The organism is Arachnia sp. (assembly GCF_057238465.1).
On the sequence record NZ_DBHHFZ010000003.1, the window covers coordinates 114,247 to 227,590 of the forward strand.

Below are 113,344 nucleotides of genomic sequence, written 5' to 3' on the forward strand. Positions count from 1 at the left end.
CGAAGACCAGGACCCGGTACCAGGTGCGTTCCCGCAGACCCGGCTGGGCATGGACGGCCGCGACCGCCATCAGGGCTCCACCGGGGCGCCGAAGACCTCCGGGTGGACCGTGGCGGCCAGGTAGGCGAGCGCGTCGTCGTAGTAGGGCCCGGCATTGAACAGGAAGTACTGCTGTGGGAGATAGCTGATGCGTCCCTCCCGGATGGCATCGATGGCCTTCCAGGCGGGGTTCTGGTCAAGCTGGGTCTGGAGGGTCTGCCGGGCGAGGTCGTTGTTGCCGACCATGGACGTGACCAGCACGTGGTCAGGCTGCCGGGCGACGATGAACTCGATGTCGAGCGGGGTGGTCTCCGACCCGGGGTTGTCGGGGGTCGCGCCCGAGGCGATGTTGGTGAGGCCGAGGTCGTTGGCCATCTGCCCGGCGATGCTGTTGTCGAGTTTCACCGAGATGGTGTCGGCGGTGACGAACAGGATGGCCACCGACATCGGTTTCTTCGGGGCCTTGGCCAGGATCTCGTCGTAGCGCGCGTCGATGGCGGCGAGGCGCTGTCCCGCGAGCTCCGGGTTGCCACCGAGCACCCCGAAGGCACGGTAGACCTGCTGCAGGTCGTGGTGGGAACGGATCCGCAGCAGCACGGTGGCGATCCCCAGGTTCTGGTAGGCCGCGGCGGCCGAGTCGTGGACTCCTTCGATGCCGAACACCAGGTCGGGGTTGAGTGCCGCCACGGCCTCGGTGTCCGTGGCGTAGGGCAGGCCGACCGAGGGCAGCGCCATGATCTTCTCGGCGTGTTCGCTGGCGAGGCGGAGGTTGTCGGTGAGCTCGGGGCGTCCGACCGCGGTGCCGCCCGCGTCGTACCAGATGTTGAGGGGCGTGCCGGAGAGGAAGACCACCCGTTCGGGACGTTTCTCCAGTTTCACGCTCCGATTGGCGGTATCGGTCACGGTGAGGGGGAAGGAGTCCCCGGACAGGCTGATCGACCCCGCCTCGGCCGGGCTGGCCGAGGGCGTCTCGGGCGCGCTGGTCGCGGAACTGCACGCGGCGGCCAGGCTCAGCACGGCGAGCAACAAGAGACTCAGGCAGCGTCGCAGCACGGGGCTGGTCCTTTCCGGAATCGGTTTGGTCCAAGTTTTGGGTAACAAATCGCGGAGAGTGTGCTGGCAGGTGGATCGTCGCGAGGATCGTCGTGGTGGCCGGCGAGACGGACGCGGGCGATCACGCTGGATCGTGCGGTCTCGATGGGACGAGCGCAGCAGATTCCACCCACCCGAACACCTTTTTAGGTAAGACTAACCCATCTTCGGATTGGTGGGCGCGGAGCTCGGCGGGCAGCCGGTCTCACCTTGCCTAGAACGGCGCAGGGGTCTGCCCACCAGGCCCGGCGAGCACCCTGCGGGCCGACCCACAGCGACTGACCCGGCTTGAGGCCCCGTCCTGGCCGACGAGCGGCAGAACGTGCCCCCGTGTGGGACGTCGTACGGCGCGAGGTGGACGACGGCGCGTCCCCGGCAGCTTCCTGCTCCACCCCGGAATCCCGCCTACACTCCCACGGTTCGCTTGCCTTACGGTCATACGCCTGCGCTGTAGCGCAAGCATTCGACCACAAGACAAGCATTCCCGTCGGCAAGGCAAGCGGACGACGAGAAGACCAGCAGACGACGGGAAGGCCAGCGCACCACGAGAAGGCAAGCATTTCCACCAGGGCAGCTACCTCCCGCACCTTCCCTGCTGGTTCGCTTGCCTTACGGTCATACGCCTGCGCTGTAGCGCAAGCATTCGCCCACAAGACAAGCATTCCCGTCGGCAAGGCAAGCGGACGACGAGAAGACTGGCGGACGACGGGAAGGCCAGCGGACCTGCGAGGGCGCGGGTGGACGCCGTCCGGACGAGTGCCCCGGCAAAGCAGAAACCCCCGGCGCGGAAACCGGGGGCTCGACCAATACGACTGGCGGTGACGGTGGGATTTGAACCCACGGTGGCTTGCACCACACTCGCTTTCGAGGCGAGCTCTTTCGGCCGCTCAGACACGTCACCGCCGATGAGCGTATCCCAGCCCGGCTCTGCGGACAAATTCGCTGGCCGGCCTCAGCCGACCACGACCTCGAAGGTTCCGACCCGGTCCGCGATCCCCGCCGCCAGGTCCTCGATCATCCCGACGTCGTGGAGACGACCCCGCCAGTTTTCCGGGATTCCGCTGCGGCCGTACAGCGCCCCCGCCAGCTGCCCGTAGATGGCCCCGACGGTGTCGGCGTCGTCGCCCAGGTTCACGGCCAGCAGCGCCCCTTCGAGGAAGTCATCGGTCCTGGCGAGGGCCCACAACGCCGCCTCCAGGCTGTGCAGGACATATCCCGACGACGAGATCTCGTCGCGTTCCTTGACCCGGTAGGAGCCGCGCAGGATCGTCGCCAGCCCGGGGTTGGTCACCTGCTCGGCCAGGTCAGCGGCCAGCACGTACAACTCCGTGCACGACGCCCCCTCGATGGCGGCCGCGATCAACCTGCCGTAGACCCCGCACGCCTCGACGCACTCGACGGCGGGATGGGTGGTGCGGGAGCTGTCGGCGGAGAACCGTCCCGCGGCCTCGGGGTCGTCGCAGAAAGCCATCGCGACCGGCGCCAGGCGCATCAACGAGCCGTTGCCCGCGCTCATCCCGCCGACCGCCTCGCGGTAGGGCTCGCCGGTGGCCTCGAACTCCTCCAGGGCGGCGCGGGTCTGGTTGCCGATGTCGAAACACCGGCCCGTGCTGCTGAGGTACCCGTCGCGGTACCAGCGGACGAACCGGGCCAGCTGGTCGCGGGGATCGTAGGCCCCGGTCTCGGTCAGGCTCGCTGCGATACACAGCGCCATCGACGTGTCGTCGGTCCACTGCCCGGACGCGAGATCGAACACCCCGCCGCCCGTCATCCCGGTCACGGGCGGGAAGGAGTCGCGGGCCTGGAACTCGACGGCGGTACCCAGGGCGTCGCCCACCGCCAGCCCGAGAAGACACCCCAAAATCCGGTCCTCGTTCATGGTGTCACGATACAGAGTTTGACAGCTCACGAGGCGGCTGATGCCATGAGCACATGAGAGGTCGATCCCGTGTGCGGGCCGCCGATGTCGCCGCCGCAGCGGGGGTGTCGACGACGGCGGTATCTTTCGTCCTCAACGGCCGTGACGCCGGGAGCATCTCCGCCGCCACCCGGGCCCGGGTTCTCAAGGCCGCCGAGGAGTTGGGGTATCGCCCCAACCACATCGCCCGGAGCCTGCGGCAGCGCTCCACCAGTTCCATCGGATTGGTCACCGACGCCGTCGCGTCATCCCCGTTCGGGGGGCGCCTGCTCGCGGCCGCGACGGAAACCGCCGAGGCCTCTGACCAGGTGCTGCTCATGATGGATCTCGGCCACCGCACCGGGCGTGTCGGTGAGGCCATCGCCGCCCTGGAGCACCGCCAGGTTGATGCCATCATCTACGCCACCATGGGGTTCACCGAGCTGGCCAAGGCGCCCGAGTCACGCATCCCACTGGTACTGGCGAACTGCGTCGCCCCCACCCCGGGCCCCAGTTCCGTCAGCCCCGACGACGCGGGGGGCGCGACCGCTGCTCTGGAGCATCTGGCCGATCTCGGCCACCAGCACGTCGTCATGCTGGGCGGCCACTACGACCCTGGAAATCCGAATTCCGGTAACATCTCCGGCCCGATCCGCTGGGACGCGTTCCGGAGGGCGGCCGAGCGCCGCAGCGTCGAGGCGCGGCACGTCGGTACCGGCTGGCAGATTGACGACGGCCACGCCACCGCCCTCACCGCGCTCGACGCGCCACCCGGCGAACGGCCCACCGCCCTGTTCGCTGTCTGCGACCGGATAGCGGCGGGGGCGCTGCTCGCGGCCGCGAAACTCGGCCTCGACGTGCCGGGTGACGTGTCCATCATCGGTTTCGACGACCAGGAGGCCCTGGCCGGGCACACGGTCCCGGCCCTGACCACCGTCGCCCTCCCCCATGCGGCGATGGGAGAGGCCGCCGTCCGAATGGCCCTCGACGCCGTGTCCGGAGGATCGGCTGCCCCCGAGCACCTGGTGTTGCCGTGCCCGCTGGTGGTCAGGGGATCGACGGCCCCACCTCCCATGGGCGCAGGGTAGGCGCGTCACGGCACCCTAGGAATCACCTCCCGGGCCTCCACCGCCCCCTCACTCGTCACGACGAGGCTCCACGGCTCGTCGTGACGCCAGGTCCCCGGAATCCCTGAGGGGCGGTACAGCTCCGTGACGGCCCCGTCCACCCAGAGCTGGGAGCCGGGCACGAGCTGGACCTCCCCCAGGGCGGGATGCGTCAGCCGCGCCCCGACCCCCACGACCTCCACCACCCAGCGGCGATCCGCAAGCACCGTTGTGCCTGCCCCGAGGGGGAACACGTCCCCGGCGAGGGCGGCGGCCGCCCCCGGATCGACCCGGCTCACCACTAGCCCCCCGACCAGTTGCAGCCGCCGGGGCAGAGTGAGGCAACCCGCGTGGTCGCGTACCGCCGGATCCTGCGCTTCCTGCCGGACCCAGCCGACGAGCAGCGGTTCGCCGTCGGCGAGGCTCACCTGGGGGGCGTAGCAGTCGGTGCCGTCGTCGAGGACATGGGCTGATTCTGCGACAAACCGCAGGCCCTCACCGTCGGGGACGAGGTCCCCGACCGCCGCGACGACCTCCCCCAGCACGTCGTTGTCGTGGATGGAAACCACCAGAACCCACCGCCCGTCCAGCGGGAACAGTTGCGGACACTCCCAGATGTCCGCGGTGCCCGCGCCCCGGAGAACCGGATCGTCGTCGACGAGCAGCCCGGCGTAGCGCCACGCCAGTTCGTCGCTGCGGTCGTACAGGAGCACCGCGGGCGAACCGTCACGCAGCCCCGCCCCCACCACCGCGAGTTTCCGACCCTCGTGCTCGAACACGAACGGGTCACGCATGATTCCGATGTCATTGGCCTCGGGGGTGGTGCCGACGACGATCGGCGCGCCCCAGTCCAGCAGGTCGGGGCTGCCCCATCTGAGGCACACCGTCGATTGGCTGGATTCATCGGCGATCCCGGAGTAGACGACGGCGGGGCGGTCGTGCCCGGGGACGTACACCCCCGACCAGCAGCCGAACGCATCCGGCCCGCCAGGGGTCGGCGAGAAGGCGACGGGGTGTTCCTCCCAGTGCGCGAGGTCGTCGCTGCTGGCGTGCCCCCAGGCGATCTGCCCGTGCACCGGGGCGGTCGGGTTGTGCTGGAAGAACACGTGCCAGCGGCCATCGGTGCGGGTCATGCCGTTCGGGTCGTTCAACCAGCCACGGGCGGGACGCAGGTGATAGGAGGTGGTGAGCGCGGTCATGACGCTCCTTTCAGCGGTGCGAGCCCGCGGTCAGGCCCTCGCGCAGCGTCCGCTGCCCGAAGACGAACACACAGAAAGCGGGGATCATGGAGATCACCACGCCCGCCAGGACGGTGGCCACCGATCCGGTGCCCATGTTGCCCTGCAACGAGACCAAGCCCAGCGGCAGGGTGAAGTTCTGCTCGCTGATGGTGAGGATCAGAGGCCGGAAGAACTCGTTCCAGTGGAAGTTGAACGCCAGAATACCGACGATGGCCATGCCCGGTGTCGCCAGTGGCGCGTAGATCGACGCGAAGGTCCGCCACGGGGTGGCCCCGTCGATCTCGGAGGCTTCCCCCAGCTCCGCGGGCAGCCCCATGAAGTACTGGCGCATCAGGAAGGTGCCGAACGCCGTCGGGATGGCAGGCAGGATCAACGCCAGGAGGGTGTCGGCCAAGTTCATGCCTCGGATCAGCATGAACACCGGCACGATGGTGACCTGCATCGGGACCATCATCGTCGCCAGGATCAGAGCGAACAGCAAGTTCTTGGACCGGAACTCAAAGCGGGCAAACACGTACCCGGCCATCGCGGAAGACAGCATCTGCCCGACGGCGATGATGCCGGTCACCAGCACCGAGTTGAGGATGAGCAGCCACATGTCGACCTTCTCGAACACCGCGGGGTAGGAGGAGAAGTCGAGGCTGGAGGGGATGAGGGAGCCATCGGTTGACAGGGACTCGGAGGGGGGTCGCATCGACGACAGCACAGTCCAGATCACCGGGGCGAGGGTGAGGAGGCTGACCAAGGCCAGCACGACATAAGTTGCGATTTTCTTCATCTCTGCTCCTCAGCCGTAGAACACAAAACGACGGGACAGCCGGAACTGCAGGGCAGTGACCAGCATGATGAGAATGGTCAGGACGATGCCGATGGCCGATGCCTTCCCGAACTCGAGCTGCTTGAACGCGGACTCGTAGATCACCATGACGGCGGTGCGAGTGGAGTCGCCGGGCCCACCTCGGGTCAGGACGTAGGGCTGGTCGAAGATCTGCAGCGCGGAGATGATCGCCATGACGGAGGCCACCAGGGTGGTGGGGCTGACCAGCGGGAACGTGATCCGCCAGAACTGTCTCCAGCTCGTCGCCCCATCGACCTGCGCGGCCTCGTAGACCTCCTTGGGGATCGACGCCAGTCCGCCCAGGAACAGCAGGAACGAGAACCCGAAGTTTTGCCACACGTAGACCAGCACCACCACGACCATCGCGCCCTGTGGTGAGGTCAGCCACGCAACGTTGCCGATTCCGAGCATGTTCAGGAAGTGGTTGACCAGCCCGAAGTTCTCGTTGAACAGGTAGCTCATGATGATCGACACCGATGCGGCCGACAGGATGAGCGGGAAGAAAAGCACGGAACGGAAGAACGACCTCAGCAGCGCAGGCATCTTCGCGTTGACCAGCACCGCGAGTCCCAGCGCGAGCGCCAGCTGCAGGGTGACGGCGATGATCACGAAAGCGATGGTGTTGAGGAAGGAGACGCGGATCGTCGGGTCGGCGGCGATCTGGGCGAAATTATCCAGACCCACGAACTGCGGGTCGGTGATGATGTCCCACCGGAAGAAGGCCAGGGCGATGGAGGCCAGGATCGGCAGGAAGGTGAACAGCCCCAGTCCGATGAGGGTGGGAGCCAGGAACAACCAGGTCAGCACTGTGCGCTGCATGTCACACCTCCAGGGCACGGGTCAGGTCCTCGTCGAGGCGCGCGAGTGCGGCGGGGAGCGCGGCGGCGGAGCCGGTGACGGCCCCGAGGACGTTCTTGATGAGGGCGGTCTCGACGGCGGCCTGCTGCGGTGGGGCCGGGATCGGGGCACATGGGAATCTCTCCAGGGTGTCGTAGAACACCTTCCAGTGCTTCGGGCCCTTCTCGGAGTAGAAGGCCTCGTTGCACATCGAGCGGCGCGTCGGGGTGGTGGTGGGTGCGGGAAAGGCCAGCTGCATCCCCTCCAGGGAGGTGCAGAACTTCACCCATTCCCAGGCCTCGTCCTTGCGTTTCGAGGTCTTGAGGATGGCGTATCCGGCCGCGCCGAACTGGTGGCGTTGGCTGCGCCACTTCGGGAAATAGCCGACGTCGTAGTCGTCGGGTTTCAGGCCGGCCTCAGCAAGCCCCTGTACCCAGAACCCGCCAGCGGGGGTCATGCCGATGGAACCACCGGAGAACTGGCCGACGAGTTCGTTGCCGCCGCCCTGAGCCGGGCTGGTGCCGAGACCCTCTTGGACAAGCGCCCGGACGAACTCGAACGATTCCGCGACCTTCGGGTCAGTGGCGTTCGAGCGTTCCCACAGGAAACCGCCGGAGAACGTGCCCACGTGGCCGGGGTAGAAGCGGTCCCATAGCCACTCGCCGCCGGGCGATTTCTGTTCGGTGAGGAAGCTCGTGTCGTTGATGTAGAGCCAGGGAACGATGCCGCCCCACAGCCGGTTGGTCCAGTAGAACGGCACAAAGTCGGAGGCGTTGGCCTGCTTCATCTGGCGGGCGACGCCCAAGAAGTCGTCGTGGCTCCAGTCATCGCGGGGATACTCGATCCCTGCGCGGTTCATCGCCTCGGCGTTGAAGTAGATGTTCGCAGCGTTGAAGTCGATGGGCATCTGGTAGAGGGAGCCCTTGTACATGAATGCCTCGATGAGGCTGGGGTGCACGTCGTTGAAGTAGTCCTGCACCTGGCCTACGTCGCGGGCGAGGTACTCGTCGAGGGGTTCGGCGAGACGTTCAGCGAACAGCTGTGCGCCCTCGGTGGCGACGACGCACACGTCCGGCGGGGTGCCGGCCGCGACCATGGTGAGGATCTTGGCGAAGAAATCGGCCCAGTCCGCGCCCTGGATGGCCTGGAGCCGGACGGGGATGTCGGGGTGGTGGGTGTTGAACGCCTTGACCAGCGATTGCCGGGCCTCGGCGTCCTGGTTGGTTCCCAGGATGGCGATGGACAGGGAGTCGTCGTGCCGCCCGGGGATGTCCGTTCCGTTCAGGCGCGGCCACTGGCTGCCTAGGAGCGCGAGTGATCCCACTCCCACGGCTCCCGCCAGCACCCCGCGCCGGGTGATCTGAGTCATCGGTGACCTCCGGCCTAATTCGATTTAGGTGCTATTAGTGTGCGCCCTGTGACGCCGGTTGGTCAAGGGGTCGAGTCGGCTCATCCAAAATTTTCGCCTGGGTGTGGTGGCCCTGCCCTGGCGCGCTGGTCCGGACGAAACACCGCTCCACCGTCCTGCCCGCCTCAGTGGTTCTCGGGGGTGTGGCAGTCGTCCTCGCAGGGGGTGTCGCCTCCCCCGCGCAGGGCGGCCGTGGATGTGGCGCAGCAGGCGTCTCCGCGCCAGGCCTCGACGCCCTCGCGAACAGCGAATCCGGCGATGACCAGGGCCGCCACGGGATCGGCCCAGGTCCAGTCGAGCAGGCTGTTCAGCACGAGACCGGCCAGCAGCGCCGCCGAGAGGTAGGAACAGATCAGAGTCTGCCTCGAATCGGCGACCGCGGAGGCCGAGCCGAGTTCGCGGCCGCAGCGTCGTTCGAACCAGCTCAGGAACGGCATCACCACCAGGCTCAGTGCGGCGAGCACGATTCCGACGGTCGAGTGCTCCGGCTCGCGCACGCCGATCAACGAGAGGACGGCCTCCGTCGTGACGTAGGCCGCCAGGGCGAAGAAGGAGATCGCGATCACCCGCAGCGCCGTTTTCTCCCGGCGTTCGGGATCGGGCGATGCGAACTGCCAGGCAACCGCCACCGCGGAGAGCACCTCCACGACCGAATCCAGGCCGAATCCGATCAGGGCGGCGGACGACGCCTCACCCCCTGCCGCGAGGGCGACGACGGCCTCGACGACGTTCCAGGTGATCGTGAGCGCGACGACGATCCTGATCCGTCGCTGCAGGGTCGCTTTCCTGCCGGACTCCAGGGCTTCCGCCGTCACCGGGAGACCCCCGCGACGCGGTAGCAGGGTGATTCCGCGCAGGTAACGTCATCGACGGTCGGGGGGAGCTCCGTCCGCGAAGCAATGGTCAGCATGCGCCGACCCTACAGCGAACACCGACCCGAGGGCGCTGCGCTACAGCCGGGCCGACTTGTCGAGTCGTGTTCCAGGACCGCTCCGTCCACCCACACCTGGGTCCGCAAGGAGTAACCATCGGGATCGTGGACCACGAACTACCTCACTCCCAGTTCGACCCGAACTGCTCCGGTGCGATGAGCGCACAACGACATGTGGTACTTCACGTTGCGAACTGTAGATCCGTGTGGCCGAAATCGTCTCCTTTGTACAGCAGGGCCTCACCCAGATCCTTTGCCAGCGCGTAGGTAATGCAGTCGCCGAAGTTCAACTTCGCAGGATGTCCGCTGCCTCGTCCGAATCTCTGGTGGGCTTCCTGAGCCAGCCGGGCCTGGTGAGGCGTGAACGGCACGACGTCGACACCAAGACCCGATAGAACAGCATCCAGCGTTGGACCTGCGTTGGATACGCCTTTGCTCGCCAGTGCTATAGCCAGCTCCAGATAACTCGGGGAAGACATGAGCGCACCGTGTTTCTCGAGCACTGCGCGGAAATGCTCTCCTTCCGGCTCTCTCAGGAGGATTGCCGCGATGGCCGACGGATCCACGATCATCGGGGAAGTCCCGTGCTCGGGTCGTACAGGGAATCGAAGTCCAAAGGCCCCTCTGTCGCGCTCAGCTCCAGGTACACCCGCTCCAGCAGTTCATCCAGCCCAGAGTGAGCACCTTCGGCATCCAGTTTCCCGAGCAGATCCGTAATCGCCTTCTCCACCACCCGCGTCTGGCTGAGGCCAGTCCTGGAAGCGGCCTCGCGCACCAAGTCATGGATGCGCTCATCCTTGATGTTGAGACTCATGGCATGATTCTACCTTTGTGCGCACACTTTCTACCATTTGCTTCCAGGTGCCGGCCCTGTCCTCCCCGGCGCCGGAACAATACGCCCAGAGCCACCAGTACACGCCTCGGCGCAACCCTGTCGGACGTCCGGCGCCTCGGGTGCCTCTTCACGCAGCTGTGCCGGCTTGGGGAACGGTCGGGACCACCTCGGCGACCTGCACCCGGGCTCCCTCCGGCACGGTCAGGGTCCAGGGTTCGTCGGATCGCCACGTGCCCGGGACGCCGTCTTTCGGGTAATGCTCCAGGACCGCTCCGTCCACCCACACCTGCGACCCGCCCACACTCCCGCGATTCGCCTGCCTTACGGTCATTCGCTTGCGCTGTAGCGCAGGCGTTCGTCCACAAGACAAGCGTTTCCGTCGGGAAGGCCAGCGGACGACGGCAAGGCTGGCGGACGACGAGAGGGCTGGCGGACGACGAGAGGGCTGGCGGACGACGGGAAGGCAGGCAGATTGGGGGCTTGGTGCCGTGGGTGTGGTGGTTTCCGATGGTCCGCTTGCCTTACGGTCATTCGCTTGCGCTGTAGCGCAGGCGTTCGTCCACAAGACAAGCGTTTCCGTCGGGAAGGCCAGCGGACGACGGCAAGGCTGGCGTTCGTCGGGAAGGCTGGCGGACGTCGGGAAGGCAGGCAGATTGGGGGCTTGGTGCCGTGGGTGTGGTGGTTTCCGGTGGTCCGCTTGCCTTGCGGTCATTCGCTTGCGCTGTAGCGCTGGCGTTTGTCCGTAAGGCAGGCGTTTCCGTCGGGAAGGCCAGCGGACGACGGCAAGGCTGGCGTTCGTCGGGAAGGCTGGCGGACGACGGCAAGGCAGGCATTCCCGTCGGACCCCTACCGCCGTCCCTCGAAGAATTCCTCCAGCAGGGCCGCGCAGTCGGCTTCCAGCACCCCCGAGGTCACCCTCGGGCGGTGGTTGAGTCGCGGGTCGCGCAGCACGTCGAACAGCGACGCCACCGCCCCCGCTTTGTCGTCAAAGGCCCCGAACACGAGGTGATCGATCCGGGCCGCGACGATCGCGCCCGCGCACATGGTGCACGGTTCCAAGGTCACCACCAGGGTGCAGCCCGTCAGCCGCCAGCTGCCGAGGACCTCGGCGGCGCGCCGGATCGCGACCACCTCGGCGTGCGCCGTCGGGTCGCCCGTGAGTTCGCGTTCGTTGCCACCCACCCCGATCAGCGACCCGTCCGGCCCGAGGACGACGGCCCCCACCGGCACGTCGCCACGCAACCCCGCTTCCCGGGCCGCGGCGAGGGCCTGCCGCATCGCGGGTTCGTAGCGTCGCGCCACGCTCAGGGATCCCTCAGTCGTCGAAGGCCTCGACGGCCCGCTCGAACACCTCGCCGATCTTCAGGCGCCGCGCCACCTGCATCAGCAGCTCGTCGGAGTCCTCCTCGTAGTCGGTGGCGATGGCCTCCAGCTCGAATCCTCGCAACCCGGCGGCGGCGAACATCTCCAGGTCCCCGATCGGAGCCGGTTCGTCCTCCTCGTCGGGGATCTCCTCACCCAGGTAGTCCACGACGTCACGGGCGATGGGCCAGTCGTTGGCGGCGGTGGCGTCGCTGAGCAGCACCTCCACCACCCGTCCCCTGACCCGGCAGATCACGAAGAACTCACCCGCCACCGAGACGTACCCGTCCGCCCCGGAATCACCGGGCAGGCGACCGAGCTGGCGGATCAACTCGTCGAGGTCGTTGGCCAGGTCGAAGTCCATGGGCACCGCCGTCGCCTTGCCATCCTCCCGGTACACGGCGACGACGAGGTCGATGTCGTCCTCCCCCGCGTCCTCGAGGTCGTCGTCGAAGAACTCTTCCTCCAAGTCGTCGGCGGCTTCCAGGTCGCGATCATCCTTCAGGTCAAAGGGCTCGGCGTCTTCATCAAAGGCGTCCACGGCTGATCTCCTCCCGGGTCTTACAGACACCCCATCCTTCCAGATCATCGAGTTCTTTGAGGACCCGGGCCAATATCCGTTCCCCGGATCCCCCGGGTGTGTCAGAGTGGGGTCGTGGAACTTCGCGTCATCTCTCATCCCCTCGTCGATCACAAGCTGACGGTCCTGCGCGACCGCAACACCGAGCAACCCACCTTCCGATGCCTCGTCGAGGAACTGGTGACCCTGCTGGCCTACGAGGCCACCCGCGGGGTGCGCGTCCACGAAACAGCCATCGAAACCCCCGTCGCCCCCACCGTCGGCACGAAACTGGATTCCCCCGCCCCGCTGGTGGTCCCGATCCTGCGCGCGGGCCTGGGGATGCTCGACGGCATGCTGCGGCTGGTGCCGACCGCGGAGGTCGGTTTCCTGGGCATGATCCGCGACGAGAAAACCCTGGAACCCACCACCTACGCCGAACGCCTGCCGCAGGACCTCTCCGGCCGCCAGTGCTACGTGCTCGACCCGATGCTCGCCACCGGCGGGTCGCTGGGTGAGGCCGTGAAGTTCCTCGTCGGCCGCGGCGCCGACGACATCACCTGCATCTGTTTGCTGGCGGCCCCCGAGGGGATCGAGAAGATCCAGGACCTGCTGGCGGACCTCGACGTCCCCTGCACCCTGGTGGTCTCCGCCGTCGACGAACACCTCAACGACCGGGGCTTCATCGTCCCCGGCCTGGGCGACGCCGGTGACCGGCTGTACGGGCTGGCCGACTAGTCCCTGGCTCCCGCGGCCAGCCCGCCGGCCCGGCTCAGCTGTCCTTACCGGCCAGCTTGGTCGAGCAATTCACTGCGGCCTCCGCGACGGCCTTGCCATCCTCGTCGCTGGTCTTGGCGTTGACATCGATCTTCCCGTCGGCGAGTTTCTGGAGGGTGTCGGAGCTCACCTTGTCGTAGCTCCCATCCACCACGCAACCGACGTAGTCGTTGAGCACGCCCTCCGCGTACGTGGAGCCGCCCTTCTCCTTGATCATCTTGATGATGCCCGCCTTGACGGCGTCCTTGCTCGGTTTCCCGCTGCACCCGACCGCGCCAAAAGCGATGGCGACAGAGGCCAGGACTGCCACCGACCCCTTGAGCACCCGAGAGTTCATGTTGTTGTTTCCCTTCCTCGGCGCGGCTCAGCGCCGACACCGAGCAGGGTAGTGGTTCCCCGGACCACCGGGAGACCACACCCCGGTGCTCAGTAGTAGTACGGGAACCCCGACCAGTCGGGGGTACGGCGCTCCAGGAAGGAGTCGCGGCCCTCCACTGCCTCGTCGGTCATGTAGGCCAGGCGGGTGGCCTCTCCGAGCAGCACCTGCTGGCCGACGAGCCCGTCGTCGATCAGGTTGAAGGAGTACTTCAGCATTCGCTGCGCGGTCGGGGACTTCCCGCAGATCCTCGCCGCCCAGTCGAGCCCGGTCTCCTCCAGTTCCTCGTGCGGCACCACCTTGTTGACCATGCCCATTTCGTGGGCCTCCTGGGCGTCGTGGACGTCGCCGAGGAAGAAGATCTGGCGGGCGAACTTCTGCCCCACCTGGCGGGCCAGGTAGGCGGATCCGAAACCGCCGTCGAAGGAACCGACATCGGCGTCGGTCTGCTTGAAGCGGGCGTGCTCGCGGGAGGCGATGGTCAGGTCGGCGACGACGTGCAGGGAGTGCCCGCCGCCCGCGGCCCAGCCGTTGACGAGCGCGATCACGACCTTGGGCATGAACCGGATGAGCCGCTGCGCTTCCAGGATGTGCAACCGGGCGAGTTTCGCCTTGTCGACGGTGTTCGCGGTCTCGCCGTCGGCGTACTGGTATCCGGCGCGACCCCGGATGCGCTGGTCACCGCCGGAGCAGAACGCCCAGCCGCCGTCCTTCGGGCTCGGCCCGTTGCCGGTGAGCAGCACGCAGCCGATGTCGGCGCTGGTGCGGGCGTGTTCCAGGGCCGCGATCAGTTCGTCGACGGTGTGGGGCCGGAAGGCGTTGCGCACCTCGGGTCGGTTGAAGGCGATCCTGACGGCCGCGACATCGCGGGCGCGGTGGTAGGTGATGTCGGTGAACTCGAAGCCGGGGATCTCGTCCCATTTCTCGGGCCGGAACGGGTTGGTCATGCCCACACCCTAGAGGTTCCGCACCTCCTCAGAGGTAGGGACGTTCCAGGGCGCGGCGGGCGCGGTCGGGGAAGTTCGTGATGACCGCGTCGACTCCCAGCGCCGCGAGGAAGCGGATGTCCTCGTTCTTGTCGACGGTCCACACGTTCACCCCAACCCCGGCCTCGTGACACAGCCACATGTAGTTGGGTTGCTGGAGGGCGTAGAAATGCGGGTGGAGGAACTTGGCCCCGAAGACGTTGGCGTAACGCCACGGGTCGTAGAGGCCGTCGGAGTACAGCAGGCCGAGGCATTCCGGGGGCACCGCCCCGCGCAGGTTCGCCAGAGCGAAGTGGTTGAACGACGAGAACAGCACCCGGTGGAGCATCCCGGCTTCCTGCACGATCGTCAGGGCGTCGTTCTCCATGCCGGGATACAGCTCGATGCTGTTCTTCAGTTCGAGGTTGATGCGCAGCCGGGTGGGTTCGAGCAGTTCAAGGACCTCCCGGAGGGTGGGGATCTGCACCTTCCGGTGACCGACGAAACCGTTGCTGAAGTTGCACAGCCGCAGCTGCTCCAAGGTCAGGTCGGCCACCCTGCCGAACCCGTTCGAGGTGCGGTTGATGGTTTCGTCGTGGATGACGACGAGCTGCCCGTCGATGGTGCGTTGCACGTCGAGTTCAACGCCGTCCGCACCCATCTCGATCGCCTGTTGGATGGCGGGAATGGTGTTCTCGGGGGCGTATGCCGATGCTCCACGATGAGCCCAGATCGCTGTCATGATTCTCCTCCCCGGCCATGATATGCCCTCTGGCAAGGGTTTTCGGGAAGAACGCGGGCCGGGTCCTCCCCGGGGCTGGTTGAACCGACCCGCAAGCCATCTCCTTCAAAGCCGGTTGAGCCGACCCCCGAGTTCTCACCTTCAAAGCTGGTTGAGCCGACCCGCGAGCGTCAGCGAGCAGGTCGAGTCGAAACCAGGCCGACCGCACCCGGGAAACCGTGGTCAGGTCTGCTGCCCGGCCGCCTGATGGTTTCGACACGGGCCGTTCGTTCCTCACGGCCCGGCTCAACCAGCTTCAGGACGGGGCGCTCACGAGCTGGCTCAACCAGCTTGTTCGGGCTTCACTCCTTCATGACGAAGGCGGTGCTCGGCACCCCGTAGTGGGCGTAGACGGATTCGCAGCCGTGGCAGGGACCCACGAGCTTGTCCTCCGGGGCTCTGATCACCACCTCCATGCCGAGTTCGGGCAGCTTGTCGACGCCGTTCGCCTCCGCGGCCTGGGACAGCACCTTGAAGGCCGCGTCCAGCGAGTGGTTCCACTTCGCGTAGGGGCCGCCGCCGCGGATCGCGTTGTCCAGCCAGGCCTCGTACCAGGCGACGAATCCCGTCGCCACCCGCCGGAACTCCCCGTCGCAGAACCGGGAATCGAGCGCCACCGAGCCGTCGATCAGGTCGAGCGCCCACTGGGCTCCGCAACCGGCCTGCGCCAGGTGCAGCCAGCTGTCGGTGATCGGGCGCAGGTCGAGACCGTAACCGGGTCCGGCCCCGGATGCGGCGATCTCGTCGACGAACCAGCGGGCGTCCGCGGGCAGTTCGATGGAGTCGGTGAACCCGGGAGCGCCGAGCCGCATCCCGTGGTTGCGGCCGCCGAGCCAGCCCGCCTCGTTCCGGGAATCCCCGGATGCGTTCCGCAGCAGGTCGAGGGTGAGTTGCAGGTCGTGGCGGGTGAGCCGGGGTGCGGGGTCGATTGGTTTCAGGAGCGCCCACTCGCGCAGCACCCGGATGCCCTCGGCCTCCGTCGGACCCTCGGCCAGGACCACGCGGCCGGGTTCCCAGTCGTCGCCGCCGAGCTTGACCTCGGCGATCCGGTTCGGTCCGACACCGAGGAAACAGCCGAGCGGGACGATGTCGTTACCGCGGGTGGCGGGGATGACGCCGCTGTCCAGCACCTTCGTCGTGAGCGCCCGGGAACCGCCCAGCCGTTCACGGTAGGCCTGCGCCACCTCGATCGGCACGCCGATGCTGCGGTCGATGGAGCCCATGGTGACGAGGTATCTCCGGCCCTGGAGCGTGGTCTCGAACTGCTCCACGTCGGGGTTCTCGGTGTCGATGAGGTCTGCCCGTCCGATCGCGGTCAGCAGCACCGGCCCGAACGCGCAGGCCCAGTTGCACCCGGACGTGACCAGCGCCCGGTACATGTCGTCGCCGTAGCCGCTGGCCGTGACGAGGGCCCCGGGGGTTCCCAGGACGCCTCCCCGGATGTCGAGGGTTATGAAGACGCCGTGGGGTGGTTCCTCCTGCATCGAGTTGATGTAGCACTTGATCACGGGCAGGCCCTCGCCGAGCTGCACAATCTGGACGTCGTCCTCCTCGACCACCTGCGCCCCGTTGAAATGGTTCGCGATCACGCCGGCCAGTATCTTCTCGGGGGTGGGGTTCGGGTCATTGGGTTCGCTCATGCCCCCATGACAACACACTTCCGGGGCAGCAGAAAGCGGGGCAGCAGAAAGGCCTCGCGCCGGGAGGTTCGGGCTGCGAGGCCCGGTGTCGTGGCGCGCTCGGAGGGACTCGAACCCCCAACCTTCTGATCCGTAGTCAGATGCTCTATCCATTAAGCTACGAGCGCGGGCGAGGAGTAACTATACGGGCCCACCCGCGGCTTGGCAAAACCGCGAAACGCGAGCGGCCCCGGGGGGAGCCCCGGGGCCGCTCGTAGACTGGCGGAGGTGGCGGGATTTGAACCCGCGATGGGGTTGAGCCCCAAACCCGCTTAGCAGGCGGGCGCCATAGACCAGACTAGGCGACACCTCCAGCGCGCTACAGACTAGCCGAGGCACAACAGCACCGGCAACCGACTCCCCGTGGCGGCGCAGGCCGCCGCAGCGACTGTCCTCCGTACGTCCGACCGACAAGTACACTGAACCCTCGATGCGAGAGGAGAACGCGTCTTGACCAGCAAAAAATATCCGCGGCTCTTTCGCGGCGGTGACCCGGAACGTCGGCATGACGACGTCACGGGTGGGTTGAGCGACGAGTCCGAAACCGAACAGACATCCATCCGCCCCCACAAGGTATCGGATCACGGATCGAAAACCTCGGAGAAAACCACCTCCCGCAGCGCCACCGACTCCCCCGCGAAAAGCGGCAGGGATTCCTCGAAAAAGAACAGGGACTCGTCGACGAGCAGGTCGGGTGGTTCACGCGCCGGCGCCAAGATGGCCGAACCACGCGGGACCAGGGACGACTCCGCCCCCAAGCACGCCGCCGATTCCAAGGGGCCGCCGGACAGGGCCTTCAGGCGAAGCGTGACCCTGACCGTGGCCAGCGCCCTGCTGCCGGGGCTCGGGCTCATGGGGGCCAGGCAACGCTGGATGAGGATCCTGGGGGCGCTGCTCCCCATCGGTTTCCTGGGTGGCCTGGTCCTGTTGGCGGTGCGCGCCGTCATGAACCCGGAGGTCGCCATCGGCTGGGCCCTCAGACCCGGGATCCTGCGCGGCACCATACTGGTCCTGATCGTCGCCGCGCTGGGCTGGGCCTGCCTGATCACCCTGACCCACCTCATCACCAGACCCAAGGGCCTGGCCACGGCGAAACGGGCCATCGGGGCGGGCCTGGTGGTCGTTCTCACCTTCGTCGTCTCCGCCCCGCTGGCGGTGGCCGCCCGCTACACCCTGTCCCAGCTGCAGCTGGTGGAGAAGGTCTTCGGCCCCGACGTCCAGGCCAGCGGCCGTCCCGACATCGACGTGAATGCCGAGAACCCGTGGAAGGACACCCCACGTCTCAACATCCTGCTGCTCGGCGCGGACAGCACGGGCAGCCGCATAGCCGACAACAATGGGATCTACGTCCCCCGCACCGACACCATCATGGTGGCCTCCATCGACACCACGACGGGAAACACCACCCTGGTCCAGATTCCCCGCAGCGTGGAGCGCACCCCGTTCCCGGAGGGCAGCAAGCTGGCGAAGCTGTTCCCCCGTGGTTTCCGTGGCGCCGGGGACAGCACGGAATGGCTGATCAACGCCATCTGGGAGCGGACCGTCAGCAAGGACTACCCGGAGATGGCCGAAGCCGTCGCACCCGCCACCTATCCCGGCGCGGAGGCCCTGAAACAAGGGGTCGAGGGCGTGACCGGACTGCACATGCACTACTTCGCGCTGGTCAACATCGACGGCCTGCAGCAGCTGATCGACGCAATGGGCGGGGTGAGACTGAACGTCAACCGGAAACTTCCCATCGGCGGCGACCACCAGACCGGCGCCCGGCCCCACGGCTGGTTGAAGCCCGGCCCCGACCAGCTCCTTGATGGCTACAACGCCATGTGGTACGCGAGGAGCCGTTTCGACTCGGACGACTACGCCCGCATGGCCCGCCAGTCCTGCCTGGTGAACGCTGTCATCAAACAGGCGAACCCGACGACGATGCTCACCTCCTACGAGGGCATCGCCCAGGCCTCCTCGGACATGGTGATGACCGACATCCCGCAGGAGGTGCTGGCCCCGCTGGCCCAGCTGGCCTTCAAGGTCAAGGACGCCTCGATCTCACGGCTCGCCTTCGTGCACGGCCAGAGCGGATTCGACGCGGGCAACCCGGATTTCGTGCTGATGCGCAAACGGGTACAGGACGCCATCAACCCGCCCTCCGCTACGAACACCCCCACGGAGAGCGCCTCCGCCGCACCCACCGAGGCCCCCAGCACCGCCAAGCCGTCGCCGACGAAACAGACCTCCTCGGAGCAGCCCAGTCCCTCTGCGGCGTCCTCCGACGCGGCTCCTCCGACCACCGAACGGATCGCGGACGCCTGTGCCTACCAGCCGGAGGAGTGAACCGTCCGGGCGACGACCCAAGAGCGGCGAGAGTGGGATTCGAACCCACGGAGAGTTGCCCCTCGGCCGCTTTCAAGGCGGCTGCACTAGTCCACTATGCGATCTCGCCGTGCGGGATTCATTCCGCGGAGACCATCTTAGGGGTTGAGGGGCTCCACGCTCCTCCGCCCCGCGCATGAATCGCGGAGGTCCGACGGTTCAACGTCGCCACACGACGTTGAACCGTTTTTCACCCGCGATTAGCGCACGGGAGAATGGACCGGTGCCACCCAAGTCACCGCTTCCGCCACGCCACGGGCTGCAGGCCGCGTGGGTCCGCACCCCCGACCGCGGGGCGCCCGCGCCGTGGGCGACGATGCGGGAGTTCCTGCTCGACAAACTGGGACCCGGCCGCGACTGCGTCGACCCGATGCTGGCTCGCGGTGACTTCGTCGACGAACACGGCGCGCCGTGGCGGGGCGACGAACCATACCGGCCCAACACCTTCGTCTGGTTCCACCGGGAGTTGCGGCCGGAGGCCGAGGTGCCGGGCGTGCTGGAGGTGCTGCACCGCGACGAACGGGTCGTCGTGTTCGACAAACCGCACTTCCTGTCGACCATTCCGCGCGGCAGGCACGTGCTGCAGAGCGCCGTCGTGAGGGGCAGGGCGGCCACGGGGCTGCCGGAGTTGTCGGCGGCGCACCGGCTGGATCGGGGCACCGCCGGGGTGCTGCTGATGACCACGGGGAAGCGGTGGCGTTCGGCGTATCAGGACGTTTTCGCGCGCCGCGAGGTGAGCAAGGTCTACGAGGCAATCGCCCCCTTCGACCCGGACGTCGGGTTTCCGCGGGTGGTGAGGTCGCACCTGGTCAAACGCATAGGGGTGCTGCAGGCCGAGACCCTGGACCTGCCGCCGAACTCGGAGACGTGGATCGACGTGATCGAGGTGCGCGGCGCGTGGGCCCGCTACGAGGTCCGTCCCCGAACCGGCCGGACCCACCAGATCCGCGCCCACTTCAATCAACTCGGGCTGCCGCTGCTCGGTGACCCGCTCTACCCGGTGATCTCGGATGTGGAAATCGACGACTTCACCACCCCGCTGCGGCTGCTGGCCCGGGAGCTGTCCTTCACCGACCCCGTCGACGGATGCGAGCGGCGTTTCACGTCGCGTCGGCGGCTCACCTGGCCGGATGAGGTCGCGTGATCCCTCGCCCGCCCCTCCCCCGGTTTACCACCCCGGTTTACCGTCCCTCCCGGTTTACCCACCCCCGGCTTGCCGTCCCTCTGGTTTACCGTCCCGCCCCCGGTTGGCCGTCCCTCTGGTTTGCTGGCCTTACCACCCATTTGCTGGGCTTGTTCACGTTCGCTGGCCTCACAGCGCAGGCAAACATGAACAAGCCCAGCAAAACCGGATCAAGGCCAGCAAAACATCCTGCTCAAAGCCGGTTCAGCCGGGCCGCGACGAAGGATCAGCCCGAGACGAAACCAGCGTGAGGGAGGATGGGGGCGTGCACGTTGAGGAATCGCTGGGCGCCGGACGCACGATGTGGCGGTCCCGGGGCGCGGCGGCCGCGGTCATTCCCGCCGACGGGTGCGTCGACGTCATCCTGCGCGGCGACGACGTCCACCTGGCAGGCCCCTCCACCGTGTGCATTCCCACCAGCCCCAACGTCGGTGAGACGGTCGGGATCCGGTTCGACCCCGGGCTGGCGGCCGGGGTGCTGCGGTTCAGCCCCGCCGAGGTTCGCGACCTGGCCGCCCCGCTGCGGGATGTCGTCGGAGCGGCCCGCACCGCGGAGGTCGCGCGGATCCTGCGCACGCTCCGTTCCTTCGGAACCGCTCCCGGGAGCGACCTTCTGGCCTCCCCCGCCGACGGCTGGGTCGGGTTGGTCCGTCGCGCTGCCGCTACCGGGGCCAGTGCCGTGCAGGTGGCCGGGGAGATCGGCTGGTCCACCCGCCACCTGCGACGCCGGATGCTCGCGACCTTCGGGTACGGCTACGGCTCCCTGGTGCGGGTAGCGCGGATGCGACGGGCCCTGTCGCTGATGGGGCCGGGAAGCGGATCTCCCGCAGGCCCGGCCGCCACGCACTGGTTGAGCCGGGCCGCGACGAGGGAGCAGCCCGAGTCGAAACCCTCCTTGGCTGCTGTGGCGCACGCCGCCGGATACGCGGATCAGGCGCACATGACCCGCGATTTCCGGCTCCTGGTGGGCCGGACCCCGGCTCAGGTGGCGGGCAGCCAGGCGTAGAGGTCGATCGAGTTGCCGTCGGGGTCGTGGAGCGTGGCGTAGCGCTGCCCCCAGTGCGCGTCCCACGGTTCGACGTGTCCGTGATGCCCGGCCGCCACGAGGTCGCAATAGACGCGGTCCACCTGCTCCGGGCTGCCCATGTCGAAGGCCAGGGCGATGCGATGCCCACCCGTCGGGACGGTGTAGCCGGTATCGAACCCGCGGATGACGTCGACGCTGTCCCATGCGATGACGGTGCCGTCGCCGAGTTTCGCCTCGACGTGCGGGGCGTCGTCGGAACCTGCCGGGACGGTGATGCCGAGGGCGCGGTAGAAGGCCAGCGATGCGGCCATGTCGGAGGTGACGATCCCGATGAAACCAAGTGTGAGAGCCATGTGACCACGCTATTGAGCGCCCGGAGTCATCGTCTTGAACGAAACGGACACGACACCTCCCCACCCCTTTGACCGGCCACACCACACCCCACCGCCCCGCCCCCTCCCACCGGTTTTGCTGGCCTTAACACTGGTTTGCTGGCCTTGTTGATGTTTGCTGGCGTCACAGCGCAGGCAAACGTGAACAAGCCCAGCAAACCGACATCAGGGCCAGCAAACCGACATCAGGGCCAGCAAATAGGTGCTAAGGCCAGCAAACCGGATCCGACGGGTGGCCGGGGCTCCGATCGGGTGGCCGGGGCTCCTGTCGGTTGGCCGAGGCTCCGGGCGGGTGGCCGGGCTGTTGGTTGGGGTTGGACGGGGTCCCGGGCGGTTTTCTCACAGCAGGGTGAGGGGCCGCGCATAGACTTCCTCTCATGCGAGCTGTCATCGTCGAGGAGCCCGGGGACGTCGAGGCCCTGACCATCAAGGAAACCCCCACCCCCACCCCCCAGCCGGGGGAGGTGCTGGTGCGCACCGTCGCCGCGGGCGTGAACCGCGCCGACCTGCTGCAACGTCGCGGCTACTACCCGCCCCCGAAGGGCATCACCGACATCATCGGCCTGGAGGCCTCCGGTGTCGTCGAGGCGATCAGCGCCGGTGTGACCCGGTGGAGGATCGGCGACGAGGTGGTGGCGCTGCTCGCGGGTGGCGGCTATGCGGAGTACTTCGTCGTCCCCGAGGGGCAGCTGGTTCCCCCTCCCCCCGGGGTGGATCTCGTGACCGCCGCGGGTCTGCTGGAGGTGGCCGCCACCGTCGTCTCGAACATGGACGTCGCCGGTTTGAAGGCCGGTGAGACGCTGCTGGTCCACGGCGGGGCGGGTGGGGTCGGCACCTTCGCCACCCAGTACGCGAAATCCCTCGGAGCGCGCGTCGTCACCACCGCCGGCAGCGACCCGAAGCTGCTGCACTGCCTGGCCCACGGCGCCGAGGTGGCGCTCGACTACCACGGCGACTGGGTCGACGGGGTGCGCGAGGCCACCGGGGGCCGCGGCGCGGACGTGATCCTGGACATCATGGGCGCCAAATACCTGGAGGCGAATGTCAAGGCCCTCGCCAAACGCGGCCGCATGGTGGTGATCGGCCTCCAGGGCGGCACCAAGGGAACCCTCAACCTGGGACTGCTGCTGCAGAAGATGGGAACCATCACGGCAACGTCGCTGCGATTCCGGCCGGTCGCGGAGAAGGCCGCGATCTGCACCCGGGTGGTGGAGACGGTGTGGCCGAAGATCGGCGACGGCGAGATCCGCCCCGCCCCCGAGACCCGGGTCCCGTTCGACGAGGTGCGCCGGGCGCACCAGATCCTCGAGTCCGGGGAGAACGTCGGCAAACTGGTGCTGGTGTTCTGAGGGACCCCGCAGGAGAAGCCACGGCGCGACCGCAGGAACGGTCGCGCCACTTCCCTACGCTAAGCTGACCGAATCGCATTCCCGACAGAATGAGGTTACTGTGCGTGTTGTCAGCATAGTTGGCGCCCGCCCGCAGTTCGTGAAGCTAGCTCCCATCGCGAAGGCTTTCGAGGCCGAGGGGATAGACCACAGGATCATCCACACTGGTCAGCACTACGACGTGAACATGTCAGAGTCGTTCTTCATGGAGCTGGGGATCCCCACCCCGGACCTGCACCTGGGTGTCGGAGGCGGCAGCCACGGCGTGATGACAGGACGGATGTTGGAGGAGCTCGACCCTGCACTTGCAGGCCTTGAGCCTGACTGGGTCCTGGTCTACGGCGACACCAACTCCACGATCGCCGGAGCCCTGTCTGCCGTCAAGCTGCATCTAAAAGTGGCGCACCTGGAAGCAGGGTTGCGTTCCTTCAATCGACGCATGCCGGAAGAACACAACCGCGTCCTGACAGATCACGCCGCCGACCTGTGCCTGGCCCCCACAGCCGACGCGATGGCCCACTTGGCCGCTGAGGGCTTGGCCGCCCGATCCATACTCGTGGGTGACGTCATGACTGACGTCTGTCTGCAGGTCCGTGATTCCGTTGTGACCGCTCAGCGCATCGTCCCGGGTATTCCTAGCGGTCAACGTTACGTCTTGGCGACTATTCACCGCGCGGAAAACACGGACGACCCACAACGTCTTCACGCAATCCTGACCTCACTGAACTCCTTGGACGTTCCCGTGTATCTTCCCGCCCACCCCAGGCTGAAAGCGCGACTGGAATCCGGTGACCCCGGAATCGCCTTGGGGAACCTGCACCTCATCGACCCCCTCGCCTACCCGGACATGGTCGCAGCAGTGATACATGCCGCAGGAGTCATCACCGATTCGGGCGGCTTGCAGAAAGAGGCTTTCCTGCTGGGCACGGTATGCACGACAGTTCGCACCGAGACCGAATGGGTGGAGACAATCCGCAATGGATGGAACGTTCTTGATCCAAACCTGGAACGACTGGCTGAGACCGCCACCCGAAACAACCCGCCAACTGACCCCACCGCGCCTTATGGTGATGGAACAGCCGCGTTCACGGTGGCGCGAACGTTGATGGACAACACGTCCGCCGAGACGTGAACTGCGGCATCTGCGCGACGCCCCGCGAGACGATTCTCTAAAGGTTCAGCTCCTTGCCTCCAAGGCCAAGGAAACGCAACACACGAGTTCTTGGGCGGCCACCGTCAGATTCCCGCCGTACCTTGATTTGGAGCCAATCACGATGAAGCGAATGATCTACCATCACCCGCTACCACTCACGGAGGGTGCAACATCAGCTTCCGGCATCCGACCCGTGCAGATGAAACACGCCTTCGAGAAAGTGGGCTACGAGGTCTGGGATGTGACGGGGTTCACCAAGGAACGCGCCCAACGCGCCGCCGATGTCCGTCATGCCCTGCGCCGCGGGATCCGGTTCGATTTCTGCTACTCGGAATCCTCCACCATGCCCATGTCCATGACGAATCCGACCCACCTGCCCACTCGGCCGTTCCTGGACTCCTCTTTCTTCCGGACTCTGCGACGTAACCGCATCCCCATCGGTCATTTTCTGCGAGACGTCTACTGGCGATTTCCTGAGTACAGACAATCCATCAAATTCCCCAAACGCGAGGCCGCTCTGCTCGCCTATGGCTGGGACATGCGGGTGCTGCGACATCAGGTTGATCACGTCTTTCTGCCGAGTGTGGAAATGGCCGCGTATCTCGATTTGGGGCGAACTCCGTTCTCGGCGCTACCTCCGGGACACGGATACCCAGCCCCAGTGGATGGCCCGAAAACTGGGATATCCATTTTCTACGTGGGCGGCATCGGGACGCACTACCACATGCACCAACTCTTCGCGGGCGTGAAGGAGGCCAGCTCGGAGGGCATCAACGTCCGACTCACCGTGTGTGTGCGGCCTGAAGAATGGGAAACCGCCCAGCACGAATACGCAGAATGGGAATGCCCGGCAATCAAGGTGGTTCACGCCCACGGCCCAGCCCTGCTGAACTACTTCCGAGACGCCAACATCGCGTCACTCATGATCGAACCGATGGAATACCGTCAACTCGCGGTTCCCGTCAAACTGTTCGAGTACATCGGAGCGGGCAAACCGATCCTCGCGACGAAAGGCACCCTGACCGGCAAGAAGGTCGAGGAGGACTCCCTCGGCTGGGTCATCGACAACACCTCCGACTCCCTGGTCGAGCTGCTCAGACGACTCGAACACGACCCCGGAGAGGTGGAACGGAAGAGGCAGACGCTCCTGACCCACCGGGAGGGCCACTCGTGGGAGAACCGGGCCCGCCAGGTCGCGGCAACCCTCCAGGGCTGAGCCACTGATGAGCCTCCGGGGGCGGTCGCCGAGCGGGCGGGCGATCCACATGGCTGAGCCTCCCGGAAGCCACCGGACCCCTTCGACTAGGCTGGCGGAGTGACCAAGGTTCTCACTTCTCTTCCCGTCGGCGAACGCGTCGGCATCGCTTTCTCCGGTGGTCTCGACACCTCCGTCGCTGTCGCCTGGATGCGCGAGTCGGGTGCCATTCCGTGCACCTACACCGCCGACATCGGTCAGTACGACGAAACCGACATCGCCTCGGTGCCCGGCCGCGCCGAGGTGTACGGGGCGGAGATCTCCCGGCTCGTGGACTGCAAGGAAGCGCTCGTCGCCGAGGGCCTGTCCGCGCTGGCCTGCGGCGCCTTCCACATCCGCTCAGGAGGTCGCGCGTACTTCAACACCACCCCCATCGGCCGGGCCGTCACCGGCACCCTGCTGGTGCGGGCGATGGCCGCCGACGACGTGTCGGTGTGGGGCGACGGCTCCACCTACAAGGGCAACGACATCGAACGCTTCTACCGCTACGGCCTGATGGCGAACCCGGAGCTGCGGATCTACAAGCCGTGGCTCGACGAGGCGTTCGTCTCGCTGCTGGGCGGCCGCGCCGAGATGAGCACCTGGCTGGCCGAACGCGGCCTGCCCTACCGCGACTCCAAGGAGAAGGCCTACTCCACCGACGCCAACATCTGGGGCGCCACCCACGAGGCGAAAACCCTCGAGGACCTCGACGTCTCCCTGGAGACGGTGGAACCGATCATGGGCGTCAAGTTCTGGGACCCGGCCGTCGAGATCCCGACGGAGGACGTCTCGATCCGTTTCGAGCAGGGCCAGCCGGTGGCGATCAACGGCCGCCGTTTCGACAGCCCCGTCGCCCTGGTGCTGGAGGCCAACGCCATCGGCGGCCGCCACGGCCTGGGCATGAGCGACCAGATCGAGAACCGCATCATCGAGGCCAAGTCGCGGGGCATCTACGAGGCCCCGGGCATGGCGCTGCTGTGGATCGCCTACGAACGCCTCCTGGCGGCGATCCACAACGAGGACACCCTCGCGAACTACCGCTCCGAGGGGCTGCGGCTCGGCCGGCTGCTGTACGAGGGTCGCTGGCTGGATCCGCAGTCGCTGATGCTGCGCGAGTCGATCCAGCGCTGGGTGGCCTCCGCCGTAACCGGTGAGGTGGACCTGAGGCTGCGTCGCGGCGACGACTACACCATCCTCGACACCCGAGGCCCGAACCTGTCCTACCAGCCGGAGAAACTCTCGATGGAGCGCGTCGAGGACGCGGCCTTCGGACCCACCGACCGCATCGGGCAGCTCACGATGCGCAACCTGGACATCGCGGACTCCCGCGAACGCCTCGAACTGTACGCCTCCCAGGGCACGCTGCTCGCAGGTCACGTCAACCTCATCGGCACCCTGGAGCAGGGCGGCGCGGCGAAGATCGCCGCCCTCGGGTCGGGCAGGACCACCGAACAGGTCGAGGACGCGGCCCTGCGCTCGGCCATGGACTTCGGAACGGACTGAGAAACACCTCTCCCAGAGCCGGCTCAACCAACTTCCGCCCCCGCAGCCGGTCGGCTCAGCCGACTCCGAGGAAGGGCGCCAGACGCTCGGCCGAGACCCGGCCGTCGTGCCACTTCTCGGCGAATGCCCGGTTCTCGGCCGCCCGGGCACGCAGCTCGTCGCGACGGTCACGAATGGACGCGACCACCTCGTAAAGGTCGTGGGGGGTTGCCTCCAGCAGATGGGGCGACTCCGGCATCCGGTCACGGACCACATCGTTCATGCGTCCGACACACACCCGGCCCGCGGCCATCGCCTCCACGGCAGCCACCCCGTAGGACCCGAACATCACCTGATCCACCACCACGTCACAGGACCGCACCAGTTCCCGCAGCTGCGCGTGCGGTAGCCCCGAAGGCGCGACGTACTCGATCGCCCCCTCGTCATGGAGCCGCCGAAGCACCGGATCGATGAACTGGGTGCCCTTGATCGGTGGTTTCCGCTGCGAGGGAACATGCACCACGAGGGGTTTGTCACGTTCCAGCAGCGGCGCATCCGAGGCCCACGAATCAACATCGACCACCACCGGCAGCCACGTGCTGAAGGGCAGGTCGAAACCCATGTCCGGGGTGGAATGGAACACCGGCCAGCCACAGGACGCCGCGAAACTCCGGTTGATCTCGGTGCGGCGAATCAGCGAGGACCGCCACTTCTCGTCGCCGACCGTGAAGTACGACCACTCGTCGCGGGCCATGTGCGCCAAGGGATCGCGCACATCGGAGCCGTGCGCGATCAACGCCATCGAATACCCCATCTCCGCCAGCCTCCGGGCATCGGACTGGAAATGAGAGGCGCGATCCCACCGCGCGAAGGACATGAAACCGTCGAGCGCCACATGGGTGACGCCGTCGAACAGCCGCCCCGCGCGCCAGCCCCACGCGACGGGGGTGCGAAACCCGATCCGGCCCAACAACCTGTCCACCTCGAAGTGGAACCCACCCCCACGCAACGGCACCCCGGAAAACGACCAAGCCCCCACCGGAAGATTCGATGCGACGGCCCGCGCCCATGCGGTCGCCTGCCCGGCGTAGTTCGAAGGCCCGATGGCCAGCACAGGACTCATGCGGCACAGATTATCCCGTGAGTACAATCACCTGCAGCAGCGCGCTGGGTTCAGTGTTTGGGAAGGAATCGCTCGTGAAGATTGCCGTCATCGCACTCGGGAAGATTGGGTTGCCGTTGGCTGTCCAGTTTGCTGACATGGGGCACGAGGTTGTGGGTGTTGATGTTCAGCAGGCCGTGGTGGATGCGGTCAATGCCGGTGTTGAGCCGTTCCCGGGTGAGGCTCATCTGCAGGAGAAACTGTCGAGGTTGGTGCCGGCCGGGGGGTTGCGTGCCACCTGTGACTACTCGGAGGCGATTCCGGGGGTCGATGCGATCGTGATCGTTGTGCCGTTGTTCGTCAATGATGAGACCTGGCAGCCTGATTTTGGTTGGATGGAGGCCGCTACCCGGTCCTTCGCGGAGCACCTCACCCCGGGGACTTTGGTGTCGTATGAGACGACGTTGCCGGTTGGTACCACCCGGGGCAGGTGGAAGCCGTTGATCGAGGAGGTCTCCGGTTTGGTGGAGGGCCGGGACTTCCATCTGGTGTTCTCCCCGGAGCGGGTGTTGACGGGGCGGGTGTTTGAGGATCTGCGGAAGTATCCGAAGCTGGTTGGTGGGCTCTCTGCGGAGGGCACCGCGAAGGGTGTTGACTTCTATCAGCGGGTGTTGAGTTTTGATGAGCGTCCTGATCTGCCGCGGGGCAATGGGGTGTGGGACATGGGGTCGGCGGAGGCCGCGGAGATGGCGAAGCTGGCTGAGACCACGTATCGGGATGTCAACATTGGGTTGGCCAACCAGTTCGGGAAGTTCGCCGCCGCGCATGGGATTGATGTGTACAAGGTGATTGAGGCGTCGAACTCGCAGCCTTACAGTCATATTCACCGGCCGGGTATCGCGGTTGGTGGGCACTGCATCCCCGTCTACCCGCGGTTGTATCTCTACACCGATCCGGAGGCGTCGATTGTGCGGGTTGCCCGGGAGGCGAACATGACCATGCCGGGGTATGCGATTGGTTTGGTCGAGGGCCTGTTGGGGGATCTGGCGGGTCGTCGTGTGGTGGTGTTGGGTGCCTCGTATCGGGGCAGGGTGAAGGAGACCGCGTTCTCGGGTGTGTTCCCCACCGTCGAAATCCTCGCCTCGAAGGGGGCCGTGGTGTTGGTGCATGATCCGATGTACAGCGATGAGGAACTCACCCGGTTCGGGTTCACCCCCTACCGGTTGGGTGAACCGGTTGATGCCGCGATCCTCCAGGCCGACCATCCCGAATACCTCGACCTCACCCCCACAGACCTACCCGGAATCCAAGCAATCATCGACGGACGCGGCGTCCTGGACCCGGTCCGCTGGGAGGGTGTCGCCCATCGCTCGATCGGTGACGGCACCGCCCGATGAGCAGGGTCCGTCACCTCTCCTCCGTCCACGACGTCCACGACACCCGCGTCACCTACAAGGAATGCGCATCCCTGGCGGCCGCGGGCCACGACATCGCCCTGATCAACTGCCACGACGGCGACATCGAGGTGGCGGGGGTGCGGGTGATCGGGCTGGGCGCACCACGCGGCCGCATCGACCGGATCCTCCGCAAGACCTGGGCCATCTTGTTCCGGGCGTTGCAGGAGCGGGCTGACATCTACCACTTCCACGACCCCGAGCTGATGGGGGTCGGACTGGCGTTGCGGCTGTGCGGGAAGAAGGTCGTCTACGACGTCCACGAGGACGTTCCCCTGCAGATCATGAACAAAACCTGGATCCCGGGCTGGTTGAAGAAACCACTCTCGGGGATCACCCGGGTGCTGGAGGGCGTCTCGGGCAGGGCGCTGAGCGCGATCGTCGCCGCCACCCCCTCGATAGCCGAGAAGTTCCCGGCACACAAAACGGTCGTGGTGCAGAACTTCCCCGAGAAAGGCCTGGCGAACCAGCGCAACGACAAACCCTTCCAGGAGCGGGGCAACGCGTTCATCTACGTCGGCGGGCTGTCCGAGCAGCAGGGCCTGTTCGAGATGCTCGCCGCCTTCGAGCACCTGCCCGACGACGTCACCGGCATGCTGGCGGGCAAGTTCAAACAGCTCCGGGAACAGGCCGAGGCGCATCCCGGCTGGCGGCACGTCCACCACCCCGGCCCCCTGCCCCGCGACGAGATCGTCGCCGGGCTGCGTGACGCGCAGGTCGGGCTCGTGCTGGACCACCCGATCAGCAACTACGTGGAGGGCTATTCGACGAAGATGTTCGAATACATGGCCTGCGGCCTTCCCTTCATCGCATCCGATTTCCCCCTGTGGCAGCGAATCGTCGCCGAACACGACTGCGGCATCACCGTCGACCCGTTCGACACCGACGCCGTCGCCAAGGCCCTGAACCGCCTGCTGGAGAACCCGGAGGAGGCGGCCCGGATCGGAGAGAACGGACGGCAGGCGATCCTCCGCAAGTACAACTGGGACGTGGAGTTGGGAAAACTCCTGTCCTGCTATGAAAGGCTGTGAGCATGCTCATCCCCGAACGGATCCTCGTACTCGCCCCGCACACCGACGACGCCGAGCTCGGCGCCGGAGGGTCGATGGCCAAGTGGCTGGAAGCGGGAGTCGATCTGCACGTCGCCGTGTTCTCGACGGCGGAGGAGTCGCTGCCGGCCGGGTCCGCCCCGACCCGCCTGGCCGACGAATGCCACGCCTCCCTCGACGCGCTCGGAGTGAAACCGGAGAACCGGCAGATCATGCACTACCCGGTGCGCAAGCTCGGCTACCACCGCCAGGAGGTGCTGGAGAACATGGTGGCGATGGAACGCCAGCTGAACCCCGAATGGATCCTGATCCCCTCCGGCGCCGACCTGCATCAGGACCACGCCACCATCCACGACGAGGCGATGCGCGCCTTCAAACACAAGACCCTGCTGGGCTACGAACTGCCGTGGAACCACATCACGTTCTCCGCGTCGGCGTTCGTGACCCTCGACAAGCGCCACCTCGACAAGAAATGGGACGCCCTGACGAAGTACACCTCGCAGCTAGAAATGGGCAGGGCATATTTCACCAAGGAATTCCACGAATCCCTGGCCCAGGTCCGCGGTCTCCAGGTGAAACACGACTGGGCCGAGGCCTTCGAACTGATCCGCGTTGTTTTGTGAGCCGAACATGATCGTAACCATCCACCAACCGAACTTCGCCCCCTGGACGGGCTACTTCGACAAAATGACGAAGGCGGATGTCTTCGTCCTGCTGGACACGGTGCCCTTCACCAAGGGTGGATTCCAGAACCGCGTGAAGATCAAGGGCCCGGGCGGGCCGCAGTGGCTGACCATCCCCGTGCACACCAAGGGCAGGCTCGGACAGCTCACGCGCGACGTGGAGACCAATGAGCTGAAGCCGTGGCGCAGCGACCACGTCAAGACCCTCCAGACCCTGTACGGGCGCTGCCCCGGATTCGAGACGGCCAAGGCGATGCTGGAGGCCGTCTACGCCCGCGAGACGACGAACCTGGCCGACCTGTGCACCGACCTCATCACCCGGCTGCGCGACCACTACGCGATCCCGACGAAACTGGTGCGCTCCTCGGAGCTGGAGGCGACCGGTTCGGCGTCGGAGCTGCTGGCCGCCATCACCGCGGAACTCGGCGGGGATGTCTACCTGTCGGGCCCCTCGGGTCGCAACTACCTGGACGAGTCGGTGTTCGCGGAACGCGGCATCGCGCTGGACTACCACTCGTTCACCCCCACCCCCTACCCCCAGCCGCACGGCGACTTCGCGGGGGGCCTCAGCATGCTCGACCACCTGGCCTCGGGCGCCGACCCCTGGTGGTGACGGGGGCGTGAACCGGCTGGGTGCAAGAATGCGGTGACCACCGGCCGGTCTGCCGCCCCCGGATGAGACGCGTCCCTGCGCCGGATCACCGTCCGCGGCCCAGCCGGAATCGTCGCGCTCCCGGAGGAGACACCCAGATGAGCACCAACCCACCAGCCCGGGAACCCGCATCCCCGGATGCTCGGCAGGGCATGTGCGTCCCGGCGGTCCTGTTCGGGATCGTGGTCGTGTTCCTGGCGCAGGGGATCCTCGGGCGGGTGGTGCTGCGGGCCCAGCAGGGTTTTGCTCCCCCCGGGTCGAACGCCCAGAGCCTGGCCGCATCCACCCTGATGCTCCCCGCTTTGCAGGTGGCGGTCTGCACCCTCCTCCTGATCCCGTGGGCCCTCCTCGGCGACCGTTACGGGCCGCGCCTGCCCTACGCCGGTGGCCTGCTCGTGTGGGCGCTGGGGGTGTTCGTGGGGAGCTGGTCGGGTTCGGAGGAGTTCCTGCTCGCGAGCTATGCGCTCCAGGCAGCCGGGGTGGCGGCGGTGCTCCCCGCCGCGCTCGCCGCCGTCACGAACGCGCAGTCGTACCGGGGCGGTTTCCTCACCGGCCTGGTCATTGCCTTTCCTGCGCTCCTCCACCTGCCGGGGTCGCTGATCGCCGACCTGATGGCCAAGTCGGTGGACTGGCGGGCGGCGCTGCTGCTGATCCCCGTCGCCGCTATCCCTCCCTTGATCCTGGGCTGGTTGGCCATCCCCTCCGGTCCCTTCGAGGCCGGATCCGATGACGACCCCGCCCCGGAGAGCCGCCCCGGACGGGGTCGCGCGGTGGTGCAGACCCTGCTGTTCGGCGCCGTGTTGTCGGGGTTCCGGATCCACCTGGAGCTTGCTTTCTCCGCACACCACGACCAGCTCGCCCTCAGCGGCGCCGCCGGGTATTTCAGGGCCCAAAACGGCCTGCCTGGTCAACTTCCCCTTCATCGCAGGACTTGCGGCGGGATTCGTCGTGGGTGCGGTGATCGCAGGAGACCGCGAGAACACCTGGCTGGCGTGGTTGATCGCCGCGACGGGCGTGGGGATCGCATCGGTCCCGCTGCTGCCTTTCGACATCGCCGTGCTGACCGGCTCGGTTCTGGCTTCGGCGGGGCTCGGAATCGGGTTGTCGGGGCGGTTGGTCACGCTGCTGCGTCTCGCTTCCGGGAACCGGATCTCCCGGGCCGCCGCCCTTTTCCAGGTGGCTCAGAACCTCGGCTACGGGGTGGGGATCGGGGTGCCCATGGCACTGATCCTCGCCCTGGGTGAAGCGGTCTCCCCGGACGCAAGGGTCCATCTGTTCCTGAGCTGCTCCCTGATCCTGCTGGTCACGGGACTCGTCCTGGCACTGGGGAAGCCGAAGAAACGAGTGGCGGCGCAACGAAGCAGCGACGAGTGAACGAGGCGTCGAATACAATCACCACGGCCAGGAAAACCGGTTACGACACCGGAGAAACGGAAATGACGATCCACTCACGAACCCAGCAGACTGCATCACCGAACAACCACCAAAGCCTGCACATCACCTTCGTGCTGTTCGGGATCGCCGTCGTCCATCTCGCTCAAGGGTTTTTCCAGAAGGCAGGGTGGATGGCCTTCCAGAGTTCCGGGGTCCTTTCCTCGGACCATGGTGTCCTCCTGAGTTCGGCCTTCACGATTCTGAAGGCGACGGTCTCAGTCGTCTTCCTCATCCTCTGGGGCGTTCTCGGCGACCGGTTCGGGCCGCGTTCGATCTGGATCCCCGGGATCCTCCTGTGGGCGCTGGGCGCCTACGTCATGGGCTGGTCGGACTCCTGGGATCTCCTGTTCATCACCACGGCAGTCCAGACGGCCGGGAGCGCTGCGCTGCTTCCCGCGGCATTCTCAGCCGTGACCAAGGTGTACCCCGAGAACCACGGACCATTGATCGGTTTGCTCTGCGCCTTCCACGGCTCCCTGCCAATGATCGCCTCGCTGTACACCGCCGAGCAGGACTGGAAGGCGACGCTGCTGTGGGCACCCATCGTCGCTGTTCCCCTGGCTCTCCTCGGCTGGTTCACGCTCCCCCACTCCCCCGCCGAGGTCGCAACCACCCGGCCGGCACCGCCACACCGCCCCTCCGGGAAACTACCCGCCCTGGTGCAGACGCTGCTGTTCGGGGCCGTCCTGTACGGGATCTGGTTCTACCTGGACTTGTTCACGCTGAGCGGCGGCCGACACATATCCGAGCTCGTCAAGCTCCGCATGGAACTGATCAACATTCCATTCATGCTCGGCCTGGCTGCCGGATTCATCGCCGGTGGGGTGGTTTCCGGTAAACGCGACCTGACCTGGTTCGCCTGGCTGATCACGCTGACCGGCGCGGTGATCTCGCTGACCCAGCCGTCCTTCCCCAGCGCCCCGATCGCGTTCGGTCTGGCGTTGGTCACCGCGGGCGTCGGGTTCGGGTTGCCCGGCCAACTGATCACCCTGCTGCGGCCCGCGCCCAGGAACCGGCCGGGATTGTTCGGTGGCCTGTTCCAGGCAACCCAGGTCCTCGGCAACGGTGTGGGCACAGGACTGCCCCCGCTGCTGGTTTCCCTGATGCACGTCGATCCGGAGATCACGTTCAGAATGTTCCCGGCCTGTTCCCTGATCCTGCTGGTGGTCGGTCTCATCCTGGCGATCGTATTCAGGAACCGGGTGATGCCCGGCGTCGAGGCCCCCTGACCGTCCCCGCTCACCGCATCGTCGCCCCGCCGGGAGCGACGGGAACCCGGCACCGCCGCCGCTCCCCGGTTTCCCACCGGCTCCCCGGGGCCTGACAACCGGTACGGAAAACCCAGCAGCTGCGTCAGCCGGTCGGCTGACAGGCGAGTCTGAACATTGTTGAAGAAAAAATTACCTTGATTTGTCGATCCAGTTAGCAGGAAAGGCAACGCAGCGGTAAGGTCCTGTCTGCGGAATCTCAGTTAACCAAGGGCAGGTTCGCCACCCGAGGATTGACTCGACCATCGCTTAGAGTCGGATAACCAAGGGCGCCCTAGCAGGGATGGGGACCCATCTGGAACCTGCCTTGGTGCCGAGGAGACGGCTTCGCGTTGCGAACGAATAACAACTACGAGGTATTCATGTGGGATAAAGAGCCGCTGCTGGCGGTCCGGGGGATGCGGAAGTCCTTCGGTCGGCTCGAGGTGCTGACCGGGGTCGACATCGACCTCCGGCATGGGGAGGTGCTCGGCATAGTCGGCCCCAACGGAGTTGGGAAGTCCACCATGGCCTCGATCATCGCCGGCTACACGTCGGCCGATGAGGGGGTGGCCAGTCTCTCGGGTGGGCCGTGGGATCCGCGGCAGATCATGCTCATCGACCCCCAGAACGAGCTGGACCCGAGGCTGACCGTCGTCGAGGCCATGTTCCGGCACGTCGAGGGAAGGCCCAGCCTCACGGAGATGATGACCCGGGCCAAGCGAATCCTCTCCGAAACCGGCATCCCCCTGTCCCCCACTCACCGGCTCGGCGGCCTCAGCCACACGGAACGCCGCATGGCCGAGGTGGTTCGCATGCTCGCCGACCCGCGTGAGGTCATCGTCATCGACGAACTCAGCAACGCCCTCAACTCCGAGGAACTTGAGGACCTGCGCTACGCCCTGAGCCGGACGGTCGAGGAGGGCCGGGGTGTCCTCTACATCACCCACCAGCTGGAGGAGGCGCTGCGGCTGTGCAACCGGATCGCGGTGCTGCGGGACGGCAAGATCGAACGGATCTTCGACTCCGCCGCCGCCACCGTCGACCAGCTCACCGAGGCGATGTTCGGCTCCGTCATCGAGATGACACCACGGCACGCCAATGCCACCGCTGATGTCGTGATGGATGTCGTCGGCCTGGAGTGCACCACCGAGCCGGTCTCCTTCCAGCTGAACCGGGGCGAGGTGCTCGGTTTCACCGGTTCCCGCTTCTCGGGTGTGGAGGAGGTGCGCGACGCGCTGATCGGGAAACGTCCCGCCCACATGGCCTCGCTGACCGTCGACGGCTGCGCTGCCCGCATCACCGCCCCCCGCGACCTGCCGTCGCTGGGTATCGCGGTGCTGACGAACATGCTGGACCCGGAGAGCGAGGCCCACGCGGCCCGCAACATCGTCATGCTCGACGGTGAGGATGACATCGACGACGAAGCCATCGAGGACACCACCCGGATCCTGCTCCTGCTGAAGGAGTCGGAGGAGCGGATGAGCAAGCTCCTGCACCGTCCCGCGCAGTCCACCGGTCAGCGTCGCTGGCAGCAGATGCAGGAGATCGCCAGCCAGAACGCCCGCATCATGATCCTGATCCAGCCCACCGACGGCCTCGACATCGCCACCCGGGAACGTTTCGTGCGTCTCCTGGAGGAGATCACGGGCCGCGGCGTAGGGGTGCTGCTGTTCACCAGCGACGAACGGGAGCTGCACCAGTTCAGCGACCGGGTGCTGGTGATGGCCGACGGCGGGGTCCGGGAGGAATGGGACACCAGGGCCGTCGCCACCGAGGCCACCCGGGGGGCGTGACCGGAAGGCACGGCGTGCGACGCCAACCGCCGGCCTCCCTGCTCGGAAACGCCAGCCTTCCCGCCAAACGCCAGCCTTACTGCCAAACGCCAGCCCACCCGTCGAACGCTGGCCTTCCCGCCAAACGCCTGCCTTCCCGTCGAACGCCTGCCTTCCCGTCGAACGCCAGCCTTACCGCCAAACGCCTGCCTTCCTGACGGAAACGCCTGCCTTCCCGTCGAACGCCAGCGCTGTAGCGCTGGCGTTCGACGATTAGGCTGGCGTGACCGCCCGGGTGGGATGCGACCGCCCGGGTGGGATGGGACCGCCCGGGTGGGATGGGACCGCCCGGGTGGGATGCGACGATTCACTCTCGGCCGCTGGAGATCCACTGCGGCGGCGTGAACGACAGGTTCCGGGATCCCTGAACCAGATCGGCAACGGCATCGAGTCGCGCCACCTGGTCGTCGGTCAGCCGCAGCTGCGCCGCCGCCGCGTTCTGCCGGATGCGCTCCGCGGACCGGGTGCCGGGGATGGGAACCACCGGCAGGCCGAGCCGCCCGGTCCGATCCAGCAGCCAGGCCAGCGCGACCTGCGCCAGGGTCGCGTCCAGCTCATCGGCGACCCCGTGGATCACCTGGAGCAGTTGCTGGTTGGCCTCGTAGTTCCTGACGAACCGGTCCTCGGATCTGAGCATCGACCCCGCGATCCGTTCCGGTGTCAACGCGCCGGTGAGGAACCCACGTCCCAGCGGGCTGTAGGGCACGAACCCGGCCCCCACCTCACGGGCAGCGGGCACCACCTGGGCCTCGACGTCACGCGACCACAGGCTCCATTCGCTCTGGACAGCGGTGATGGGATGGACGGTGGCGGCGGCCCGCAGTTCGGCCGCGGTCACCTCGGACAGCCCCAGGTGACGGACCTTGCCCTCCGTCACGAGCTCAGCCATGGCCCCCACCGTCTCCTCGATCGGCAGGTCGAGCTGGCGGCGGTGCATGTAGTACAGGTCGATGGTCTCGACGCCCAATCTCCGCAGCGATGCCTCACAGGCCGACCGGACGTAGGCGCGGTCACCGCGCGTCGCCGGGGCGTCGGGGACCCCGATGAGACCGGTGATGCCGAACTTGGTGGCGATCTGCACCTCCCCCCGACGCTCCCGCAGCAGCTGCGCGAACAACTCCTCGTTCGTGCCTGCCGGACCCTGGGTGCCGGGCCGGGGTTCACCGTAGACGTCCGCGGTGTCGAGGAACGTGACCCCTGCGTCGACGGCGGCGTGCAGGGTCGCGAGGGCATCGGCAGGATCGGTCTGCCCGTAGACGTGGCTCAACGCCATCCCGCCGAAACCAATCCGGCTGACCTCCAGGCCGTGGCCCAGATCAATGGTGGGTACCTGTTGCATGTCATTCTCCCAGTGCTCGTTCATAGTTGGCGATCTTGTGGTCGAGGGCGCCGAGGTCGTCGGCAAGCTGGTTCAGTTGCTGCTGAACGGCGTCGCGATGCCGCCTGAGCAGAGCCAGGCGACGCCGGTGCGACGACTCCCCCTCGGCGACCAGCGTGATGTACTCGCGCATCTGCTCCACCGGCATCCCGGTGCGTCGCAGCCTCACCAGCATCTGAATCATCCGGATCGCCTGCCCGTCGTAGCGGCGGTAGCCGTTGGAGGTCCGGTCGATCACCGGGATCAGCCCCTCACGCTCGTACCAGCGAAGGGTGTCGCGGCTGAGGCCGGTGATGTCGGCCACCTCGGCTATCCCGACGGCAATGGTCCCGGCCCGCCGCCACGCAGAGGCGGTCAACTCATCCGCGGACCGGACGACGACACCTACGTCGCGGAGCTCACCGAGGGCCGCGAGGTGCGCCTCACCGGTGGTGTCGGCGCAGGCGTTGGACACCACGGTCACCGCATATCCGCGAGCCAGGGCCGACGTGGCGGCGAGCCGGATGCCGTGGCTGGTCACCAAACCGGTCAACACGACGTGCTCGACACCGAGGCCCCGCAGGGTCTCGTCGGTTTGTGCGACGTCGAAGATGTCGCGGCCGTGTTTGGTGATGACGGGCTGCCCACGCGGCTCGAAACCTTCCACGAAAGCGGCGTCCGGATGATCAGGATCGGCCCGGTCGTCCCCCGGTTCCGGGGACAGGTACCGGGTGCTGATCACCGGCCAGCCGAGGTTGGCCAGCAAGCGCCGGACCTCCCGTCCCAGATGCGCCGACCACGGGTCGTGGGCGAGGGCGAGAATCCAGTTCTGCCAGTCGATTTCGAGCAGTGCACTTCGCATGATCACACACGCTAAACATTGGAGTTCGCTCCAGGGCAAATACTGCCCGACCCCCTCGCGTTCCGCACCGCCCCAAAGAGCCAGTCAGTTCCGCGGATCCGTGATGCCGTCGGAACCAGCGGCCTGGCCGCGCGGAGGAATCGGATCACCAAACACTCGGGCACGCAGCTCGCGCGCCCATGCCAGGCAACGATCCTTCACGGCCCGCAGCTGCTCCGGAGAAACCTCGTAGATCGCGACCTCGAAGGGCTGAACGCGGCCAACCTCTTCCAGGCGCCTGACGAACTGAGTGATCTCAAAACCGAGATCGGATCGATGACCCAGTTCGATGAGCCTCTGGTCCCGGTACCTTCCTGAAGCACGTATGCGATCCACATCCAGATAGTCGCGGGCCTCGCCTCTCGAGAAAAGAGCCGCAACCTTGTTGCCCACTGCGTCATCGGGAGCGAGCACCGACCCGACCGCAAGGCGGACCGGATCCTCCGCACGCCAGTCGACACCCAGATCGACGGTCGCGACCGGCTCCGAGGAGTCTCTGGTGACGACGAGTCGTGAAAAACAGGGATGCCGTTCCCGAATCTCCACGTCATAGCCTGCTTCTTGAAGGGCAGCGACGACTCGCCCCAGCGCCGGGGCGAATTCGTGCTGCGCGGACTGGGTGGTGAACAGGTCCACGTCCTCGGTGGGACGATCGATGAATCCATGTTCGCGAATGGCACCAGACCCAGCCAGCGCGAACCCTGCATCCGGACCTGCCGCCTCCAGGGCGATCCTCGTGATCCTTCTCTGTTCGGAGGCATCCCGGCTCATGTGTGTACCCGGAGTTCGGGGAAACGCGTTTCCCACAGGTCCCGCACCCTCTGGTCCAGGTTGAGCACGGGCCACAGCTCGATGAGACGATCCCGGTTGAGCAGATGCTCCTGTTCGGCCACCCGCCCTTCGGTGAGCAACGCCTGGTAGGCCATGCGCCGCCCCCCCACATCATCCACATCGATCCTCACACGGTCTTTCTGCCAGCGAACCCCGTGCGGAAGGTCGATCAGCCCGTGATAGGGGCCGCGTAGGGCATCAAGAGTCGTCGGCGCATAGCAGGGTTTCACGTCCCGGAACCGAACACGTCCCGCAACCGCATCGGTCACCATGAACCTCCCAGCGCTCGTGAGCCGTCAGCACCTCGGCCTGTCGGTCCAGTGTAATGAGACCCCTTCACCGGGTATCAACTGATTCGCGGTCCCGACGGCGCCGTCATGATCCGGCGACGCTGTCACGCCCCTACTTCACGACGTGAAGACCCGACCCCTCACGCGATCCTGCGCAGGATGCCCTTCAGGTCGTCGGGCGATGGCGCCACCGGGGTGGTCGTGGTGCAGCCGTCGGCGAGGGCCGCGGCCACCAGGTCGTCCTCGTCTCGACGCAGGTCGGAGGGGGCGACCTTCAGGTCGCTCAGCCGCGACGGGATGTCCAGCCTCGACCTCAACCGTTCGACCGCCCCGATCAGCGACGTCACCGCCGCCCGGCCCCTCGCCGAGGGGTGCAGCAACCTGCTCAGGCGGGCGTAGCGTTCGGCGGCGCGGTCGCTGCGGGCGGCGTTGAACTCGATGACGTGCGGCAGCAGCAACGCGTTCAACCGTCCGTGCGCGATCGGGTAGTGGCCGCCCAGCGCGTGCGCCAGCGAATGGACGATACCCAGGCCGACGTTGTCGAAGGCCATCGCCGCCATGCAGGACGCGTTGTGCATGTGGGAACGCGCCTCCAGGTCGTCGCCGTGGGTGTAGCAGCGCTCCAGGTTCCCGAACACCAACTCGACGGCCTTCTCCGCCAGCGCGTCGGAGAAGTCGCAGGCCTCCAACGCCACGTACGCCTCCGTCGCGTGGGTGAGCACGTCCATGCCGGAGTCGGCGGTGATGTGCGGCGGCACCCCGACCACGGCCTCCGGGTCCAGGATGGCCAGCCCCGCCACCAGTTCGTTGGAGGCGATCGGGACCTTCGTGTGTGTCTGCTCGTCGGTGACCACGGCGAACGACGTCACCTCCGAACCCGACCCGCTGGTGGTCGGGATCGCGACGATCCCCTCCGGTGCCCCGAAACCGGCGTCGAGGGCGGCCTTGTGCATCACCTTCGCGGCATCCATCACCGACCCGCCACCATAGGCGACGACCACGTCGGGCCCGGACTGCAGGTAGACCGACACCCCGGCGCCGATCTCGGAGGTGCTGGGGTTCGGTTTCACACCCGTGAACGTCGTCACCTGTTCACCGAGCCTGTCGACCACCTTCCGGTACACCCCGGTGGTGGCCAAGAAGTCGTCGGTCACGAGGAAAACCGGCCTTCCGCGGAACTCGTCGAGCGCCTCCAGCGCCTCCGCGCCCAGCCTCACCCTGGTGGCCAGCCGGAACTCCCTCATGCCCTGCCCCTGTTCTCGTGTGTCTCTGTTTTTCTCCCCCTAACCGTGGGAATCGTTTCCCGCGGTTCATCCGGCGCCTCCCAGCCCGGTTTCCCCGCCTCGCTGGCGGCGCGGATCATCCAGCGGAGAATGTGCACCGATGAGCGGGCCCTGGTCATGCTGCCCTCCCGGAATGTTCCCTGCGGTACTCGGACGGGGTCACCCCGATGTGTTTCTTGAACTGCCGCGAGAAGTAGTTCAGCGGTGTGAAGTCCAGTTCAGCGGCGATCCTGAGCACCGGTTTGTCGGTGTGGACGAGCACGAACTTCGCGCGCTCCAGTCGTTTGGCGGTCACGTAGTGGATGAAGCTGGAGCCGGTGCGTTCCTTGAACTTCCTCGCGAAGTGCGACTCCGACCACCTCAGGTAGGAGGCCGCCTTGTGCAGCGTCAGGAACGACGACGGGTTCTTCTCGATCTCGTTCAGCAGCGTCGTCAGGTTGCGTTCCCCACCCCGGGAAGCGGGTTCGAGGAGGTCGTGGACGCGGATCAGCAGTTTCTCGCAGTACACCTGGCACTCGTAGCGGTTCATCGGGCCGCGTCTGCGTCCCCGGTGGCGGGTGACGATCTGGGAGATGTCGCGCCCGAACTGCACGGCCTCGCTGGTGGCGATGCCTATCATCATGTCCTCGTACTCGGACAGCTCCTTCGGATCCACCTTCTGGCTCCAGCGCGGCAGCAGATGATCCAGGTAGTCGCCGAGCAGCTCCAGGTTCGCGGCCGCGTTGCCCTGCGCGACGTTTCGGGCCACCACCGGGGCATCCAGCGAGATTCGTCGCTTCACCGACTCGACGGGGATCAGGGGCAGCGGTTTCCGGATGCCCGCCAGCAGCGGGGCGAGCGCCGCGTTGCCGCTGGGGTCCGGGATCCTGCCGAGCCGGCCCAGCACCGTGCCCGCCACCGCGACGGCGAAATCCGCCTCGCCGAGCGTGGAGCCGAGCTTCGCGTTCGCCAACCCGACGATCTCGTTGGCGGCGGCCTGCAGCTTGCCGAGGTCGACCACGGCCACCTGGTCCAGCAGTTTCGCGGTCTCCTTGTGTTCCAGCACCTCCGAGGCGCCCACGAGCCGCTGGAGCTGCTGCTGCCCCTCGGTGAGCAGCACCTGCCCGGCCATCACCGCGCCCAGGTACTGCGCACCCCACATGATCGAAACGGAGAAGTCCACCAGTCCCGCGTGGCACCGGTACACGACCGGGCGTCCCTCGATGGCGCTCTGCAAACCGCCGTGGGCGTCGCAGCTGTAACACTTGGCGCGGATCGCGGGGTCGCGGCGCAGGTACTGGCACAGGGTGCTGAACCGCGACGCCTCCGTGACGGGACGGCCCATGGAGTCGACGGTGATCATCGCCAACCCGGTGGAGGTGGCGAAATCGTCCTGGATGCGCTGCAGTTCCTCGACGTCGATGAGGTTGCGCAGGTCGAGGGCTGCGGCCGCGTTGCCCGCGGCGGGGTTCACGATGAAGTCCGGCACAGCACCTCCTGAACGCGTTTGAATCCCTTGCCCGTCACCGAGTCGACCGCCACGATCCGGTGGGCCCCGGCCTGCGTCAGGTGGTTGACCGCGTGGTGGACCTGGGTCTCGGTGGCCACCCCGGCATGGGTGACGACCCCCAGCACCTCACGGTTGAAGGTGGTGGCGAACCCCGGCGGGAAACGGGTCTCGTCGCTGGTGGCGGACTGCACCAGCACCACCACCTCCACGTCGTAGGAGGCCAGCATCAGGGCGTGTTTGTAGCGTCCCACCTCCAGGTACTCGCCGGGGGTGTCGACGGCGGAGGCGAAGGTCTCGATGGCCTGGGTCTTGGCGTATTCGATTGGCAGCCCCTGGAGGCGCTGCCTGAACGTCGTCTTGCCGGCTCCGATGCTGCCGACCAGCAGGATCGACCTCATGTTCTACGTCACGTCCTGGTCAGCGGTGCGGGGGTGAATCCGAGAATGGCCTGGAGGGTGGTGACGATCCCCGTGACGGAGGATTCGACGTCGGCCAGCCGGCCGGTGATGAGCAACGACCCTGAGAAGCGGTCCACGAAGGCCAACTCGACCCCCGCCGACTTGGTGGCGATGTCGGCGGCGATGACGGCGGCCTCGCCCGGCGTGATGGTCAGCACCCCGATGGCCCCGCTGCTTCCCGCGGGCAGACCGATCTTCGGGTACAGGTGCGGGTCGGGGTTGGCTATCACGTGGGCGAGCGTGACCTGCTTGCCAGGCACGAACTCCTGGATGATGCGCGTCTTGTCGGTCAGCTCGGTCATCAATCGCTCCTCTGGGATGTCATCACGATAGGGCCACTTCCTGCCGGGTTCAATGTTTCACACAGGCCCGGAGCAAGAATGTGTAACAACCGGGAGAAACTGTGTATCCGAACCGGCCCTATGGTGGCCAAGGCAGGCCCAAAGCTGCCTGTCGCTAGGACCAACGACGAAGGAGTCAGCATGCAGGAAGCGCTCGGAATGGTCGAGACGAAGGGCTATGTCGGAGCGGTTGAGGCCGCCGACGCCATGGTCAAGTCCGCGAATGTGTCCCTGGTGGGCAGCGAGAAGATCGGTGCCGGCTACGTGACCGTGCTGGTGCGCGGCGACGTCGGCGCGGTCAAGGCCGCCACCGACGCGGGAGCCTCGGCGGCGGAGCGGGTGGGTGAGCTCGTCAGCGTCCACGTGATCCCGCGCCCCCACAACGACGTCGAGAAGATCCTCCCCGCCCAGGCCAAGTAGGAGAGTGAACAATGTCTGAGGAACTGATCAACAAGGTCCTGGCCGAGGTGGTCAAGAAGATGGGTGGCGACGATCCCGCGCCGTCCGCTGCTCCCGCCCCCGCCCCCACGCCCGCCGCCGGTTCCCTGCCCTGCGTGACCGAGTTCGTCGGCACCAACGTCCTGGGTGACACCATCGGCATGGTCATCGCCAACGTCGACCCGAAGCTGCGCGCGATGATGAAACTGGAGAAGGACTTCCGCTCCATCGGGATCCTCGGCGCCCGCACCGGTGCCGGCCCGCACATCTTCGCCGCCGACGAGGCCGTCAAGGCCACCAACTCCGAGATCCTGACCATCGAACTGCCCCGCGACACCAAGGGCGGCGCCGGTCACGGCTCGCTGATCATCTTCGGCGCCGAGGATGTCTCCGACGCCCGCCGCGCCGTCGAGGTGTCCCTCGGTGAACTGGACCGCACCTTCGGTGACGTCTACGCCAACGACGCGGGCCATCTGGAGTTCCAGTACACCGCCCGCGCCTCCTACGCCCTCAACAAGGCCTTCGGCGCCCCGATCGGCAAGGCCTTCGGCATCACCGTCGGCGCCCCCGCCGGCATCGGTGTGGTCCTGGCCGACACCGCCGTCAAGGCAGCCACCGTCGACGTCATCGGCTACGCCAGCCCCGCCGGCGGAACCAGCTTCTCCAACGAGGTCATCTCCTTCCTGAGCGGCGACTCGGGTGCCGTCCGGCAGGCCATCATCGCCGCCCGCGAGGTGGGCATCTCCCTCCTCGGTGCGCTCGGCGCCAAGCCCGAATCCACCACGACCCCCTACATCTGAGGACCGATCTGATGCGTTCCAAGAGGTTTGAGGCGCTCGACGCGCGCCCCGTGAACCAGGACGGGTTCGTCAGCGAATGGCCAGAGGTTGGCCTGATCGCCATGGACTCCCCCAACGATCCGAAACCGTCGATCACACTGACCAACGGGCTCGTGACCGAGCTCGACGGCAAGACCCGTGACCAGTTCGACATGATCGACACCTTCGTCGCCGACTACGGCATCAACCTGGAGCTGGCGGAGAAGGCCATGGCCATCGACTCCCTCCAGGTGGCCCGCATGCTGTGCGACATCAACGTGCCCCGCACCGAGATCATCCCGCTGACCACCGCCATGACCCCGGCGAAACTCACCGAGGTCGTCGGCAACATGAGCGTGCTGGAGATGATGATGGCGGTCACGAAACTGCGTGCCCGCAAACAGCCCGCCAACCAGTGCCACGTCACCAACGTCGCCGACAACCCCGTGCAGATCACCGCCGACTCCGCCGAGGCCGCGCTGCGCGGTTTCGCCGAGCAGGAAACCACCGTCGGTGTGGTCCGCTACGCCCCGTTCAACGCGCTGGCACTACTGGTCGGCGCCCAGACCGGACGTCCCGGCATCCTCACCCAGTGCGCGGTCGAGGAGGCCACGGAGCTGCAGCTCGGCATGCGCGGGCTGACCGCCTACGCCGAGACCGTGTCCGTCTACGGCACCGAGGCGGTGTTCATGGACGGCGACGACACCCCCTGGTCGAAGGCCTTCCTGGCCTCCAGCTACGCCTCCCGCGGCCTGAAGATGCGTTTCACATCCGGCACCGGCTCCGAGGTGCAGATGGGCTACGCCGAGGGCAAATCCATGCTGTACCTGGAGGCCCGCTGCCTGTTCGTGACCAAGGCCGCCGGTTCGCAGGGCACCCAGAACGGTTCCGTCAGCTGCATCGGCGTGCCCGCGGGCGTGCCCGGCGGCATCCGCGCCGTGCTGGCCGAGAACCTGATCGCCACCATGCTGGACCTCGAGTGCGCCTCCAGCAACGACCAGACCTTCACCCACTCCGATCTGCGCCGGGTGTCGCGGTCGCTGATGCAGTTCGTGCCCGGCACCGACTTCATCTGCTCCGGCTATTCCTCCACCCCGAACAAGGACAACATGTTCGCGGGCTCCAACTGGGATGCCGAGGACTTCGACGACTGGAACATCATCCAGCGTGACCTGCGCATCGACGGCGGCCTCACCCCCGTGCTGGAGGAGGACGTCATCGCGGTGCGCCGCAAGGCCGCCCGCGCCCTGCAGGCCGTCTTCGACGAGCTGGGGCTGCCGGCCATCACCGACGCCGAGGTGGAGGCCGCCACCTACGCCCACAGCTCCGATGACATGCCCAAACGCAACGTCGTCGAGGACCTGAAGGCCGCCGAGGACATGATGAACCGCGAGGTCACCGGCGTGGACGTGGCCAAGGCGCTGTCGCGAGGCGGTTTCGAGGACGTCGCCGAGGCGGTGTTCAACCTGCTGAAACGCCGCGTCGCGGGCGACTACCTGCACACCTCCGCGATCTTCGACGCCGACTTCAACGTGATCTCGGCCGTGAACTCGCCCAACGACTACCACGGCCCGCAGACCGGCTACCAGATCGACGACGAGCGGTGGAACCAGATCAAGACCATCCGTCAGGCCATCAGCCCCGAGAGCATCTGAGGTGAGCCATGAGCATTGATGTGAACACCCTCAAGCAGATCATCGCGCAGGTGGTCCAGGAAATGGCCACCGAGGACCAGGCCGCCGCGACCCCGGCGCCGAGCACCCCGTCCCCCACCTCGGGTGGCACCGCGACGATGACCGCCACGGCCGCCGGGAAACTCACCCTGGCCGAGACCGGACCCGCGGAGCGCGGCTCCGACCCGAAGGAGGTCGTGGTGGCGGTCTCCCCGGCGTTCAGCACCCTGATCCACGAAACCATCATCGGTCTGCCCCACGCCGACGTCCTCAAGGAGATCGCCGCGGGCATCGAGGAGGAGGGCCTCAAGCACCGGTTCGTGAAGATCTACAAGAGCGCCGACGTCGGTTTCATCGCCCACCAGGCGGCGAAGCTGTCGGGCTCCGGCATCGGGATCGGCATCCAGTCGCGCGGCACCACGGTCATCCACCAGAAGGACCTGCCGCCGCTCAGCAACGTGGAGCTGTTCAGCCAGTCCCCGCTGATCGACCTGGAAACCTTCCGCGCCATCGGCAAGAACGCGGCCAAGTACGCCAAGGGCGAGTCGCCGCAGCCCGTGCCGATCCGCAACGACCAGATGGCCCGCCCCAAGTACCAAGCCATCGCGGCCCTGCTGCACAACAAGGAAACCGCCCAGTGCGACCTGGCCAAGAAGCCCCAGGCGCTGCGGGTCAGCACCGCCTAGGAGAGCCACCATGGATCAGGAACAACTCATCCGACAGATCATGTCGGAGGTCATGAAGTCCCTCGGGAACGACTCCGTGTCCTTCGCCAAGAACGCCCCGGCGCCCGCCGCCCCGGCCCAGGTCCCCGCCGCGGGGACCCGCCGGATCGGCCGCGACGAGTACCCGCTGGCCGAGAAGCACCCGGAGCTGGTGAAAACCAACACCGGCAAGGCCCTCGACGAACTCACCTTCGAGGACGTCAAGTCGGGGAAGCTGACCCCCCTCGACTTCCGCATCTCCTCGGAGACCCTGGAGCTCCAGGCCCAGGTGGCCGACGCCGACGGACGCCAGACCCTGGCCCGCAACCTGCGTCGCGCCGCCGAGCTGGTGGCCGTGCCCGACGCCCGGCTGCTGGAGATCTACAACGCGCTGCGGCCGTACCGCTCCACCAAGGCGGAGTTGTACGCGATCGCCGAAGAACTGGAGGGCCAGTACGGTGCGAAGGTGAGCGCGGGGTTCGTCCGTGAGGCCGCCGACGTCTACGAGGCCCGCGGACGGCTGCGCGAGGACTGAGAGAAAGGGAAAGGGACGATGGCGAAACTGGTCGCTGGCATCGACATCGGCAATGCAACCACCGAGGTGGCGCTCGCCGAAACCGGTACCGAAGGGCAGGTGAGGTTCCTGTCCAGCGCCATCGTCCCCACCACCGGTATCAAGGGAACCAGCACCAACATCCGTGGTCTGTTCCATTCCCTCACCGAGGCCCTGGGCAAGGCGGGACGCCGCATCGAGGACCTCGACTCCATCCGCATCAACGAAGCCGCCCCCGTGATCGGCGACGTCGCGATGGAGACCATCACCGAGACGGTCATCACCGAATCCACGATGATCGGACACAACCCCTCCACCCCGGGCGGCCTCGGCATCGGGGTGGGGACCACCATCGCCCTCGACGAGCTGCCCGACGCCCCCGCCGGGCAGCCCTACATCGTCGTGGTGCCCCGTACGATCCCCTACGACCAGGTCGCGGCCCGGCTGAACGCCGTCGCCGAGCGCCTGGAGATCACCGGGGCGATCCTGCAGGCCGACGACGGCGTGCTGGTCCACAACAGGCTGGCCCACAAGATCCCCATCGTCGACGAGGTGCGCCTGATCGAGAAGGTCCCGCTCGGGATGCTGGCCGCCATTGAGGTGGCCGACATCGGGCGCATCGTCGAGACCCTGTCCAACCCGTTCGGCATCGCGACCCTCTTCGGCCTGGAGGCCGAAGCCACCCGCTCCGTGGTGCCCCTGGCCCGTTCCCTGGTGGGCAACCGTTCCGCCGTGGTCATCAAAACCCCGGAGGGTGACGTGCAGGAACGCCGCATCCCCGCGGGCCGCCTCACCTTCCACGGCACCAACACCCTCGACGTCGACGTCGACCTGGGTGCCGCCGAGATCATGGATGTCGCATCCCGGATCCGCAACCTCGCCGACATCACGGGCGAGGCCGGCACCAACGTCGGCGGCATGATGGAGAAGGTGCGCGTGACCATGGCGCAGCTGACCAACCAGCACCCCCGCGAAATCAACATCACCGACCTGCTCGCCGTCGACACCCGGGTGCCGCAGCAGGTGGCGGGCGGCATCGCCAACGAGTTCTCCATGGAGGCCGCCGTCGGCATCGCCGTGATGGTCAGGACCGACCGCCTCCAGATGGAACGGATCGCCTCCGAACTGGCCGCCGAGATCGGCGTGCCCGTCGAGGTCGGCGGCGTGGAGGCCGACATGGCCATCCGTGGCGCGCTCACCACCCCCGGAACGGCCGCCCCCATCGCGATCCTCGACATGGGCGCCGGCTCCACCGACGCCTCCGTCATGCGTCCGGACGGCACCGGCACCTCCATCCACCTGGCAGGCGCCGGGAACATGGTGACCCTGATGATCCAGTCCGAACTCGGCCTCGACTCCTTCGACCTGGCCGAGGACATCAAACGCCACCCGCTGGCGAAGGTGGAGTCGGTTTTCAACATCCGCCACGAGGACGGCACCGTGCAGTTCTTCGAGGACCCGCTTCCCGGGCACGTCTACGCCCGCACCGTGGTGCTCAAACCCGACGGCATGGTGCCCCTCGACGTGGACCTTCCCGTCGAGACCATCCGCCAGGTCCGCATCCGCGCCAAGGAGCAGGTCTTCGTCACCAACGCGATCCGCGCCCTGCAGCGCGTCTCCCCCACCTCGGAGGTGCGCGGCATCGACTTCGTGGTACTCGTCGGCGGTTCCGCCCTCGACTTCGAGATCCCGCAGCTGGTCACCCGGGCCCTGGCCGACTACCGGGTGGTGGCCGGGCGCGCCAACATCCGCGGCGTCGAGGGGCCCCGCAACGCCGTCGCCACCGGCCTGGTGCTGGGGGGTGCGTCGTGACGATCGACGAACGCCCCACCATCAACCTCGCCGTCCACGAGGGCATCGGCGACGAACAGCTCACCCAGGTGCTCCTCGGCATCGAGGAGGAGGGGGTGCCGAGCCGCGTGGAACGCCTCTCGGAGCTGAATCCCCTGGTCTTGGCGCACCGCGCCGCGACCTCGTCGCGGCTGGGCATCGGCCTAGGAATCGCCCTCGACTACGTGGTCATCACCACCGAGAAACTCCCCGAGCGGCGCCCCTACCTGGCGCATTTCCTGGGGCGCAGCGAGCAGGCGGACCGGATCATCGGGTCGAACGCCGCCCGCCTGGTGAAAAGACTTCCCCTCCGTGAACCCGAAAGGAGCCAGTGATGCAAGCACTGGGGAGCATTGAAGTGGTGGGCCTCGTCGCTGGCGTCGAGGCCGCCGATGTCGCCTGCAAGACCGCCGACGTCAACCTGATCGGCTACGAACTGGCCAAGGGCGGCGGCTACGTCACCATCAAGGTCGAAGGCCAGGTGGCGGCCGTCCAGGCGGCCATGGCCGCCGCCGAGGTGGCGGCGTCGAAACTGACACACGTGGTCAGCAGGACCGTCATTCCCCGGCCCCACCAGGAGCTGGAGACCCTCGTCTTCTCGGCCACGACAGTGGGCCTGGCCAAACCCGCGCCCGGTGCGAAGGCGACGACGAAACCCGCCGCCAAGGCCAAATCCCCGGAGAAGACCAAAGCCGCGCCCAAGGCCCCGGAAAAACCCGAACCCAAACCCGCGCCGAAGGCCATCACGAAACCCGGGCCGAAACCGCAACTCGAACAGGCGCAGCCCGAATCCGGCCCGGACCAGAAACCGGATGCCACACCCAAGAACCCCGCGGAGACCACCAAGGCTCCCCGGACATCCACCACCAGGAGGAAACAGTCATGAGCAACGCTCTCGGAATGATCGAGACCAAGGGCTACGTGGGTGCCGTCGAGGCCGCCGACGCCATGGTCAAGTCCGCGAACGTGACCCTGATCGGCAGCGAGAAGATCGGTTCCGGTCTGGTCACCGTGATGGTGCGCGGCGACGTCGGTGCCGTGAAGGCCGCCGTCGACGCCGGATCGTCGGCCGCCGCACGGGTCGGCGAGCTGGTCTCCCAGCACGTCATCCCGCGTCCCCACGGTGACGTCGAGAAGATCCTGCCGCAGTCATGACCGACGCGCTCGTGGCCGAGATCACCAGCCGGGTCCTGGAGCGGATCACCGCCCTGGACCCGCGCAAGGTGATCGTCGGCATCTCCAACCGGCACGTCCACCTGTGCGACGCCGACTTCAAAACCCTGTTCGGCTACACCGAACCGAAGGTCAAGAAGCACGTGCGCCAGCGCGGCGAGTTCGCTGCCGAGGAGACCGTGACCCTGCACGGCCCCCGCGGCACCATGACCCGGGTGCGCGTGATGGGACCCAACCGTCCCGCCACCCAGGTGGAGCTGAGCCGCACCGACTGCTTCGCCCTCGGCATCAAGGCGCCGATGGCCCAGTCGGGGCATCTCGAAGCCGCCGCCCCCGTGCGCATCGAGGGTCCCCTCGGCAGCATCGAATGCGACCACGCCGTGATCGTCGCGGGCCGTCACATCCACATGAGCCCCGACGACGCCGCCGCCCTCAACCTGAAGGACCAGGACCGCGTGAGCGTCCGGTTCGGGGGTGAGCGCGGGGCGCGGCTGGACAATTTCCTGATCCGCGTCAAGGACTCCTACCTGGCGGAGCTGCACCTCGACACCGACGAGGGCAACGCCGTCGGGGCCAGGACCGGCGACTACGTGACGATCTGTCTGGACAAGTGACGATGGCGACGAATCCCCAGACCAGGATCAACCGGTTCGCAGAGCTCGTGCGAACCGGGAAGGTCGCACACAAGAACGCCAAACGCAACGGGCTGCGGCTCGCCGTCGACCTGGGCACGGCCAACATCGTGCTGGCCGTGGTCGACGGCGGGAACCGTCCGGTGGCGGGCGGTTGCCGGAAGGCGAACGTGGTGCGCGACGGCATCGTCGTCGACTGGCTGGGGGCCGTCACCAACGTCCGGGAGATCCTCACCGAGCTCCACGACAGGCTGGGTCACACCTTCACCGAGGCCGCCGTCACCATCCCGCCCGGGATCAGCGAGGGCACCGTGAAGGTGTTCACCAACGTGCTCGACGCCTGCGAACTCGACCCGTGCGAGGTGGTCGACGAACCCGTGGCCGCGGCCCGGGCCCTCGGCGTGGCAGACGGCACCATCATCGACATCGGCCACGGCACCACCGGGGTGTCGCGGCTGCGCGACGGGGTGGTCGATTTCTCCACCGACGAGGCCACCGGCGGCCACCACATGACGCTGGTGCTGTCGGGGGCGCTCGGGATGGGCTACGACGAGGCCGAGGCGTTCAAGTGCGACCCCGCCAACGTCGCGACCGTCTTCCCGGTGGTGCGCCCCACCCTGGAGAAAATGGCCACCATCGCCGAGCGGGCGCTCGGCGGCACCGACCCGGGCAGGGTGTATCTGGTGGGCGGTTCCGCCTCCCTGCCCGAGGCACCCAAAGTGTTCGAGAAGATCCTCGGCGTCAAGGTCGACCGGCCCGAGGAACCCCTTTTCCCCACCCCGCTGGGGGCGGCAATGAGGAGTGGCAGATGAACGAGGAACAGCTGCGCGAACTGATCACCAGGATCGTGCGCGAAATGCTCGCCGAACAGCCCCGGCAGGAAACCCCGGCCACGGGGAAACCCAACGCGCTGGTGCTGTTCTCCGGTGCGCTGCTCGGTTTCGACGCGGCCCTGGAGTCGCTGAAACGGGCCGCGGCACACGTCAACCTCGACTGGCGGCAGACCGACTCGGCCTCCCGCATCCTGGACCAGGAACGCATCGCGGCCCTGGGCATGACCCCGGCCGAGAAGTCACTGGTGCAGGCCCACGACCTGCTCGTCATCCCCACCCTCACCGCGAACCTGGCCGCGAAGGTCGCCCACGGCATCGGCGACTGCCTGGCCAGCAATGTGGTGGCCGAGTTCATCATGAGCAACAAACCGGTGGTCGTGGCCACCAACGCCGTCTGCCCCGACTCGGCGGACAAACGCGGCTGGTTCCCGCAGATGCCGTCGGGCTACGCGGCGATGCTGCGAGAAAACCTCGCCACCCTGAAATCTTTCGGGGTTCACCTGGCGACCGCGGAAACCCTCGACCGGGTCGTCGGGGAGGTCGCGGGCGCGGGCGAGGCGGTGCACTGCACCGCGCGCGTGGTCACCGAATCCGTGGTCCGTTCCCTGGCTCCGGGGTCGCGGCTGAGCGTGCACCGCAAGGCGATCATCACCGACCTGGCCCGCGAGACGGCGGCAGCGTCTGACATCACGATAACGAGGAGGAGCTGAGATGTACCTGGCCAAGGTGGTCGGCACGGTGGTCTCCACCAGCAAGGACGAACGCCTCGTCGGTTTCAAGCTGCTGCTGATCCAGCGCGTCCACTCCGACGGCACCGCCGTCGGCAACCAGGAGGTCGCGGTGGACACCGTCGGCGCCGGAACCGGTGAAACGGTCATCATCACGAAGGGCAGCTCGGCCCGGTTCGCCGCGAACCGGCAGCAGGCCCCCCTGGACGCGACCATTGTCGGCATCGTCGACGTGGTCGAGGTGGAGGACTGACCGTCATGCCAAACGTGTACACGCGCACCGGCGACAAAGGTGACACCGGGCTGTTCGGGGGCTCCCGGGTGCCCAAGCAGAGCCTGCGCGTGGAGGCCTACGGCACCGTCGACGAGGCCAACGCGGCACTCGGGGCGGCGAAGGCGATGCTGCCCGCCGGCCAGTGGCGGCGTCGCGTCCACGACGTGCAGCAGCGGCTGTTCGTGCTGGCCGCCGAACTGGCCAGCGACCCCGAGGGCGCGACGATCCTCGCGAACAAGATCAACACCGGCGACATCACCGACCTGGAGCACCTCATCGACGACTGCCTGGCCGTCACGGGGCCACAGCGGGAGTTCGTGGTGCCGGGCCGCGACGACCGGTCGGGGGCGTTCCACCAGGCCCGCACCGTGGTGCGTCGCGCGGAACGGCGGGTACTGACCCTGGCTGAGACCGAACCGGTACGCCCCGAGCTGATCAAATACCTCAACCGCCTCTCCGACGCCGTCTACTCCCTGGCCAGGCTGGCCGAGACCTGGCGCGACGAGGAGATCGAACGCATCGTCCGAGACGCCGTCGCCAAGGTCCTCGGAACCCCCGCAACACCGGACCGCGAGCCCTTGGGCGAGCAGTCCACCTCGACACCATCCCGCGGCCGGACGCCGGCCCGCCGGTTCGATCTCGCCGCCGCCAAGCGGATCGCCGAGCGGGCGGAGGCGCGCAGCGCCGAGCTGGGGGTGCCCGTCGTGATCGCTGCCGCGGACGCGGGCGGGAACCTGATGCTGCTGCACCGCGTCGAGGGTGCGCTGCTCGCGGCCACAGAGGTCGCGATCAACAAGGCGTGGAGCGCCGTGGCCTTCCAGGCACCGACAGCGACGCTCGGCCCCCTGGCCACCGAGGACGGTCCCTTCCCCGGTCTGGCCGACACCAACTCCGGCCGTGTGGTCCTGTTCGGCGGAGGGGTGCCCGTCCATGTCGACGGGGAACTGGCAGGGGCCATCGGAATCTCGGGTGGAACCGCTGAACAGGACGTGGACATCGCGACCTGCGCGCTGCAGGACTGGAACATGATAGGAGAGCAGTAATGAAGATAGATCCGGCACAGCTGGAGGCGACCATCCGCGAGGTCCTCGCGGCCATGCTCCCCGGCAACGAGAACCAGACCGAGGCGCCCGCGACGCAGCAGGAGGTCCCGGGCGACGGGGTGTTCGCCGACATGGACTCCGCGGTGGAGGCCGCCCACCTGGCGCAGCGCGAATACCTGACCCATTCGATGGCCGACCGGCGCCGCTACGTCGCGGCCATCCGTGAGGCGATGCTGGCCCCCGAGGCCCTCGACTACATGTCGGAGCAGGCCGTGGTGCAGTCCGGGATGGGTGATGTCGGCCACAAATACCTGAAGAACAAGGTGGCGGCCTCCGGGACCCCCGGGGTGGAGGATCTCGTCACGGAGGCGTGGTCCGGCGACGACGGCCTGACCACCATCGAGTACTCGCCCTACGGCGTGATCGGGGCCATCACCCCCACCACCAACCCCACCGAGACCATCACCTGCAACTCCATCGGGATGCTGGCCGCCGGCAACGCCGTCGTGTTCAGCCCGCACCCGCGGGTAGCCAAGTTGTCGTGCTGGCAGGTGCGTCGCATCAACCGGGCGCTGCGCGCCGCCGGGGCCCCCGACAATCTCGTGGTTACGGTCACCGCGCCGTCGCTGGAGAACACCAACGCGATGATGGCCCACCCGAAGGTCCGGATGCTGGTGGCCACCGGGGGGCCGGGCATCGTCAAGGCGGTGCTGAGCTCCGGGAAGAAGGCGATCGGCGCGGGCGCGGGCAATCCGCCCGCCGTCGTCGACGAGACCGCTGACATCGAGCACGCCGCGAAGTGCATCGTCGACGGCGCCAGCTTCGACAACAACCTGCCCTGCACCGCGGAGAAGGAGATCATCGCGGTCGATTCGATCGCCGACATGCTGAAGTTCTGCATGATCAAGCACGGCGCCTACGAGGCGACGCCCGCCGAGGTCGCGGAGCTGGAGAAGCTGCTGGTTGACGGCGACAAGCCGCGCACCGAGTGGGTGGGCAAATCTGCCGCGAAGATCCTGGAGGCCATCGGCGTCACCCCGCCGCCCGGGGTGCGGCTGATCGTGTGCGAGGCCAGCGCCAACCATCCGTTCGTGGTGCACGAGCTGATGATGCCGGTGCTCGGGTTGGTGCGGGTGCCGGACGTGGACGCCGCCATCGACCTGGCCGTCGAACTGGAGCACGGCAACCGCCACACCGCGGTGATGCACAGCCTCAACGTCAGCAAGCTGACGAGGATGGGCAAGCTGATCCAGACCACGATCTTCGTGAAGAACGGCCCGTCGTACAACGGCATCGGGATCGGCGGCGAGGGCTACCCGACGTTCACCATCGCCGGACCCACAGGCGAGGGCCTCACGTCGGCTCGCAGCTTCACCCGGAAACGCCGCTGCGTGCTCGTCGGCGACCTGAACGTCCGCTGAGCCGCCATGACCAGACGAATCGCGGTAACGGGAGCGGCCGGGCAGATCGGATACGCGCTGGTCTACCGGCTGGCCTCGGGTGATCTGCTGGGCGACGAGCCCGTCGAGTTGCGGCTGCTGGAGGTGCCGGCGGCCGTGAAGGCCCTCGACGGGGTGGCGATGGAACTGCTCGACTGCGCCTTCCCGCAGCTGAAGGGCATCGAGGTCACCGACGATCCCGCGGTGGCCTTCGACGGGGCGAACGTCGCGATGCTGGTGGGGGCGTCGCCGCGCAGCGCGGGCATGGAACGCGCCGACCTGCTGGAGGCCAACGCCGCCATCTTCGCCGCGCAGGGCCGGGCCCTGGCGGCCTCGGCGGCCCCGGATGTGCGGGTGGTGGTCACGGGGAACCCGGCGAACACGAACGCGCTGATCGCCTCCCGGCACGCCGACGGGATTCCCGCTTCGAGGTTCACCGCCCTGACCCGGCTCGACCACAACCGGGCCCGCGCGCAGCTGGCGGCGAAGGCCCGCAGGCCCGTGGCTGACGTGACGAACGTGACGATCTGGGGCAACCATTCGGCCACGCAGTACGCGGACGCCTTCAACGCCCGCATCTGCGGGAAGCCGGCGAATGAGTGGATCGCCGACGACGCCTGGATCGCCTTCGACTTCATCCCCACCGTCGCCAAGCGCGGGGCCGCGGTGATCGCGGCCCGGGGACGTTCGAGCGCGGCATCGGCGGCCAACGCCACCATCGCCCACGTCCGCGACTGGCTGCTCGGCACCCCCAAGGGCGACTGGACATCGATGGCGGTGGTCAGCGACGGTTCCTACGGGGTCCCGGCGGGCCTGGTCTCGTCATTCCCGGTACGCTGCCGAGGTGGCGAGTGGGAGATCGTCCAGGGCCTGCCGCTCAACGCCTTCGCGAGAAGTCGCGTCAATGTCTCCGTCGACGAACTGAAATCCGAGGCGGAGGAGGTCAGGTCGATGGGCCTCCTCCCCGTTTGAGACCGAACCCGGCAGGGCCGCTCCTGCGAAGCCCACCCACCTCTTCTCAACCACCGAAGAGCCGCAGGACCCCTGCCGGGTTCTTTATTCTTTGTCCCCTTTCCCAAGCTGGTTGAGCCGGGCCGCGACGTCCCCCTCTCTGAAGCTGGTTGAGCCGGGCTGCGAGGAACGAGCAGCCCGAGTCGAAACCACCCTCCCCAAGCAGACCGACCCGAACCGCGACACCCCCTCTCACTCCCCTCCCCTCTCACTCCCCTCTCCCGGGCGCGAATCGCGGGAGAAAAACGGTTCAACGTCGTGTGGCGACGTTGAACCGTCGAGCCTCCGCGATTCGCGCCCGGGGGAAGGAAGGCAACACAGCCATCCGTCGACGCTCACGCACTGCCCCACCCATCGCATGACGTCCGCCAGCCTTCCCGTCATCCGCCAGTCTTCCCGTCGCCCGCTGGCCTTCCCGTCATCCGCCAGTCTTCCCGACGGAAACGCCTGCCTTCCCGTCATCCGCCAGCGCTACAGCGCAAGCACACGACGGGTAGACAAGCGCGACCATTCGACTTGCTGGAAAGATAGCCAAGGAGCCGGTCGTGAAGGAGGTCGCCGTGCCAGTTCGTCGTCCTGTGGCAGCCGGGCGACGACACACGGTGGGGTGTCTGCCCGACGGGGCCGTGGTCGCGACCGGAGCAGGTTCCGGCGGGGAGTGCCGGACGTCGCTGTGGCGAGACGTTATCGCGGTCGCGGCGGGCAGCGTTCATGTGGCCGGCAACACCGGTAGATCCCACACGCTGGGGCTTCGCATCGACGGAACGGTTCTGGCATGCGGCTGGAACACCCAGGGGCAATGCGATGTCCAGGACTGGCAGGACATCATCGCGGTGGCCGCGGGGTGGAGATTCAGCGTGGGCCTGCGTGGCGACGGATCATTGGTGGTGGCGGGCCGCGCCGTGGAGGGGCAGCTGCGGGTCGAGGACTGGCGTGAGGTGACGGATGTCAGCTGCGGTGATTGGCACACGGTTGCGGTTCACGCCGACGGTGCCGTCCGCGCTGCCGGCAACAACGCCGCCGGCCAGTGCGACGTACAGCACTGGACCCGGATTCGCGCAGTTGCCGCGGGGTATCTCCACACCCTGGGGTTGACGAGGGATGGTGCTGTTCGTGCGACTGGACGCCCGGAGTTCTGGGCCGGCTGCGAACAGTGTGCAGGGATCATCGCGGTCGCGGCGGGCAGCTACCACAGCGTCGGCGTGAAAACCGACGGCACCGTGGTCGCAGCCGGCAGATCGGATTCCGGCCAGTGCGACGTGCACGGCTGGCGCGACATCGTGGCCGTCGCAGCCGGCGCGACCCACACCGTGGGGCTTCGCGTCGATGGCACCGTGGTGGCGACCGGTAGTAACAGCCACGGCCAACTCGAGGTCAACTCCTGGCGTCTCGGTTGATGTCTGGCTCCACCAACGCGCGACACCCTTTCGGCGACGGAAAATAGTATCGCTGCCGGGATGTGGCCTCATGAGTATTCCCCCATCCGGGACGCGCAATGTTCCACGCCGCACGAATGACCGTGAATCTGGTGAGTACGTCACCGACCCGGGCCGCAAGGGTGACGGCGTGATCGGAGACCTGTGCACCGGACACACCGGCCCCTGAACGGAGTGGCGTGGAGTTCTGACGGCAGCCTCCTGGCCACCGTCGGCGACGACCACACGTGCGTCATCTGGAATCCTCACACCGGCGACACCATCGCCACCACCGACGCCTCGGGACTCATCCGAATCTCCCACCTCTACGGCACCCTGGAACGCGACCTCATCTCCGTGCGACCCCGCACCCCCGGGGTGGAAAGCTACGCCAGCTGGACCCCCACAGGCCTCGACGTCCTGGAAGGAGAGGCCTGGCGGGTGCTGCGCCTCCCTAACCCAGAAGACGGAAACTAGCTACGGGCCGAGGAGGGCCAGCGGCACCACCGCCACCCCGTCGGGACGCCGGTAGGCGGCCTTGCCCGTCGTGACGACCACCAGATCGGCCACCCGGTCGGGGATCTGGTCGCGCAGCCAGAGGAGATGTTTCACGTCCGAGTCGCCCACCGCGGCCGCGAGTTTCACCTCGATGCCCACGATCTGCCCGTCCACTCCTTCGACGACAAGATCCACCTCGTGTCGTCCACCCTGGGTGCGCATGTGGTACACCCGCGCCTCGGCGGCCTGCGCCGCGACGCGCACCGTCAGCGTCGCGAGCGACTCGAACAGCGGCCCCATCATGTGTGCCCCCGACGCGTTGAGCAGGGAGGACGACGACAGACCCAACAGCCGGGCCGCCAGGGCGGGGTCGGCGAGTTGGTGTTTGGGGGCCTGCTGGAAACGTCGGATCGGGTTGTTCGCGGGCAGCCAGCCGGGCACCGGATCCAGTATCCACAGGCGGGTGAGGAGGTCCCGGTACACGATGGTCGTGGTGTGGGCCGGCTGCGCCCCGTCGCCGCCGGTGGTGGCGTCCAGCATCCGCGAGTAGGAGGTGGTGGTCGAGGACGCCGCGGCGTAGGCCCCGAGCCAGCGACGCAACGTCTCCGGGCGTCGCACCGCGAAGCCGTGGTCGGGCAGGTCGCGGTCGATGATGCGTTGCAGGTAGGCGTCCAGCAGTCCCCGGCGCAGGCGCGGTGGCGCGTTCATGATCCCGGGGAATCCGCTGGCGACGATCGCGTCGGCGTAATCGGTGAGCCCGTATCCGCTGTCCCCGCCCACCGGATCCCGACCACCCTCAAGGAGCCGCGCCAACGACACCGTCGGTGTGGCACGTCCGCGTTCCGGCAACGCCATGGGACGCATCCGCAGCGACAGGATCCGTCCCGCCCCGCTGTGGGTCCCGGCGGCGTTCGTCGGCGTGGCGGATCCGGTGAGGAGGTAGCTTCCGGGCGGGGCGCCGGAATCGACACGTCGTCGCACCGAATCCCACACCTGGGGCAGTTTCTGCCACTCGTCGAGGAGCAGCGTTCCCGCCGGCACCGCCGTCAGTCCGAAATCCGCCGCGGCGATCCGCCGCTGGTCCTCGTCGTCCAGCAGCCACGTGGTGGTAGCGCGCCGCCGGGCAGTGTCCGTCTTCCCCACCCCCTTGGGGCCGTCGATCGCAATAGCGGGAGCGAGCGGCAACAGCTCGTCCAACTCCAGATCCACCGTCCTGGGTAGGTACTCCATGCTGCCTACGCTATCATCCACACAGTTTCTACGCTAGGATTCACACATTTCTTACGCTACCGTTTCTGCATCTCGCGACCGCCCCCACGACCCCCACCCCAGTTCGCCAGCCCTACCGACGTCCGCTGGCCTTCCCGCCATCCGCCAGCCTTCCCGCCATCCGCCAGCCTTCCTGACGGAAACGCCTGCCTTCCCGCCATCCACCAGCCTCCCCGACGGGAACGCCAGCCCAACCGCCGAACGCCAGCGCTACAGCGCAGGCAGGCAAACCCGTGATTGGCGAAGCCGACGCGATAAGCCGGACTACCCTGAGATGTAGCAGCGCAAGAAGGCAGGGAGGAGATATGATGCGCACCCACGACTGGGGCAGTTTCGAGGATTTCTTCACCACCGCTATGGCCCAGCCCGATACCGATTGGCGACAGACCCACAGTCACATAGGTCTGACCGGTACGGCTGTCGATGGCGCCCGCGCAGCAGCCGATCTCATCGCCGTCGGCGAACCCCTCATCGAGGCGTGGCGATTCGGCATCCTCCACACCGTCGACACCTACGACTCCGCACGCCGACGCGGAGGCACCGAGCTCGCGGCCCAGGTCTTCACCGAGGAGCCCCCGCCGACCGGTTCCATACACGTCGATGCAGCCTTCGCGGCCCTCGCCCGCCACTTGGCAGATCGCGATGGTTGGCCCCAACCCGCATGGACCATGCGTCCCAAAAGGGTGAGTCCGGGCTGGTACGTCGCCGCACGTCCGGCCATCGAAGCCATGATCCGCGCCGAGACCCCACCCATCTTCCGCGAACACGGCGTCTTCATCGCCGCCAACGACCTGGACCGGGCATGACCAGCGCCGCTCCGCTCAGTCGCGACGAACTCTTGGAGCTCCTTGAGGATCTGTCGCACACACTGGTCTCCCGGACAAGAACGCCAGCGCAGGCACACGACGCGTAGTCAGGTGCAACCCCACTCCGAGAGGGGCGACGATCACCCCGACGGTCATGACTGAGACACAGCCCTAGTGGCGTGGCGTTGAGGTGAGTTTACGTTTGCGGTTGATTTTGGCGAGGATTTCGTCTGGGGTTTTGGTCCAGATGAACGGGTGTTTCCGGTTGTTCCAGCTGTTGATGAATTCGCGGATCTTGCCGATCAACTCGCGGACTGAGACGAAGGTACCGCGTCGGATGGCCTGGCGTTCGATGATGCCGAACCAGACCTCGACCAGGTTCAACCATGACCCCGACGTCGGGTGGACTGCCATAAGTTTTGTGGACGGCAGTGAAAAACTTGAATTATGGTTTAGGCTGCCGTCTTGGTTTTCCCCCATTCCTGATGGACTTCGTTCGGGGTACGGTACCCGATCGCGGAATGAAGCCTGGTCTGATTGTAACAGAGTTCAATCCATGATGTCACCTCTTTGATTGCTTTTCTTCTGGTGTGGTAGATCTTCCGGTTGACGAGTTCTTTCTTGCAGGTGGTGTTGAATGATTCCGCTGCTGCGTTGTCGTAGCACACGCCGGTTCTTCCCACCGATGCGAGGAAACCATACTTGTTCATGGTGGCGGTGTAGTCAGCGGACGTGTACTGCGATCCCCGATCCGAATGAAAAATCGTCACACCCTTGATGGGCTGGCAGTTCCGAACCGCCAATTTTGCAGAGCGTTTTGGACCAATTCGGTTCGCATGTGTTCTGCCATGGCGTAGCCAACAATTCTTTTCGAGTAGCAGTCCATCACGGTCGCCAGGTACACGAATCCTTCCCGGGTGTGAATATAGGTGATGTCACCCACCAGTTTCCGGAACTGGTGCATCAGCCGTGAAGTCCCTTTTGATCAGGTCGGGGCGACCTGCCAGGTCGGCAGCAGGCACGGTGGTGCGGGCCTTGGGGCGGGGCTGGCACGCCACCAGGCCCTCCTGCCTCATGAGCCGGCGCACCGTCTCCGGACTGGTTGCAACACCATTGCGTTCCAAGACTTTGTGGACCCGTCTATAACCGTAGGTTTGTTTGGAGTCGTTGAAGAAATACGTCACAAAAATGGCGAGTTCTTCACGGTGTTTCTGGGTTTCCGACATGCCCCTGTTGCGCCAGGCGTAATAGCCTGAATGCGACACCTCCAGGCAGTGGCACATCAAACGGGTCGGGTAGTTGCCTTCTTCGCGGTGGATGTACGCGTATCGTGTTTTTACCGGGACTCCTGCGCGAAGAAGGCCGCCGCTTTTTTCAAGAAATCGATCTCCATCCGGGCCTCACGCAGCTCGGCTTTGATTTTCTTGTACTCGGCAAGTTGGGCTGCCGTCATTTCCTCACCCTCGATGCCGGAATGGGTTTTCCTCCACTTGTTCACCCAGTTTCCCACGGTTTGCGGGACCAGACCGTAGGATTTTGCCACCTCGCTGATCGTGCGGGACTTCTCAACGACCTCCAACACGACTTGCTGTTTGAACTCTTCGCTGTACTTAGATGCGGACATAATACAGATTTTACCTCACATGTTCGATTAAACCTGTTTTTCGTCACTGTCCACGAAACGTGTAGCACTCTAGGGGTGAAGTGGGCCTTGATGCGTGGGTTTGCTGTAAGCCAGTTGCGGACCTCGACTCGCTTGTGCGCGGCGTAGTTGTCCATCACCAGGTGCAGTTCCAGCTTCCGGGTAGGCACGGGCCACATGCTTGAGGAAACCGAGGAACTCTTGGTGGCGGTGCCGGTCCTTGCAGAGCCCGGTCACCTTCCCGGTGGCGATTTCCAGGGCGGCGAACAAGGTGGTGGTGCCATGGCCGACGTAGTCGTGGCTGCGTTGCTCGTTGTGGCCAGGTTGCATCGAAAGCACTTTCTGGGTGCGGTTCAACGCCTGGATCTGGGACTTCTCATCGACGCACAACACGATCGCGTTGGCCGGCGGGTTCAGATACAGGCCTACAATGTCGGTGACCTTGGCCTCCAGTTCCGGGTCGGTGGAGAACTTGAACGTGTCGGCCTTCCATGGCCGGACCCCCTGTACTTCTTCCAGGCCTTGGTGACCGTGGACCTGTGCACCCCCAGGCGGGGAGCCAGCAGCCGACTCGACCAGTGAGTCACCCCCAGACGCTTCGGGGGAAGGCCTGGGCGTTGCGGTGATGATCGCTGCATCATCAACCACCTTCGATCAGCCCGGACGTGGGATGTCAACCAGCCCCTCCAGACCGTGTTCCAGGTAGCGGCCCCGCCACAGATTCACCGTCGGTCGAGACACCCCCACCAACTCAGAGATCAACGCATTCGCGACTCCCCGGGAGGCCAGCAACACGATCCTCGCCCGCTGCGCTGCCCCTGCGGTTGTGGCGCTTGAACGCACCACCTTCCCAAAGTCATTGCTTGGTCACCATCACGAAGCAGCAGGGCCGGGGCTGGTTTATTCGCCATGCCCCATTACCCCACCAAACCGTAAAGCTACTTGAACGCCACACCACTAGGCGCATCCGAAGTCCGTGACGGGCCAGCCTCCAAGACAGCGCGAGCCATCGAGGTCCAGGACAGTCATCATGTCCATTTTGGCGACAACGAGGCCGCTGGTGGATGCCCAGCGTTAGCTTTTCAAGCGGAGAAGAATGGTTTCGGATGCGCTCACCGTTCCGGACAGCGGCAGTCCTTGCACGACGCCCAAACTCGCGGCATCCGGGTCCCCACGTACCTCGCGATGAGATACTTATGGTCAGCGAGCGACCTCGGAGCGCTCTACTGGTAGGGGTGAGGAGACGACGACGTGGCGTTCGTTCGAACAACGACAGGAAAGACCGACTACGCCTCCCCGGGCGAGCTGTATCGAGATCTTCCTCGGCGCCCTGGTGCAGTTCCCGGGCTGTGGGCGCATCAGGCGGAGATGCTGAAGACCTTCACATCGAAGGCCGACCAACCGGACGTGGCACTGGAGCTTCCCACGGGCACAGGCAAGACGCTCACTGGCCTACTAGTCGCTGAGTGGACTCGCCGCAAACGGCGTTCTCGGGTCATCTACGCGTGCCCAACTCAGCAGCTTGCACGCCAAGTAGTGGCGGCTGCTCACCAAGAAGGCATTGACACAGCACTGCTCGTAGGCAGGCACGCTGACTGGCCCGCTACGGCCCACGCGGCATACGAGGCCGCTGACGCGGTCGCCGTCACGACATACAGCAGCATCTTCAACAGCAACCCGAGGCTGGCCGAAGCTGACCTAGTCCTGTTCGATGACGCGCACGCAGGCGAGCAGTACGTTGGCGAGGCTTACAGCGTCGACCTAAACCGCCGGCAGGGACCCACCGAGTACCTAGCGGCCCTCGATGTGATAGCTCCCGCTCTCGACGGAGTGTTCTTGGAGCGCCTTCATGCGCCCAATCCTGATCCGGGTATCGGCAATGACGTGCGGATGGTCGTGCCGCTTCGGCAGCCTGGCATGGTGACGAAACTTGACACCGTGCTCCGGTCCTTTTCCGAACCACACAACTACCGCTACGCAATGATTCGAGCAGGTCTCAAATCCTGCTTGGTCTACGTGGCCTACTCGGGAATCCTCGTTCGCCCCTACGTGCCGCCCACCCACCAGAACCGGCTGCTCTCGAGTGCACGACAGCGTGTCTACCTTTCGGCCACGTTGGGCGAAGGTGGTGAACTGGAACGAGCGTTCGGCCGCTCGGGGATTCTTAGGCTCCAGCAGCCCGACGAGAGCACCGCTCCGCGTTACGGGCGACGGTTCTTTGTTTTCCCTGAGTTCGTTGAGAACACCGACACGACTGATCTAGGCCGCAAAATCGTGGCGGCCACCGGCAAGGCACTAATCTTGGCACCGAGCACCGAGATCGCCATGAGGGATGCCTCGGCACTCGCGCAACAGGGATGGCCTGTCTGGGGTATCGACCAAGTCGCTGAGAGCATGACGACGTTCGCCAAACTCGACCACGGTGTGTGCGGCCTTGCCGCTCGGTACGACGGACTCGACCTGCCCGGGGATGCATGCCGCCTCGTCGGACTCGACGGCGTCCCAGACCAGAACAACCTCCAGGAGAGGTTCTTGCAGTCTTGTGCACGCGCAAGTTCCGCACTGGCGGCCCGCGTGCGCACCCGCGTCGTACAGGGCGCGGGACGCTGCACCCGAGGTCCCGGCGACATTGCGGTGGTGCTCATCCTCGGTTCTGATCTTTCGCGCTATCTCACTCAGCCAGAGGTCGTGACGGCCCTCGACTCTGAACTTCAAGCAGAGATCCGCTTCGGCCGCGAGAATTCGCAGTCTGGCAATGCCCATAACATGCTGAGCAATATCCACGCGTTCCTTCATCAGGACACAGACGAGAGTTGGCGAACGCAGGCAGAACCTGCTCTGACCGACTACCGCCGCGAGATGACTAAACAAACCCCTGACGGTACCGCGGCTTTGTCAGACTGCGTCGAGAATGAGATCCAGGCTTGGGCAGCAGCGACAACCGGCGCGTGGGATGATGCAGCCAAGCATGCCCACGAAGTTGCCCGCATCGCCGGCGCCGGGGGTTCTGCGACCAAAGGATATCGGGCGTTCTGGACCTATCTCGAAGCTGTCTGGGCAGACCAAGCTGCGGATCTGATCGGTGACGCCGCGGGCAGAGCAACAGCACAAAGACTCGTGCGCCTTGCAGAACAGATCATGGGACTCGGTTCCTGGGTGCGTCAGATGGCCCCTCTCCCCATGATGCAGCGCTCCGAGCTCAGCGCCCTTGATGCGAACGCCGTAAACGCGGTGGCCGCCATGCTGAACGCGGGCGTCAACCAAGGCAAGGTTCGCCGTCGTATCGACGAGATCCGCGCTGGCCTGGGTGAACGCGATCCCGGCAAGTACGAACCGGCGCTGACAGAACTAGGAAAGCTCGTGGGCGCAGACGCATCCAAGCCGCCCGGCACTGGTCGATGCGACTCAACCTGGTGCTGGGGCAACGAGCTCTGGCTCGCGCTAGAAGCCAAGAGCGATCATGAGCCGACTGGTGTTGTGCATCACAAGGATATCCGTCAAGCGAACGACCAACTCAGGTTGCTTGCGGCAGATCGGGGTGTAGATGTGGCCCCGTCTGAGAGCGCAACCGTAATAATCTCGCCGAAGCCTGGTATCCACCAAGACGGGATCGCAGGAGCGGAGCAGCATGTGTACTGCATCGCACCACCGGCTGTGACCGAGATGGCATTCGATGTCGCATCCGCTTGGGAGGAGCTTTTAGCGAAGAGCGCTCACCGGACGCTACATCAGTTGCGTGAACTCGTCACCGACACGTTCAACGCACACGGAGTGCTGCCTTCACAGATTCACGAGCGCCTCACGCGCAACCTCGTTGCTGCCAAGCGTGAGTAACGGTGGCAATCATGCGTCACGCTCTTCTCCTCCGCCTGACGAATAGTCACCGTGACGACGTGACGATCTCACATACCCACTACCCGCCGAGAGCAGGCATGTAGGGTGCATTCACATGCCCTGTTGTAGCAGCCCCCATTCTCTGCAACTAGAAGCCGAGCACCGTCAGTGCGACTTGTCAGCGCGATGGCGCTGCTCACCTCAAAGTTGTAGTCACAGAAGCTCGACCAGGCGAGCACTACCGAGTAATCTTCAGACACTTGGACGCGAAGGTCATGGTGTGCTTTGCAAGCCTCTGACCTCGTCGAGGAGCAGACTTCCCGGGGGCGCCGCCGTCAGTCCGAATTCCGCTGCGGCGATCCGTCGCTGATCCTCGTCGCCCAGCAACCACGTGGCGATGGCGCGCCCCCGGGTCATGCCCGTCTTCCCCACCCCCTTGGGGCCGTCGATCGCAATGGCGGGAGCGAGCGGCAGCAGCTCGTCCAACTTTCAGATCCACCCGCCCCGGGCAGGTATTCCACACCGATTACGCTACCTTTCACACGCTCTCCGCACTACCATTTGAACACCTCCTACGCTACTGTCCCCACATCTCGCGACCGCCCTGCCACGACCCCCACCCCAATTCCCCAGCTCTCCCGACATCCGCTGGCATTCCCGTCATCCGCCAGCCTTCCGACCGGAACGCCTGCCTTCCCGTCGAACGCCAGCGCTACAGCGCAGGCAAACGACGCATAGACAGGCGAATCCCGTTGCAGCCAGAGTTCCGTCCCACGCACCCCGGAGAACTTCCTTGAAGTGTCACAACGCTACCGAAAACGGTAGTGTTGTGGCGTGGCGGCGACGGTGAAGTACCGGGATCTGGTGCACGAGATTGCCTTGGACAACCACGGCTACGTCACCACCCGGGCGGCAGTTGAGGCAGGAGTGCCCGCGGTCGAGCTTCCGAAACTCGCGGCGCGCGGCGGAATGGAGAACGTCGCCTACGGGTTGTACCGCGTCTCGACAGTGCCGCGCAGCGAGATCGACCAGTTCGCTGAGGCCCTCCTGCGCGCGGGCGAGGGTGCCTATCTGTACGGGGAATCGGTGCTGGCGCTGCTCGGCCTCGCCGACGTGAACCCCCGCCGGATCACGGTGGCGGTCCGCAGACGTACCCGCCCCAGGCTGCCTGCCTTCATGGAGCTGGTCCTGGTCAGGGGCGACGCCCACACGACCCGTTATCAAGGCCTGGAATCACAACCGGTGGCAGACGCGATCCTCACCTGCCGTGGATCCATCGAAACATCCCGCCTGCTGAACGCCGCTCGAGAGGCCCACGAGGAAGGACTGCTGACCACGCGGGAACTCCGGCTGGTGAGAAAGGAACTGAAGCCATGACCTACACCAGCGCCCCGCCCAGCGTACGTTCCCTGGAACAACGGATCCGCAACGTCGGGGAAAGCGCTGAACTCGCACTGCGGAGAAGAATCTCTATGGCAATGGTCGTGGTCAGCCAGATGCTCCCAGAAGAAGCAGTCAAGGGCGGTAGCGCACTGGCGCTGCGTTATGGTCGAGCGACTCGGTTCACGCGCGACCTCGATGTGGCCCGGAAACATTCACTGGCGTTGTTCCGTAGAGACTTCGAGTGTCCATAGAAACTCATTCAGGACCATCTCCAATTCTACCCGAACCAAGGATTTCACTGGGCAATGGACGCTCCTGAACAGGTCCCGTCGTTTAAATCTAACAACATCCAATCTCCAGCTCACATGTTTTCGACGAGAGACCCGAAAACAGTTTCATGAAAACGATCGATTGCAGCACGCCAAGCCAGTTCAGCGTCCTCTATCCCAAGTGCTTGTCGTATTGGCACCCAGGCCACGGATGCGATCTCCTCCGTGCTGCTACGCAGGCAGTCCCCAAGATGAGCCAGCGAAGGAGGAGCTTCGCGGATCATCGCCCAGAACAACTTTCGCAAATCCTGCACGGCATTTCTTACATCATTCCCATTACGACACAGGATATGCGGCCAGGCACGGGCGGTAAAGATCCAGAAATCATTACGATAGGCGGTCGAGTCGTGTGATTGACGCCAAGCGAGCATGGGTGAATCGCGGCGAGAAACCAACCACAATACCACGATACCTCGAGGATCAATCTCCCGGATTCGCGAGTCCAAACCCCTGTTCCATAGTTTCAATTGTTCGCCAATAAAGTTACCGTCTACTGAAATAGGTAATATCCACAGGCAAGAAGAATGCCGAGCTTCTAACTCGGCAATAGAGCATGTTTCAAAGGAGACCCCATGGCGCCGCAGTCCAGCAGAAATCATGCCTGTGCCAGAGTCCAAGAGCCGAACCAAGACTATCGGAGATTTCAGCACAGCCGAGGAAACGCAAGACCTCTCTCCGCCAACACCATTCATCGCCCCCTCAACCTCAATAGATGATTCTTCATCATCCAAACTCGCTCCAGCGTCACCCAACAATTGACCACTCGAGACAAGAGGCTTATCCACAGCCCTCTTCAAGGGTGCTTTGGCCAGGGAGTCCGCCGGCTGTAAATAGGCTTCAGGATTATCGGAACCAAGGGAATTCTTCTTTCGCGGCAAGGAATGAAAAATAGCCCCAATTGAGAAGAATACTGCGATACCAATAAAAATGTACAACCAAATCATTGTCAGGATAGGGGATAGTAGTAGGCCTCAGCATGCAATTCACCAGGGTCGCCTTCATCCTTTTTGAAGGCCCGGAATAATACTCCATTCAGTTCAGGTTGCTGCGAGAGATAGGCAATGGCCTGCTCGGAAACTTCCGTTCCCGAATGTTCGCTGTTTGCGACTCCGAAAACCAAAACAATCCCTGGTCGGCCATAACGGCCGTTTCGATATGGATCCAAGATGGCACCCATTAGGGTCTTATACTGCTCCGTTTCTCCGCCACTGGAGAGGTCAAAGCCACCGTCTCCCCCCAAATCCGTTCGTGTGTCTGCGGAGATACCGGGGGTTGCAGTTTCGGTGGGGGTCGGCGATGGTTCAGGAGAAGAAGATGTAGGCAGAGGGGGCGAAGATTCCCCTATCGTCGGCGAGTCAGAAGGCATCGTGCCAGTCACAGGAGTAGATCCTGCTCCTGCAAGTACTGCGATGATGAGAAAAAGATCCGCCATGAGCCAGCCTGCTGCTCCAGCGGCGTTCAGGTTGCTGCGGCTCATCATTGCTCCGGAGGAAGGTTCAGGCTTTCATCATATGCAGCCAATGCTGGGATCAAATACTCGGCGGTCTGCTTGGTGAATTCTGAGGTTTGCTTGGTCAACCCCGAAGCTGAATCGCTCAAAGTGGTCATTGCCTGACGCAATAGGTCCAACATCTTTTGGCGGTCATCAGCATCATGTTGCGCCTGTTCTGCAAGTGTTTTCAAACTGGTCAAGATCGCACTTAAATGCTCAGTAGCCGGCATTCCACTAAGCTCATTCTCGAGTCGGTCCAACACATCGGAAACCTTTGTGAGAATCTCCCCACTCCCTGTAGCAGCCCGGGTCCACGCCGCACCGGACTCATTCAAGCTGGCGATGGTGTCGCCAAGGTTGGAAGCGGTTTCACGCATCTGCACGGCTCCGGCCGACATGGTATCTGCCGCATCTCGGATGGTGCCGCCAAGTTTACTGAGAGCGCTTTGAGCCTCAATCAGTTTCTTTGTCGAGTCCGTTTCAAGGTGAGTAATAACTTTCTGCAAAGATTCAACGACGCTGTCAAGTCTAGACGCGTAGCTGATCGATTTATGCCTGTTCTCGATCTCGCAGATATGGGCGTTTATGGCCTTCGATAGCCCCAATATGCCAGCAACGATATCGTCGACTCGCGATTTATGATTTTCGCTGATTCCACGATTTATCCGATATTGAACCAGCAACCCAAGAGCCAAGGAAGCGAGCACAAATCCTGGGAAGGGAGGAAAATTTAATGCTGCCGCCAAGCCGGGCCACCAGCCAATGGCCCATCCAAAAACCCCATTTGCAGGAGGTTTGCTAAGATCCAGTTCACCGACGGCCATGAAATAGCTCCACGCGGCTATGATTGGCAGCAGGTACCCGAAACTGTGGTGCGATGGATCTCGGAATTTCAGCAGAGCTATAAAGCGAGCAGGATCCCTCATGTTCTGAACATCAGCGGGCGGTCGAGTCGGATCTCCATTCTCCCACCAAGAGGCTATTGTCTTCACCTCGGATCTGAGCGCCTCATCCCCGTAGGCAATTACACTTCGATTCGTTAGAATGCTACGCATAAGCTGCTTGCAGCATTCCGAAAGATCAGTTGATTCAGATGCAGAAGTCATTGCAGCAGCCCTTCTCTAAAGTGCACCCAGCGATATAACAACAATCGTCATAATCACCAGGCCAAAGATCATACAAAGTGCGATAAGTACTGCTTGCAGCAACGGAGACTGATGAACCATATCAAAAAGCTTGTGTACAGCCTTCTTCACACGTGCCTCGGGTAGGGGTTTTTCTGGCGTGCAGGCCACCTGTGAATGGACCTCATAAATTGGTTCAGCAGGATCGGTGGAGGCCAGCGCTTTGGGTTGCTCAGTCAGATTCGATTCGCTCGGAGTCAAACCACCTTCGAAGGAGATAACCTCGTCGCCTACCTGCGGTATTCCCAGAAACGCTCCAAGAGCAGGACTCACCTCAATATAACCTCCTTCAGCGAGTGCGCGTAGGATCCTACACCTTGTGTCCCCACGCGATGATAGCGCGTTACCTAGTTTGGCCCAGAAATCTATGGACCACACCGACTTTGAAGAACCATCGCCCAGATTACCGAATCGCTGTTCAAAATCTCGCGCGGATTGTTTATCATCCTTTGGAGGTAGCGGACACTCAGAATTTGTCGACCAGCAATCGAGATAGAACATCAATCCGTTTAGCTTGTCTTGATCCTGGCTAAGCTTCCAAGCGCGCCACCACTCTATCTCCCACTCATTCGGCGAAGAATCTTTGAAGGCACGGAGCAGCTCCTTGAGACTATTCTCCGTCGCCTGAGTAAGATGTTTCATCAGGAAGCCTGCATTGATAGGTGCAAAATACTCCCAGATCTCTTTGGGCGCATTGGCCAATTCAAGCCATTCCCGAATCTTTCCCCGTTGGATATCAAGTTCCACAAAGAATTTCTCCGAGAGGCCGTCAGAACATTCCGTTCGTTTCAAAAATTCTGCGACGGGTTTTCTCGGATTATTCCAGCTGATCTCGCTCCCAATTTGCCGTTCGCACTCGCCAGTGCCCACGAGTTTACCCGCCGCCAATTTTTCCAGATCATCAGGCAAACGCCTTTCAAGGGAGAGCTGCAAGAGCCAGTCCGGCCGGAACTCACAGAGCCTCCCGATTACCTTATCTCGCCGTATCTTATCCCAAATACTCGACGAACTCGTTGCCTTCTCCAAATGCTGTATATACTCAGAAGGCTCCCAAGGACGTTGATTATCAATCCAGTGCACGAAACCACGGACATCTGAACCCTCAAAATCCCGCAAAGACGGCTGACTGCGATTGCTTATTAGCCAGTTCAACAGATCCTTGGACAGCCTCGAGTCCTCTTGGCGTTTCTCGCTCTCCGGAGGCCATTCCCGTTTGAACTCTTCGTGTGCTTCCATCATTTTCATCCCCGACCCTTTGGGCCAAGGTCCGACAATGGATGGCCGTCTGCACTCCGGCTTTATCAGCGCTCGCGAAGACCAAACATATTTTTGACTAATCCCTTCTGGAAGACATTCCAGCACCACAGCAATGGCGTCATCAGTCAGTTCTGTTTCTTGAATGTAACTATGACTTTCAAGGATAGCGGCAAGGACTCTTCTAACGCCATCGGCATCCACAGTAGGGGGATAGGCCCTTTTGGCCACTGCGGCAGACCCTTTTTCGGTCCTTTCACATGGGCCATGCTCAGGCGCGCGGGGCGCCTCCATCGAAGAAAATGTTGACTGGGATTCCCAGCAAGGCGTAGTTGACACAAGCTCTTTCCATGCTTCGAGAGCGCTCTCTCCGGTTCGCAAACGGATCCACCGTGATCCTGCTGAACCAGCGGCACCGCCTTGGGCGCGGATCACGATTGCCCAACCACCTGGCTCAGGGAGAAATACCATGCCACGCATCGGATTCTCAGCAGGATCCAGCCCGGACACGGGTTGCGCAAAAACTTTGCGCACCTTGTCACGTATCTCTTCCTGATCTCGGCTCAAAGGAGGATCAATTAATTTGAATCCGGAGCCGGTATCGCGCTCAAGAATCTCAAACTCCATGACATCAGACCTTCAAAGCGTCATCGAGAATATGTTGAAGAAGTCTTACTGTACATCGTTCTGATCGCACAGGGTGGCTTTCTTCTTCCGAGTGCGGATTACCACTGCCGTCAATGAATTCGCAGGCGCAGTGCAGAACAAATTTAAAATTCCAATCGTACGCAAAATTACTCAGATTCACTTGACTCGAAGCCGCCAATGCCGCCCCAATGATACAAGCAGCGATCAGGTCCCTGACGTTCATTCGCCTATAACCCAGCAGCGCATCAAAAAATTCATCGGCAAAAGAAGGAAGCTCAAGATCTCGAAGGCTGCCCAATGGGTTCCCAGCATCGGGGAAGGCCACTTTAAATTTGGATTTAAAATTCTCTTTCACCGTAGCCGCCCAGAAAAAAGCGGGATCGGCTACGTGGCGAAGAATATTTTCAGCAATATAATCGAGGGCGTCCTCGTTGATTTCACTGGTTTCAGTTGGCATCTCATACTGCAGAGTTTTCAGGAAATCCGATTTATGCTGGGCCAGCAGGTAGTGCAAACTGGCTCTTGCCCCCGAAATAATGTCTGACGTTTCGATGCCAAAACAAAATTCCCATGCGGCCAAACCATGTTGGCCCTTTTCCTTGGCTTTTGCCAAGGTGGCACGAATGGCGTCGGCTTTGGACAGCACGATGATTGTCGTATTTCCGTTGGGATGATCGGCTATCGTATTCAGATGCTCGCGCAGATTTCCGAGTCTCTTATTGACTCGGGTCTGTAGTTCAGTATGTGACTCTTGACCTCCGGAAACAGGACGTGTACTTACCGACAGCTGCTTGTCGGTAAGCTGATTCGCAACCAACAATGCCCCGTCCATCACGAACAATGTGTTTTTCACCTGCCCAGGTATCAACGGGTTAATTCTTCCTTTGCCTTCTAGGCCATCATCAGCCAACTCGCCCTGCAAATCGAACACATAGACCGTTGCCTCTCGGGAAGAACCGATACCGCTAGTCAATCGCATTCGTTTGACAAGTGGCCAGAGGTTTCCTCCCCATTCATCATATTTGCTGTAACCAGATTTGGCATCATGGTCAAGAGAATTATTCTCTTTTAAATCGGATCGGGGTTCAGTAGCTCCTGTATCGGAGAGGAACTCATTCAGCTCGTCGTTCCTAACCTTCAGGGCATTCAGGATCGCTTTCCTGCAGGTAAGGGAGTTCTCTACAGATGTTGGGCCGTTTCGGGTCCAGTCACCCTCGATTCCCAGGTTCGCGGGTAGCCATATAACACTCATACCGTCTGTAAGTCGTCGATCTGGCAGTGCCGGGCGTGAGAGTGCCTGCACGATTTTGCTCTTACCAGAAGCTGTGGATGCCAAGACCGAATACGAACGATATACCAGCCGAACCTCATTCCGCACCACCGGGTGACCAGAGGGACAAATACAGATCCTCGATTGCACTTGGGCTCGTTGGGAGAGCACTGGAAGGCTCCGTTCCTTGGCGACCAGCCTGGCTCCCTCGTCAGTCCACTCGAGTCTGCCCCATTCCACGGCTTTCGAATTACAAGTGGGACAGCGGAGATATGGATCGGGCTTGCGATCCGCTTTGAACCAAATCATGATGTAATCAGATCCGCCTCCCTGAATCAATGAGTAATCGTGAAATAGACAAGCGGCAGAATGAGGAAGAACACCCAAAGAAATACGGCCCCAACTATCCACGGAAAGTTCATTTTGCGAATCTGGTCATGCAGCATCTTCTCGGCCCCTTCAGATTCATTCACAAATCTCTTGACCATCGTTTGAGTCTCACGACTAAGTTGATTCATGAGATCACTCCCATCAATCGCAATGCAAAGAGTAGCATCAGCATAATTCCAACTGCAACAACACCCGCGAAGCACAGCCTTTGCCAAAACTGAATATGACTAATGATTCCTCGTTCAACTAGACGAACACGATCATCGAGATACTGCTCCGTCTTCGCGTGCCTTAAAAGCGCGCGAAGCTTCTTTACCAGAAAACATGAATATGGCTTTTTATAGCGTTTCCAGATCTCCTTCCATGAATTAGGATCGGGTTCCCCAGGGTCATACAGCAATTCATCTATAACCCTCTCACACCATCCCTTAGCTTCTTTAGCATTTTCTTGCTCAAGCTCAGCCCGCAGACGTGCAAAGCGCTTTGCTTCCTCGGACCATTCAGGATCGAAGACCTTACGACGCCAGTCTGCTAACCGCTCAACCGTGTTCAGAGCGCAATAACAAACACCCAAAAAACCAAAACGATCTCTGATCTTCAGATCAGAGATATCTGGTGGTTGCGATTCATCAAGTGGGGTAAAGGCCTCTGTACCCAAAACGGTAATTGGGAGCTCACCACCACTCAGGGTTTCCCAATCCACCAGGGCGCAGACACCATCGCCGTTCTCCACGATGTTGTTTGGTTTCACATCACCGTGGGCCATGTCTTTTGCGTGCAGTCCATCCAGCAAAGTGGCCATAACCCGAAGCCGCTCGAGGGCTAGACGGCTAGGTGGATTGAACGTAACAGGAGTGCGAGCTGACATCGTGACCGTGACCTCGAAAGGCCATAGCGACTTCTGAGCATCATTCGAAGCGGATCGCTCAATCCTATCGGTGCTGTTTCCCTCCTCACTGGGATCATTGATCACCTGAACGTTTCCGAGAAGCGCAGCCTTCTCCCAGTACTCACCTTGACGGAGCAAACTCTCCACTTGGATACTTTGTTTTCGGAAGAAACCGGCCAAAGCGTCCCTGTCTTCCTGGGTGGCGCATGCGTAGCGCTTCATGAAAAGATTTTTCTCTTCGGTATGCTCTCCTTCTTCGGTTGATTTGGTAGCATTCTGCGTAATGATGGCATTCTGCGTAATGGCAAATACCGTGCAGATTTCCCTGTCTTCATCCTGTACCCGGAATTCTTTTACCTTCACCTGATCTGGAGGGACCGGTTTATTTGAGAGGAGTAGGGTGTACTCCCCTATCGGTTTACCCAAATCATCTACTGCTTTCGATGAAAATCGAAGGCCCGTGCGACAATCACCCTGCATAATCTCTTCCACAAGACACCAGTCGGCGCTAACTGTCTCGATCTTCAGATGCGACGAATTGCCCAGGGCATCGACCTGTACCAATGCGATAGGTGAATCCGGCACGATCGCGTTGGGGACACCAAATGTCCCCCGGTCTATCCCTACCAAGTCACCATTTCTGGTCCGTCGATTCACAACACTTTTATCCGGCAAGGTCAAGCATAGGAACAGATCCTTCAACAGGCGGGGTATTGCTCTGTCCCGGGTCATGATCGAGCCGATTTCGAATCTCCAGTGAGTACCTGACACGAGGCGGCTGCTCTGAATCTCTACACTCCGACCAATCTTTCTTAATTCTTTTTCATACCTGCGTTCAAGACCTCCGATCTGCGATCGGACAGAGGAAGTTGCTTCCCCCGGAACGGTTACTACCATGCGCAATACCGTACACGAGTTGCTGTCTCCACTTTTAGCTGCCTCCGACAGCCGTTCAATGAGACCTTCCTCCCGAGCGGCTTGATGGATCTCAGCTTCCAAGGCAGAAGTGATCTCAGCATTCGAAAAGTCATTACCAGTCATTACTCTCCTGCAATCCACATGTCGAGCTGCTTGGCAGCATAGTCGGTGGAAGCTTGCGCCGCTTCTTGCGGCCCCATCGTGGTCACAATAGCCAGGTTATGCTCTCCATTCTCTCCTCGAATGATTGCCGTATGCGCCTGTGGAGAATTATATGTCCCCGGGTGAGAAATATCAACTCGCCGCTCGCCTCTCCACACTTCTTCCCTGAGATTCGCTGCTTGCTCAACGGTCATCATCGTGACGGGGCTGGTCCGCGTTCCGACGTAGGGGTCGATAATCTTCCCGTTCTCGACCAGCAGGATAAGTCTGGTCAACTGATCTGGGGTGATGCGGCTGCTTCCCTTCCCTTGAGCGTCCTGCGCAATCTCAATTTGAGCCGGAGACTTACTGCCTATATTCTTCATTCCGAGCATTTCACCGATTTTGATCACTGAATCCCAGCCTACGATATCCACCACGTTCCACAGGGCGGAGCCGCACTGATTCCTCAGCGAATCCCGAACCGACAAGGTATTGGATGCACATATTCCTGCTTCAGACAGTCCAGGTATATGGCGGACTCTGATCAGATCATCAAGCGTATGCTGCTTTGACTTGTGCAAGTAGGCGGCAGCAATGAGCCAAGCAATCGCGGGTCCTGAACGCAACTTGGTTTCGGTAAGGTGATTATCCACCAGCCTGCCCTCGCTGGCTGGGATATCCCTGTACTCGTCGGTTCCGATCGCTGATTGCGGGACAGCATCTTCCCTCAGGACCACTCGAAAGCAATGATCAGCACCTAGCCGCTCGCATTCCTCGGGAGACACTTCAAAGGTTGCATTCGAATCCCGGAATCGAATTTCATCTTGGTACTTCCTGATTTCTTTGACTTTATTTAGGTCTCGGTCTCCATAGGCTCCTTTTAGCAGTGGGGCTGATCCCGCGGCGCGGATCGCACCATCGGCTTCCACAACCATGACGGCCTGCCGCATTTTTTCGTTTTCTGACGCCAAGGGCTGATCCGAGATGAGTCCGACAGTTTTCTTCTGCAACCCGAGATCAACTGTGATCACAGGCTTGTTCGTCTCCTCAGGACGAAACTTTACCCGTTCAAAGGGACTCGGTAAATGAACCTCAGCAGCGGGGATCGACTGATCAAATTCCGGCAGGGTCAGAAGCCCCGAGAAGGTAGTCGCATCATGGTCTGTGTTATCGACCACCATCCAATCCTTGCCTTCCCCCGTAGATCTCCTGAGCTCCACTGTTTTACCATTCGAGGCATCCCGTACCAATACCGTCTTTCGTGAACGCGAATTGATTATCGCACGTACCCCTTCATTGCTCAACCCAGCATCTGGGGAAGGAGGCATGATTGTCCGGTACGGCAAAAAAATCCCTGAAATCAGACCCGCGACCGTAGTAAAAACTCCAGCTATGAGCCCGGATCTTGTCTTCCTTGGTTGAACTCTGAAAATTTCTGGGTGCTGCGATGTTCCCAAGAGAGGCAAAACAGCAACCACAATCATAACGGACAGCGCGGTGGCTGAGTTGGCTCCGTGTGCCAAAAAGGGCACTGTGATACCAGAGTGCGGCAGCACACCCAAGGAGGCCAATAGTATGTAAGAGGGCTGAAGCATTAGATATCCTGCGAGACCTGCACACCACAGGGCGTGTGTGCGATCCAGCAGCCCTTGCTTTTCGGCACTCTTGCGCGTCCGAGTCAGGGTAGCAACGAGCCAGCCCATCACTATGAAGCAGAGCACTGACCCCAATGTGATCAAACCGCCAAGTTTGCTCCATAGGGCGACAAAAATAAAATCTGTTTTGAAAGCGGGAACCATGGAAGATTCACTATCAGCAAATCCGCGGCCAAAAAGCCCTCCCCCGTCTATGGCCGTGAGAACACGAGCCGTCTGAGCCCGGAATTCATTTTGATAATCTGCAACACTCACCACACACGATGAATATCCCGGGATCTCGTTATCACCCAATACACCAGAAGCGCGACATTCCGGACTCCAAGTGAATTGCCATGGATTGATCCAGTTTCCGAAACGCCCTTTTTCAGAAGAAGAAGAAATGAAACCCACCAAGAGAAGGATTGCTACACCGATTACCAATAGCGCTAAGACGCTGGGGCACTTACGGTTTCGATTGCTCGAATCAGCCTTGGAATCAATCTCTTCGCATCCCAATTCTGGCTCCTGCATAACCTCGATCAAACGATTCAGCTTATCCCGAATTTTTCCGGAATTGACTCGTCGTCCTTTCTGGAGGCCCCACCGTTTCCCTGGAATCCGACTCCACTCCCTCACCGCGCAGACCATCCCAAGAACGGCAAATGAGGTGGTTAGGGCTACTCCCAGATCGCTTCGAAACCCTGAAAGGCAGATAAGCAGAAAGAAAACTATAACTAGCCAGGCACGCGCTACACACAATGGTGATTTTAGGCGAACCTTTATATGCTTGACACTGAGTGTCGCCACTTCCCCAAGGCGCGCTCCGAACGCTGCTAAAAGCGCGATACCAGCTACACCAAGCGCTTCACTGACATTAATGGGACCAATAGAATATCGCCATTCATATTTGGCAATCCCTGCACCGCCTAGAACCACTAGAATTGAAAGCGAAAGGAGAATTATGATCGTTACGCCGCGTGCTTCATATTGTTTAATCCCTTTCTCCTCGATACCGTCAGTTATCCTCAGAAATAATCGACTAACTTGATCTAACCAAGCCTTAGGAGCAACTAGCCGCTCCCTTAGCTTATGCCCATAATTACTTTGCAAGAAGTAGGCAAGTCCGATACCGGCGATGATGATCGGAACCGCCAGCTGCTTAAAAAGAAGGTCTATTACTTCAGCGAAACTCGGTGAAGCTGCTGTCGCCTTGGGATACCAGAAGAGGCGGATCTGCAAAACTATCCCCAAGCCGACGATCCACGACAGAAGAACCGCTATCGCTTGAAGCCTACTATTTATCACGGGCTTCGAGGCCCGCTGGTCTTTAAAAACAAGACAGCCAGCACAGATAGAGAGACCGTACAGCAGGAATACAAGAACCCAACCGATACGAGGCATTGCGCTGATAGCTGCGAGGAATTGGATGGCTGAGGAAACCAAAAGAATGGCAATCAGTCTTGGCATTGCGCATGGAACGCCGCGGCGTACCCGGCGGATAACGAACCCAAACACAATAACGAGACTCACTCCCATTAGCGCTGTGTCCATCTCGCCTCCTCCCAGCAGACACAGGAAGTGTGACACGCGAAGCCAACCTTTGCACAGGAACGAATGGCTGCTTGTTAACCCTGTTTTAGTTTCCTCGCAGCCCCAGCCCCACTCAGGATCGATCCCAGTCTGCAAAGCGCGTGGAAAACTCTTGCATGCGACGAACCTTCTCAGCACAATCCCTTGCCAGAGCGCACTTGGAGCCACGCCCGACCTTCCTTGGCTCCACAAAGGCAGCAGACACGGAGACAATGATAGATATTTCAACCAGTCTCTTGCCCCGCCGAAGATCGACAAAACTACATTGACGTTCTCCGAGGAGGGCTTCTGTTGACGAGCTCAACACTCGCGGAGCGGCCGCTCAACCTCCGAGCCTCTTGGCTCGCCACGATTCCCCGCGGTTCGTTCAGTGTGTCTCATGAGCGACCGCGCCGCCGGGTCTCCGCGCGACCCAAGAGTTTCCTGCGCACGAGCAGCGCCCACGGCTCCTGCCCTCACACCGTCTGGACTCCCTGGCGCCGACCCGCACCGGAGTACTTCGATGCCGCCTGCCTGAACGCCGATCCTTAGACACCGTCTAACGACCCATCTTCCGCCCGAGATGATCTCAGCACGACAACTCGTCCGAGATCTTCGACCCAGCTCGGCCAGTTCCGCTCTCTTCAGTCTTCCTGGCGACGACGTCCTGCCTTCCCGCCACTCGCAGCCCTACAGGGCGAGCGCACAGCCGCAGGGCATGCACCCCCGAACCCGGCACACTGCCCGGGAATGGTGCAGTGGGTACCCGGGCCCCGGCGTCCCAGGCGCAAGACTACGGGCATCCGGGACTGGGGTCGGGTCTGGTCGCCTACCCTCAAGGTGGTTTCGACTCGGGCCGCTCCTCCGTCGCAGCCCGGCTCAACCAGCTTCGCCCCCCGACCACCCAACGCCAGCCCAATCGTCGTCCGCCAGCCTTCCCGACGGGAACGCCAGCCCAACCGCCAAACGCCAGCGCTACAGCGCAAGCGAACGACCACAAGGCAAGCGAACCCCGCCCCCAGCCCCATGGACACACCAAACGCCAGCCCTCCCGCCGAACGCCAGCCTTCCCGTCGTCCGCCAGTCCAACCGCCAAACGCCAGCGCTACAGCGCAAGCGAACGACCGCAAGGCAAGCGAACCCCGCCCCCGGCCCGTGGACACACCAAACGCCAGCCCTCCCGCCGTCCGCTGGCCTTCCCGCCATCCGCCAGCCTTCCCGTCGAACGCCAGCCTTCCCGCCGAACGCCTGCCCAACCGCCGAACGCCAGCGCTACAGCGCAAGCATCTGACCGCAAGGCAAGCGCAACCAGCTTCGGGACCGCGGTTTCGGCTCGGGTCGCTCGTTCCTCACAGCCCGGCCCGACCAGCCTGGATGGCGCGATTCCCTCGTCATATCCGCGCCGAGTCGATCAATATCCTTGGAAAATGGCCATAAAAAATAGGGGATTTTGTCCACCTTTCGGCCATTTCCCTGCTCATCCCTTCAATCCTAACGCTGAGCGCCATTTCCTTTTTTATTCAACTTCCGACACGCCCGGGAACTAACGGCCTGGAAACAGCAAAAGTGCTTGTGACGATCGTTCGGACACCTTCGGACACACCGCGAGTATCCCAGTGCCCACCCAGACCCGGGGATTCAGCATATGATCACCATAAATGCGCAGTTCTCGATCATGATGACGTGCCGTGTTGCCACCTTTTGGTTTCAAGCGCACACCACACGTCCATTGCGGCTGCGCGCTTCTTGATACCGAGGCAAGGGGGTTCACCATGCACATTCGTCCACGCAGTCCGCGCGTGTCCGTCATCGTCCCCACCAAGGACGAGGCCAGGAACCTGGAGGTGCTGCTGCCGGACATGCCAGACGTCCACGAAGTGGTTCTGGTGGACGCGGGTTCGCGCGACGGCACGGTCGATGTCGCACGACGCCACCTGTCCAACCTCCAGGTCATAAACCAGACCCGCACCGGCAAGGGCAACGCCCTGATCTGCGGGATGCACGCAGCCACCGGCGACATCGTCGTCACCCTCGACGCCGACGGTTCCGCCGACCCGTGTGAGATCCCCGCCTTCGTCGACGCGCTGGTCGAGGGCGCGGATTTCGCGAAGGGATCGCGGTACATGCCTGGCGGGGGTTCCGTGGACCTGACCCGGCTGCGCTCAGCCGGCAACTGGGGACTGAACGTGCTGAGCAACCTATGCCTGGGAACGAAGTTCACCGACCTGTGCTACGGATACAACGCGTTCTGGAGGGACATCGTCCCGGCGCTGCGATTACCAGACCCGGACCTGCCCCAGCCCGCCGACGGCAGCCGCATCTGGGGCGACGGCTTCGAGATCGAGACCCTCGTCACGGTTCGCGTCGCCCAGGCGGGCCTGGCGGTCACCGAGGTGCCCAGCTTCGAACTTAGCCGGATCCACGGCGAGAGCAACCTGCGCACCTTCGCCGACGGACAGCGGGTGCTGCGCACCATCACCACCGAGACGGCCCGCCACGGACGCGCCAAACGCACCCGGCTGGTCGCCGCCCCGGCGCGCCACCACCTACCCACCTGCCGCCTGCGCTCACGCGAGTGGGAACACCTGAATGTCTGAGGCCCCTTCTGACCCACCGGCGAACGACGACACCCACGACCCGGAAAGCGTCACCGTTGTCGTCTGCGCATACACACTGGACCGCTGGACGGACCTGCGCGACGGGGTGCTGGAGGCCGCCCGCCAACTCCGGGAATCCGGGCGCAAGGGCCGGGTGCTCGTGGTCGTCGACCACAATGACGAACTCCTGACCAGGTCAGCTGAACTCGCGGGCCCGTTCGTCGACGTGATCGCGAACGCCCGCAAACGGGGTCTGTCCGGGGGCCGGAACACGGCGATCGGGCTCGTCGACACGGATGTGATCGTCTTCCTCGACGACGACGCCACCCCGGAACCCGGCTGGCTCAACCACCTCCTCGCGCCCTTCGCGGACCGCGAGGTGCTCATCACCGGCGGCGCCGCCACCCCCCGCTGGCCCGACGGCGCCACCAGGCCCGTCTCGCTGCCCGCCGCCCCCAGCGGCCGGGGCGAACTCGACTGGGTGGTCGGCTGCACCTATGAGGGCCAACCCACCGCCCTGGCCCCGGTGCGCAACGTCATGGGCTGCAACATGGCGTTCCGAACCAGCGTGTTCGACACCGCCGGGTTGTTCGGTGAGGACCTCGGCCGCGTGGGCCGCGTGCCGTACGGCTGCGAGGAAACCGAGCTGTGCATCCGCGCCACCCGCCACCACCCAGACGCCGGGATTCTCTTCGAACCGCGCAGCCGGGTGCACCACCACGTCAGCCCCGACCGTCTCAAGTGGAACTACCTGTGGCGCCGCGCCTACGCCGAGGGCATCTCGAAGGCCGCCGTGACCGAACGCACCTCGCACCAGGCGTCGCTGTCCACCGAGATGTCCTACGCCACGCGCATCCTGCCGCGCGGCTTCCTGCGGGAACTTTTCTCTGCCCCCCGCACCCGTGGCCGCGGCCTGGGGGGCGCGTTCGCGATCGCATCCGCACTCGCGATGACCGGTGTCGGCTACGTCGTCGGGCATTTCGCCATCCGGTGGCGCCGCCGCAAGCAGGAAGGAAACCCCCGGTGAGCATCAGCTGCCGCCTGTGCGGCAACAGCGAGCTCGTCTCCGTGCTCGACCTCGGGGCCAGCCCGCCGTGCGAGTCCTTCCTCTCCGAGGAGCAGCTCGACCAGCCAGAGGTGACCTACCCGCTGCACCTGAGATTGTGCCCCGACTGCCTGCTGCTGCAGATCCCCGCCCTGATCACTCCGGAGGAAACCTTCGGCGGCGACTACGCCTACTACTCCTCCTATTCCTCCTCGTGGGTCGAGCACGCCCGGCGCTTCGTCGACCAGGCCGTGGAATCCCTCGGGCTCGGCCCGGACGGTTTCGTCGTGGAGGTGGCCGCCAACGACGGCTACCTGCTCCAGCACGTCGTGAACCTCGGCATCCGCTGCCGCGGCATCGAACCGAGCCTCAACTGCAGCGAAACGGCCCGCGCCAAGGGCATTCCCATGCTGCGGGCCTTCCTCGACGAGGAAGTCGCGGCGCAGGTGCGCACCGAACACGGCCCGGCCGATCTGGTCGTCGCCAACAACGTCTTCGCCCACATCCCCGACATCACCGGTTTCGCCTCCGGGTTGCGGGGTCTGGTCGCCGACACCGGGCGGGTCTCCATCGAGGTTCATCACGCACTGTCGCTGATCACCGCCGCCCAGTTCGACACCATCTATCATGAACACTTCCAGTACTGGACGGTGCTCGCCGCCCGGCACGGGCTCGCGACGGGCGGGCTGAGGCTCGTCGACGTGGAGTTGCTGCCCACGCACGGCGGGTCGATCCGGTTGTGGGCGGCACCCGAGGAGACGGATGTCGCCGAGCATCCGCGGGTGGCGGAGATCGAGGCGGTGGAGCGGGCCGCCGGGCTCGACGGCCCCGAGGGCTACCTCGGTCTCGCGCAGCGGGCCGCCGGGATCCGCGACGACCTGGTCGCGTTCCTGATCGAGGCCCGGCGGGCGGGCCGCAGGGTGGTCGCGTACGGCGCACCCGGGAAGGGCAACACCCTGCTCAACTACTGCGGCATCCGCCCCGACCTGCTGGCCTACGCCGCGGACCGCAACACCTTCAAACACGGCCGCTACACCCCCGGTACCCGCATCCCGGTGGTGTCGCCGGAGCACCTCGTCGAGGACTGCCCCGACGACGTGCTCGTGCTTCCGTGGAATCTCCGCGAGGAGATCACCGCCCAGCTGGCGGCCACCCTGAGAGCCGGGACCCGGCTCGTGTGGCCACTGCCCGAACTTGAAGTCGAAACCTTGGGGAAACAATGAAAGTCGTACTTTTTTGCGGCGGTTACGGCATGCGCATGCTTGGGTGGAACGGAGAGGGGCTACCCAAGCCGCTTCAGCTCGTCGGTGACCTACCGTTGGTGGTTCACATCATGAGCCACTACGCCGCCTACGGGCACACCGATTTCGTGCTGTGCCTCGGTCACGCCGCCGACCAGATCCAGGACGCGGTGAGCCGGGTGGCCGCGAACCATCCGCAGGCCCGCCACTGGAACGTCGAATACCTCGACACCGGCAAGGACACCCCGATCGGGGAGCGGCTGTGGCTGGCCCGGCACCTCGTCGCCGACGAGGAGATGTTCTTCGCGAACTACTCCGACGTGCTCTCCGATGTCTCCCTCGACGACATGGTCGAGAGGATGAAGGCCTCACCGGATGCCGCGGCAATGATGCTGGCGGTGCGTCCGAACGCTTCGTTCCACGTGCTCGACGTCCGAGAGGACAACACCGTCGCGGGCTTCCACTGCCTGGCGGAGCTGCCGATCCGCGAGAACGGCGGCTACCTGATCCTGCGCCAGCCGTTCTTCGACCATCTCGGTGGGGGACGCAACCTGGATGTCGCGTTCGGATCGCTCCTGCCGACCCGGAAGCTGATCGCCTACCGGCACGACGGGTTCTGGCTGTCCGCCGACACCTTCAAGGAACGCGCCCTGCTGGACGCGATGTACAGCTCCGGGAACGTGCCCTGGGGTCGTCGCGGCGTGGTGACGGTGCCGTGATCCTCGAACCCGTGCACCACCTGATGCTGGCGGGGGCGCACTGCGACGACATCGCGATCGGCGCGGGCGCCACCGTGCGCATGCTGTGCGAGGCCAATCCCGGGATGCGGGTGACGGCACTCGTACTCACCGGCGCGGGAACCGTCCGCGAGGACGAGGAACGAGCCGCCCTGGCGGAGCTGTGCACCGGGACGACCCTCGACGTGCGGGTCGCGGGTTTTCCCGACAACCGGCTCCCGGCTCGCTGGGGCGAGGTGAAACAGGCCGTCGTGGCGATGCGCGAAGCGGGGGAACCGGACCTGGTGATCGGCCCCCAGCAAGGCGACGCCCACCAGGACCACCGGCTCGTCGCCGAACTGCTGGCCCAGACCTTCCGTCGCCAACCGGTGTGGGGATACGAGATCGCGAAGTACGAATCCGACCTGCCCACACCGGTCACGTTCGTGCCCGTTCCCGACGAGGTGGCACACCTCAAGGCCGATGTCATCACCCGCCGCTACCCCAGCCAGGCCGAGGGGCATCCCTGGTTCGACGCGGAGGCGTTCACCGCGCTCATGAGACTGCGCGGCATCCAGTGCAACCACCGGTACGCCGAGGCGTTCGTCGTGCCCACCACCACAGTGAAGATCGGAGTTCCCGCATGAAGGTCCTGCTCACCGGCCACCAAGGCTATCTCGGCACCGTCATGGCCCCGGTGCTGCGGGCCGCGGGCCACGAGGTCACCGGCCTCGACATCGGCTGGTTCGCCGACTGTGTGCTCGGCCCCGCCCCCACCGATCCGCCCGGCCTACGCCTCGACCTGCGGGACGTGACCGCCGCCGACCTGGAGGGATTCGACGCGGTCATCCACCTAGCGGCGTTGTCGAACGACCCCCTCGGACATCTCGCACCCGAGATCACCTACGACATCAACCACGCGGCCTCGGTGCGGCTCGCGCGGCTCGCGAAACAGGCGGGCGTGGGCAGGTTCCTGTACTCCTCGACGTGCAGCGTCTACGGCGCGGCGGGCGACGGGCTCGTCGCGGAGGACGCCGACCTGGCGCCGGTCACCCCGTACGCGATCAGCAAGGTGCGGGTCGAGAAGGATCTCGACGAACTCACCGACACGGATTTCTGCACCGTCTCGCTGCGCAACGCCACCGCCTTCGGTTTCTCCCCGCGGCTGCGCGCCGACATCGTGCTGAACAACCTCGTCGGGTACGCCCTGCTGACCGGTCAGGTGCTGGTGCTCTCCGACGGCACCCCGTGGCGGCCGCTCGTGCACGCCGCCGACATCGCCGAGGTGTTCGCAGCCGCCCTGGTGGCGCCCGCCGCCGAGGTGCGGGGTGAGAAGATCAACGTCGGCATCGAGGCGAACAACGTCACCGTCGCGGAGATCGCGGAGGTGGTCGCCGCCGAGACCGGAGCGGCGGTGCGGATCACCGGCGAGGCCGGCAACGACCCGCGTTCCTACCGGGTGGACTTCTCCCGGCTGCGCAGCCTGCTGCCGGGCGCGAACGTGCGCCGCAGCATCGCCGACGGGGCGCGGGAACTGGTGGCCGCCTACCGCGACCACGGCATGACCGAGGACCTGTTCACCCACCGGTTCGTCCGGCTCGCCCGGATCCGCGAACTGCAGGAGAGCTCCCGGATCGACGCGGGGCTCCGGGTGATGCCGTGAAGCCGCGAACAGCGGGGACGGCGGGGACGAATCATGGCTGAGTGCATCCTGTGCGGCTCCGACGCCGGCGTGATCGTGCTCGACCTGGGTGCCCAGCCGTCGCCGCGGCACTGGCCGCTGCCCACCGACCCGCTGCCCGACCCCACCCACGCGCTGGCGCTGCGGCTGTGCCCCGACTGCGGCCTGGCGCAGCTCGACGCCGATGACACCACCGAACCGGAGGTGCCGGTGCCGGAGCCGCGGGCTGTCGTCGACCAGGCCCGCCGGGCGGTCGCGGACCTGGGCAGGCTCGGTCACCTCGACGGCCGGGCCACGGTCGTCGAGTTCGGTTCCCCGCACGGCGGCAGTTGGCTGTCGCTGCTCGACCTGACCCCGGTCGAAGGTTCCGCGGACCTGGTGGTCGACAGCTTCGGTTTGATGCACGACCGCGACCTCCCGGCCGCCCTGGCGCGCCGCGCCGGGGCGCTGGCCGACGACGGCCTGGCCGTCTTCCTCATCCAGCCGCTGGGCGACGTCGTCGCGCAGCGCACCTGGACCGTGCTGCGGCACGGCCACTACGGCTACTTCACCCTCACGTCGCTGCGGACCGCGCTGGGAACGGTGGGGATCACCCCCACCAGTGTGCTGCGCTACGACCTCTACGGTGGGGTCGCGGTGGTGCTCGCCAGCCGCGGCGGACAACCCGACGCCGACCTGCTGGCCGCCTACGACGACGAGTCCCGGCGGGGATTGGCGATCCCGGAGGGACTCACCTGCCTGGCGGAGGCGGTCTCGGCCTCGACGGGGCGGCTGCGCAGCTACCTGGAGGGGCACCACGCCGCGGGCACGCGCCTGTTCGCCTACGGGGCCGCGTCGAAGGCCGTCGCGGAGCTGGCGATGGTGGGCGACGCCGCCGGCGCGATCCTCGCGGTCGGCGACGCGTCACCGGCCAAGCAGGGGCGCTGCATGCCCGCAAGCCGCATTCCCGTGATCAGCCCGGAGGCTCTCGTCGCGGCGGATCCCGCAGAGGTGCTGCTCCTGCTTCCGGATCTCCACGACGAGCTGCTGGCCGCGCACCCATCCCTCACGGGGCGGGTCGTGGTGCCCGGGGCCGGTCCTACCCGGATGCCCCTGCCCATCCCTCCCGATGATGCCGCCACCTGCCCAGGCACGCCTGGGCGTAACGCAGAGGACCGGTGAGTGCGCTGCGCATCTCCAACGACCCGAGCGATGCGGTGTACCCCCGCGGAAACCCGAAAACCGCGTCGGTGCCCTCCGGATCCGGCGAGCCGCCCCGGGCGATCGCCCGCATCCTGGCGACCGCACCCGGCACCTTCGTCAACGCCAGGCGAAGCAGCGACGGCGTGAACAGGATCTTCGTGCACCACGCCCCCAGCCCGGTGCCGTACCCGCGGGCCTGGGCCTTGAGCGCGGGAAGGTCGGAACGGTGACGGTGCCAGGTGATGGCCGAGGGTTCCACGCTGATGGAGTACCCGGCCGCGAGCATTCGCACGTACAGATCGATGTCCTCCGCTCCTTTGGTGGGCTGGCCGCTGCCCAGGGCGACGTCGAAGCCGCCGACGCTCTCGAAGGCCGTCCTGGTGGCCGCGGTGTTCGCACCCGTGCCGTAGGCGCCCACCTGGAAGGGAAACAGCGGCAGCTCCGGTGGCGGCGAGGACAGCGAGTACACGCGCGGTTCCCGCGCGTCGGCCCAGGTCACGCGCTGGTCGAACCACGCCTGCGTGCGGGTGCGGATCTCGCCGCTGGGCACCAGCCCGCACACCAGCCCCACGTGAGGATCCCGGGCGAACCCGCGAGCGATCCCCGTCAACCAGTGACGGTCCACCACCACGTCGTCGTCGATGAAGGCGACGTGCTCGTTCACCGCCACCCGCACCCCCCGGTTGCGGCCGCGGGAGTTCCCCGCGAGCGGTTCGTGGGCGTAGCGCACCCGGGGGTCGGGGTGGCGCAGGGCCACGTCGCGGGTCTCGGATGTGACACCTGCGTTGTCGACCACCACTACCTCGAAACCCGGGTAGTCGCTGGCCAGGACGGAATCCACCGCGTCCTTGAGCAACCGGCCCCGGTCGCGGGTGCAGATCACCACGCTGATCGGCGGCCGGGGCGGTTCCGGTTCCGGGACGGCGGCCGGAAGCTCCTCGGCGGCCCGTCGCAGATCGCCGGCCCGGACCTGCCCCTCCTCGACGCCCACCGTGACGAAACCGCGCAGGGCCTGGCCCTCGCGCGCCAGGAAACGGGCCTTGCGGTAGTTAGATCCGCCGGCCAGTTCGAGTCTCGAATCCGCTGGTGCCGATGCCAGGTCGCTAAGATCGAGTTCACCGACCCATACCGCACCGGCCCACTCGGGGTTGTCGCTGCTACGCATAGGTTGTTCCAGCATTACGTGACTCTACCCGAGAGCAGAAACCATCCACCGCCCGCAGAGCGTGACATCGCTCGCAGCAACGAGGGGGATCCCAGATGAGTACCGAGTCCCGGAAGGGCGGGCAAACAACCACCGTTCCCGCGCGTGTCTCCATCGTTCCCGACCCGGAGATGAAACCCGCCGCCGTCACGTCGCCCCCCAGGAACGCCGAGGACCTGCTGAACCAGTTCTGGTTGGCGCTGCTCGTGGCCTTTCTCGGGTTCGTGGGTGTGATGCTGACGCTCACCGGCGGCAACGGCGGTTTCCAGGGGGTGCTGGTGGCCGTTCTGCTGCACACCGTTCCCGGTCTGGCGATCGGGCTGGTGTACCGGCTGCGTGGTCTCGATCTCATCCTGTCCTGGTTCGTCGGCAGCCTGGCGGTGCTGATCCTGTGTTCGTTGCCGATGGCGCTCACCAGTTTCTGGCATCCACGGGTGATGGCTACGCTGATCCTGCTCGCCTCGACGGCGGTCGCGGTGTGGGTGGCGCGCAAACGACCGCCGAGGCTGGACACGACGTGGGTGCACCGGACGGGACGGGCGATGATCGGGCCGATCGGCGTTGCCACGGCCGGTTTCCTCATCGCGATGATCGCCGCGGCCACGCAGCACCAGCCCCCCGCCCTCTACGGCGCCGCCCTGGCCGCCGGCCCGCTGTGGTTCCTCGGGCTGGGCGCGATCGTGTTCGCCGTGTGCTGGGCGTTCTCCAGCGTCGGTGGGCGCAGCTGGAGCATCGTGCTGCTGGCAACCGTCGTCCCGATGACCCAGGCCGTGATGTACGGCACACCGACGGTGCAGGTGGCGGCCCGCCACATCGGGTTGGTGAACCTGCTGATCGCCAATGGGGGCCTGGACCGCGAGGCCGGGATCTACCAGGCCTACTCGGGTCTTTTCGCGTCCAGCGCGCTGGTGCAGCAGGCCGCGGGCTGGCCGGACCTGATGATGTACGCCGCCGTGTTCGGTGCCGTCGGCGCGGGCGTGAACTGCTTGGCGGTCGCGCAGCTGGCACGCTACTTCGTCGACGAGGAACGTGCTTGGTGGGCGGGGTTGGTGTTCGCGCTCGGTTCCAGCCTCACCACCAGCTTCTACGCCCCCCAGGTGGTCGGCCTGGCGTTCGTGACGACCGCCACCACGGCGCTGCTGCGAAACAGCACGGGCCTGAAGTGGTCGCGGGTCTGGGCCGCCCTGATGCTCTCGGTCGCCGTCGCCCCCACCCATCAGCTCAGCCCCTTCCTGGCGATGCTGATCTGCATCGCCCTGGTGGTGGTGCGGTTGATGAAGCTGTGGTGGGCGCCGTTGGTGCTGGCGGCTCCCGCCGTGGTCTGGGCGCTGTTCAACCGCGGCGTGCTGAAGTCGTACGTGTCCCTCGGCGAGCTGTTCAACGTTTTCTCGAACTTCAGGCCTCCCGCCAGGCCAAGTTCCAGCGCCCTCACCACGGATCTCGTCAACCGGATCACGTTCTGGGTGCCGTCCATCGCGCTCGTGTGCATCGGCGTCGCCGCGCTCGTCGCCCTGATCCGTTTCCGCAACCGCATGACCCTGGGGCTCGCGCTGGCCGCGGCCAGCCCGGTGGGGTTGTTCGCCGCGAACTCCTACGGTTCGGAAGGCATCTTCCGGGTTTCGTTGTTCTGCCTCCCGTGGCTCGCGATCATCGGGTCGATCAACCTGCCCCAGACCGGCCGCAGGTTCTGGACGGTGCTGTGGCACCCGATCCGCAACGCCAGTGTGGTCGCGTTGACCACGGTGTTCGTCATCGGAACCACCGGCATGGACTACACGAGGGTGATCAACCCCGAGAACGTGAAGGCCGTGACCTGGGTGGAGGAGCACATCACCGCCGACACCCAGGTGTTCACGCTGGGCAGCGAACTCGCCGAGCCGCTGCACCTGCTGGGCAAGGACATGTTCTACCTGTCCCGGGAGCTGCTGCTGCGCGACAAGACCACCGAGGTCTACCCCTCCGGGATCGGGGCCGACTACGATCCGCAGGCCGATCTGGATGTGCTCATGAAACACTGGATGGCGGCGCCGGCGAGGGTGCGTTACGTGTTGGCGAGCGACCGGATGAAGGCCTTCGACGAGCGCTACGGCCAGCAACTGGCCTCCGACCAGGCCCGCCTCGAACAGGCGCTCCGGAACACCCCCGGGGTGACCGTCGCCTACCAGGGGGACGGGGTCGCCGTGTACAAACTCCCGGAAAGCAGCGCTTCATGACCGTCGCAGTCGTTCTCCTCGCCCACGACAAACCGAAACTGCTCCGGCGGCTGGTGGGGGCGCTGGATGGGCTCCCGATCTTCCTGCATGTCGACGCGGGCGTGCCGCAGCAGATGCACGACGAACTGACCGGCGCGCTTCCCGAGCGGGTCCGGTTGCTGCCGCGGGTCTCCTCGGGGTGGGCGACCTTCGGGTTGGTGGAGGCCGAGCTCGCAGGTTACCGGGCCGCGTGCGCCACCACCGACGCCCAGCACGTCGTGATGATGACGGGGGCGGACTACCCGCTGGTCAACGTCGAGGGGCTCGTGGAGCGTTTGGGCCGGGCGCGGGGCAGGTCGTGGGCCAAGGTGCGCAGGCTGCCGATCAGGCACTGGGGTCCGATGGGTGGCTACGACCGTTTCGTGTTCGGCAACCGGGTCAGGGACCGCAAACGCGTCTGGTCGCTGATTCCCAGGCGCTGGCCGAAGGGGATTCACCCCGCGGGCGGTTCGCAGCTGAAGGTCCTCGCCCGCCACCACACCGAACTGATCCTGGAGATCGTCGATTCTCGGCCGGATCTCGTCGACTATTTCCGCACGACGTGGATCCCCGACGAGACCATGATCCCCAGCCTGCTGACCTCCCCCGCGTTCGGCGCCCGGTGGGAGTCGAGCCACCTGCCGGGGGCCGCGTGGTACATCGACTGGGGCAAACAACCCAGCCCCAACCCGCGGTGGCTGGACGAGACCGACCTCCCGGCGCTGCGCGCCGCCCGCACCCGGGAGGACTCGCCCGTTCTGTTCGCCCGCAAGTTCCGCGAGGACTCAACCGCTCTGCTGGACCGGATAGAGCAGGAGCTGTGGCCGCTGCCATGAACCCGGAGGAGACTGAAACACCCCTGGAGGAACCGGCCGGGGTCACGGGCAGGGGAGGCACCTCCGACCTGTTCGGCCGGGGAATGCTCTACGTCGTGATCTGGTCCATGCAGATGGTTGTGGCGACGGTGGTCTCCCCCGTGCTCACCCACGTCCTGCCGGTGGCGGCGTTCGGGTCGCTGTCGGCCGCCATCGCGCTCTACCAGCTGTTGATCGTTCTCACCGTGCTCGGTCTGGACCAGGCCCTCGAGATCCAGCGGGTGGAGGACGACGACCCCGCCCGCGCCCGCGGACTGCTGGCCGCCGGGTTGGCCATCGACGTGGTCATCGTCGGGGGCATTGCTTTGCTGTCGCCGCTGTGGGCGCCCGCCCTGGGTTTCTCCAGCTACACGCTGGTGCTCATCACACTGGGCTGGACCGCACCCGGCGCGGGGGTGATGCTGTCGTTGTCGCTGCTGCAGGCCGAGGACCGGTTCGCGCGGTTCGCCACCGTGTCGCTGATCTCGACGGTGGGTGGTCTGCTGCTCGGCCTGGTGCTGCTGTTCACCTGGGAGCGCACCGCGGAGGTGTACGCGCTGGGCGGGATCATCGGGCAGGTGGTCGCGCTCGCGCTGGGGTTGGCGTGGACCAGGCCACGGCTGGCGGGACTGTTCGACAAGGAGACGTTGCGTCGCGGGCTGCGTCTCGGGATTCCGCTGGCCCTCACCGGGTTGTCCACCTTCCTGCTCACCGCCGGGGACCGGTTCATCATCCAGCGCATGCTGGGCGAGGTTCAGGTGGCGCGCTACCAGGTGGCGTTCACCATCGGCAATGTCGTCACGCTCATGCTGACTTTCACCAACCGTGCCTGGTTGCCGCGCCTGAAGAACGTCGTCGACGACGCCCAGCGGTGGCGGGTGATCGCGACCTCCCGCGACGGCGTGTTCTCGCTGGTGGCATGGGCGGTGCTGGGCGTCACCGTCGCGGCTCCCACGCTGTTGCAGATCTTCGCGCCCTCCACCTACGCGCAGGAGGAGCTGGTAGCGGTGGTCGCGCTGATCGGGTTGGCGGCGTTCCCCGTCGCGGCTGCGGCGGCGAGCAGCCAGATGCTCATCACGATCCGCTGGTCGGTGCCGCTGGCGTGGGCGTCGGTGGTGGCCGTGGTGGTGAAGATCGCCGCGACCTTCGCCCTCATAGTGCCGTTCGGGCTCAACGGCACCGCGGCAGCGACCTTCCTGGCGCTGTTCGCGCAGGCGGTGGTGCTGCGACTCGCGGTGACGCGACGCCACGCCCCTGTCCGGGTGGCCTGGCCGGTGGTGGCGCTGATCGTCGCCGCGGTGGCGGGTTGCGCCGCATCGATCCTCGCCCCCCAGGAACCGGCCTGGAGGATTGCGCGGTTCGCGTTCTCCTGCTGCTGCCTGGTGCCGTTCTTCCTCGGTCTGAGACGCCTCCAGACCGCCTGACCCAAACTCCTCAAAGCTGGTTGAGCCGGGTCGTGAGGAACGAGCGACCCGAGTCGAAACCACCCCTCAGCCGGTCTTGGACGCGGACTTCCTGCCCCACAGTCGCTGTCGCACCGTCCAGGCGCGCCAGGAGACGTGGGCCGCGGCGGGCGCGAGGTGACGCAGGACGGCCGGGATCTCGTAGCGGGGATCGTTCGCGACCCGTCTCAGGAACCGGATGTGATCGTCGAGCTGCTGCCGGTTGTGGCTGTTGGAGAACGACTCCGTCCACATGCGGAACGCGGCGTGGGACTCGGATTGGCCGAACATGTCGCCGCGGGTGAGGATCCGCAGCCAGGCGTCGATGTCCATGGCGAACACGTTCGAACCGTCGAACCCGCCGATGGCTTCGTAGTCCCTGCGGCGGAACATCACGCACGCGGGTTCACCGACCGGGTTGATCCCGAACCGCACCGCCGCCCTGGCGACCTCGTGGACGCCGCGACGCCCCAGCAGGCCCGGCAGACCAGCGTTGCGGGTCAGGACCTTGCCGTTGCCGTCGATGAAGTCGCGGCGGCACGCGACGAGGGCGAGCGACGGGTCCTCCAGGAGCGCGGCCTGCGTGGCAAGGCAGTCCGGATGGATGAGGTCGTCGGCGCACACCACCTTGATCAGCTCGCCGCGGGCCTGGTCGACGGTCGCGCGCCAGTTGGCCGGCAACGGTAGGGTCTTCTCGGATCGGATGATCCGGATGCGTGGGTCGTCGAACCCGGCGATCACGTCGCTGGTGCCGTCGGTCGAGCCGTTGTCCCGGATCACCACCTCGAAGTCGGCGCGTCCGCTGGCCAGCACCGACCGCAGGGTCGCCGCGAGGGTCGACGCCCCCTGATAAACCGGGATGCAGACGGAAATGTGCGGTTTCATCACTTGTTCATCAGCCTCCCCCAAGAAGCTGCGAGCACCTACCGACCCCCCAGCCCGCTCATTCCTGCATCCTAGCGTGTCGCCCCCTGCTGATGGGACCAGCACACATTCCTGGCCCGGAGATGACTTGTGATGGCTGGATCGCAAGTTAGGGTTCTCTGGTGTACTGAAAGGGAGTGCTCTTGTTACCAAGCCGAATTGTTCGACCCCTGATGGCGCTGGGGCTTGCCACCGCGACGATCACCGGGGGACTGTTGATACAGCCTCAAAACACGGACCAGGAACTGGCCGCGACCCCCGCTTCTCTCAGCACGGAGCGGATCACCCCGAGAGCGGCACCACCAAGCTCAAGCAGCCCCACCGGCGCCGAGGCGGCCATTACGGTGACGCCGAGCCCCGCGCGGTCGACGACCACATCCCCGACGCCGGAGCAGACGCCCGTGTCGAGGTCGTCGGGCGAACGCTCGCCCCTGAACGCCCCGTCGTCCGGCGAGTCCTCTCCCAGCAGTTCCGCCTCGCCGCAGCGATCCTCCGGGAATTCGTCCGGCCAGAGCCGTTCCGACGCTGAGATCAGCGGCTGGAGCATCGACTACTTCGAAGGTTTTGACGCCTCTCTCGAGGAGCTGGGCTGGGAACACTACGGTTGGGGCAAACCCGAGGTTGGGCACGGCGCCATGGGGGTCATGTCCGACGAGAACACGTTCGTCCAAAACGGTGAGCTGATCGTGCGCACCGATTACAAAGACGGACGGTGGAACGCCGGCGGCACCAGCACGGAGAAGGTGTTCTCGGCCTCGCGTGGTCGCTGGGAGGTTCGCGCGAAGTTCCCGAAGGCCAAGGGCATCGGCTACGTCTTCCTGCTCTGGCCGAAGGACCAGGGCTGGCCGCCGGAGATCGACTTCGCCGAAGGGCGGGTCAACGGCCCCGAGATCATGGGAACCTACCACTGGGATCCCGAAAACAAGCAGGACCACAAGTTCGTCGATCACGAGGACATGACCGGATGGCACACCTACGGCGTGATCGTGGAGCAGGACTACATCATCTTCACCCTTGACGGCGAGGAGTGGGGCCGGATCGACCAGCCCAACATCACCGACAAGGAAATGTTCTGCGGTTTCCAGACCGGAGCGATGGATCCCAACGGCAAGGAGAGCCACACCGAAACCGTCGACGGTGGCCTCCCGGGTGAAAACACCCCGTCTGTCTCCGACATCCAGATCGACTACGTGGCTCACTACACCAGGAACTGAGCCGCCGGGTCACTGCCGCTGGGGCATTTTCCGTCGGGGTGCCGCGCACCCGTCCTGAGGGGCGGTCGCGGCACCCCGTCGTCCGCCAGCCCACCCGTCGAACGCCTGCCTTCCCGTCGAACGCCAGCCTTCCCGACGAACGCCAGCCTTCCCGACGGAAACGCTTGCCTTACGGACAAACGCCAGCGCTACAGCGCAAGCGTCTGACCACAAGACAAGCGAACCACCGGGAATCGGCAGCGGGAAGCTTGACGACGAGGCGCGGGTGTCTTTTACTCCGCTCGCCGGTACGGGGGAACGTAGAGGTTCTCGACCGGGATCTCCCGGCCCGTGGGGGTGTCGACGATCCGGATGCCCAGTTCGTCGCGCACGATCTGCAGGTCGGAACCGACGGGCAGGTCCCAGATGCCGATGAGGGCGGGTTCGATGGTGCACAGGTCGTTGAAGTCGACGATCTGCCAGTTTGAGGTGTCGTTGAGGTACTCGGAGGTGTCGATGTGACTCATGATCTGCCAGCCGTTGTCGGCGGGTGCCTTCGACTCGCCCCGCACCATCCAGCGCACCAGCCCCTTCTTCTCGATGACGTTGCGGGTGGCCAGGCAGGCCCCGGCTCCAGGAATGAACTCCACTGTCTCGGTCCTTTCGCAGTCTTGTATGACCTCAGCCTAACAATGGAAGCGTCTGCTTCACCTTAGTCCGGGCGGTTGCCGACGATCACGTCCCGCATCGTCGACATACGCCGCGCAAACCAGCCGTCATCATCTCCGGGGATGTCGGTCCGGGCTGGAGTGGCAACAAGGAACTGGGCGGCCGCTGGATCAAGGCGGGGTGCACCGGTTTGTTCGTTCGGCGTGGGCAACGCGTCATCTGTCAGCTTGAAGTACATGGAGGACGCGTCGCCGAGCCGGGAGCGGTGGTCAGGGGGTCCGTTTTCCCCACTGTTTCGCTTCCGGCTTGCTCAGCAGCGAGATGGTGGTTCCGGCGAGCCCCAGGCCGATCACTCCCCGGAAGACGATCCCCACCAGCAATCCTCCCGTCGTACCGTGGGGGTCGACGCTCATGGTTCCCGAGAGGTTCATGTCGATGGCGTTGATCCCCAGGTCGATCACCGTCAGGACGGCCTGCGCGTACGCGGCAACGAGCAGGACGGTGTATCCGCTCTTCTTGAGGAAGGTGATGCCCGCAACCAGGAGGGCGATGGCAGTCGCGAGAACCCCGAGGGGCTGGATGCTTCCGAGGAGACTCATCACGACGCCGAGGTTTCCGTAGTATCCGGCGCCAACCCTGTCCTGGATCATGGCGAAGGCGGCCAGCGTCCCGAGGAAAACAAAGAAACCCAGGCTACCGCTGACGATCCCGAGTACACCTGCTGCGGTCGCAGAGCCAGGACGTTTCGGCTTGGTCTCGTAGGGGTAGGGCTGGTAAGGCGTGCCGTATCCGTGTGGGGGTTGGGCCGGCCACTGCTGGGGTGGGATGGGAGGCTGCTGCGCCTGCCAGTGGGATGCCTGCCCTGGGTTGGGTTGAGCGTAGGGATCGGGTTGCCGGGGTTGCGGGTCGGTTCGGAAGTCGGGGCCCGGCTCCGTCGGGGGTTGGGGGTTCTGATCGGTCATGGGCACCTCCTGCGAGCATCGTATTGCAATTCCGGGGTCTCCGGGGATGCTGTGCCGAAGTTTCTGGCTCCCGCCACGACTGCCCATCCACCAGCGCCGACGGCTACTGGTAGCCGTCGATCAGGGCCGCGGCGACCTCCGCCCACGCCTCCCTCGTGCGGGGTTGGACCCGTTCCGGGTCGATGCGGTCGCCGTCAGCGACTGCTTGGTCGTTCGGGACCACGAACACCTGCCTGCTGTGGGTGGCCAGGTGGGTGCGCACCATGTCCTTCTGAACCCGGAGCGACACGTTGTCCTTGTCGGTGAGGACGACGATCGCCCCTTGGGCCAGTTTCGCGTAGCCGTGCTGCGAGAGCCATTCGATGGTGCTGACGGCCCTCTTGACCCCGGAGAAGGCGTAGCCGGTGGCGATCACGACGCTGTCGGCCCTGGAGAGGATCCCGCTCATGGCGTTGTGGGTCACGCCGGTGCCGCAGTCGGTGAGGATGACGGAGAAGAAGCTCTGCACCAGGTCGTGGACGCGTCTGTAGCCCTCGGCGGTGAGGCTGTCCGAGACCGCGGGGTCCTGTTCGCCCGCGACGACGTGCAGCCGGTCGACCTGGGTGATGTAGCCGGACAGGTCCGTCCAGGTCCGCACGTTGGGGATGTCGCGCACCAGGTCGGTGATGCTGCGGGGACGGACGCGCAGCATCTCCTCCTCCCCGAGCAGCCGTTCGGCCAGGTCCCCCGAGTCCGGGTCGGCGTCGATGGCGATGGGGGGCACACCACGCGCCTGGGCGAGTGCCAGGCCCACCCCGACCGCCGTCGATGTCTTGCCGATGCCGCCCTTGAAGGACAGGAACACGGTGCTGTAGGGGCGTTCCAGCGACCGGGAGATCCGGGAGTCCCGTTCCGCGAGACGGATCTGGGTCTGGCTGGGACCGAAGTTCACGCGCCCCGAGGTCAACCGGTACATCGCCCCGCGGAAACCACCCTGGGGCACGGTCTTCGGGGGGCGCACGAGCAGCGACGACGGTGGCGTCTCCTGCACGGGAGGGGTCTGGGACGGGGGCACGTTCATCGAGATCGACCGGAACGGCACGTCGGGGGAGGCCGTCGGCGGGGAGACCTCCTGCGGTTTCGGCCGCGGGGGTGGCGGCGGACCCTGCCTCGGAGGCGCATCCGGTCGCTGCGAGGAGTTCGGTCGCCGGGGTGCATTGGGTGGCGGCGGGGCCTGCCTGGGGGGCATGGTCGAGGAGGTCGCGGGCGGTAGCGCTTTCTTCGCCTCCAGCTGCCGGGGCGGTTCTGGACGCCCGGGGGGCGCCGGTTGCCGGGGCGGTTCTGGCGGTGGGGGTGCGTCCGGCGGCACCGGGGAGACGGTGCTTTCCTGGGGTTCCGGCATTCGGGCCCGCGCCGGGGAGGCCGGCACGCCGGGACCGGGCATCTGCAGTTCCGGTCTGGCCAGGGCGCGGGCGGGCGACGGCTCGGTGGCCTTGTGCTGGGGTTCCGGGTGCGTCGAATGCGCGACGGGGGCGCGTCGCGGCGCCGGCAGTGCCGCTCTGCTGGGGGCCACGGCCGGGCCGTTGCTGGATACCGCCTCGGGAGGCTGGGCGGCGGCCGCCTGTCCGTCGGCGTCCACCGTGAACCACGACACCCGGCCACCGCGGGTCTCGTCCACGCCCCGGGCGAGCACGGGCCGGCCCGCTTGGCGCGCCGCGGTGGCGAGGTGCTGGAACACCGACGAGTAGACGTTGGTGGGCACCACCATCTCGACCGGAACCCCATTGACAGTCGCATCACTTTTACCCGTAATGGTGACGTCCCAGTAGGGCGACTTCATGGGTCTCCTTCCTGTCGAGAGGGTTTCGCCGGACCCAAGGACAATGCCTGAACGGTAACTAGGCTAACCCTTGCGAAGTGCCAGCCCAATCGGCCGAACTCCTTCCGCGCGCCGGGTCCCCGGGAGCATGAAACTACTATGATTCGCCGGTCACCTGCGAGCGGCGACGCTGTTTTGGGACGGGTTTTTCCACCCTTCGGGGCCTTCTCGACGACGAATCCCCTAGTCAGCTCGAACCCGGGGTTCGGTGGCGGTCGACCCTCCGAACAAAAAGAGGACAGGTCCCCGACCCAGTAGGGTCGGGGACCTGTCCATTCCGCGGAGCCGTTCGGCCGCTCAGGCACCGGTCCTGGGCAGGCCCGGCTTGACCGGGGTCGGGGTGACGGTGGGCGTCGGCGCCGGGGGGGTGCTGACGCTCGGCGTCGGGGTCACCGACGGAGGAGCCGGCGGCGTCGGAGTCGGAGGTGCCGACGGAGTCGGCGTCGGGGCGGCACACACCGGCTGATCCTTGGTGACCGTGAAAGTCGCCGTGGTCTCATCCACCCGCGTCCAACCCTCCGGCAGAACCCCACCAATCTGGAACCCCGCCTTCGCCGTCGCAGAAGCAGTAACAGTCACCTTCCCATCCTTGACCTCAATCTTCGGCTCAGAAAACTCCAAACCCTCCACCGGATCAAAAACCGCAGTAGGAGCCGTCGGCGTCAACGAATCCACAGGACAAACACCAACATCAATCCTCGGAGCAACAGGAGTCACACACGTGGGAACATCAACCTCACCAGTGAAAGTGGAAACCCCCTTCACAGGAGCACCCCAACCAGCACCAAGCTTGTCAGCATCAATCACGAACACCTCACCCACCGGAGTAGCAGTGACGGTGTACCTGAACTTCCCACCCACAATCTCATGACTGGTCACCGCATAAGCGATGCCCTCAGTGGTCGGCAACGTGACCTCAGGCTCAGTGGGCGTGGTGGAACCAACCTTGCAAACACTCGCCGAAACCGTCGGCGCCACCGGAACCACCTTCTTGGCCTGACACACCGGCTGATCCTTGGTGACCGTGAAAGTCGCCGTGGTCTCATCCACCCGCGTCCAACCCTCCGGCAGAACCCCACCAATCTGGAACCCCGCCTTCGCCGTCGCAGAAGCAGTAACAGTCACCTTCCCATCCTTGACCTCAATCTTCGGCTCAGAAAACTCCAAACCCTCCACCGGATCAAAAACCGCAGTAGGAGCCGTCGGCGTCAACGAATCCACAGGACAAACACCAACATCGATCTTCGGGACCACCGGCACCACACACTTCGGCTGGGTGATCGTCGTGGTGTAGGTCACCACACCATTGACCGCACCCCACCCCTGGGGCAGATTCGCGGTGTCGATCCGATACCCGGGCTTCGCGGTGGCGGTCACGGTCACCGTCACCTGGTCACCGTTCACGACGACGACGGGCTCGCTGTAGTCGATCTGCTCGGTGTCCTCAACACCCGTGACGGTCGGCTGGGTGGGGGTGGTCGAATCCACCGGGCACACCCCCGGATTCACGTTCGGGACTGCCGGCACCACGTCCCGGGTGCAGGTCGGCTGGGTGATCGTCGTGGTGAAGATGAACTTGCCGTCACCATTGGCAACCCATCCCGCGGGGAGGTTCTGGTCATCGATTTCCTTGCCCGCCGCAGGCGTGGCGGTCACCTTGACCGTCACCTGGTCCCCGGCCTTGGTGAACTCCGGCGCCGAATACGTGATCCCATCGGTGGGGCCAACCTCAACCGTGGGCTCCGACGGTTCCGACGCACCCGGGGCACACACCCCCGGTGTCACCTTGACGGGGGACAGTTTCGGATTGACCTGATTGGTGAGAGTCACCTCGGCGGTCTTCAAGCCCTCGACGGTCACCCGGGCGCTGTTGGCATCCGGAACCCCGTCGCTCACCCCGGCACCGGAGAACACCGGATCGCCGAAGTCAAAACCGGCCACCGCCGGCACCTTCTCAGTCAGGGTGACGACCACACCGTTGGGAACGTTGTTCAAAGTTTCCACGGTCCCGTCGCCCTTGACCGACAGTTCCCCGGTGCGGGTTACACCCTTGTACTGGTAGGACCAGGTCACCGGGAACACGGTGTCGCCGGGAACGTTGCCGTTCGTGACGGCTTTCTTCACGCCGATGTGGCCGACGGTGTCACCGGAACCGGTACCACCACCCGAGGAGGTCTTCTCGGCGCGGGCGGTGCGCATTTCGCCGTCCACGAATCCCCGGTTGACGTACTGGGAACCGACGGGGATCTCGCCGTCGGTCGTGAGTTCCAGTTGGAACACGTAGATCCGGTCGGCCTGGAAGTTCTGGCCTTTGTTGTCGATGACGACCTTCACCTGGTCCTTGTCATCGTCAACCGTGATGGTGCTCGACGGCGTACTGGCGTCGCTCAGGTCGTTTCGGCATTCCGCGCTTTCCATTTCGTTCCAGCACTTCGGGGTGCTGGGGATCCAGAGGATCTTCGGGTATCCCGCGGACACGGTGAGGTGAGATCCCGCCTGCAGGTAGTTGTCGAGGATGGTCACGCTGGAGCGGTCGGAGATCTTGTCCCCGGGAATCACGATGCGCCAGTAGATGGTGGTCTGGTTGGCGCCGGGGAACCACCCGGCTTTTTCAATCTCGGTCGGGACGTAAGGTTTGTATTCGATGCCCTGCTGCCCGTTGGGAAGCGGCACCTCCACCTTCGTTCCGTTGTTAACCTCAAAGCTGAGTTTGGAAGCCGTCGTCAGGGCGACGGCCTGGGTTTTCACCCAGAGCGAACCGCCGACGTTGTTCTTGTTCTCCACGTTCGCGTTGAGGGTGCAGACCACCTCGGTCTTGGTGACCTCGCAGCTCCCATAAGTGAGCTGGTCACCCTCCCGGCCCTTGAGTTCGAAGGTGCCCTCGGCTCCCCCGAGTTCCTTCGGCAGCACCATCTTGAATGTGTCACCGGCACGTCCGGCGCCGTCCGGGATGCTCCAATTCGCATCCACCCGGACAACGCTCCACATGTATACCGCAGCCTCTTCGGCATCCACTTTCGTGAGTTTGATGCTCGTTGAGTCAATGGCCGCGACCTCATCTGCCCTGGCCGCGGGGCTCGCGATCACGATCCCGGCCAGACCTATCAGGAATGCCAGGAAGACCGCCAACGATCTCCGCCCCCTGCGGGACCTGGTTGCTTTCAATTTTCCCCTCCTTCGTCACGGCATTGTATGCCACCAGCCGCATCTCAATCGAACTGTATTTTCAGGAATTACCGGAGGTGGACATCAATTGACGCGAAGGGCACCAATCGGTCAGTTCGGGGAAATCATTGCCTTCTTTCCTCAGTTTTCTTTCGGAGGTGACGGGGCCGAGGGGACGGAGGTAGCGACCTCTTGGCTGACGAACCAGAATCCTTCCGGGGCGGCGCCTTTCAGGCCACTTCCTCGGAGGACACCCCCCAGGTGTTGCAGCCCTGCAGCGTCGTCATGTAGAAGCCCCGATTCTTCCAATGGACGATCGTCTCCTTGGTTCCGTGCGCCTCGTCTCCCAACGGGGTTTTCAAGAAGCTCTTGTAGTCGTCGGCGGTGACGCCCAGGTTGAGGGTCAGCTGGAGGCGTGAGGTGGAGCAGATGTCCTGGAGTTCGATACGGCGGGTGATCTCCATCGCGTCCGCGTCGAAGTTTGCGCGGGCGTATCTGTTGGTTCCGAGCTGGTTCTGGAGGTGGTGGAAGTGCTCGTGAATGGCGGTTGCGCCTGCGTAAGCCCCGGCTTCCGCATCAAACTCGTATTTCTTCCGCGATACATAGATGGTGGCGCTGCTGGGGCAGTAGAAAGCCGTCAGATCTTGGTTGTCGGAACCGCACGGGGTGTTGACGTTCGAGTCGTAGGCAACCAGGTCGACGGGCTTCTGTTCGATGTCGAGAGCGGTCAGATAGGGGCGCCACACGTCCTGGAGGCAGTCGATCACGGACTTGTAATAGGCGGTGTGTCGTTCGCGGTTCGTGAACTTCTTCGGTGGGGTAGGACAGTTTCCGACGGGATAGTTCGCCTTGTTGATCGGGTGGGCCACCAATTTGTCGGAGACCTTGTCGCTGGTGGTCGGCAGCTCCTTCCAGTCACGTGGCGGAAGCCAGTTGGGAAGCGGCGGCACCTCCACCTGGGGAAAGGAAATGGTCGGTTTCGACGACGGCGTCGCCCCAGGGGTGGTGGTCTGCCCAGGAGTGGTGGTCTGCCTAGAGGTGGTGGTCCGCCCAGGGGTGCTCCGGGGCTCCGATGTTGTGTGGGGGGCGCTGGACGTGTCCCGGGACGAGCTGTTCATGATCGCCCCCACCCCGATGATCAGCAGAACCGGTAGCAGCAGACACACCAGGACGACCGGAAGCTGCGGTCCTTGGCCCGGGCTACGGAGGTTCGACTGCTGCCAGGCGGGTCGCAACGTCGTCCCGTAGGAGGACGGCACATTCCCCGGGGGGGAACTGCCCCGGGTGGAACTGCCCCGGTGCGGCGTACCGCGACGAGAAGGGCTGCGCGGGTTGTGGGGGAAGGGTGCGCATCATCGCTGGCTGGGGCTGCCATTGGGGGTTGAAACCACCCGGCGCACCGGGCTGCCTGTATCTGGGCTCCACGCCATCTCCCGTTGTTCGTGGGGAAACCGTGGCGGGCAACGTCACCCGCCGAATTCACGAGTCAGGGTATAGGAGGCCCGGCTCACCGAAACCGTCCCCGACCTCCTGTCGTTATGTCATTCGGAAAGGTTTTGTACCGTACACGGCACAAAACCTTTCACGAGATGACCAGAAGTTTTCCAAATGACATAACGACGGACGTGGCGGGCTCAACCAGCGCGGGAAGGTGGAGTGGTCAGGTCGGCGACGGTGGCGCCAAGGGCGGCGATCGCGTCGTCGGCCAGGAGCTTCACCCCCACACCGTGGGCTCCGCCTCCCATGGAGATGGACCGGCCGACGATGGAGGAGTCGGCGAACACCGGCCAGGGATGGGTGGCCCCGAAAGGCGTGATGGTGCCCCGTTCGTATCCGGTTGCCTGTTTCGCCTCGGCGGCATCCGGCATCGACAACCGGGACACCCCGAGCAGGGCCCGCAGCTTCGGCCAGGAGAACTCGCGATCCCCGGGCACCAGAACGAAGACGTAGTCGCCGTCACCGCGCCGCACGACGATGGTCTTGACGAGGTCGCGAACCTCGATGCCGCGCACCGCAGCCGCTTCCGCGACCGAACCGACGGGGCCGTGCCGCACCTCGGTGTGCTCCACCCCGAGTTCCCGGAGCCTCCTGAGCGCTGGGGTGTCGTTCATGGGGCGAGTCTACGGCGCTGCGGACGAGGACTGGGCCCCGATTCCATGGAATCGGGGCCCAGAATTCATCACACCGTTCGGCCGCTCAGGCACCGGTCCTGGGCAGACCCGGTTTCACCGGGGTCGGGGTGACGGTGGGCGTCGGCGCCGGGGGGGTGCTGACACTCGGCGTCGGAGTCACCGACGGAGGAGCCGGCGGCGTCGGAGTCGGCGTCGGGGCGGCACACACCGGCTGATCCTTGGTGACAGTGAAAGTCGCCGTGGTCTCATCCACCCGCGTCCAACCCTCCGGCAGAACCCCACCAATCTGGAACCCCGCCTTCGCCGTCGCAGAAGCAGTAACAGTCACCTTCCCATCCTTGACCTCAATCTTCGGCTCAGAAAACTCCAAACCCTCCACCGGATCAAAAACCGCAGTAGGAGCCGTCGGCGTCAACGAATCCACAGGACAAACACCAACATCAATCCTCGGAGCAACAGGAACCACACACTTCGGCTGGGTGATCGTCGTGGTGTACGTCACAACCCCACCAACAACAGCCCACCCCTCAGGCAGATTCGCAGTATCAATCCTCGAACCAGGCTTCGCTGTCGCAGTAACAGTGACACTCACCCGATCACCATCAACAGCAACAACAGGCTCGCTGTAATCAATGACATCCGTATCCTCAACACCCGTCACACTCGGCTGAGTAGGAGTAACCGAATCAACCGGACACACCCCCGCCTTCACAACCGGAATCGCCGGAACCGCTGCGCAGTCTGGTTGGGCAACAGTCTTGGTGAACGTGAAAGAACCATCGCCATTGGCCTTCCACCCCTCAGGCAGGTTCTTCTCATCGATCACCTTGCCGCTCCTCGGCCTCGGGGTCGCAGTGATCGTCACCGTCGCCTGTTTTCCTTCTTTGGTGATCTGCGGCTGAGTGTAGGTGATGTCCTCACTCTCCCCAATCCTCACGGTGGGGTCGGATGGTTGCGTGGAGTCCGCAGAGCACACGCCCGGGGTCACATCAACAACGGCCAGCTTCCTGGCGATCGGGTTCTTCAACGTCACCACAGTTTTAGCCGGCAATCCACCCCCCGCAGCAGGAACAGTGACCTGGGCACTTCGGGCATCCGGAACCCCATCGGTCACACCCCTTCCGGAGAACTCCGGATCACCGAAATTGACCCCCGCCACGGCAGGTTCGTCCTCCGTGAGCGTGACGACGGCTCCAACAGGAACGTTGTACAGGTCGCTTATCCATCGCGGCCCCTTGAGCTCAAGTGTTCCGCTGCGCTCCTCGCCTTCGTAGGTGTAGCGGTAGTGCACGGTGAAAACCGCGTCATCCGGAACCTGGTTCCCACCTGGACCCTGGTTCGGGAGAGCCTGCGGTCTGGGCAGGAACTGTGGCGGGTTGATCGGGGGCGGAGGGCCTATCCGATTACCAAACGTTTTGCTGAGGACGACAGTACCTACACCCGGATCGGCTCCGGCCTCTTTGATGACAAACCCTCGCACGGATTTCCCGTTGACCTGGGCCTCGTTTTTGAAATACGTCCCCGGCAGGATCTTTTCCTTGACCTTGAGGTCGATCTCCAGGACGTAGACGTACTCATCGGTGAAATTGGCTCCGTTGGCGTAGGTCACGTCAACGGTGTCCGCATCGTCATCGACCTTCACGGTGGCCTTGCCACCGGCCCCACCCGCTTCGGGGTAGAGGGTCTGACTGCAGTCAGGAGCAGTCGTGTCCCGCCGGCACTCCGCGGTGTTGCGGACCCGATAGAGGGTGACGCCGTTCTCCTTCACGGTGAAGGTGGAACCGGTCAGCTTGTACGCGTCCTTGATCGTGAGCGTGTCGCTGTCCTTCAGGTCCCCACCCGGAACGGTGACGGTCCATTTGACGCCATCGGTCGGGTCTCCGGTCAGAACACCTTCATTGTCGGTGTTTACGCCCACGATCCGCTTGTTTTTGCCGCCGTCCTGTTTCACGATGCCGGGCGCTTTCATCCCACCGGAATCTGCCACCAGGCCATGAGAGGACGGCGGGCTGATCCATGCTCCCGCCACACCCATCAACGCCGACATGAGCAGAGCAACTGATCGCCACCCCCCTCGCGATGCCGTTGTTCCCCTCACGGAATCCCCCTTCACGTCTCGATCAACGGCTCCGGGAAACGAGAAATTAGACCTCGGAGCGATGCCATGTTAGCCCTGTTCAATGTTTCATTTCATCTTTACTCACAGGAATTAACCATCGACATTGTCGAGGAGATTTCTCGCTCGTTCCTGATCCTCAACACAGCCCATTTGAGAGAACCGCGAAGGAAACATCGACACCACCCCTCACAGCCCCCGCCCAGCCATCAAACCCTGTGGGGACGAATCCAGATCCGCACCAATCGGCACCGGGCACAGCACGCTGTGCATGCGGTCCATCGCCACGCCTCCGGTTCTGCTGACCACAGTTCTCGGACCTCAGGGCCTGTTCCTGGTCTTATCCGGCGACGGGCCGAACCGAGTCCTCGGTTCGCACCCGTCCCGCGCTTCCGTCGACCGTGACGGTCCGGCCGTCGTGGATGCGGGTGGTGGCCTCGACGACCCCGAGCACCGCGGGAATGCCGTATTCGCGGGCGACGATGGCGGCGTGCGACAGCAGCCCCCCGGTTTCCGCGACCACCGCCGAGGCGGAGGCGAACAGCGGGGTCCAGGCGGGGTCCGTGGCCTGGCAGACCAGGACGTCGCCGGGTCGCAGACGAGCGAACTCGGCCGGGCCGGCAATGATCCGCACCGGCCCAGACGCGACCCCGGGGCTGGCCGCCACCCCGGTCATGCCGCTCCCCGGTTTCACGGGGTCGTGTTCCGGCTGCCACGCCGCCAGGGCGCGGGGCCGGGCGCGGCGGCGTCGCTCGACGATCCCCGCGACGTTCACCGGTTCGCCGCGCAGCCAGCCCAGCAGTTCGTCGAAACCGAGCAGCGCCACCTCCCCCGGCTCGGCCAGCAGCCCGGCCGCCACCATCCTGCGTCCCGATTCGAGGGCCAGGCGGCGCATCTGCTCCCCCAGTTCCTCGAAGTCCACCACCCCGGCTTCCCGCGTGACGTGACCGGCGCGGTAGTCGTCGACGAGACGCCGGAACCGGCGGCGCAGGAACCGGGGCAGCCGGCCGGCGGCCTCGGCCATCAGGTCGGTGTGGGGTCGCGCGGCGACCGGTTCGCGTCGCTCGGTGTGCGCCATCATCGCGACCGTCCCGAGGAAGGCGGGGAGATCCTCGCGCCACGAGCGGCTGGAGAACGGCTGGTACATGCGGGTGGTGCGGGCCCCGTACTCCGCGAGGAAACGCTCGACCTTCCCCCACCATTCGGGGTCCTGCTGTTTGACAGAATCAAGGTCGATGGGGTCCTGCGCCAGCAGTCGCCGCACCGGATCCGGGATGGCTGCGACGAGCCGGCCGAGTTCCCGGTCGACGACGACGGTGGCGTAGTCGAGGTCGCCTAGGAGGTCCTCCGGCCGGGTTTTCACCCTTGCCAGGCGCAGCAGGACGCGGAGCCGGACCCCGCGCAGGACGTGGAAGCCGAGGTAGTCGACGAAACGGGAGGTCACCATGGCCTCGACCTGGCCGAACGCCTCCACCAGGGCGTCGGCGATGTCCACTCCGGGCAGCGTCGCGACGGGCAGGTCGCGCAGCCGGGCCGTGACCCTCCGCACCCCGGCGCCGGTGTCGGCGTCCCAGCCACGCGGGTCGCGCCAGGGGGTCCGGGCGATCCGGACGATCCCGGTGGGCAGCCGCCACCACGAGATCCGGGGGTGGCCGATGGTGACGGCGCCGTCGGCGTCCATCTCGACGAGCCCAGCAACGGGTCGCATCCGGAGCCCTGCGAACCCGGTGGTGGCGTCGAGGCAGCGCACCAGGCAGTCGACCATCATCACATCGAGGGGATATGGGGAGGGGAAGTGTTCGATGATGTCATTGCGGATGAAGCGGCTCACGCGGCCGGCGCGCCGTCCCGGTCGCGTCGGGGCGGCGGTGGTGATGGGCCGGGCCTGGAGCAGCCACGGTTTCCCGCCGGCCAGGGCCCATTCGACGTCCATCGGCCGGCCGTAGTGGCGCTCGACCTGCTCGGCGAGCCGCGCCACCGCGACCACGTCGCGGTCGTTGAGGGATGCCCGGCCACGTTGTTCGCCGGAGAGCTCGGTGGTGGCGGTTTCGCCGGTGGCGGTCATGTCAATGCGGATGCGTTTGTCGCCGGTGTTTCGTCCGACGATGCGGCCGCGTTCAACGGCGAAGGAGTCGGGGGTGACCGCACCCGAGACGACGACCTCACCGAGCCCCCAGGCGGATTCGATCACCACCCTTCTGCGCCCGGTGACCGGGTCGAGGGTGAACGCAACCCCTGCGGCGTCGGCCGGGATCATGCATTGCACCACGACCGCCAGGGCGACGTCGTCGCGGGTGAATCCCTGCTCGTCACGGTAGGCGATGGCCCGGTCGCTCCACAGCGACGCCCAGCAGCGGTGCACCGCCTCGGCGACGGCATCCCCGCCGACCACCCCCAGGTAGGTTTCCTGCTGACCCGCGAAGGACGCGTCCGGGAGGTCCTCGGCGGTGGCCGAGGAGCGCACCGCGACCGGCCCGTCGAGGTTTCCCGCGGCGTCGCGGATCCGGTCGGCCAGTCCGTCGGGCAGCGGGGCGGCGGCGACGAGTTCCCGCAGCCGGTCGTGGTTCCCGGCTTCCAGCAGTCCGGCGATCTCCTCCCGAAGCGGGGTCATCGCGCTCCGGTAGGCCTCGGCGGTGACGCAGAACCCGCCGGGGACGGGAAGGCCCGCCGCGATCAGTTCCCCGAGGTTGGCTCCCTTGCCGCCCACCAGGGGAATGTCGGTGGCGCGCACCCGGTCAAGTCCGATGATCATGGTTTCTTCTCCTTCGTGCCGCCCTGCGTGAGCCACACCACCAGCCCGAGGGCGGCGAGGACGGCCAGTGTGGCGAACAGACCGGTCAGGGCGGGGCCCGCGGCGAGTCCGGAGATGATCCACAGGCTCAGGGCGGGGATCCCGGCGGCCGCACCGGCGTTGCGGCCGAACTGCACCATTCCGCTGGCCCGCGCCATGCGCTCCTCGGAAGCGGTTGCCTGCGCGTCGAGGAGCAGCAGGGGCAGCACCAGGCCGACACCCACCCCCAGCAGGGTGATGCCCACCAGGAAGACGACGAGCTGGGGGAAGGCCGCCAGGGCCGCCCCGGAAAGTCCCAGGACCCAGCCGAGGGGACGCGCCCACGTGCTCGGGGCGAGTTTCCCGGATGCGAAGGTTCCCGCCCCGATCCCGAGGAGCATTGGGATGAGGAACCAGCCGGTGGTGGTGGCGTCGACGTCGTGGAGGGTCTGCAGGGCCAGCGGCGCGTAGGTGATCGCGCCGATCGAGATCACCCCGGACAGGGCCGCGAGCCACACCAGTACCCCGGGGCCGGCGCCGCGCTGCGACGATCCGCGCACCGTGATGCGCCACCAGCCCCCGGGTGGGGTGGCGGTGGGGAAGCTCCGGGCCGCGAGCAGCGCGATCAGCGACAGCGGCACCCCGGTCAGCACCCCGAGGCGCCACCCGGGTCCGTCGGTGAACCAGCCACCCAGCGGCGGGCCGATCAGGTTCGCGACCAGCTGGATGATTGCCAGCCGGGAGAGCGCGCGGGCGCGGGAGGATGCGTCGAGGCCAAGGCCCAGGGCGGCGAGCACTGCGGGAGTGATGGCGGCCGCGCCGATGCCCTGGACGGCCCGTGCCGCCAGCAGCATCGGCATGGTGGGCGCCCAGGACATCAGCAGGGTGCCGGTCAGGAAGCAGGCGTGCCCCGCCACCAGGACGCGGCGGGTTCCCAGGCGGTCGGTGTACTGGGAGAACAGCGGCAGCAGGAGGGTGGAGCACACGAGGTAGCTGCCGGCGACCCAGCCGTACAGCTCCGGCGCGGCCAGTTCGTCGACGATTCGGGGGGTCGCGTTGCCCAAGAGGGTCTGCATCATGGCGGAGACCGCCATGCCCGCGCCCGCCGCGGTCAGCAGGGCGCGGCGGTTCGTCGTGGGGTGGGTCACTTCAGCCCGTTCAGGATGATGTCGAGGGAGATGGCGAAGCGGTCGCGCAGGGATTTCCCGTCGGGGTGCGCGGCCCACGTCATCACGCACGCGTAGTAGCCGCACTGCACGGCCAGGGCGGCGGCCTCGAGGGGCACGTTGTCGCGCAGTTCACCGCTGCTGCGACCCGCGGCGAGGATGTCCGCGACGGCCGCGTTGAAGCGTTTCTGATTCTCCGAACCGAGGTCGAGGGAGAGGTTGAAGGACCGCGCCTTGACCATCTGCCGGGCCGGTTCGGGGTGGGCCTCCAACCAGTCGGCGGCGGCGGCGAGCATCCGCCGGAGGCGTTCCTCGGCGGTGCCGTCGCCCACATCCGCGTCGAGGACGACCCGGACCACCTGCTCCCCCAGGTACCGGAAGACGTCGCGTTTGCTGGGAAAGTGCGTGAAGAAGGTGCCCTTGCCGATGTCGGCGGCCTCGGTGATGTCGGCGACGGTGACGGCGTCGAATCCCCGCTCGGCGAACAGGCGCATGGCCTCGGTGAAGATCCTCTCCCGGGTCCTGGCGCGGCGACGGCTCACTCGATCACCCATGGGTCCACGCTAGAACAAAACCTGACCCCGGTCAATATCTGACCACGGTCAGAAACTGGGGTGGACGACGCCAGCCCTCCCTGCAAACGCTTGCCTCCCCGTCGAACGCTTGCCCTATCGTCGAACGCCAGCCCTCCCGACGGGAACGCCAGCCTCCCCGTCGAACGCCAGCCCTCCCGACGGGAACGCTTGCCTTACCGTCAAACGCCAGCGCTACAGCGCAAGCAAACGACCAGAAGACAAGCGAACCTCCGGGATGGGAGACGCCACCCTCCCCGTCGAACGCTGGCCTTCCCTGCGAACGCTTGCCCTATCGTCGAACGCCAGCGCTACAGCGCAAGCAAACGACCAGAAGGCAAGCGAACCTCCGGGATGGGAGACGCCACCCTCCCCGTCGAACGCCAGCCTCCCCGGCAAACGCTTGCCTCCCCGTCGAACGCTGGCCTTCCCTGCGAACGCTTGCCCTATCGTCGAACGCCAGCGCTACAGCGCAGGCAAACGACCAGAAGGCAAGCGAACCCCGCAAGTTTGAAACAATGGAAAGCGGTAACTGGCAGGGAGGAGGAGCGAGCATCAATGCCACGACGAACCCCGAGAGGCCGCTGAACCCGAAGAGCCTCCTCCCAGGCCAGAACGACGACTGGGTGATGTACCCCTTGGACGAGTTCGCCATCACCACCATCACCGAGGTCATCACCGACCTGGTGGCCTCAGCAGGCATCAGCCTCGACCTGGACCCGGCCGACCTGTTCGCGAACTGGGGTGCCGAGACCGACGCTGACTTGGCTGTTGCGGATGAGGCGGCGGCAGAGGAGTCCTCTTCCTTCCGCCTCAAACCCGGCGTGATCCACCGCGCCCCACGGCTGCTGTTCAAGGTCCTGCGGCACAACCCGAATCGCTGGCGATGGGAGGAACGATCCTTCCGCAACCGACTCGGTCGCCTCCAGCACCGCACCTCGCAGGCCGGATCCCTGAACGACAAGGACCTGTTGACCCTGGTCGACGACATCACCGACCTGTTCCAGGAATGCCTGCGCAACGGGGCGATTTACTACGGCCTCGGCCTGGCCTGGACGAACTGGAGAACCAACCGCCTGCTCAGGAAAAACCCCGATGCCTCCGACGACCTGGCGGACAACATGTTGACCTATTACCTGCAGTTGCTGGCCGAGCGCAGGAACCGCCTGTCGTCCCTGTTCAGGCACTACCAGGAACTGCAGGAGGACGCCCAGCACCTTCACCTGCCGGAACGCTTGGAGGAAATCCCGGAAACCGACTTCCTGAAGACCCAGAACCCGGCGGACCTTGAGAACCTGATCCTCGAGAAACTGCGCACCCTGCCCAAGGGCCGCAGGTTCGAATCGCGGATCGACGCCTTCCTCTCCGATCTTCCCGTCCCCCTCGAACGGCTCGACTGGTCGTTCTCCCCCCGGATGAAACTCCCCCCACGACTGCTGGTCATCGCCCTGAGCAGCGAACCCGTCGATGGACTGGACGGCTCGCCCCGCGGAACGAATGTCGCGAAACGGGTGGCGAGGAAACTACCGCTCAGGAAACGCCCAAGCTGGAACCGGCTCGTCGTGAAAACCCAGCGGATACTCACCGGTGCGGTCGGGACGGTCTTCCTGCTGCTGGAGATCGTCCCGGTCTTCCACCAGGCATTCGACGAGGTGGCTGGGCGCATGCTGGAACATCGCCGGGTGGCCGCACCTGAGGACCTCGCACTCCTCAAGTTCGACGAGATCTCGAAGAGCCTGCTGGGCCGGGAACCGCAACACGAACTCGTCGCCCAACGCCGCGCGGAGCACCGCAAGAAAATGGCTGAACGCCGAGCCAGACAGGCGAAAGCCGCGGAAGTCGGGGAGGAGGACGGCGACGCGACCCCCGTCTCGCTGGCCAAGCTCTTCTCGCCATCCGGGCAGGGGAACCCACGAACGGGAATGTCGTAGACGAGGACCACCAAGTTGCCCTTCCCGTCGAACGCTGGCCTTCTCCGCACACGCTTGCCTTCCCGACGGGAAAGCCAGCCCTACCGTCGAACGCCAGCGCTACAGCGCAAGCAAACGACCAGAAGACAAGCGAACCCCCGGGATGGCAGACGCCAGCCTCCCCGTCGAATGCCAGCCTTCCCCGCACACGCTTGCCCTCCCGACGGGAACGCCAGCCTTCCCCGCACACGCTTGCCTTCCCGACGGGAACGCCAGCCCTACCGTCGAACGCCAGCGCTACAGCGCAAGCAAACGACCAGAAGACAAGCGAACCCCCGCAGATTTGACACAATGGGAGACGGCAACGGGCAGCGAGGAGGAGCAATCATCAATGCCATGACGAACCCCAACAGGTCACTGAACCCAAGGAGTCTCCTACCTGGCCAGGACGACGACTGGGTGATGTACCCATTGGACGAGTTCGCCATCACCACCATCACCGAGGTCATCACCGATCTGGTGAACTCAGCAGGCATCAGCCTCGACCTGAACCCGACCGACCTGATGTCCAACCTGAACGCCAAGACCGATCCCAATGCGGACCCGACGGTCGTGAAGGAGGCGGCCGCGGACAAA

Annotated in this window: 111 protein-coding genes and 4 tRNA genes (2 of these 115 running past the window's edge); 53 read left to right on the plus strand and 62 right to left on the minus strand. The window is 65.1% G+C overall.

Features of this window, described 5'->3' with window-relative positions; all coding sequences use genetic code 11:
- The 4 genes from ACO6D6_RS04440 to ACO6D6_RS04455 all read right to left on the minus strand — a co-directional run.
- A protein-coding gene (locus tag ACO6D6_RS04440) for a FecCD family ABC transporter permease (protein WP_484783579.1) crosses the window boundary here: on the minus strand, window positions 1-70 show its 5' end (the start). It extends 947 nt beyond the left edge of the window; only the first 70 of its 1,017 coding nucleotides appear in the window; its start codon is at window positions 68-70; its stop codon lies beyond the left edge, outside the window.
- Window positions 70-1,092, minus strand: a complete 1,023-nt coding sequence (locus tag ACO6D6_RS04445) for an ABC transporter substrate-binding protein (RefSeq protein WP_484783581.1) — start codon at window positions 1,090-1,092, stop codon at window positions 70-72. Before ACO6D6_RS04445 ends, ACO6D6_RS04440 begins: the two co-directional genes overlap by 1 nt.
- Window positions 1,093-1,944: 852 nt before the next feature.
- Window positions 1,945-2,032, minus strand: a tRNA-Ser gene (locus ACO6D6_RS04450).
- 51 nt (window positions 2,033-2,083) lie between these two features.
- A complete protein-coding gene (locus tag ACO6D6_RS04455) occupies window positions 2,084-3,010 on the minus strand; it encodes an ADP-ribosylglycohydrolase family protein (protein ID WP_484783583.1) in 927 nt (308 codons plus the stop codon).
- A gap of 53 nt (window positions 3,011-3,063) precedes the next feature.
- Here ACO6D6_RS04455 and ACO6D6_RS04460 point away from each other — a divergent pair, with 53 nt between their 5' ends.
- A complete protein-coding gene (locus ACO6D6_RS04460) occupies window positions 3,064-4,116 on the plus strand; it encodes a LacI family DNA-binding transcriptional regulator (protein WP_484783585.1) in 1,053 nt (350 codons plus the stop codon).
- Window positions 4,117-4,121: 5 nt separating this feature from the next.
- Here ACO6D6_RS04460 and ACO6D6_RS04465 read toward each other — a convergent pair whose 3' ends face one another.
- The 10 genes from ACO6D6_RS04465 to ACO6D6_RS04510 all read right to left on the minus strand — a co-directional run bounded on the left by ACO6D6_RS04465 (window position 4,122) and on the right by ACO6D6_RS04510 (window position 12,127).
- A complete protein-coding gene (locus tag ACO6D6_RS04465) occupies window positions 4,122-5,333 on the minus strand; it encodes a glycoside hydrolase family 32 protein (RefSeq protein ID WP_484783587.1) in 1,212 nt (403 codons plus the stop codon).
- 10 nt (window positions 5,334-5,343) lie between these two features.
- A complete protein-coding gene (locus ACO6D6_RS04470) occupies window positions 5,344-6,153 on the minus strand; it encodes a carbohydrate ABC transporter permease (protein ID WP_014847850.1) in 810 nt (269 codons plus the stop codon).
- A 9-nt stretch (window positions 6,154-6,162) separates the two neighbouring features.
- The gene (locus ACO6D6_RS04475) at window positions 6,163-7,032 is read right to left on the minus strand and encodes a carbohydrate ABC transporter permease (protein ID WP_484783588.1); all 870 of its coding nucleotides are present in this window, start codon (window positions 7,030-7,032) and stop codon (window positions 6,163-6,165) included.
- A 1-nt stretch (window position 7,033) separates the two neighbouring features.
- Window positions 7,034-8,419: an extracellular solute-binding protein gene (locus ACO6D6_RS04480; protein ID WP_014847852.1), complete on the minus strand. Its 1,386-nt coding sequence runs from the start codon at window positions 8,417-8,419 to the stop codon at window positions 7,034-7,036.
- Window positions 8,420-8,583: 164 nt separating this feature from the next.
- Window positions 8,584-9,273, minus strand: coding sequence for a cation diffusion facilitator family transporter (locus ACO6D6_RS04485; RefSeq protein ID WP_484783591.1), 690 nt, complete (start codon window positions 9,271-9,273; stop codon window positions 8,584-8,586).
- A 298-nt stretch (window positions 9,274-9,571) separates the two neighbouring features.
- Entirely contained in the window at window positions 9,572-9,961 is a 390-nt protein-coding gene (locus tag ACO6D6_RS04490) for a type II toxin-antitoxin system VapC family toxin (protein WP_484783593.1), read from the minus strand.
- Entirely contained in the window at window positions 9,958-10,203 is a 246-nt protein-coding gene (locus tag ACO6D6_RS04495; RefSeq protein ID WP_484783595.1) for a type II toxin-antitoxin system VapB family antitoxin, read from the minus strand. Before ACO6D6_RS04495 ends, ACO6D6_RS04490 begins: the two co-directional genes overlap by 4 nt.
- Before the next feature lie 148 nt (window positions 10,204-10,351).
- Window positions 10,352-10,555 carry a hypothetical protein gene (locus ACO6D6_RS04500; protein ID WP_484783597.1) on the minus strand — a complete coding sequence of 68 codons (204 nt, stop codon included), beginning with the start codon at window positions 10,553-10,555 and terminating at the stop codon, window positions 10,352-10,354.
- Between the two features lie 515 nt (window positions 10,556-11,070).
- Complete coding sequence (gene tadA / locus ACO6D6_RS04505) at window positions 11,071-11,502, minus strand: tRNA adenosine(34) deaminase TadA (RefSeq protein ID WP_484783901.1); 432 nt, start codon at window positions 11,500-11,502, stop codon at window positions 11,071-11,073.
- 37 nt (window positions 11,503-11,539) lie between these two features.
- Complete coding sequence (locus ACO6D6_RS04510) at window positions 11,540-12,127, minus strand: tRNA adenosine deaminase-associated protein (RefSeq protein WP_484783599.1); 588 nt, start codon at window positions 12,125-12,127, stop codon at window positions 11,540-11,542.
- A 114-nt stretch (window positions 12,128-12,241) separates the two neighbouring features.
- Here ACO6D6_RS04510 and upp point away from each other — a divergent pair, with 114 nt between their 5' ends.
- A complete protein-coding gene (gene upp / locus ACO6D6_RS04515) occupies window positions 12,242-12,883 on the plus strand; it encodes a uracil phosphoribosyltransferase (protein ID WP_484783601.1) in 642 nt (213 codons plus the stop codon).
- A 34-nt stretch (window positions 12,884-12,917) separates the two neighbouring features.
- On the opposite strand, the gene ACO6D6_RS04520 is transcribed toward upp, so the two are convergent.
- The 7 genes from ACO6D6_RS04520 to ACO6D6_RS04550 all read right to left on the minus strand — a co-directional run bounded on the left by ACO6D6_RS04520 (window position 12,918) and on the right by ACO6D6_RS04550 (window position 17,577).
- Window positions 12,918-13,259, minus strand: coding sequence for a hypothetical protein (locus ACO6D6_RS04520; protein WP_484783602.1), 342 nt, complete (start codon window positions 13,257-13,259; stop codon window positions 12,918-12,920).
- 89 nt (window positions 13,260-13,348) lie between these two features.
- The gene (locus ACO6D6_RS04525) at window positions 13,349-14,245 is read right to left on the minus strand and encodes a 1,4-dihydroxy-2-naphthoyl-CoA synthase (protein WP_484783604.1); all 897 of its coding nucleotides are present in this window, start codon (window positions 14,243-14,245) and stop codon (window positions 13,349-13,351) included.
- 28 nt (window positions 14,246-14,273) lie between these two features.
- The gene (locus ACO6D6_RS04530) at window positions 14,274-15,005 is read right to left on the minus strand and encodes a glycerophosphodiester phosphodiesterase (RefSeq protein WP_484783606.1); all 732 of its coding nucleotides are present in this window, start codon (window positions 15,003-15,005) and stop codon (window positions 14,274-14,276) included.
- Between the two features lie 341 nt (window positions 15,006-15,346).
- Window positions 15,347-16,684, minus strand: coding sequence for an SMI1/KNR4 family protein (locus ACO6D6_RS04535; RefSeq protein ID WP_484783608.1), 1,338 nt, complete (start codon window positions 16,682-16,684; stop codon window positions 15,347-15,349).
- Between the two features lie 91 nt (window positions 16,685-16,775).
- A tRNA-Arg gene (locus ACO6D6_RS04540) sits at window positions 16,776-16,851 on the minus strand.
- Window positions 16,852-16,943: 92 nt separating this feature from the next.
- Window positions 16,944-17,036, minus strand: a tRNA-Ser gene (locus ACO6D6_RS04545).
- 268 nt (window positions 17,037-17,304) lie between these two features.
- Window positions 17,305-17,577, minus strand: a complete 273-nt coding sequence (locus ACO6D6_RS04550; protein ID WP_484783609.1) for a hypothetical protein — start codon at window positions 17,575-17,577, stop codon at window positions 17,305-17,307.
- Here ACO6D6_RS04550 and ACO6D6_RS04555 point away from each other — a divergent pair.
- Window positions 17,531-19,051, plus strand: a complete 1,521-nt coding sequence (locus ACO6D6_RS04555; RefSeq protein WP_484783611.1) for an LCP family protein — start codon at window positions 17,531-17,533, stop codon at window positions 19,049-19,051. The two genes, ACO6D6_RS04550 and ACO6D6_RS04555, sit on opposite strands and share 47 nt — an antisense overlap.
- A 24-nt stretch (window positions 19,052-19,075) precedes the next feature.
- On the opposite strand, the gene ACO6D6_RS04560 is transcribed toward ACO6D6_RS04555, so the two are convergent.
- Window positions 19,076-19,160 (minus strand) — tRNA-Ser (locus tag ACO6D6_RS04560).
- Window positions 19,161-19,406: 246 nt separating this feature from the next.
- Between ACO6D6_RS04560 and ACO6D6_RS04565 the strand changes: the two genes are divergently transcribed.
- Window positions 19,407-20,234 (plus strand): pseudouridine synthase, encoded by an 828-nt coding sequence (locus ACO6D6_RS04565; protein ID WP_484783903.1) that lies wholly within the window; start codon window positions 19,407-19,409, stop codon window positions 20,232-20,234.
- A 304-nt stretch (window positions 20,235-20,538) separates the two neighbouring features.
- Window positions 20,539-21,279: a hypothetical protein gene (locus tag ACO6D6_RS04570; protein WP_484783614.1), complete on the plus strand. Its 741-nt coding sequence runs from the start codon at window positions 20,539-20,541 to the stop codon at window positions 21,277-21,279.
- Here the strand turns inward: ACO6D6_RS04570 and ACO6D6_RS04575 are convergent.
- Window positions 21,255-21,653, minus strand: coding sequence for a VOC family protein (locus ACO6D6_RS04575; RefSeq protein ID WP_484783615.1), 399 nt, complete (start codon window positions 21,651-21,653; stop codon window positions 21,255-21,257). The genes ACO6D6_RS04570 and ACO6D6_RS04575 overlap by 25 nt on opposite strands.
- Before the next feature lie 416 nt (window positions 21,654-22,069).
- Here ACO6D6_RS04575 and ACO6D6_RS04580 point away from each other — a divergent pair, with 416 nt between their 5' ends.
- The 4 genes from ACO6D6_RS04580 (at window position 22,070) to argG (ending at window position 26,973) form a co-directional block, all read left to right on the plus strand.
- Window positions 22,070-23,041: an NAD(P)H-quinone oxidoreductase gene (locus tag ACO6D6_RS04580; RefSeq protein WP_484783617.1), complete on the plus strand. Its 972-nt coding sequence runs from the start codon at window positions 22,070-22,072 to the stop codon at window positions 23,039-23,041.
- A gap of 100 nt (window positions 23,042-23,141) precedes the next feature.
- Window positions 23,142-24,212, plus strand: a complete 1,071-nt coding sequence (gene wecB, locus ACO6D6_RS04585; protein ID WP_484783619.1) for a non-hydrolyzing UDP-N-acetylglucosamine 2-epimerase — start codon at window positions 23,142-23,144, stop codon at window positions 24,210-24,212.
- A 220-nt stretch (window positions 24,213-24,432) separates the two neighbouring features.
- Entirely contained in the window at window positions 24,433-25,449 is a 1,017-nt protein-coding gene (locus ACO6D6_RS04590) for a glycosyltransferase family protein (protein WP_484783904.1), read from the plus strand.
- 99 nt (window positions 25,450-25,548) lie between these two features.
- Window positions 25,549-26,973 (plus strand): argininosuccinate synthase, encoded by a 1,425-nt coding sequence (argG, locus tag ACO6D6_RS04595; RefSeq protein WP_014847869.1) that lies wholly within the window; start codon window positions 25,549-25,551, stop codon window positions 26,971-26,973.
- A 55-nt stretch (window positions 26,974-27,028) separates the two neighbouring features.
- On the opposite strand, the gene ACO6D6_RS04600 is transcribed toward argG, so the two are convergent.
- Window positions 27,029-28,075, minus strand: coding sequence for a glycosyltransferase (locus ACO6D6_RS04600; RefSeq protein WP_484783620.1), 1,047 nt, complete (start codon window positions 28,073-28,075; stop codon window positions 27,029-27,031).
- 74 nt (window positions 28,076-28,149) lie between these two features.
- Between ACO6D6_RS04600 and ACO6D6_RS04605 the strand changes: the two genes are divergently transcribed.
- The 8 genes from ACO6D6_RS04605 (at window position 28,150) to ACO6D6_RS04640 (ending at window position 36,369) form a co-directional block, all read left to right on the plus strand.
- On the plus strand, window positions 28,150-29,451 hold the full coding sequence (locus ACO6D6_RS04605; RefSeq protein ID WP_484783622.1) for a nucleotide sugar dehydrogenase: 1,302 nt from the start codon (window positions 28,150-28,152) through the stop codon (window positions 29,449-29,451).
- On the plus strand, window positions 29,448-30,539 hold the full coding sequence (locus ACO6D6_RS04610; RefSeq protein WP_484783623.1) for a glycosyltransferase family 4 protein: 1,092 nt from the start codon (window positions 29,448-29,450) through the stop codon (window positions 30,537-30,539). The genes ACO6D6_RS04605 and ACO6D6_RS04610 overlap by 4 nt, the downstream gene beginning before the upstream one ends.
- Window positions 30,540-30,541: 2 nt before the next feature.
- Window positions 30,542-31,180 (plus strand): PIG-L deacetylase family protein, encoded by a 639-nt coding sequence (locus ACO6D6_RS04615; protein WP_484783624.1) that lies wholly within the window; start codon window positions 30,542-30,544, stop codon window positions 31,178-31,180.
- A gap of 7 nt (window positions 31,181-31,187) precedes the next feature.
- Entirely contained in the window at window positions 31,188-31,853 is a 666-nt protein-coding gene (locus ACO6D6_RS04620) for a WbqC family protein (RefSeq protein WP_484783625.1), read from the plus strand.
- Between the two features lie 137 nt (window positions 31,854-31,990).
- Window positions 31,991-33,136: an MFS transporter gene (locus ACO6D6_RS04625; protein WP_484783627.1), complete on the plus strand. Its 1,146-nt coding sequence runs from the start codon at window positions 31,991-31,993 to the stop codon at window positions 33,134-33,136.
- Complete coding sequence (locus tag ACO6D6_RS04630) at window positions 33,111-33,266, plus strand: hypothetical protein (protein ID WP_484783629.1); 156 nt, start codon at window positions 33,111-33,113, stop codon at window positions 33,264-33,266. The genes ACO6D6_RS04625 and ACO6D6_RS04630 overlap by 26 nt, the downstream gene beginning before the upstream one ends.
- Before the next feature lie 62 nt (window positions 33,267-33,328).
- On the plus strand, window positions 33,329-34,555 hold the full coding sequence (locus tag ACO6D6_RS04635; RefSeq protein ID WP_484783631.1) for an MFS transporter: 1,227 nt from the start codon (window positions 33,329-33,331) through the stop codon (window positions 34,553-34,555).
- Between the two features lie 371 nt (window positions 34,556-34,926).
- Window positions 34,927-36,369 (plus strand): ATP-binding cassette domain-containing protein, encoded by a 1,443-nt coding sequence (locus tag ACO6D6_RS04640; protein ID WP_484783633.1) that lies wholly within the window; start codon window positions 34,927-34,929, stop codon window positions 36,367-36,369.
- A 346-nt stretch (window positions 36,370-36,715) separates the two neighbouring features.
- On the opposite strand, the gene ACO6D6_RS04645 is transcribed toward ACO6D6_RS04640, so the two are convergent.
- From ACO6D6_RS04645 to ACO6D6_RS04680, 8 genes are all read right to left on the minus strand, one after another.
- The gene (locus ACO6D6_RS04645; RefSeq protein ID WP_484783635.1) at window positions 36,716-37,747 is read right to left on the minus strand and encodes an aldo/keto reductase; all 1,032 of its coding nucleotides are present in this window, start codon (window positions 37,745-37,747) and stop codon (window positions 36,716-36,718) included.
- Between the two features lies 1 nt (window position 37,748).
- Complete coding sequence (locus ACO6D6_RS04650; protein WP_484783636.1) at window positions 37,749-38,627, minus strand: isochorismatase family protein; 879 nt, start codon at window positions 38,625-38,627, stop codon at window positions 37,749-37,751.
- Window positions 38,628-38,711: 84 nt separating this feature from the next.
- Window positions 38,712-39,437, minus strand: coding sequence for a nucleotidyl transferase AbiEii/AbiGii toxin family protein (locus ACO6D6_RS04655; RefSeq protein WP_484783637.1), 726 nt, complete (start codon window positions 39,435-39,437; stop codon window positions 38,712-38,714).
- Complete coding sequence (locus tag ACO6D6_RS04660; protein WP_484783639.1) at window positions 39,434-39,769, minus strand: transcriptional regulator; 336 nt, start codon at window positions 39,767-39,769, stop codon at window positions 39,434-39,436. The genes ACO6D6_RS04655 and ACO6D6_RS04660 overlap by 4 nt, the downstream gene beginning before the upstream one ends.
- Window positions 39,770-39,927: 158 nt before the next feature.
- The gene (locus tag ACO6D6_RS04665; protein ID WP_484783641.1) at window positions 39,928-41,031 is read right to left on the minus strand and encodes a 1-propanol dehydrogenase PduQ; all 1,104 of its coding nucleotides are present in this window, start codon (window positions 41,029-41,031) and stop codon (window positions 39,928-39,930) included.
- 154 nt (window positions 41,032-41,185) lie between these two features.
- Window positions 41,186-42,538 (minus strand): PocR ligand-binding domain-containing protein, encoded by a 1,353-nt coding sequence (locus ACO6D6_RS04670; protein ID WP_484783642.1) that lies wholly within the window; start codon window positions 42,536-42,538, stop codon window positions 41,186-41,188.
- Entirely contained in the window at window positions 42,520-42,957 is a 438-nt protein-coding gene (locus ACO6D6_RS04675) for a EutP/PduV family microcompartment system protein (protein WP_484783644.1), read from the minus strand. The genes ACO6D6_RS04670 and ACO6D6_RS04675 overlap by 19 nt, the downstream gene beginning before the upstream one ends.
- An 8-nt stretch (window positions 42,958-42,965) precedes the next feature.
- Window positions 42,966-43,319, minus strand: a complete 354-nt coding sequence (locus ACO6D6_RS04680; RefSeq protein ID WP_014847887.1) for a BMC domain-containing protein — start codon at window positions 43,317-43,319, stop codon at window positions 42,966-42,968.
- A 180-nt stretch (window positions 43,320-43,499) separates the two neighbouring features.
- Here ACO6D6_RS04680 and pduA point away from each other — a divergent pair, with 180 nt between their 5' ends.
- The 18 genes from pduA to ACO6D6_RS04770 all read left to right on the plus strand — a co-directional run bounded on the left by pduA (window position 43,500) and on the right by ACO6D6_RS04770 (window position 58,399).
- Window positions 43,500-43,778, plus strand: coding sequence for a propanediol utilization microcompartment protein PduA (gene pduA / locus ACO6D6_RS04685; RefSeq protein WP_484783646.1), 279 nt, complete (start codon window positions 43,500-43,502; stop codon window positions 43,776-43,778).
- 11 nt (window positions 43,779-43,789) lie between these two features.
- Complete coding sequence (pduB, locus tag ACO6D6_RS04690; RefSeq protein ID WP_484783648.1) at window positions 43,790-44,596, plus strand: propanediol utilization microcompartment protein PduB; 807 nt, start codon at window positions 43,790-43,792, stop codon at window positions 44,594-44,596.
- An 11-nt stretch (window positions 44,597-44,607) separates the two neighbouring features.
- Window positions 44,608-46,269: a propanediol/glycerol family dehydratase large subunit gene (locus tag ACO6D6_RS04695; RefSeq protein ID WP_484783649.1), complete on the plus strand. Its 1,662-nt coding sequence runs from the start codon at window positions 44,608-44,610 to the stop codon at window positions 46,267-46,269.
- Between the two features lie 8 nt (window positions 46,270-46,277).
- Complete coding sequence (locus ACO6D6_RS04700) at window positions 46,278-46,973, plus strand: propanediol/glycerol family dehydratase medium subunit (RefSeq protein WP_484783651.1); 696 nt, start codon at window positions 46,278-46,280, stop codon at window positions 46,971-46,973.
- A 10-nt stretch (window positions 46,974-46,983) separates the two neighbouring features.
- Complete coding sequence (locus ACO6D6_RS04705; protein ID WP_484783652.1) at window positions 46,984-47,526, plus strand: diol dehydratase small subunit; 543 nt, start codon at window positions 46,984-46,986, stop codon at window positions 47,524-47,526.
- 18 nt (window positions 47,527-47,544) lie between these two features.
- A complete protein-coding gene (locus ACO6D6_RS04710; RefSeq protein WP_484783654.1) occupies window positions 47,545-49,356 on the plus strand; it encodes a diol dehydratase reactivase subunit alpha in 1,812 nt (603 codons plus the stop codon).
- Window positions 49,353-49,709, plus strand: coding sequence for a glycerol dehydratase reactivase beta/small subunit family protein (locus ACO6D6_RS04715; protein ID WP_484783655.1), 357 nt, complete (start codon window positions 49,353-49,355; stop codon window positions 49,707-49,709). The genes ACO6D6_RS04710 and ACO6D6_RS04715 overlap by 4 nt, the downstream gene beginning before the upstream one ends.
- Window positions 49,709-50,260: a BMC domain-containing protein gene (locus ACO6D6_RS04720; protein WP_484783656.1), complete on the plus strand. Its 552-nt coding sequence runs from the start codon at window positions 49,709-49,711 to the stop codon at window positions 50,258-50,260. Before ACO6D6_RS04715 ends, ACO6D6_RS04720 begins: the two co-directional genes overlap by 1 nt.
- On the plus strand, window positions 50,257-50,529 hold the full coding sequence (locus ACO6D6_RS04725) for a BMC domain-containing protein (protein WP_014847896.1): 273 nt from the start codon (window positions 50,257-50,259) through the stop codon (window positions 50,527-50,529). The genes ACO6D6_RS04720 and ACO6D6_RS04725 overlap by 4 nt, the downstream gene beginning before the upstream one ends.
- Entirely contained in the window at window positions 50,526-51,161 is a 636-nt protein-coding gene (gene pduL, locus ACO6D6_RS04730; protein WP_484783658.1) for a phosphate propanoyltransferase, read from the plus strand. Before ACO6D6_RS04725 ends, pduL begins: the two co-directional genes overlap by 4 nt.
- Window positions 51,162-51,163: 2 nt before the next feature.
- Window positions 51,164-51,991: an ethanolamine utilization protein EutJ gene (gene eutJ / locus ACO6D6_RS04735; protein WP_484783659.1), complete on the plus strand. Its 828-nt coding sequence runs from the start codon at window positions 51,164-51,166 to the stop codon at window positions 51,989-51,991.
- Window positions 51,988-52,722, plus strand: a complete 735-nt coding sequence (locus ACO6D6_RS04740) for a flavoprotein (protein ID WP_484783660.1) — start codon at window positions 51,988-51,990, stop codon at window positions 52,720-52,722. The genes eutJ and ACO6D6_RS04740 overlap by 4 nt, the downstream gene beginning before the upstream one ends.
- 1 nt (window position 52,723) lies before the next feature.
- On the plus strand, window positions 52,724-52,993 hold the full coding sequence (locus ACO6D6_RS04745; protein WP_484783661.1) for a EutN/CcmL family microcompartment protein: 270 nt from the start codon (window positions 52,724-52,726) through the stop codon (window positions 52,991-52,993).
- A 5-nt stretch (window positions 52,994-52,998) separates the two neighbouring features.
- Window positions 52,999-54,057 carry a cob(I)yrinic acid a,c-diamide adenosyltransferase gene (locus tag ACO6D6_RS04750; RefSeq protein WP_484783662.1) on the plus strand — a complete coding sequence of 353 codons (1,059 nt, stop codon included), beginning with the start codon at window positions 52,999-53,001 and terminating at the stop codon, window positions 54,055-54,057.
- A gap of 53 nt (window positions 54,058-54,110) precedes the next feature.
- Window positions 54,111-55,478 carry an aldehyde dehydrogenase family protein gene (locus ACO6D6_RS04755; protein WP_484783906.1) on the plus strand — a complete coding sequence of 456 codons (1,368 nt, stop codon included), beginning with the start codon at window positions 54,111-54,113 and terminating at the stop codon, window positions 55,476-55,478.
- A 6-nt stretch (window positions 55,479-55,484) separates the two neighbouring features.
- Window positions 55,485-56,468 carry a malate dehydrogenase gene (locus ACO6D6_RS04760; RefSeq protein ID WP_484783664.1) on the plus strand — a complete coding sequence of 328 codons (984 nt, stop codon included), beginning with the start codon at window positions 55,485-55,487 and terminating at the stop codon, window positions 56,466-56,468.
- 584 nt (window positions 56,469-57,052) lie between these two features.
- On the plus strand, window positions 57,053-57,904 hold the full coding sequence (locus ACO6D6_RS04765) for an RCC1 domain-containing protein (RefSeq protein ID WP_484783666.1): 852 nt from the start codon (window positions 57,053-57,055) through the stop codon (window positions 57,902-57,904).
- Window positions 57,905-58,087: 183 nt separating this feature from the next.
- Window positions 58,088-58,399, plus strand: coding sequence for a hypothetical protein (locus ACO6D6_RS04770; protein WP_484783667.1), 312 nt, complete (start codon window positions 58,088-58,090; stop codon window positions 58,397-58,399).
- Here the strand turns inward: ACO6D6_RS04770 and ACO6D6_RS04775 are convergent, their stop codons facing one another.
- Window positions 58,400-59,650, minus strand: coding sequence for an ATP-binding protein (locus tag ACO6D6_RS04775; protein ID WP_484783669.1), 1,251 nt, complete (start codon window positions 59,648-59,650; stop codon window positions 58,400-58,402). It abuts the gene before it with no gap.
- A 344-nt stretch (window positions 59,651-59,994) separates the two neighbouring features.
- On the opposite strand from ACO6D6_RS04775, the gene ACO6D6_RS04780 reads away from it, so the two are divergent.
- Window positions 59,995-60,495 carry a hypothetical protein gene (locus tag ACO6D6_RS04780; RefSeq protein WP_484783670.1) on the plus strand — a complete coding sequence of 167 codons (501 nt, stop codon included), beginning with the start codon at window positions 59,995-59,997 and terminating at the stop codon, window positions 60,493-60,495.
- Between the two features lie 171 nt (window positions 60,496-60,666).
- Here ACO6D6_RS04780 and ACO6D6_RS04785 read toward each other — a convergent pair whose 3' ends face one another.
- From ACO6D6_RS04785 to ACO6D6_RS04815, 7 genes are all read right to left on the minus strand, one after another.
- On the minus strand, window positions 60,667-60,879 hold the full coding sequence (locus ACO6D6_RS04785; RefSeq protein WP_484783671.1) for a hypothetical protein: 213 nt from the start codon (window positions 60,877-60,879) through the stop codon (window positions 60,667-60,669).
- Window positions 60,880-60,947: 68 nt separating this feature from the next.
- Window positions 60,948-61,205: an integrase core domain-containing protein gene (locus ACO6D6_RS04790; protein ID WP_484783673.1), complete on the minus strand. Its 258-nt coding sequence runs from the start codon at window positions 61,203-61,205 to the stop codon at window positions 60,948-60,950.
- 56 nt (window positions 61,206-61,261) lie between these two features.
- A complete protein-coding gene (locus ACO6D6_RS04795) occupies window positions 61,262-61,459 on the minus strand; it encodes a DDE-type integrase/transposase/recombinase (protein ID WP_484783675.1) in 198 nt (65 codons plus the stop codon).
- Complete coding sequence (locus ACO6D6_RS04800; protein ID WP_484783677.1) at window positions 61,431-61,760, minus strand: IS3 family transposase; 330 nt, start codon at window positions 61,758-61,760, stop codon at window positions 61,431-61,433. Before ACO6D6_RS04800 ends, ACO6D6_RS04795 begins: the two co-directional genes overlap by 29 nt.
- Window positions 61,761-61,831: 71 nt before the next feature.
- A complete protein-coding gene (locus ACO6D6_RS04805) occupies window positions 61,832-62,119 on the minus strand; it encodes a transposase (protein ID WP_484783678.1) in 288 nt (95 codons plus the stop codon).
- Window positions 62,120-62,188: 69 nt separating this feature from the next.
- Window positions 62,189-62,785, minus strand: a complete 597-nt coding sequence (locus ACO6D6_RS04810) for a transposase (protein ID WP_484783680.1) — start codon at window positions 62,783-62,785, stop codon at window positions 62,189-62,191.
- 6 nt (window positions 62,786-62,791) lie between these two features.
- Window positions 62,792-62,980, minus strand: coding sequence for a helix-turn-helix domain-containing protein (locus ACO6D6_RS04815; RefSeq protein WP_484783682.1), 189 nt, complete (start codon window positions 62,978-62,980; stop codon window positions 62,792-62,794).
- A gap of 408 nt (window positions 62,981-63,388) precedes the next feature.
- On the opposite strand from ACO6D6_RS04815, the gene ACO6D6_RS04820 reads away from it, so the two are divergent.
- A complete protein-coding gene (locus ACO6D6_RS04820) occupies window positions 63,389-65,971 on the plus strand; it encodes a DEAD/DEAH box helicase (RefSeq protein WP_484783684.1) in 2,583 nt (860 codons plus the stop codon).
- Window positions 65,972-66,244: 273 nt separating this feature from the next.
- Here ACO6D6_RS04820 and ACO6D6_RS04825 read toward each other — a convergent pair whose 3' ends face one another.
- Complete coding sequence (locus ACO6D6_RS04825) at window positions 66,245-66,457, minus strand: hypothetical protein (protein WP_484783686.1); 213 nt, start codon at window positions 66,455-66,457, stop codon at window positions 66,245-66,247.
- A gap of 348 nt (window positions 66,458-66,805) precedes the next feature.
- Between ACO6D6_RS04825 and ACO6D6_RS04830 the strand changes: the two genes are divergently transcribed.
- Window positions 66,806-67,348, plus strand: coding sequence for a hypothetical protein (locus tag ACO6D6_RS04830; RefSeq protein WP_484783688.1), 543 nt, complete (start codon window positions 66,806-66,808; stop codon window positions 67,346-67,348).
- Window positions 67,345-67,605, plus strand: coding sequence for a nucleotidyl transferase AbiEii/AbiGii toxin family protein (locus ACO6D6_RS04835; RefSeq protein WP_484783689.1), 261 nt, complete (start codon window positions 67,345-67,347; stop codon window positions 67,603-67,605). The genes ACO6D6_RS04830 and ACO6D6_RS04835 overlap by 4 nt, the downstream gene beginning before the upstream one ends.
- Window positions 67,606-67,715: 110 nt before the next feature.
- Here the strand turns inward: ACO6D6_RS04835 and ACO6D6_RS04840 are convergent, their stop codons facing one another.
- The 7 genes from ACO6D6_RS04840 to ACO6D6_RS04870 form a co-directional block, all read right to left on the minus strand.
- Window positions 67,716-68,627, minus strand: a complete 912-nt coding sequence (locus tag ACO6D6_RS04840) for a hypothetical protein (RefSeq protein WP_484783690.1) — start codon at window positions 68,625-68,627, stop codon at window positions 67,716-67,718.
- A 2-nt stretch (window positions 68,628-68,629) separates the two neighbouring features.
- Window positions 68,630-69,160, minus strand: coding sequence for a hypothetical protein (locus ACO6D6_RS04845; RefSeq protein WP_484783691.1), 531 nt, complete (start codon window positions 69,158-69,160; stop codon window positions 68,630-68,632).
- Window positions 69,160-69,999 carry a hypothetical protein gene (locus tag ACO6D6_RS04850; protein ID WP_484783692.1) on the minus strand — a complete coding sequence of 280 codons (840 nt, stop codon included), beginning with the start codon at window positions 69,997-69,999 and terminating at the stop codon, window positions 69,160-69,162. Before ACO6D6_RS04850 ends, ACO6D6_RS04845 begins: the two co-directional genes overlap by 1 nt.
- A 297-nt stretch (window positions 70,000-70,296) precedes the next feature.
- Window positions 70,297-72,240 carry a hypothetical protein gene (locus tag ACO6D6_RS04855; RefSeq protein WP_484783694.1) on the minus strand — a complete coding sequence of 648 codons (1,944 nt, stop codon included), beginning with the start codon at window positions 72,238-72,240 and terminating at the stop codon, window positions 70,297-70,299.
- A gap of 4 nt (window positions 72,241-72,244) precedes the next feature.
- Window positions 72,245-73,597 carry a hypothetical protein gene (locus ACO6D6_RS04860; protein WP_484783695.1) on the minus strand — a complete coding sequence of 451 codons (1,353 nt, stop codon included), beginning with the start codon at window positions 73,595-73,597 and terminating at the stop codon, window positions 72,245-72,247.
- A 448-nt stretch (window positions 73,598-74,045) separates the two neighbouring features.
- Window positions 74,046-75,851 carry a hypothetical protein gene (locus ACO6D6_RS04865; RefSeq protein ID WP_484783696.1) on the minus strand — a complete coding sequence of 602 codons (1,806 nt, stop codon included), beginning with the start codon at window positions 75,849-75,851 and terminating at the stop codon, window positions 74,046-74,048.
- On the minus strand, window positions 75,851-79,060 hold the full coding sequence (locus ACO6D6_RS04870; RefSeq protein ID WP_484783697.1) for an FtsW/RodA/SpoVE family cell cycle protein: 3,210 nt from the start codon (window positions 79,058-79,060) through the stop codon (window positions 75,851-75,853). The genes ACO6D6_RS04865 and ACO6D6_RS04870 overlap by 1 nt, the downstream gene beginning before the upstream one ends.
- A gap of 1,817 nt (window positions 79,061-80,877) precedes the next feature.
- Here ACO6D6_RS04870 and ACO6D6_RS04875 point away from each other — a divergent pair.
- The 7 genes from ACO6D6_RS04875 (at window position 80,878) to ACO6D6_RS04905 (ending at window position 87,519) form a co-directional block, all read left to right on the plus strand.
- Window positions 80,878-81,675: a glycosyltransferase family 2 protein gene (locus ACO6D6_RS04875; RefSeq protein ID WP_484783699.1), complete on the plus strand. Its 798-nt coding sequence runs from the start codon at window positions 80,878-80,880 to the stop codon at window positions 81,673-81,675.
- On the plus strand, window positions 81,668-82,702 hold the full coding sequence (locus ACO6D6_RS04880; protein ID WP_484783701.1) for a glycosyltransferase family 2 protein: 1,035 nt from the start codon (window positions 81,668-81,670) through the stop codon (window positions 82,700-82,702). The genes ACO6D6_RS04875 and ACO6D6_RS04880 overlap by 8 nt, the downstream gene beginning before the upstream one ends.
- Window positions 82,699-83,943, plus strand: a complete 1,245-nt coding sequence (locus tag ACO6D6_RS04885) for a methyltransferase domain-containing protein (RefSeq protein WP_484783703.1) — start codon at window positions 82,699-82,701, stop codon at window positions 83,941-83,943. Before ACO6D6_RS04880 ends, ACO6D6_RS04885 begins: the two co-directional genes overlap by 4 nt.
- Before the next feature lie 110 nt (window positions 83,944-84,053).
- Window positions 84,054-84,680, plus strand: coding sequence for a glycosyltransferase family protein (locus tag ACO6D6_RS04890; RefSeq protein ID WP_484783705.1), 627 nt, complete (start codon window positions 84,054-84,056; stop codon window positions 84,678-84,680).
- The gene (locus ACO6D6_RS04895; protein WP_484783707.1) at window positions 84,677-85,324 is read left to right on the plus strand and encodes a PIG-L deacetylase family protein; all 648 of its coding nucleotides are present in this window, start codon (window positions 84,677-84,679) and stop codon (window positions 85,322-85,324) included. Before ACO6D6_RS04890 ends, ACO6D6_RS04895 begins: the two co-directional genes overlap by 4 nt.
- Window positions 85,321-86,340 (plus strand): NAD-dependent epimerase/dehydratase family protein, encoded by a 1,020-nt coding sequence (locus ACO6D6_RS04900; RefSeq protein ID WP_484783709.1) that lies wholly within the window; start codon window positions 85,321-85,323, stop codon window positions 86,338-86,340. Before ACO6D6_RS04895 ends, ACO6D6_RS04900 begins: the two co-directional genes overlap by 4 nt.
- Before the next feature lie 33 nt (window positions 86,341-86,373).
- A complete protein-coding gene (locus tag ACO6D6_RS04905) occupies window positions 86,374-87,519 on the plus strand; it encodes a hypothetical protein (protein WP_484783711.1) in 1,146 nt (381 codons plus the stop codon).
- On the opposite strand, the gene ACO6D6_RS04910 is transcribed toward ACO6D6_RS04905, so the two are convergent.
- On the minus strand, window positions 87,437-88,720 hold the full coding sequence (locus tag ACO6D6_RS04910) for a glycosyltransferase family 2 protein (protein ID WP_484783713.1): 1,284 nt from the start codon (window positions 88,718-88,720) through the stop codon (window positions 87,437-87,439). The genes ACO6D6_RS04905 and ACO6D6_RS04910 overlap by 83 nt on opposite strands.
- A gap of 80 nt (window positions 88,721-88,800) precedes the next feature.
- On the opposite strand from ACO6D6_RS04910, the gene ACO6D6_RS04915 reads away from it, so the two are divergent.
- Genes ACO6D6_RS04915 through ACO6D6_RS04925 form a run of 3 tightly spaced genes read left to right on the plus strand, consistent with a single transcriptional unit; the run spans window position 88,801 to window position 93,253 of the window.
- Entirely contained in the window at window positions 88,801-90,957 is a 2,157-nt protein-coding gene (locus tag ACO6D6_RS04915) for a hypothetical protein (RefSeq protein ID WP_484783715.1), read from the plus strand.
- Entirely contained in the window at window positions 90,954-91,811 is an 858-nt protein-coding gene (locus ACO6D6_RS04920; RefSeq protein WP_484783717.1) for a beta-1,6-N-acetylglucosaminyltransferase, read from the plus strand. Before ACO6D6_RS04915 ends, ACO6D6_RS04920 begins: the two co-directional genes overlap by 4 nt.
- Window positions 91,808-93,253 carry an oligosaccharide flippase family protein gene (locus ACO6D6_RS04925; protein ID WP_484783719.1) on the plus strand — a complete coding sequence of 482 codons (1,446 nt, stop codon included), beginning with the start codon at window positions 91,808-91,810 and terminating at the stop codon, window positions 93,251-93,253. Before ACO6D6_RS04920 ends, ACO6D6_RS04925 begins: the two co-directional genes overlap by 4 nt.
- A 66-nt stretch (window positions 93,254-93,319) precedes the next feature.
- Here the strand turns inward: ACO6D6_RS04925 and ACO6D6_RS04930 are convergent, their stop codons facing one another.
- Both ACO6D6_RS04930 and ACO6D6_RS04935 read right to left on the minus strand, forming a co-directional pair.
- Window positions 93,320-94,156, minus strand: a complete 837-nt coding sequence (locus ACO6D6_RS04930) for a glycosyltransferase family 2 protein (RefSeq protein ID WP_484783721.1) — start codon at window positions 94,154-94,156, stop codon at window positions 93,320-93,322.
- Window positions 94,157-94,421: 265 nt separating this feature from the next.
- Entirely contained in the window at window positions 94,422-94,742 is a 321-nt protein-coding gene (locus ACO6D6_RS04935) for a hypothetical protein (protein WP_484783723.1), read from the minus strand.
- 97 nt (window positions 94,743-94,839) lie between these two features.
- On the opposite strand from ACO6D6_RS04935, the gene ACO6D6_RS04940 reads away from it, so the two are divergent.
- Complete coding sequence (locus ACO6D6_RS04940; protein ID WP_484783725.1) at window positions 94,840-95,409, plus strand: glycoside hydrolase family 16 protein; 570 nt, start codon at window positions 94,840-94,842, stop codon at window positions 95,407-95,409.
- A 272-nt stretch (window positions 95,410-95,681) separates the two neighbouring features.
- Here the strand turns inward: ACO6D6_RS04940 and ACO6D6_RS04945 are convergent, their stop codons facing one another.
- The 6 genes from ACO6D6_RS04945 to ACO6D6_RS04970 all read right to left on the minus strand — a co-directional run bounded on the left by ACO6D6_RS04945 (window position 95,682) and on the right by ACO6D6_RS04970 (window position 102,992).
- Complete coding sequence (locus ACO6D6_RS04945; RefSeq protein ID WP_484783727.1) at window positions 95,682-96,038, minus strand: DUF2185 domain-containing protein; 357 nt, start codon at window positions 96,036-96,038, stop codon at window positions 95,682-95,684.
- A 62-nt stretch (window positions 96,039-96,100) separates the two neighbouring features.
- A complete protein-coding gene (locus ACO6D6_RS04950) occupies window positions 96,101-96,295 on the minus strand; it encodes a hypothetical protein (protein WP_484783729.1) in 195 nt (64 codons plus the stop codon).
- A 31-nt stretch (window positions 96,296-96,326) separates the two neighbouring features.
- On the minus strand, window positions 96,327-97,019 hold the full coding sequence (locus ACO6D6_RS04955; protein WP_484783730.1) for a hypothetical protein: 693 nt from the start codon (window positions 97,017-97,019) through the stop codon (window positions 96,327-96,329).
- A 103-nt stretch (window positions 97,020-97,122) separates the two neighbouring features.
- The gene (locus ACO6D6_RS04960; RefSeq protein ID WP_484783732.1) at window positions 97,123-98,838 is read right to left on the minus strand and encodes a MinD/ParA family ATP-binding protein; all 1,716 of its coding nucleotides are present in this window, start codon (window positions 98,836-98,838) and stop codon (window positions 97,123-97,125) included.
- Between the two features lie 336 nt (window positions 98,839-99,174).
- Window positions 99,175-102,042: an Ig-like domain-containing protein gene (locus ACO6D6_RS04965; protein WP_484783734.1), complete on the minus strand. Its 2,868-nt coding sequence runs from the start codon at window positions 102,040-102,042 to the stop codon at window positions 99,175-99,177.
- Window positions 102,043-102,272: 230 nt separating this feature from the next.
- Complete coding sequence (locus ACO6D6_RS04970) at window positions 102,273-102,992, minus strand: neutral zinc metallopeptidase (protein WP_484783736.1); 720 nt, start codon at window positions 102,990-102,992, stop codon at window positions 102,273-102,275.
- A 19-nt stretch (window positions 102,993-103,011) separates the two neighbouring features.
- Here ACO6D6_RS04970 and ACO6D6_RS04975 point away from each other — a divergent pair, with 19 nt between their 5' ends.
- Window positions 103,012-103,290: a hypothetical protein gene (locus tag ACO6D6_RS04975; protein WP_484783738.1), complete on the plus strand. Its 279-nt coding sequence runs from the start codon at window positions 103,012-103,014 to the stop codon at window positions 103,288-103,290.
- Between the two features lie 386 nt (window positions 103,291-103,676).
- Here ACO6D6_RS04975 and ACO6D6_RS04980 read toward each other — a convergent pair whose 3' ends face one another.
- The 5 genes from ACO6D6_RS04980 to ACO6D6_RS05000 all read right to left on the minus strand — a co-directional run bounded on the left by ACO6D6_RS04980 (window position 103,677) and on the right by ACO6D6_RS05000 (window position 110,780).
- Complete coding sequence (locus tag ACO6D6_RS04980; protein WP_484783740.1) at window positions 103,677-104,153, minus strand: aminoacyl-tRNA deacylase; 477 nt, start codon at window positions 104,151-104,153, stop codon at window positions 103,677-103,679.
- 85 nt (window positions 104,154-104,238) lie between these two features.
- A complete protein-coding gene (locus tag ACO6D6_RS04985; RefSeq protein ID WP_484783742.1) occupies window positions 104,239-106,161 on the minus strand; it encodes a DUF5979 domain-containing protein in 1,923 nt (640 codons plus the stop codon).
- Window positions 106,162-106,630: 469 nt separating this feature from the next.
- Window positions 106,631-109,042 (minus strand): PEP/pyruvate-binding domain-containing protein, encoded by a 2,412-nt coding sequence (locus ACO6D6_RS04990; RefSeq protein ID WP_484783744.1) that lies wholly within the window; start codon window positions 109,040-109,042, stop codon window positions 106,631-106,633.
- A complete protein-coding gene (locus ACO6D6_RS04995) occupies window positions 109,039-110,208 on the minus strand; it encodes an MFS transporter (protein ID WP_484783745.1) in 1,170 nt (389 codons plus the stop codon). Before ACO6D6_RS04995 ends, ACO6D6_RS04990 begins: the two co-directional genes overlap by 4 nt.
- Window positions 110,205-110,780, minus strand: a complete 576-nt coding sequence (locus tag ACO6D6_RS05000) for a TetR/AcrR family transcriptional regulator (protein ID WP_484783747.1) — start codon at window positions 110,778-110,780, stop codon at window positions 110,205-110,207. The genes ACO6D6_RS04995 and ACO6D6_RS05000 overlap by 4 nt, the downstream gene beginning before the upstream one ends.
- Before the next feature lie 536 nt (window positions 110,781-111,316).
- On the opposite strand from ACO6D6_RS05000, the gene ACO6D6_RS05005 reads away from it, so the two are divergent.
- Window positions 111,317-112,729 (plus strand): hypothetical protein, encoded by a 1,413-nt coding sequence (locus tag ACO6D6_RS05005; protein ID WP_484783749.1) that lies wholly within the window; start codon window positions 111,317-111,319, stop codon window positions 112,727-112,729.
- A gap of 375 nt (window positions 112,730-113,104) precedes the next feature.
- Window positions 113,105-113,344, plus strand: the 5' portion of a protein-coding gene (locus tag ACO6D6_RS05010) for a hypothetical protein (protein ID WP_484783751.1). The gene runs 1,056 nt beyond the window's last position; the window shows 240 of its 1,296 coding nt (coding positions 1-240); its start codon is at window positions 113,105-113,107; its stop codon lies off the right edge, out of view.

What these genes read in the sequence shown, in the direction of transcription:
- ACO6D6_RS04455 (WP_484783583.1), bottom strand. Translation starts at nt 3,010, where the DNA reads ATGAACGAGGACCGGATTTTGGGGTGTCTTCTCGGGCTGGCGGTGGGC.
- ACO6D6_RS04460 (WP_484783585.1), top strand. Translation starts at nt 3,064, where the DNA reads ATGAGAGGTCGATCCCGTGTGCGGGCCGCCGATGTCGCCGCCGCAGCG.
- ACO6D6_RS04465 (WP_484783587.1), bottom strand. Translation starts at nt 5,333, where the DNA reads ATGACCGCGCTCACCACCTCCTATCACCTGCGTCCCGCCCGTGGCTGG.
- ACO6D6_RS04470 (WP_014847850.1), bottom strand. Translation starts at nt 6,153, where the DNA reads ATGAAGAAAATCGCAACTTATGTCGTGCTGGCCTTGGTCAGCCTCCTC.
- ACO6D6_RS04475 (WP_484783588.1), bottom strand. Translation starts at nt 7,032, where the DNA reads ATGCAGCGCACAGTGCTGACCTGGTTGTTCCTGGCTCCCACCCTCATC.
- ACO6D6_RS04480 (WP_014847852.1), bottom strand. Translation starts at nt 8,419, where the DNA reads ATGACTCAGATCACCCGGCGCGGGGTGCTGGCGGGAGCCGTGGGAGTG.
- ACO6D6_RS04490 (WP_484783593.1), bottom strand. Translation starts at nt 9,961, where the DNA reads ATGATCGTGGATCCGTCGGCCATCGCGGCAATCCTCCTGAGAGAGCCG.
- ACO6D6_RS04495 (WP_484783595.1), bottom strand. Translation starts at nt 10,203, where the DNA reads ATGAGTCTCAACATCAAGGATGAGCGCATCCATGACTTGGTGCGCGAG.
- ACO6D6_RS04500 (WP_484783597.1), bottom strand. Translation starts at nt 10,555, where the DNA reads ATGACCGTAAGGCAGGCGAATCGCGGGAGTGTGGGCGGGTCGCAGGTG.
- tadA (WP_484783901.1), bottom strand. Translation starts at nt 11,502, where the DNA reads ATGCGGCAGGCCCTCGCCGCGGCCCGGGAAGCGGGGTTGCGTGGCGAC.
- ACO6D6_RS04520 (WP_484783602.1), bottom strand. Translation starts at nt 13,259, where the DNA reads ATGAACTCTCGGGTGCTCAAGGGGTCGGTGGCAGTCCTGGCCTCTGTC.
- ACO6D6_RS04525 (WP_484783604.1), bottom strand. Translation starts at nt 14,245, where the DNA reads ATGACCAACCCGTTCCGGCCCGAGAAATGGGACGAGATCCCCGGCTTC.
- ACO6D6_RS04530 (WP_484783606.1), bottom strand. Translation starts at nt 15,005, where the DNA reads ATGACAGCGATCTGGGCTCATCGTGGAGCATCGGCATACGCCCCCGAG.
- ACO6D6_RS04535 (WP_484783608.1), bottom strand. Translation starts at nt 16,684, where the DNA reads ATGAGCGAACCCAATGACCCGAACCCCACCCCCGAGAAGATACTGGCC.
- ACO6D6_RS04550 (WP_484783609.1), bottom strand. Translation starts at nt 17,577, where the DNA reads ATGAGCCCGAGCCCCGGCAGCAGGGCGCTGGCCACGGTCAGGGTCACG.
- ACO6D6_RS04565 (WP_484783903.1), top strand. Translation starts at nt 19,407, where the DNA reads ATGCGGGAGTTCCTGCTCGACAAACTGGGACCCGGCCGCGACTGCGTC.
- ACO6D6_RS04575 (WP_484783615.1), bottom strand. Translation starts at nt 21,653, where the DNA reads ATGGCTCTCACACTTGGTTTCATCGGGATCGTCACCTCCGACATGGCC.
- ACO6D6_RS04580 (WP_484783617.1), top strand. Translation starts at nt 22,070, where the DNA reads ATGCGAGCTGTCATCGTCGAGGAGCCCGGGGACGTCGAGGCCCTGACC.
- ACO6D6_RS04590 (WP_484783904.1), top strand. Translation starts at nt 24,433, where the DNA reads ATGAAACACGCCTTCGAGAAAGTGGGCTACGAGGTCTGGGATGTGACG.
- ACO6D6_RS04600 (WP_484783620.1), bottom strand. Translation starts at nt 28,075, where the DNA reads ATGAGTCCTGTGCTGGCCATCGGGCCTTCGAACTACGCCGGGCAGGCG.
- ACO6D6_RS04610 (WP_484783623.1), top strand. Translation starts at nt 29,448, where the DNA reads ATGAGCAGGGTCCGTCACCTCTCCTCCGTCCACGACGTCCACGACACC.
- ACO6D6_RS04615 (WP_484783624.1), top strand. Translation starts at nt 30,542, where the DNA reads ATGCTCATCCCCGAACGGATCCTCGTACTCGCCCCGCACACCGACGAC.
- ACO6D6_RS04620 (WP_484783625.1), top strand. Translation starts at nt 31,188, where the DNA reads ATGATCGTAACCATCCACCAACCGAACTTCGCCCCCTGGACGGGCTAC.
- ACO6D6_RS04625 (WP_484783627.1), top strand. Translation starts at nt 31,991, where the DNA reads ATGAGCACCAACCCACCAGCCCGGGAACCCGCATCCCCGGATGCTCGG.
- ACO6D6_RS04630 (WP_484783629.1), top strand. Translation starts at nt 33,111, where the DNA reads ATGGCACTGATCCTCGCCCTGGGTGAAGCGGTCTCCCCGGACGCAAGG.
- ACO6D6_RS04635 (WP_484783631.1), top strand. Translation starts at nt 33,329, where the DNA reads ATGACGATCCACTCACGAACCCAGCAGACTGCATCACCGAACAACCAC.
- ACO6D6_RS04645 (WP_484783635.1), bottom strand. Translation starts at nt 37,747, where the DNA reads ATGCAACAGGTACCCACCATTGATCTGGGCCACGGCCTGGAGGTCAGC.
- ACO6D6_RS04650 (WP_484783636.1), bottom strand. Translation starts at nt 38,627, where the DNA reads ATGCGAAGTGCACTGCTCGAAATCGACTGGCAGAACTGGATTCTCGCC.
- ACO6D6_RS04655 (WP_484783637.1), bottom strand. Translation starts at nt 39,437, where the DNA reads ATGAGCCGGGATGCCTCCGAACAGAGAAGGATCACGAGGATCGCCCTG.
- ACO6D6_RS04660 (WP_484783639.1), bottom strand. Translation starts at nt 39,769, where the DNA reads ATGGTGACCGATGCGGTTGCGGGACGTGTTCGGTTCCGGGACGTGAAA.
- ACO6D6_RS04665 (WP_484783641.1), bottom strand. Translation starts at nt 41,031, where the DNA reads ATGAGGGAGTTCCGGCTGGCCACCAGGGTGAGGCTGGGCGCGGAGGCG.
- ACO6D6_RS04675 (WP_484783644.1), bottom strand. Translation starts at nt 42,957, where the DNA reads ATGAGGTCGATCCTGCTGGTCGGCAGCATCGGAGCCGGCAAGACGACG.
- ACO6D6_RS04680 (WP_014847887.1), bottom strand. Translation starts at nt 43,319, where the DNA reads ATGACCGAGCTGACCGACAAGACGCGCATCATCCAGGAGTTCGTGCCT.
- pduA (WP_484783646.1), top strand. Translation starts at nt 43,500, where the DNA reads ATGCAGGAAGCGCTCGGAATGGTCGAGACGAAGGGCTATGTCGGAGCG.
- pduB (WP_484783648.1), top strand. Translation starts at nt 43,790, where the DNA reads ATGTCTGAGGAACTGATCAACAAGGTCCTGGCCGAGGTGGTCAAGAAG.
- ACO6D6_RS04695 (WP_484783649.1), top strand. Translation starts at nt 44,608, where the DNA reads ATGCGTTCCAAGAGGTTTGAGGCGCTCGACGCGCGCCCCGTGAACCAG.
- ACO6D6_RS04700 (WP_484783651.1), top strand. Translation starts at nt 46,278, where the DNA reads ATGAGCATTGATGTGAACACCCTCAAGCAGATCATCGCGCAGGTGGTC.
- ACO6D6_RS04705 (WP_484783652.1), top strand. Translation starts at nt 46,984, where the DNA reads ATGGATCAGGAACAACTCATCCGACAGATCATGTCGGAGGTCATGAAG.
- ACO6D6_RS04710 (WP_484783654.1), top strand. Translation starts at nt 47,545, where the DNA reads ATGGCGAAACTGGTCGCTGGCATCGACATCGGCAATGCAACCACCGAG.
- ACO6D6_RS04720 (WP_484783656.1), top strand. Translation starts at nt 49,709, where the DNA reads ATGCAAGCACTGGGGAGCATTGAAGTGGTGGGCCTCGTCGCTGGCGTC.
- ACO6D6_RS04725 (WP_014847896.1), top strand. Translation starts at nt 50,257, where the DNA reads ATGAGCAACGCTCTCGGAATGATCGAGACCAAGGGCTACGTGGGTGCC.
- pduL (WP_484783658.1), top strand. Translation starts at nt 50,526, where the DNA reads ATGACCGACGCGCTCGTGGCCGAGATCACCAGCCGGGTCCTGGAGCGG.
- eutJ (WP_484783659.1), top strand. Translation starts at nt 51,164, where the DNA reads ATGGCGACGAATCCCCAGACCAGGATCAACCGGTTCGCAGAGCTCGTG.
- ACO6D6_RS04740 (WP_484783660.1), top strand. Translation starts at nt 51,988, where the DNA reads ATGAACGAGGAACAGCTGCGCGAACTGATCACCAGGATCGTGCGCGAA.
- ACO6D6_RS04745 (WP_484783661.1), top strand. Translation starts at nt 52,724, where the DNA reads ATGTACCTGGCCAAGGTGGTCGGCACGGTGGTCTCCACCAGCAAGGAC.
- ACO6D6_RS04750 (WP_484783662.1), top strand. Translation starts at nt 52,999, where the DNA reads ATGCCAAACGTGTACACGCGCACCGGCGACAAAGGTGACACCGGGCTG.
- ACO6D6_RS04755 (WP_484783906.1), top strand. Translation starts at nt 54,111, where the DNA reads ATGCTCCCCGGCAACGAGAACCAGACCGAGGCGCCCGCGACGCAGCAG.
- ACO6D6_RS04760 (WP_484783664.1), top strand. Translation starts at nt 55,485, where the DNA reads ATGACCAGACGAATCGCGGTAACGGGAGCGGCCGGGCAGATCGGATAC.
- ACO6D6_RS04775 (WP_484783669.1), bottom strand. Translation starts at nt 59,650, where the DNA reads ATGGAGTACCTACCCAGGACGGTGGATCTGGAGTTGGACGAGCTGTTG.
- ACO6D6_RS04780 (WP_484783670.1), top strand. Translation starts at nt 59,995, where the DNA reads ATGATGCGCACCCACGACTGGGGCAGTTTCGAGGATTTCTTCACCACC.
- ACO6D6_RS04790 (WP_484783673.1), bottom strand. Translation starts at nt 61,205, where the DNA reads ATGAACAAGTATGGTTTCCTCGCATCGGTGGGAAGAACCGGCGTGTGC.
- ACO6D6_RS04795 (WP_484783675.1), bottom strand. Translation starts at nt 61,459, where the DNA reads ATGCACCAGTTCCGGAAACTGGTGGGTGACATCACCTATATTCACACC.
- ACO6D6_RS04805 (WP_484783678.1), bottom strand. Translation starts at nt 62,119, where the DNA reads ATGTCCGCATCTAAGTACAGCGAAGAGTTCAAACAGCAAGTCGTGTTG.
- ACO6D6_RS04835 (WP_484783689.1), top strand. Translation starts at nt 67,345, where the DNA reads ATGACCTACACCAGCGCCCCGCCCAGCGTACGTTCCCTGGAACAACGG.
- ACO6D6_RS04840 (WP_484783690.1), bottom strand. Translation starts at nt 68,627, where the DNA reads ATGATTTGGTTGTACATTTTTATTGGTATCGCAGTATTCTTCTCAATT.
- ACO6D6_RS04845 (WP_484783691.1), bottom strand. Translation starts at nt 69,160, where the DNA reads ATGAGCCGCAGCAACCTGAACGCCGCTGGAGCAGCAGGCTGGCTCATG.
- ACO6D6_RS04850 (WP_484783692.1), bottom strand. Translation starts at nt 69,999, where the DNA reads ATGGCCGTCGGTGAACTGGATCTTAGCAAACCTCCTGCAAATGGGGTT.
- ACO6D6_RS04855 (WP_484783694.1), bottom strand. Translation starts at nt 72,240, where the DNA reads ATGGAGTTTGAGATTCTTGAGCGCGATACCGGCTCCGGATTCAAATTA.
- ACO6D6_RS04865 (WP_484783696.1), bottom strand. Translation starts at nt 75,851, where the DNA reads ATGACTGGTAATGACTTTTCGAATGCTGAGATCACTTCTGCCTTGGAA.
- ACO6D6_RS04870 (WP_484783697.1), bottom strand. Translation starts at nt 79,060, where the DNA reads ATGGACACAGCGCTAATGGGAGTGAGTCTCGTTATTGTGTTTGGGTTC.
- ACO6D6_RS04880 (WP_484783701.1), top strand. Translation starts at nt 81,668, where the DNA reads ATGTCTGAGGCCCCTTCTGACCCACCGGCGAACGACGACACCCACGAC.
- ACO6D6_RS04890 (WP_484783705.1), top strand. Translation starts at nt 84,054, where the DNA reads ATGAGCCACTACGCCGCCTACGGGCACACCGATTTCGTGCTGTGCCTC.
- ACO6D6_RS04900 (WP_484783709.1), top strand. Translation starts at nt 85,321, where the DNA reads ATGAAGGTCCTGCTCACCGGCCACCAAGGCTATCTCGGCACCGTCATG.
- ACO6D6_RS04905 (WP_484783711.1), top strand. Translation starts at nt 86,374, where the DNA reads ATGGCTGAGTGCATCCTGTGCGGCTCCGACGCCGGCGTGATCGTGCTC.
- ACO6D6_RS04910 (WP_484783713.1), bottom strand. Translation starts at nt 88,720, where the DNA reads ATGCTGGAACAACCTATGCGTAGCAGCGACAACCCCGAGTGGGCCGGT.
- ACO6D6_RS04915 (WP_484783715.1), top strand. Translation starts at nt 88,801, where the DNA reads ATGAGTACCGAGTCCCGGAAGGGCGGGCAAACAACCACCGTTCCCGCG.
- ACO6D6_RS04920 (WP_484783717.1), top strand. Translation starts at nt 90,954, where the DNA reads ATGACCGTCGCAGTCGTTCTCCTCGCCCACGACAAACCGAAACTGCTC.
- ACO6D6_RS04925 (WP_484783719.1), top strand. Translation starts at nt 91,808, where the DNA reads ATGAACCCGGAGGAGACTGAAACACCCCTGGAGGAACCGGCCGGGGTC.
- ACO6D6_RS04930 (WP_484783721.1), bottom strand. Translation starts at nt 94,156, where the DNA reads ATGAAACCGCACATTTCCGTCTGCATCCCGGTTTATCAGGGGGCGTCG.
- ACO6D6_RS04935 (WP_484783723.1), bottom strand. Translation starts at nt 94,742, where the DNA reads ATGCTCCAGCCGCTGATCTCAGCGTCGGAACGGCTCTGGCCGGACGAA.
- ACO6D6_RS04940 (WP_484783725.1), top strand. Translation starts at nt 94,840, where the DNA reads ATGTCCGACGAGAACACGTTCGTCCAAAACGGTGAGCTGATCGTGCGC.
- ACO6D6_RS04950 (WP_484783729.1), bottom strand. Translation starts at nt 96,295, where the DNA reads ATGTACTTCAAGCTGACAGATGACGCGTTGCCCACGCCGAACGAACAA.
- ACO6D6_RS04955 (WP_484783730.1), bottom strand. Translation starts at nt 97,019, where the DNA reads ATGACCGATCAGAACCCCCAACCCCCGACGGAGCCGGGCCCCGACTTC.
- ACO6D6_RS04960 (WP_484783732.1), bottom strand. Translation starts at nt 98,838, where the DNA reads ATGAAGTCGCCCTACTGGGACGTCACCATTACGGGTAAAAGTGATGCG.
- ACO6D6_RS04975 (WP_484783738.1), top strand. Translation starts at nt 103,012, where the DNA reads ATGGTCGGTTTCGACGACGGCGTCGCCCCAGGGGTGGTGGTCTGCCCA.
- ACO6D6_RS04980 (WP_484783740.1), bottom strand. Translation starts at nt 104,153, where the DNA reads ATGAACGACACCCCAGCGCTCAGGAGGCTCCGGGAACTCGGGGTGGAG.
- ACO6D6_RS04990 (WP_484783744.1), bottom strand. Translation starts at nt 109,042, where the DNA reads ATGATCATCGGACTTGACCGGGTGCGCGCCACCGACATTCCCCTGGTG.
- ACO6D6_RS05000 (WP_484783747.1), bottom strand. Translation starts at nt 110,780, where the DNA reads ATGGGTGATCGAGTGAGCCGTCGCCGCGCCAGGACCCGGGAGAGGATC.
- ACO6D6_RS05005 (WP_484783749.1), top strand. Translation starts at nt 111,317, where the DNA reads ATGGAAAGCGGTAACTGGCAGGGAGGAGGAGCGAGCATCAATGCCACG.